The sequence below is a fragment of the Pseudoflavitalea sp. G-6-1-2 genome (assembly GCF_012927185.1).
GTDB lineage: Bacteria > Bacteroidota > Bacteroidia > Chitinophagales > Chitinophagaceae > Pseudobacter.
In genome coordinates, this window is record NZ_JABBGB010000001.1 from 173014 (window position 1) to 288356 (window position 115343).

The window sequence follows — 115343 nt, forward strand, 5'->3', positions numbered from 1 at the left end:
TTCAGCGAGGCATGGAAGCCATGGATGGCCCCATCAATTTCGGAGAGCGCGACCGCTGGTGGGGACTTGTAGTAAAAGGCTTCAACGAGCCGCTTTACTGCATGAACTACAATCAACCCTACTACCAGTCGCTGTTCGAGACTTACGGATTCAGGCCATTCTACAACCAGCTCTGCTTCGGCATGACCCTCCAGGGACCATTCCATAAAAAACTCTGGAACCGCCACGCCGCCATTGCCAACGACCCCAGTTACAAAATGCTCAACATCGACAAAGCGCAACTGGGAAAATACGCGGCAGACTTCTGCGAGGTGTACAACAAAGCATGGTCTGAACATGAAGGCATGAAGGAACTCAATCAGCAACAGGTGCTCCGCATGTTCGAGAAAATGAAACCGGTGATGGATGAAAAGATCGCATGGTTCGTGTACCACAACAACCAGCCGGTTTCTGTATTCATCAATCTCCCCGATCTCAATCAGTGGTTCAAATGTCTCGATGGCAAATTCAACTGGTGGAATAAACTCAAATTGTTCTGGCTGATGAAAAAGAGACCCACCCGTAAAATGGTAGGGTTGGTTTTCGGAGTAATTCCGGAATATCAGGGCAGAGGCCTCGATGCCTATATGATCATCGAAGCCAGTATTACGCTGAGACAATACGCCTACGATCAATACGAAATGCAGTGGATCGGCGACTTCAATCCCAAGATGATCAATGTTGCCAAACGCATGGGCGAAACATGGCCCAGCAGAACGCTTACCACTTATCGCTATAACTTCGACAGAACGAAGGAATTCAAGCCACATCCGGTTTTGCTGTAACAGACGGAGCTACTCATCTTTCTTCTTCCGTCTCTTCATCTTCCCATAAATCTTTTTGGCTTTGCTTACCATGGTAAGAAATTCCTCTTCGAAGTAATCTCCTTTGCGCAGCGATTCGTTGGCGAGGTCTATCACATCGCTCCATCCATACTGATTGGAAAATTTCGATTGCTTCAGCAGCGACGCAAACATCGATACACTTGTAGCAAAACGATAGCATTGCGGCAGTTCATCAAACCCGGTGAATACACTCTCCACCTGATACTCAGAAATACGCCGGACCGTTTCTGCCGGCTTGCGGAAATTGATGCTGATATTGGCCAGCGGTTCGTCGGTGGGATAAGAATCTGCTCCGCTGCCTCTGACAGGCGTCAGTTCAAAAAGCACCAGCAATGAATGTCCGGGCCCAACCTCTCCCCCTTCCACTTCGTTGAGGGAATCGGCCAGCGCCTTTGCTTTATTGTCGAATCCGATCAGCCTGTACTCGCGCACAAGCGACGAATTGAAACGAATATTCAGATACGCATCATCGGCAACCGTGTAAAGTGTTTGCGTGAGTTCTTTCACCAATACTTTTTCGGCCTCATGTTCATTATCGAGATACGCAAAATTGCCATTGCCTTTTTTAGCAAGCACTTCGAGTTTGGAGTCTTTGTAATTGCCCATGCCTACACCAAGGCAGGTAAGATAGATGCCGCTCTCCTGATGCATGGTGATCAGTTTCTCCAGCTCGGCCTCACTCGACTGCCCTACGTTGAAATCCCCGTCTGTAGCGAGTATCACGCGATTATTCCCTCCTTTGATGAACTGGCTCTTCGCCAGCCGGTACGCATTTCTGATACCCGATTCACCCGGCGTTGATCCTCCCGGATACATCTCTTCGATCGCCTTGCTGATCTTTGCCTTATCTCCGCCTGACGTGGGACCCAGCCAAACGCCCGTAGCACCGCCATACACTACAATGCTAACGGTGTCTATTGAACGAAGATTGTTCACCAGCAATTTGAAAGATGCCTTCAGCAGAGGCAACCGATTCGGCATATCCATCGACCCTGATACATCTACCAGAAAAACGAGATTGGATGGAGGGATGGCCGCACTGTCCATTTTCCTCGAACTCACATTGAGAAATAACAACTGATGCGCAGGCTCCCATGGACATTCAGAAATATAACTCCTGAATCCGAAGATGCTGTCCCTCGCCATTGGTGATGCTTCGAAGTTGAAATAGTTCAGCAGTTCCTCTGTACGCACGGCGTCCGGAGGAACGGTAGTATTCATGTTGAGGAAGCGGCGGATATTGCTGTAAGCTGCTTTATCGGTATGAATGGCGAAGCCTGTTTCAGGATATTTTCTCGCAGGCACAAATTCATTCTCCACCAGGGCGCTGTAGGTTTCGCCACTGAAGAGTTTGCGCCGTCTTTCTTCGGGATTGAGATCGCGCGTGATGCTCACCAGCCTGTTGCGTTGCAGATTGGCAGCGGAGTGCAGCATCTTCAAGGCAATGGTATGATAACGGCCGGCCTGCAGTTTAATAGCGAGATCCTGAAAGCCATCGAGAGAGATGAATATCGAATCGGTCTCCCTTGTGCTTACGATGCCAAAAGAGCCATTGATGCCGGAACTGTAAATGTAATTGGTGCTCTGCAATTTGAGTTTGGCATTGGACAATGCATTGCCCTTTTCGTCTCTGATCTCACCGCGGAGGTAATATTGAGCAGAAGTTTTGGCGCATAAAAAAGCAGTCAGCAGTATTGTAGCAGCAATTCTCAACCCTGAAATTTGGGACGAAAAGTACCATATACTTCGGTCACTTGCAAGTGCAGTTGCGGAGAATGCTATTCAGCCAGCTTGTAAATGGCTGGGATATTCCTCCCGAGTCCGTCATAATCAAGGCCGTAGCCCACTACAAACTCATTGGGAATGGCAAATCCGAGATAGTCGATGGGAATGGGAAAAACAGTGGCTTCGGGCTTGTGCAGCAGTGTAACTATCTTGAGGGAAGATGGCTGCTGGTGGTGCAGCTGCGGCAAAAATTCGCTGAGCGTTTTGCCCGTATCTACGATGTCTTCGATAACCACCACATCACGGCCAAAGATATCAGTATCGAGGCCGATGGCCGTAATCACCTGGCCCGTAGAACGGGTTCCCTTATACGAAGCCAGCTTTATGAAACATACTTCCACATCCACCGTCAGTTCTTTGAAGAGGTCTGCCGCAAAGATGAAACTGCCATTTAGTATGGCAATGAACACCGGCCTTTTGCCTGCATAGTCTTTATTGATATCCGCTGCTATTTCTTTGATGCGGGTTTTGATCATTTCAGCAGTGAGGTATGGCTGGAACGATTTATCGTGTACGTGGATGATGCTCATAAGTTGGTTATTGATAAATGACAAGCATTTGCCCGATCTTCAGATCGGCACTCTGCAGTTTGTTCCATTCCTGGATCTTCTCAACGGTTACATTGTATTTCTTAGCGATGCTGTAGAGTGTTTCTTTTGTTTGTACTGTATGCGCAATGGCATTGGCCATTGCCGGTCTGTTGTCTACCGTTGTTCTCACCACATCCGCTACTGCAGGCATATCCGCTGCCAGTCTGGGTTTGGAAGGAGATTTGGTATGAAGATACAATTGCTCGCCGGCAGCGGGTTCTTCCTCTTCGTTGAGATGATTGTATTTCAGCAGGCTTTCGAAGCGGATGGCTTCTGTCTGACAAATATCGTACAACGATTCGCCGGGCTTCACTATATGAAATTCATTGGCGCCTGTTTTGCGCTTGCGCTGAAGATAGAGCAGTTGATTTTCTGTGAGAATATCTTCTCTTCCGAGATCATTGAAATCGAGCAGGCGACGCAAAGAAATATCATAATTCTTTGCGATGGCCAGCAGTGATGTGCCACTCGTGGCAAAGATCACGCGGGTTTCGTTGATCCTGAACTCACCTTTTGGATAATCCGTTGCAACCGGCTCCATGTACACAGCGGGCACTGTTGCAGGGCCGGATGGTTGTGCTGCTGTCTGCACCACTTCCATGGCAATCGGGTCGCCGATCTCCAGTTTGGGAACTGCCGCGATGATCTCTTCGCGCGGCTTCGCTCTTCCGAGAGCAATGAGCGAATACTCCTGCAGGTTGTAATCTTCGATCAGCTTTATCAGCAGCTGCGAATATTTTATGTTGGTGGCATAGCCGGCTTTCTTCAGTCCGTATGCCCATCCTTTGTAATCGGTGGGATCGAGGCCGAAGAGGAAAGCGTAACGCTGACTGTTCTTCAGAAAGTTGGAATGATCTGTGTAAGATTCTTTGGGATCGGAGTAGCTGCGGAAGCATTCTCCGCGTGCATCATCGTCGTGATACACTTTATTGCCCGTCCAGGTATTCTTGCACTTGATGCCGAAGTGGTTATTCGATTTAAGTACGAGCGGGCTTCTTCCGGCCATCGTTTCATGAATGCCCTGTGCCAGTTTGATGGAAGCGGGAACACCTGTTCTCACCATTTCCTGAATGGCGAGTTCCTTGTAGGTGTTGATGTAGTTTAGAATGTCTTCGCTCTTCTGAGCTTTTGCACATAGTGTTGCCAGCAGCGGCAAAACAATCATTAAGCGTTTCAGCATTCCTTTTTATTTTTTACGGATCATGAGTAAGCCATCACGAATGGTGAGCAATACCTGCTCCACCCTGTTATCCTGCAGAACCATTTCATTGAAGGCCTGCATGGCTTTGCCATTTTTTGTTGTCACCGGCGTTTCCAGTACCTGTCCATGGAACAGCACATTATCAGCCAGTATCACACCACCGGGCCGCACAGCTGGCAAAACCAGGTTGAAATACTCCATATAGGAAACCTTGTCTGCATCGATAAACACCAGATCCCAGGTTTCCTGCAGGGTGGGTATTATCTGTAACGCATTGCCGACGTGCAAAATTATCTTATCACGATCAATTGACCTATCAAAATTTGCCTGAGATATAGCTCCATCGGCCTCTCTGAGCTCAATTGTATGCAATAAACCGTCTTTTAACAAGCCTTTTGCAAGGCAAAGGGCGCTGTATCCGGTAAATGTGCCTATCTCGAGGATACGGCGGGGCTGCATCATTTTGCTCAGCATTTGGAGCACGGCCCCCTGAACATGACCGCTCAGCATATGCGGTTGCGCATGCGAGGCATAGGTACGTTCATTGATCTCCTGCAGCAACTCATCTTCGGGAGAAGTGAATTTTGCAGCATACTCTTCTATGATTGCGGGGATCAGTTCCACAGTGGCGTTTCGCACAAAGATAATCTTTGTACTTTTACGCAAATCGCTTGCTTTGAATACCGGCCTTGAAAATCTTCGCGTACAACGGTGGGTTGTAACCGTTGCCATAATGCTGTTCCTCCTGAAAATTGTGGCGTATTTTCTTACCCACTCCGTAGCCATACTCACAGACGCGCTCGAAAGCACCGTGAATGTGATTGCGGGATTCATTGGACTGTACAGCCTCTACGTGGCTTCCAAACCCAGAGACGAAGATCATCCTTACGGACACGGCAAAGCAGAATTTCTCTCGGCAGCAGTTGAAGGCACATTGATTCTGATTGCCGGGCTCATCATCATCTTCGAATCTGTAAGCAATTTCATTCATCCCCGCTCTCTGCAAAAACTGGATTATGGTATCCTGCTCATTGCCGTTACTGCGCTCATCAATTTTGTTGTAGGAAGCATCAGTATCAAAAAGGGAACGAAGAATAATTCACTCGCATTGGTTGCAAGCGGCAAACACCTCCAATCGGATACATGGTCTACACTCGGCATCATTGCCGGATTGATTGCCATCAAATTTACCGGACTGCTCTGGCTCGATGGAGCCATCGCCATAGTGCTCGCATTGTACATCATGTATACCGGCTACGGCATTCTCCGCAAATCGCTGGCAGGAATTATGGACGAAGCAGATAAGGATCTGCTGCAAAGAATGGTTGTTCTGCTCGATGCCAACCGACGCACCAACTGGATGGATATTCACAATCTCCGCGTAATCAAATATGGCGGGCAATTGCATGTAGACTGCCACCTTACCGTTCCCTGGTATTTCAATGTAAATGAAGCACACGTTGAAGTGGATGAGCTCGCAAACCTTATCAGGCGTGAGTTTGGAGACAGCATCGAAATGGCGGTGCATACAGATGCCTGCATGGATTTCAGTTGTTTCATCTGCACCAAATCCGATTGCAACGTGCGTAAACATGAGTATGTACAACAGGTGAAGTGGGATATGAAACACCTGCAAAGCAACCGCAAACATTCGTTGCAGACAATCGAATAATCCTCCGCAATTTCCCCCGTAATCTCCGGGGTATATTTCCTATGTGGATAAACTGCGCATTGGCACGGTACATGCAATTATACCCTCACTAAAACCGTCCCCCTTATGAAAAAGACAATCTTAATCGGTCTGTTGATGACCCTCATCATGTGCCTGCTGATTTACATTTTTACCGACTTCTGATTCAGCGAACAGTACATGCAAATAAATTTCAATCGATAATTTATTGATCGAAGATATCAGGCCTGCGTTCTTTGGTACGCTGAATGGCCTGCTCATGGCGCCAGTCGGCTACCTTGATGGGATCGCCGCACATGAGAATTTCCGGTACTTTCCAGCCGCGGAAATCTGCGGGCCGGGTGTATACGGGAGGTGCAAGCAGATTGTCCTGAAAGCTGTCTGTAAGTGCAGATGTTTCATCGCCCAGTACACCGGGCAATAGTCTGCCTACTGCATCTACGATTATCGCTGCAGCGAGCTCCCCGCCACTCAGCACATAATCGCCGATAGAGATTTCCATGGTTACAAAATGTTCGCGGATGCGTTGATCGATGCCCTTGTAATGGCCGCAGATGATCAGCAGATTGCCTTTGAGTGAAAGTCTATTGGCGGTGGGTTGATCAAAGCGTGGACCATCGGGCGTTACGTAGATGATCTCGTCGTAGGTTCTGTCTTTCGACAGCGTTTCGATGGCATTGGCCAGCGGTTCCGGCATCATCACCATCCCTGCTCCTCCTCCGTACTGGTAATCGTCTATTTGTCCATATTCATTCACAGCCCACTGGCGCAGGTGATGCACATGCACTTCGAGCAAACCCTTGTCACGGGCTCTTTTCATGATGGAATGCGAAAGCGGACTTTCCAGTAATTCGGGTACAACAGAAATAATATCGATACGCATGGCGCAAAGATAAGGCAGTATCACAGGAACTTTCACTAAATTGTATCTCCATCCCCCTACTCTGGCCCGCAGGCCCCTTCCCCCTGATTATTCATTTATTATTAAAAGATTGAAGCATCATGATACTTCAAAAGAACACGCCTGCACCGGATTTTGAGCTGTACAATTCGCCCGATCACAAGCTGAAACTCAGCGATTTCAAAGGCAAGCGCCTGATACTCGCTTTCTATCCGGCCGACTGGAGCCCCGTGTGCAGCGATCAGATGAGCCTTTACAACGAAACACTCAGACTATTCCACAAACACAATGCAGAAGTGCTGGGCATTTCGGTAGACAGCAAGTGGTGCCATATGGCTTTCGAAGAAAACCGTAATCTGCACTTTCCATTACTGGCCGATTTTGAGCCCAAAGGAGCAGTGAGCAAAAAATACGGCGCCTACAACGAACAGGAAGGAGAAAGCCTGCGCGCGCTTTTCGTGATCGATGAAAAAGGCATCATTCAGTGGAGCCATTTATCTCCCGACAGCGTGAATCCCGGAGCCGACGGCATTCTCGACGCACTCGAAGCTATGGACAATCACAAAAAATAATTCCAATGTCTACACTCAGGGTTCCTGTAAGCGGCGAAGACCATACTACCGGTACTGCACAAGCTAAGTTTGTATTGGTGGAGTACGGCGATTATCAATGTCCGCACTGCGGACTCGCTTTTCCCTTCGTTAAGAAACTGCTGAAAAAACATACCACCGATCTGCAATTCGTGTTCAGGAATTTTCCTTTGCAGGAATCGCATCCGCTGGCCATGATGGCGGCTATGGCCGCAGAAGCCGCTGACCGGCAGGATAAATTCTGGGAAATGCACGATATGATTTTCAAGAATCAAAAACACCTTAGCCCCGATGCCATTCTCGGCTTTGCCAGCAAACTGAAACTGAATCAAAACCAGTTCGGAAAAGACCTCAGAGACCAGGCGCTGCTCAGTAAGGTGGAAGCCGATTTCGAAGGGGGATTGCGCAGCGGTGTAAACGGCACTCCCACTTTCTTCCTCAACGGAGAACAGGTAACCAGTTACAACGAAACTTACAAATCGCTCGAAGCTTTGCTGAAAGAAAAATAGCTCATCGGTTCTAACGATAATGAAACAATTGGTTATCCACGCAACCTCATGCTGGTACAATTTATGATGCCGTACCAGCATGAAACCTATCCACAAAAACATACTGATACCTGTATCGAGAGAGCTTGCTTTCGATCTCTTCATCAACCGGCTTACCAATTGGTGGCCAAAAGAATATACCTGGTCGCAGGACAAACTCGAAGAGATCTGCATCGAACCTGCTGTCGACGGACTCTGCACGGAGATCGGTCCGTTTGGTTTTCGTTGCGATTGGGGAAGAATTACCTCATTGAAGAAAAACGATACCATCGGCATCAAATGGCAGATCAGCCCGCAACGCGTGCCTGTGCCCGATCCTGATCAGGGCAGCGATATCACCATTCATTTTACCGATGCTGAAAATGCCACCAATGTAGATCTGGTGCATTCAAATTTTGAAGCGCATGGCGACGGATATGAAGCATACGCCGAAGCGATGGACAGCTACAAAGGCTGGAGTTATATTCTCGATTGTTTTAAGAAGTTCGCGGCTTTGCAACCGGTTTGATTTCGATCCAGGTGGGGGCATGGTCGCTGGTTTTCTCCCATCCGCGCACGTGGCTGTCAACACCGGCAGCAATGAGTTTTTTATCGAAATGACTGCTCAACAGCAGATGATCGATGCGAAGACCTGCATTGCGTGCATAGGCCTGACGGAAGTAATCCCAGAAAGTATAGATCTTTTCGTTGGGATGCATTTTGCGTAAAGCGTCTGTCCAGCCGAGTGCTACGAGCTTCGCATACGCTTCGCGTGTTTCGGGAAAGAACAATGCATCCTTCACCCAGCTCTCAGGTTTATACACATCCATTTCAGTGGGTATCGCATTGTAATCGCCGAGCAGTATCACCGGAATATCTTCTGCCAGCAGTTTCTTCGCATGCGCGTGCAGGCGTTTGAACCAGGCGAGTTTGTAATCGAATTTAGGCCCGGGTGCAGGGTTGCCATTGGGAAGATAGAGATTGCCGATCCGGATGCCGGCCACATCTGCCTCGATATAACGGCTATGCATATCCTCGGAGTCGCCGGGCAGCGCTCTTCTGATCTCTGCAGGCTTGCCAACTTTACTGAGGATCGCAACACCATTCCAGCTTTTCTGTCCGTGCCAGATGGCTTCATATCCGGCGTCATTGATGGCCTGGAGGGGGAATTTCTCTTCAGGAGCTTTGAGCTCCTGCAAACAGGCGATGTCTGGTGCAGATTCTTTCAGCCATTGCAGCAGTACGGGCAATCTTCCGTTTACGCCATTCACGTTGTAAGTAGCAATTTTCATATGCACCGTATTAAGTGAATCAGTTTCCATTGCGTTGCAAAATCAAAGCCAGTAAAGCCTTCCGGCCGATTGATCCGGAGAAATCATTCTGCGTCTTCTTCGTCTCCCATAAATCCTTCGAGATCCCGGCGCTGTTTTTTGGTAGGTCGGCCCACTTTGCTGAGGCGTTTGCCCGTGTGGAAGCTGCTTGCCTCGAACTTCATGCGTTCCAGTTCTTCAGGCGGCGTGAGGTCTTCGTAGTATTTGACAGCCTCTGTATGTGCAAGGCGGTTATGAAGTAGCCCGGTGACCTTCACAGTCCATCTCCGGGCTACTGTTTTAACTTCGTAGGTTTCTCCGATGTTCACAGATTTGGAAGGCTTCACATTCATGTCGTTGCACTTCACCTTTCCACTGTCGCAGGCTTCTGTTGCCAGCGATCTCGTCTTGAACAACCGGATTGACCATAAATATTTATCGATCCGTAATTTTTCTTTCTCTGCCATAAGGCAAATTTACGAAGGAATTACTCCGCAAAGAACTTATGGAAATAAGGGATGGTTTCGATGCCCTTGTAGAAATTAGCCAGATCGAACTTCTCATTGGGAGAGTGCAGGTTATCGCTGTCGAGACCAAAGCCCATGAATACGATCTTCACGCCCAGTTCTCTTTCGAGGATGGCGCAGATAGGAATGCTTCCGCCACCACGAACGGGTACGGGTTTCTTTCCGAAAGTAGATTCGTATGCTTTGCTTGCCGCCTGGAATCCTTTTGAGTTGATCGGCGTCATGTAAGGCTCGCCACCATGGTGGTTTTCAGCGTTCACAGTCACAGATGCGGGAGCGATCTTTCTGAAATAGTTCAGCAGAATTTCCGTGATCTTCTCTGAGCTCTGATTGGGAACCAAACGTGCAGAGATCTTCGCATATGCTTTTGAAGGCAATACGGTTTTGGCTCCTTCGCCGGTGTATCCACCCCAGATACCGTTCACTTCGAGTGTTGGACGGATACCGGTGCGCTCGTTGGTAGAGAATCCTTTCTCGCCCCAGAGTTCGGTGATGCCGAGGTCGGCTTTGTATTCCGCTTCGTTATAAGGAGCTTCTGCAAGCATCTTTCTTTCTTCGTCGGGCACGTTGAGTACATCATCATAAAAACCGGGGATGGTGATATGATTGTTCTCATCGTGACAGCTGGCGATCATCTTTGTGAGGATGGTGATGGGGTTGGCTACTGCTCCACCATACACACCACTGTGAAGGTCGCGGTTGGGGCCTGTAACTTCCACCTGAATGTAAGCGAGACCGCGCATGCCGATGTCCATAGATGGTGTATCCAGAGAGATCATGGCGCTGTCGCTGATCAGGATCACATCGCATTTCAGCAGGTCTTTATGATCTGCTACAAACTTGCCAAGATTGGGAGATCCCACTTCTTCTTCCCCTTCGATCAGGAATTTGATATTGGTGGTGAGTGTACCGGTCTGCACCATGGTTTCCAGTGCTTTCACGTGCATGTACACTTGTCCTTTATCATCAGCAGATCCGCGTGCGTAGAGTTTGCCTTCTTTTACAACCGGCTCGAAAGGCCCGCTGTGCCAGAGGTTCAGCGGATCGGGTGGCTGTACATCGTAGTGGCCATATACCAGAACGGTTGGTTTGGAAGGATCGATGAGCTTCTCACCGTACACCACCGGATGGCCGGCAGTTTCCATTACTTCCGCTTTGTCTGCACCCGCTTCGATGAGGCGTTGCTTTACCGCTTCTGCGCATTTGCGCATATCTTCTTTATTGGCGCTGTTGGCACTGATTGATGGTATGCGCAACAGTTCTGTCAGTTCACTGAGGAAACGATCTTTATTCTTTTCCTGATAATCTTTCCAAGCTTGCATAATGGCAATTTTTAAAGTTAAGTAGCAGCCAGATTGGGTGGCGAATGTAAGAACTTTTCAATTACAATCGGACCTCGATGCTGGTTGGCTTTCCGTCGAAAATGATGGTGGCCGCAGTGAACGGGCCATCGGCCAGCATTACCGGTTTAGCGGCAACAACCTTCACAGCAGTGCCATTCGCCTTCACCTCTTTCACCGAATTGCCGGGAATCAGCAGGGTGAACGTGCGCTGGTATTTGCGTTTGTAAGCCGCCACATTATTGGTTTTGATATCGATTACGATCATCGAGCCGCGCGTAGTTCCCGTGAAAGTTACCAGCTCGTAATTGGCACGTTCGAGTGCGCGGGGTTCGGCACCATCATCGTCGTACCAGGTGTAGGAAGATGGGTTGGCCGAAGGATAATACACCACACTGATATTCTTCGAATCGTATTGCCCGGTTGAGCGTATCACAGAATCAGTCTGCCAGAGCGGAACAAAACTGCCGGCTTTTGCATAGAGCGGCAGGTAGCTCAGGTCTGCAGGCTGATCGATCCACTGCTTTCCATCGAGCAGTTTATTGTCGGAGAAACGATACCATTGCCCTTCGGGAAGATATACTTTGCGGCTGGTGGCGGATTGCGTCATTACAGGAGCAACCAGCAGCTGATCGCCCCACATATACTGATCGGTGGCATTGAATGCTTCTGCATCATTAAATCCGTAGTAGTACAATGGCCGCATCAACGGTTTACCCATCACTGCCTGATCGAAACTGAGGCTATAATTGTAAGGCAACAGTTCATAACGGAGACGGATATACTTTTTTACGATCGATTGTGTTTTTTCATCCCAGAAAACTGGTTCCGAAGGAATGCTTTTCAGTGTTGGATCTGCTGCCTCCGGCGCTGTTCCGTGAGGACGGAAAACCGGTGTGAATGCTGCGAACTGCAGCCATCTGGTGTACAGTTCGAAGTCGGCTTCATCGGCAACGGCAAATCCGCCTGCATCGGAATGAATGTACGGCAATCCGCTCAGGCTCATGCCCATGAGAATGGGCCATTGTGCCTTCAGTCCGCTCCAGCTGCGGGCTACATCGCCTGTCCATGGGAACACGCTGTAACGCTGACTGCCTGCAAATCCTGCACGGTTGAGGTGGAAGAGTCGCTGATCGCTGTACTCATTGCTGTATTTTTCAGCCAGCATGGCACTCCATTGATGGCCGTAAATATTGTGCACTTCGTCTGCTTTTACCGGCCGTGCGATGCCCTGATCTTTCAGGTTGTGAATAATTTCGTTTGGATGTTTTTCGGGTTCGCCGAGATCGCTCCACCATCCACTAACGCCATTGGACACCTGCTTTTTGTAAAGCTTCCACATAAAGTCTTTGGCGGGCTTGCGGAAGATATCGATGAGTCCGCCTTCACCGAAAAAGAAATTATTGTATGTGTATGGTTGTCCGGTTGCATTGGTGGCGAGGAATGGAGCAGCTTCTGCATAATTGGTGGTACCCTTCAGAAAGAATGGCTCCGCAATCAGTATCGGTTTGATGTTCTGCTGACGGAACTGCGTGAGCATGAGCTTTGGATTGGGCCAGCTGGAACTGCTTACCCAGTCGAAGTTTCCCATGGTTCCTTTCACATGATCGCCGAACCAGAAGAGGTCGAAGATCAATCCGTCTACCGGATATTTCGCAGCCTGCATTTTGCTCACTACATCTTTCACCTGTGTTTCATTTCTGTATCCGAATCTCGATACAAAATTGCCCATGGCCCAACGTGGCGGAAGTGGTTGTCTTCCGGTGAGGGCAGAATAATTGAGCAGCATTTCGTCGAGGTTCTTTCCGAACACAACGTAGAAGTTCAGTTCGCCACTGCTGAAGCCCGCTTCCAGCGTGGATTTATCAGTAAGTCCAATATCAGCATATCCTTTGGATGGATTATCGAAAAAGAGTGCATAACCGTTTGATGAAAGCAGAACAGGAACAGAGAAGTTCAGGTTCTCTGCACCCAGTCCATATCCATACACGGGTGTATTGTAGAACAACAGGCGGTAGCCACGGCGATCCATCGGAATGGCACGCTCACCGCCTCCCATCCATTTCTCACCATCGGATAGCTGGAAACGGAATCCCCTGTTGTCGTTTTCCGAAAAGTACCGCACGGATTTTACTTTGATCTCCCTGCCTTGTTTGAAGTAGATATTCTCCCGCTGGATCACTATGCTCAGTCCGTTTTCAAAGTCGATGGCCTGTGACGGGCCGTTCGTGACCTTCGTCTGGGAAGGCTGCGGAGAGGTGATCACAGCGTTGGACATCAGTTCGTTCCGGTTGTAATCGGCCGGTTTGTACACAGCTCTGATCACCTGGTTTCCATAGGGATAGAAATTCCATTGACCTTCTTTCGCCTTGTACAGCACATCGGTTACCTTGCCATTGAACGGATCTTTTCCTACAGTATTCACCACTACCTGCTGTGCAGCGAGTGGAGAAAATACTACGGCCAATATGCCTGAAATCAGTATTTTACGAATGCGCATAAACGTTATAATTAAGCTTCCGGAATTTGGTAATGCAACTTACAGATTCGGGGGGAGATAATTAAATAATTGGCCCTTCAGGATTATAACAGTACTTATATTTTTAGCTATATTGCGTACATCATCAGACCATGAACAGCCATCAGATAAAAGCCCAGTTGGTGAATATTGCAGAAGAGAGGATCTATCCTGCTGAGATTCACATTGCAGGAGGAAAGATCATTGCGATTCAGGAACTGGCTCCCGGTTCCCTCACAGATGGCGCGCCATTCATACTTCCCGGCTTCATAGACAGTCATGTACATATTGAAAGTTCCATGCTTGTACCATCCGAGTTTGCAAGGCTGGCAGTTGTGCATGGTACAGTTTCTACTGTGAGCGATCCGCATGAGATTGCCAATGTCTGCGGCATGCAGGGAGTTGAATACATGATCAATAATGGCAATACGGTACCCTTCAAATTCAATTTCGGCGCTCCCAGCTGTGTGCCGGCCACCAGCTTCGAATCGGCAGGTGCTGTACTCGATGCCAAAGACGTTGAAGCACTGCTGAAACGCGACGATATAAAATATTTAAGTGAGATGATGAACTTTCCGGGTGTGCTGTTCAAAGACCCGGAAGTGATGGAGAAGATTGCAGCCGCACATCGGTTCGGCAAACCCGTGGATGGCCATGCACCTGGCCTCCGGGGAGCGGAAATCCGACAATACATCGATGCCGGCATCAGTACCGACCATGAATGTTTCACCCGCGAAGAAGCGGAAGAGAAACTGAAACTCGGCATGAAAGTGCTGATCAGAGAAGGAAGCGCTGCGCGAAACTTCGAAGCACTGATAGATCTTATGAACGATTATCCCGATCTGATGATGTTCTGCAGCGACGACAAACATCCGGATAGTCTCGTGGAAGGTCATATCGATCAGCTCTGCGCACGTGCCATCGCGAAAGGTATCGGCCTGTTCAAAGTGTTGAAAGCCGCCTGCGTAAATCCCGTGCAGCATTATAAGCTGGATGTGGGTTTGCTCCGCGAAGGCGATCCCGCAGATTTCATCCTCGCAGAGAATCTTATCAACTTCAAAGTGCTCAGCACTTACATCAATGGGCAGCTGGTAGCCGATAATGGGAAGTCGCTCATCGACAGAGTACCGGTAAAACCCATCAATCATTTCCACGCCGAACCCAAAAGGATCTCCTATTTTCAGAAACCATACAGGGGCGAAGCCACCATTCCCGTGATCGAAGCCCTCGATGGACAGCTGATCACCAACCGCCTCGATCTCGAACCGGCTGTGCGCGATGGTTTGCTGGTAGCCGACCAGGATCGCGACCTGCTGAAAATAGTAGTGGTGAACCGGTACGACCACGAAAAACCGGCAGCCATCGGATTTATCAGAAATTTCGGATTGAAGAACGGCGCTATCGGAAGCTCGGTGGCGCACGACAGTCATAATATAGTAGCAGTAGGAACAGACGACGAAGCCATCTGCACGGGGGTGAATGCTGTGATAGCCACCCAGGGCGGAATCAGCTGTGTAGTGCGTTTCAAAGACAGCAGCTTTCACCACAACACCCTTGAAACCCATCTCCTTCCGCTGGGAGTGGCCGGCCTCATGAGCGCCGACGACGGATACACTGTAGCCGTAAAATATACAGCGATGGACCATCTTGCCAAATCACTCGGCACCCAACTTTCCGCACCTTATATGACCCTCAGTTTTATGGCCCTGCTGGTAATCCCACATCTCAAACTAAGTGATCTGGGTATTTTTGATGGAGACCAGTTTCGGTTAATATGATAAAGGGAATCACTTATTTACACAAATAACTTTCATTATAAGTGATTCTTTTTGCTATCTTTAGATATTAGAAACCCATTCGGGTCTTCATTTGTTTCACTGTCCTCTGGAAGATTAGATAACTACCGTAATCCCTGATCAGGAACCTATGTTTTTGTGAACCCCCAACCTAAACATTTATAGATCGTAGTATGCCTTTACACAATCAGCCAGCAAGCGAACAGTGGATGTCGTCTCGTACAACCCTGCCAGAATCTCCCATTCTTACCGTTGCCAAAGTTTTTTCTCCAATCAGTACAGAAGCTCAGGCATATGTAAATCAGAAGAGTTTTTCTCACAGGATCCGCAAAAACGAAATGCTCACCTCTGCGGGAGAAGTCTGCACACACTTCTATCTCGTAAGAAAAGGCATTCTTCGTGGATACGTAAAGGATGGAATCAAAGACATCACTACCTGGATCACTGGAGAAGGTGAATTTGTTTCGGCCATTGCCAGCTTTCAGCTGCAGCAGGCATCTTCGGAGAATGTGCAGGCTATCGAAGACTGTGAGCTCACCGGCCTTCATTACAACGACCTGCAGTATCTCTACGAAAACTTTCCCGAAGCCAATGTTATCGGAAGAAAGATCCTCGAAAATTATTACCGCGATGCCGAAGAGCGCGCATTCATTGCCCGCCTCACAGAAGCAACTTCCAAATACAAACATTTTATTGCCACCAAGAGCCATTTGCTGAACCGCGTTCCGCTGAAATTCATCGCTTCGTACCTGGGCATGACCCTCGAAACGCTGAGCAGAATTCGCAGCAAGCTCTCACAGGCCAAAGCCTGAGCTTTTTCACCGAAGAATTACCGGGTTTTACCGGAACCTGCAATACAATAACAGCCTTGCTCTTGCCTGCAATTGCTTCCAATGCTAGATTTGTTGAAAATTAAAGCAAATGGACAGCTACCAGCAGGATGCGAACACCAGCAAGGGAAATAAACCCCGCAAAAGCCATACGAACAAGTGGGCGGGGTTTGCTCTGTTACTGGTAGGCGCAGTTCTTTTGACAAGGTCTTTCGGACTGGATCTTCCCGAATGGATCATCTCCTGGCCGATGGCCATCATTGCGGCGGGCATCATCGTAGGAGCCACTACCAAATTCAGAGACTACACCTGGCTGATGATGATCGGCGCAGGAGTATTCTTCCTCATCGTTCGTGAATTTCCAGAAATAAGAATCCAGCGGTACATTCTTCCCATCATATTCATTGGGGTTGGCATAATGATACTCTACGGTTCGAGAGAAAGCTGGTTCAGCCTCAGACGCGGCAACCGGGACGAAAACGGTACACCCGATGAAGGCGGACATACAGAAGACCAGTCCATAGACATGACCTCAGCCTTCGGCGGCATCAAAAAAGTTATCTACAACAAATCATTCAAAGGAGGAGAGATACTCACCATATTCGGCGGCGGTGAAGTGAATCTCCTTAACGCAGACTTCGAAGGCACCATCATTCTCGAAGTAACCGTAATGTTCGGCGGCATCAAACTGATTGTGCCCGCTCACTGGGAAGTAAGCACCACGGAGGCTGTAGCCATCTTCGGCGGCATCGACGACAAACGCTCTTACAACACCCCCACAGATCCCAATAAAAAGCTGATCGTTCGCGGCACCATCCTTTTCGGAGGACTGGATGTGAAAAACTATTAACCAAATTATTTCCCGTTCAAATTTTATCGTATGAACTGGTACCTGGCAAAAATCGTTTACAGAATTCATTGCGGCAACGACGGTGAAGCATGCTCGCAGTTCGATGAGCAACTCCGTTTGATCGCAGCAGAGAATGAAACCACCGCCTTCGAAAAAGCAGCAGCCATCGGAGAGCAGGAGCAGGAGATCTTTTTGAATAAAGATGAAAAGCTGGTGCAATGGGAGTTCATCAATGTGAGCGAACTGTATCAACTCAGTGCACTCATCGATGGAGCCGAGCTCTATTCACGCATTCAGGAATCGGACAATCCCGAACTGTTCACAGAACTGGTGCATCGCAAAGCTGCCCATATCAAAAACAATATCACCCATAAAATTCTGCAATTGTTCTAAACGCTTATGGCTGCATCACCACTAACGCCCAAAGAGAATAAACTCGTCTTCATAGGATTCTGGCTCCTGTGGAGCATTTTGCATATGTACATAATGCAGGGCTGGGGGTTCAGCTGGGGAATTTCCATCACAGATGCACTGATCACCAGCGTTAACATGGCGGCAGTATGCACATTGGTGAGCATCAATCTTCGTTGGTACCGGCCACGCAAAGGCATCATCCCCTATCTTTTTCTCATGTGCTGCGCACTGAGTGGACTGGCGATGGCGTCTGTTCATTACAGCCTGAAGAACATATTCAGCAGTAATGCAGATTACCTGAATTTTCTTGCAGCTTCAAAGGGTGTAAGATTCAGCGTAGGACTGTTGCTGATCGAATGCGCCGCTCTTGTGAGCGAGCTCTGGTACACCATGGAAGAACAGAAAGAACAGGAAAAAAGAAAAGCAGATGCAGAGAAGCTTGCCAGAGAAGCAGAATTGTATCAGCTGCGTCAGCAATTGCAGCCGCACTTTCTTTTCAATAGCCTCAACTCCATCAGTGCACTCGTGAGCATGCACCCAGCGGAGGCGAGAAAAATGATTCAGCAGCTTTCAGATTTCTTACGCGGTACACTCCGTAAAGACGAACAGCAATGGATCAGCCTCACAGATGAGCTGCAACACCTGCAACTCTATCTCGAAATCGAAAAAGTGCGGTTCGGTCATCGTTTGCAGGCACATATAGAACAGGAAGAAACAACAGCCAAAATGCAGATTCCGCATATGCTGCTTCAACCCATTGTGGAGAATGCCATCAAATTCGGACTGTACGATACCACCGAGCAGGTGGAGATACTTGTTAGCGTGAAGCTGGTGAACGGATTGCTGGAGATCACTGTTCAGAACCCTTACGACCCCGCCACTTCTTCGCCACAGGCAGGAACCGGTTTCGGATTGCACTCCGCCAAACGCAGGCTCTACCTGCTTTTCGGCCGTCAAGACCTGCTCATTACACATGCAGACAAAACCAACTTTACCACTACCATCAAAATACCACAGGTATGATCAAAGCGATATTGATAGACGACGAACCATTAGCAAGAATGATCATTAAAGAATACCTGCAGGCCTATCCTGCCATCACTATCGTGCAGGAATGCAATGATGGTTTTGAAGGAGTGAAAGCCATTCAGCAGCATCAGCCCGAACTGGTGTTTCTCGATGTGCAGATGCCCAAGATCAATGGTTTTGAAATGCTCGAACTGATAGACAATCCTCCTGCCATCATATTCACCACTGCATTCGACGAGTATGCGCTCAAAGCATTCGAGAATCATGCAGTGGATTACCTGCTGAAACCATTCAGTCAGGAAAGATTCGACAAAGCCCTGCGAAAATGGCTCGATCAGCAACAGGCATTACCCGTTCCGGCGGCTGAACAAACTCAATCTTTGTTGCAGTCAGTTTCTGCCAGCTCGCCGCAAAACCAGCGCATAGTGGTGAAAACCGGCAGCAAGATCCGCATCATTCCCATCCCTGAAGTACTCTATCTGGAGGCCGACGACGACTATGTGAAAGTGCATACGGCCGACGGTGTATTCCTCAAAAACAAAACCATGGCGCATTTCGAGCAGACGCTCGACAACCGCCAGTTTGTGAGAACCCATCGCTCATTCATTGTAAATGTGCAGATTATCACCCGCCTCGATGCCTACGAAAAGGAAAGCTACCTGGCAGTTCTCAATACCGGAGCGCCCCAACCGGTGAGTGTGCCGGTAAGTAAGACCGGCTATGCAAGGCTCAAAACTGTATTGGGAATCTGAGTATTATTTTTTTCACAGGTTGATACCATCTGTTTCAAAAACCAGATTTTTCGATTATTTTCATCAGATCATTTCTGAACATTAGTATTAGTTACGTAGACCCAACCATCCGGTTCCAGCCCAAAAAGGAAATCCAAGATCATTTGAAGATCCTGATTGTTCCAGACCATTACCTTATCCGGCATTGCATCGGCAAATGCATGCAATGTTCGCTCGCATCCTAACACTTCAACCATTTCGCATGAAATCGGATAAGGCATTTATTGCAGCACTGCACAAAAAGCAGCCGGAGGCGGTAAGAGAACTGTTCAATCAGTTGTACAGGCCTATGATCTATTTTGCTGATAAGCTGATCAACAATATGCATGAATCGGAAGATATTGTTGCCACAGCTTTCTTCAAACTCACTGGCCGCATAGAGCAGTTTCAATCGCTGCGCGATATCAAAGCATTCCTCTACATTACGGTTCGCAACGAATGCCTCGATCATCTGAGAAGACTTGCGCGTCACGAAAAAAGCCACGAACAATTACAGTACCTCATGGATTATACCGATGCACAGGCAGACGACGAAATGCTGCGTGCACGCATATTGCAGGAGGTATACAACGAAATAGAACAACTGCCCTCCCAATGCAAAAAGATCTTCAAACTGATCTTCTCCAAGGGAATGACCACCAGGCAGATCGCTGAAGAGCTGGAGCTTTCACCACAAACAGTACTCAATCAGAAAGCAAAAGCACTGAACCTGCTGCGTGGTGTACTGGCAAAGAAGAACCTCATGCCACTGGCCACCTTTTTTCAGCTGTTTTGTCTAATTTCGATGGAGTTTTTCTGCTGAAAACGCCTTCATTTCCACTTAGTAAATCCTTTATTCAACGCAGCCTGCAGGTATTAACGCAACTGTTGTTGCATGTTCGGACTCAATGTTGCCCGAACCATGTTTTCCAACGAATTGAAACCAATGACAAACGAACGCATAGAAGAACTCATTTCAAAATTCATGGCCGGAGATATTTCCGTCCGTGAAAAAACTGAACTGGAAGAATGGCTTTCTTCCGAAGAAAGGCCGCACCTGTTTCAGTTTGTGGAAAGAGAAGAATGGGTGCGTAAAGGAATTGCCGCGCTCGACAGAGTGGATGTGGACGCCGGCTACGAAAAATTCTTACATAAATATCATCAACCTGAAGAGGAAACAACCGAAGAAGCAGAACCCGAAACACCTGTACGCCGCATAGCCTGGACGAAAATAGCCGGTGCCGCAGCAGCCGTTCTGGTGCTGGCTTTGGGCAGTTGGTTTTTCTTCTTCAGATCCGCTCCCCCACAGGATGCAATTGTTGAAGACGATATACGCACACGTTATAAAAACGATGTATCACCAGGTGGCAATGTTGCTACACTCGAACTCGCCGACGGAAGCACCATTCAACTCGACAAGAGTGCACACGGATTACTCGCCGATGAAGGCGATGCCACTATCGAGAAAACTGCAGCCGACCGTCTCGAATACAACAGTTCCAAAACTGCGAAGAATGGAAAAGCAGGTTTCAATACCATCACTACACCCTCAGGTGGTCAGTACCATGTAGTATTGCCCGACGGATCGCGCGTATGGCTGAATGCGGCTTCATCACTTCGTTTTCCCCTGTCCTTCACCGGTAGTGAGCGCCGGGTAACGGTTACCGGCGAAGCATTTTTCGAGGTGGAGGAAATGAAAAAGCAGGGACAGAAAGTGCCGTTCATCGTCAGCATCAATAAACAATCGGGCCCTTCGGGCGAAGTGCAGGTACTTGGCACCCGTTTCAATATCAATGCCTACAATGATGAGCCCAGCATCCAAACCACACTGCTTCGCGGAAGCGTGCGTGTTGTGCCGGCCAACAGGCAGCAAATGGCCAAAGTGATCAAACCCGGTCAGCAAGCCGATTTCAAAGCAAACGGCCCAATGGCAGTCTCTGCAGTTGACAGTAATTCTGTCGTTGCCTGGAGAGATGGAAAATTCAGCTATAAAAAAGAATCCATCCACGTGATCATGCGGCAGCTTGCCCGCTGGTACAACGTGAAAGTTATATTCAAAGACGATCTGGATGCAGTATTTGCATCCAGCTTTCCACGCAGCACACCGATCTCGGAAATTCTGGAAAGTCTTGAGCAAACAGGTATCATTCGCTTTACCATTGAAGGTAAAACGGTAACAGTTATGCGCTGATAAACATCTTTACTTCCCTCTGAAATACCGGGGAGGAAATCCGAAATACTTTTTGAACACTACAGAGAAATTTGCCATGTTCTTGTATCCGGTGAGCCTTGCAATCTGTTCAACGGGAATATGGGTTTCGTGCAGCAATGCGCCTGCGCGTTCCATTCTTGCTTCGAGCAGATACTCGAAAATGCCGGCTCCATAGATCTTCAGAAACCCACGTTTGAGCTTGTGGGCAGTGAGTCCACGGCGTTTTGCCAGTTGCTCTACAGAATAAGAGCGATCGAGTTGTTTCAGCAAAAATGCTTTGAGGTCGTAAATGGTTTCCACTTCTGCTTCGCTGAGCTTAACGGCAGCAGGCGCTTTGTAATTGACGGTACGATGAAGCGCCATCAGCAGCAACTCATTCACCTTTGCATCGAGGTAAAGGTGACGGAGCGGACCTGTATACGTGTTGTTGAGAATGTCTTTGATGATCGCCATCATCGCGGGAGTAGCTACCAGCGGCGCAGAACCTGCGAGTGCGGCGCCATTGTTTCCTGCTCTGTCGAGCAGCGCTGCGGCCAACGGAAAATGGGCAGCCATGGGCGCCAGGAACTCCGGTTTGATGCAAAGCTCAAAACTGGAATACAGCCGGTCTTTGTCGAAACGCAGCTTTGTTTGTCCCTTGGGTGAATAATAAATGGCGAAGGAGCTTTCGTGCATCCACCAGTCGCCCAGGCCTTTTGCCTGATAATGGAAACTGTTGCGGATCATGAAAGGAATACGAATAACCGGAAGTTCGTCTGTAATGGTAATGGTATCCTTGTGCGCCAGCTGGAAAGTGTTGTACCAGATGGAGTATCCATTGCCGGCGATCTCCTGCAGAAGGCATTGCCCCTCAGGTCCGGAGGCCACCAAACATCTGGCATCTGGCAGTTTGTATTCCCAAAGCATTGTAGGCATGCACGATGACAAAGACACCGTACCGGTGATTTCGGATAGTAGGCTTAATGGCATGGTAAGGTTCTTAAAAGGTTTGAATCAGTGTAAAAACTGCTGTATCAAATTTCGAATAATGGTTTGGAAAACCGTTATTTTATCGGGAGTTTTTCCCAACGGTGTCCCGAAATCGTAAGGGTTTCTTTGTATTTTGATTTACATGCTTTGAATTATTTTATAATTTAAACTACCTTCAGATTAGATTCTTTACTCCCGATTTGTGAATTTTCAATACCCGTTGAACGTGGAAGAAGACGCTTTCAACGAGGATGGTCAACTCCCTCTGAAAATTATCGCACCGCTCTAATCCCGTAAAACGCTAGAATTTGGCTCAGGCTCTGGTTGAGCATACCTAAAAACCTATAGCAAATGTCAACCAGCTTAAATTTCCCGTTCGCCGCAATGGCTACAACAGGTTATTTCGAAGCGCATCCTATGAGTAAGAGTCCTTTAGAGATCGACAGGACTATGTTGTGCAAACCTGTTTCCTATGCAGCCGTTCAGCAGCACCCGGTGTGCAAAAGGTATTTTCAATCTAATCAGTTCACTGTAGCAGTGAGACTGTTATGTCTCGGAACTGATTTGCCGGTGATCTACAACTGGCTTCCCTGGCGGTTTACAAGGTTCATGAAAAAAGACGCCCATATCAGGCATCTAAATGAAACCTACACTTGCATCGCTGACTCCAGTTCCGTACAATCATTCTTTGTTCAGATCAATGAAGTGGCTACCGCACAGGTAGACATTCACCATGCCATGCAGGATGATGTGAGCTCCTATTACGAAGCAAAACCCGGAGACTACCGCATTCAGTTGCTGATCGATCCGGAGAAAGAGAGCAACCACGAATGGTCTTTGGGCATCCTTCAGACCTGTCAGGATTTCTTCTTCTCTTTTGCAGAAGTAGAAAGATTGGTAGTTGTGCTGGATGAAGAAAGCAACATTGGTTGTACACTGGAAAAAGCCGGATTTACCCTGGAATCACAGATTATTATGCCAGGCAAAAAGGCCAGAATGTTTCGTTGCGGCAGAAAGATTGTCGCCTGATTTTTTCCATTAATCTACACAATACCGGCAGTGATTATCGCAGTCGGTATTTTTTTTGATTAACTTCTTTTTTCGCTTGTTCTATGGCGTTAGTGAGTGATTCGCTTGCCCCTTCAACTGGAATTTCTTTCATCGTATCCAATACGTTGGAGTAGTATTGCTGCCATACTTCGAGAATATGATCTTCGGTTTCGATGATGCTTCCTTTTTTCAGATTGGCTTTTCCTATCAACACTTCATCGCTCAAACGCTTTACTGCACTGCGTTTCAGATCTTGCACCAACGCAACTGCCACATTATTGTCTGCTGAAGCGAGCAGCCAGGATATTACCAGTGCACTTACTCCCACATGCTTCATGGTGCTGCCACTCACCTTATCGAAACGATCTCCGTCTGTATGATAGAACTGATCCGTGAAATGCCACATGAGCAGTCCGGGTATCTTTGCATTGAGAAATGGCGTATGATCGCTTCCTCCCTCAAATGGATTTGTTTTCACCACCCAACCATTGTCTGCTGCTTCATTGAGGCAGCGCGTCAACAACAGATCGTTGAAGTAATGAGGCACGATGGATGATTCAGGCAATGGACTTCCTCCCCATTCCGAATGTTTGTCTTTACCGCGTGTCCATACTGCAGACGGATCGGGCATTTTTTCTATGAGGAAAGTACCTCCTGTTTTTTTAGTGTCTTCACCCACCATATCGAGGCTGCATCCCCATCGGATACCGAGGGCACGGATGCTGTCTTCCTGAATGTATCTGCGTGTTGAAACTATTTCATCTCCCCAAAGGAAAGTGATGCTGCGGCGGGGATTCAGTTTGCCTTCTTTGATCATAGCAGCAGTTACCCGCGCCATCTCTGCGAGTGTACCTACACCGGTTGCATTGTCGTTGGCGCCGGGCTCCTGTACGTGCGCACTGAATACAAAACGTTCAGCTGGTTTTTCCGATCCTTTTACATCTGCAACAACGGTCAGCTCTTCCGCATTGTACCGTTTTGTTTTAATCATCACCTTCAGTTTCACAGAACCCTTTGCCAGCGCGGTATTCAGCCTGCTCTTCGCAGCGTAGGAAAGGAAGATATGCCATTGAATATTTTCTCTTTTGCCCGGGATGCTCCCGAATTGAATGGAATGAATATTCTTTTCAGGTTGCGTATAAGCGGGCATGGTATATGACAGTGAGCCAATGGCTCCTTTTGAATTGGCTCTGTTGTATCCATTGCCGGCAGATGTAACATCGTATACGATCTTCCCTTTCAGATCCTGATTCCAGTCTTCTTCTTTGCTGATGCAAACCAGTTCTGCTGTAACGCCGCCTTCCGGAGTTGATTCGGAATTGATGGCGATCATATTGCGGTTGGTTTTGAAGCTCAGCAGCGGTGTAGATTCCCCTTCGATAAAAACGGATGCATCGATCGGCTCCCATGTGAGGCGATCCATCGGGCGATGTTCTATGCGATAGGTGAGTTTGGCGCCTGATGTGCCCGTACTATCTTTCACATAGCCCGCCTGCTGCAATTGCTTTTCAACCAAACGGATGCTTTCATTGAATCCGCTATTGCCTGCTAATCTCCATCTTGATTCCACAAAAGCCACTGTTTTCAAGGCATTGGCTGCCTGAAAGTTTTTTCTCGCTGCCGCGGAATATAGTTTTTCTGTGGGAGATGTTTGAGCTGATGCACTCAAAGACAATACCAGAAGGGGAAGGGCAAGAAGTCGCATATTCATTTGGTTGTACCGTAATAATACAAAATATCCGCATAGACTACTATGCGGATATTGTCAAAGGTTGTTACCAGTGATCGGTGCAAATGATTTATTTTAGTTCCAGGGTTGTCCCATCCAAACGGCACCGCCGATGCTGTCGCGCGTTGCGCCGGTAACGGTAGACATTACGTTCACTTCTTCGCGCCAGCGGAGAATGCCGATCAGTCCCATGATGAGTGCTTCCTTGAAATTCACCAGCACTTTATCCGGCACTACCACTTCTACACCGATCTCTGAAAGATGTGCACTCAGTCTTTCTATCACAAAAGAGTTATGCGCGCCACCACCGGTTACGAGTATGCGTTTTTTCACACTTTCATTTCCTTGCAAAAGCCCTTCCAGACTATTTTTCAGCTGAATGGCCATATGCTCCGCAAACGTGCAGAGACCATCTTCGATGGAGTAACCGGATTTTGCTACCAACGGATAGATCACATCGGTACCAAAATCATTCGCCAGCGATTTCGGATGCGGCAGTTTGTAATATTCAAGTGCATTGAGTTGTTTCAGCAGATCGGGGCGAAGGGTTCCTGAGCGTGCAAACTTTCCGTCGAAATCGTATTCACTGCCCAGCTTCTGAGCAAGCATATTCATTACGCGGTTGGCAGGGCAAACGTCGAATGCGATATAGTCGTTTGGCTTGTTGAAACTCACGTTCATGATGCCGCCGATATTGAGGAAGAGATCGTAATCGTTCAGCAGCAGCTTTTCGCCGATGGGAACAATAGGGGCGCCATGTCCTTTCAGGGCCATATCGATGGCACGAAGATCGCTCACTACATTGATGCCGGTAAGTGCCGCAATGGAAGCCCCATCACCCAACTGTCCGGTCATATGTTTGGAAGGAACATGGAAGGTGGTATGTCCGTGTGATCCGATCAGCTGCACTTTGAAATCGAGCTTATGCTGATCGATGAATTTATTCACTTCGCCGGCGATATAGTGGCCGTACTCTACATGCAGTAACTGGTAGTCGAGCGCTTTGAGCGAAACGGCATTCCTGAGTTTATCGATCCATTCCTGGCTGTACGGGTAAGTTTCACCGTGAAGGATCTCATACTCCCATTTTCCGCCATTCTCCTGAAACTCAACAAAAACAATGTCCAGCCCGTCCAACGCGCTGCCACTCATGAGGCCGAGTACTCTGTAAACCATATTTTTACTATTTTAGAAGATAATGAGTTGCTGTAATGGATTAGTTTTGCTCATCAAAAGTAACGCATGGTAATCAATCTAAGTGAACAGGATTCTTTGCTCAGTAACTGGGTGAGTGAATTAAGAGACGTGAATGTACAACAAGACAGAATGCGATTCCGCCGCAACCTCGAAAGGATCGGTGAAATTGCCGCTTACCGGATCAGTCAGCACCTGCCCTATGTGGAGCGGGAAATTCAGACTCCGATGGGGTTTGCGAGCTGCCGCGTACTCGAAGAACAACCTGTGATAGCTACTGTGCTGAGAGCGGGTCTGCCTCTGCATCAGGGTTTGCTCAATTATTTCGACAAAGCCGATAACGCATTTATCTCCGCATACCGCAAGCATAACCGGGACGGATCTTTCGAGATCAGCCTCGAATATGTTTCCTGTCCTGAACTCGAAGGAAGGGTGATCATCATCTCCGATGCCATGCTGGCCACCGGATCATCACTCGTAAAAACCATTCAGTACCTCCGCGATGAGGGCCATCCCCGTGAGATCCATATCGTTGCTGCCATCGCCTGCACTGTAGGGATCGAATATGTAAAACGAAGCGAACCGCATGTGAAGATCTGGTGTGGAGCCATCGACGAAGAGTTGACCGCCAAGGGCTACATCGTACCGGGACTGGGCGATGCCGGCGATCTCGCCTTCGGCACCAAAGTGCAGATGTAACATATGTCAAGAAGCGGCTGCTGCCGGTAAATTTAACCTCACCGTTCTCTGTTTTTTTCGTACATTAGGAATAGTCATTCCTAACAAAATGCGGATGAGGAAAATCTACACGGGTATGCTTGCATTGCTGTTGATGCACTCGGCATCAGCGCAGGATCCGAATTTTTCCCAGTTCTTCGTTTCTCCGCTCACACTGAACCCCGCACTCACAGGCAAGTTCAATGGAGATTTTCGCATTGCCGGAAACTATCGCGATCAATGGCCCGCTATCAGCCAGGCTTTTATCACCACTACCATTTCGTTCGATCTGCCCATTCTGCGCAGCAAATTGTCTGACCTCGATACCTGGGGTGTAGGGCTTGTAGCCATGACGGATAAAACGGCCAACGGCATTCTCAACACCAATATGATCTCGCTCTCCACAGCGTATCATAAAGGGCTTGATGTGGATGGATTGCATCAGATCGGTTTTGGATTTCAGGGTTCCTATTTCTCCAAAAGATTGGATGGCACCAAACTGAATTTCGAATCCGAACTCGATCCGCATGGTGGCTGGACACTCCCCAGCGGAGAAACCATGGATGGCCGTCAGTTCAACATCAGTTATTTCGATCTGTCCGCAGGTGTGCTCTACAATGGCTCTACCGACGGTTACAATAATTTTTATTTCGGCGTGTCTGGTTATCACCTCAATCAACCGAGGGAAACATTCGGAGAAGATAAAGTGGATTACACACTGAAAACCCGCGTTACTGCACATGCAGGCGGCAGCTTTCCGGTTGCAGGAAATCATAACCGGAATATTTATCTCAGCGCACTCTACACACGTCAGGAAAATGCAGTGAATGTTGTAGGTGGTGCAGTGATTGGTCTCACCGTTAACAATGATGAAGAGCGCCCCACCACTTTCTATGCAGGCCTGTTCAGCAGATTCAATAACCAGAATGATGCTGCCATTCCTTATCTGGGTATGGAGTTCGGGGGATTCAGGCTTGGAGCCACTTACGACGTGAATACATCAAAACTGAAAACAATCTCTCAGAGCAGAGGCGGGCTGGAGATCTCGCTAATTTTCACCAAAAGACCTCCGGGATACAAGGGCATTCCTTGTCCTACTTTCTGATAAAGTCATTAATAAAGCAATGGCCGGTTGACAATCAACCGGCCATTGCTTTATTTGAGATCTGATTATCTTCTTACAGTCATTTTGATGTATTTGAGTTTCCATTCCACTTTTTTCGTCTGCACATCCACCGTTGATTTCGTTTTGTTAGTGAGGGTGATATTGTCAGTAATTTTTGTGATATCCCCTTCCGCATTTACTTCATAAGAATACCTGTTTTCTGTTGTTGTTTCATTCCATGGATTCCATTCGCCTTCCATCTGTTCGCGCATCATCGTATACGAAGGGCATTTATCCGAACAAAGTTGCTGCAGAGTAAATTCGTTGCGCAAGTATCTGCTGAAACTGGAATTGGCATAACCGAAACTAGGGTAAAATATTTTTTCCAGCTCTTCGAAATTGAAAGGATTCCGGAAAGCAGTATAACGGTCTTCATACTCTCCTTTTCTTATAAATTTAGGCATACTGAAATCAGCATTCTGAAAAAAGATGTTTTCATTCTTTAGTATCCAGGATGGTTCAAATGGAGTGTAGAAAAAAGAAATATACCTGAGGGTTCCTTTATCCGAAAGAGAAAACTCGACAGTATCCCGCTCAAATTCTCCAGATGGGTAGAATTCCATTCTGTCGATTTTCGCAATTTGATTTTGTGCATTAAGCATGAAAATCGCGCTGTCGGTTTTGTGTTTTTTTCCGTCTCTTATGCTGTATCCTACACTCCGGATAATGTTGCTTCCGGGATAGCTCAGTTCTCTGTAAATCAGATCAGGGCTGCCCCCTGGGGCAGTTGCCGGTTCAGACTTTTCAACACGAACAGGCATCCCTTTTTCATTATACAGGAACGAATAAGTTGCTTGCTCACTTTCACAGGAAGAGAGCAGCGTTACTTCAACATCTTTACCGGAGGAATTGTTTTTTGTGCAGGAATTCAATACCAGCAAAGCCACCAACGGCAGCAGAAGAAATTTCATGGTTGCATTTTGTAATAATCAATCAGGGGCTGGTTCATGCAATTGAAATCAAGATACGATTTATCTGATCTTCCCGCTCACATATTTGTTCCCCTTCACGTAAAACCGGTATAACCATGCCGCATGATCGCCGGCATAATCCACACCGATCCTCGGCGAAACACCTATTGCCTCATCTTCATATTTCATTCCATCATCGGCGATGTACAATTCTTTACTGTGCAGGCTCGTACCCGTATGCGAAGTATGAAGTCCCAGCGCACGCCCCACATTTCCCGGTCCTTTGGTGAGAAAATATTTATCTGCCCGCTGACCTTCGGATACGCCAAAACGTTGAAACATGATCTCCTTTCCTTCTACCGGTTCCAATGCACGAACCAGTATGGCATGCGGCACATCTTTGCGATTGGTAACCACATTGAACATCTGATGAATGCCGTAACATAGATAAACATAGGCTGTTCCCGGTTTTCCATACATCACTTCGGTTCTGTTTGTTCTCCTGCCATTCCACGCATGTGAGGCCCGGTCTGTTTCTCCGGCATATGCTTCTGTTTCAACAATGCGGCCTGCCGTTGTCTGCCCATCAAAAGAAGTAACGAGTATTTTGCCCAGCAATTCCTTTGCGATCTGCACCACATCTGGCCGGTCGTAGAAATGCTCATTCAATTTTTTCATTGCTGCAGGCATTTATTCTTTCATTTATTTAGTAGGTTTGGAGGATTAACCCAAAACCAGCGAATCAAAAATAACCAACTTGCTCAAAGAAATCGTCATTGCGATACAGTCCTACATCAGGGCACATAAGTTCATCAGCCATCACAGGCTGTGGAAGTGGATCCTGATTCCGGGTATTCTCTATGCCATCCTGTTTTGTGTGGGCATCTATTTTTTCTGGATTTCTTCTGACAATGCAGTTTCCTGGTTAAGTCATCGCATTGGTATCGATCGCTGGCTTCATCGTCAGAGCAGCGGCATTCTCAGCTTCTTCTTTTTGATGGGTGAGATAATGATACGATTGCTGCTTTTATCTTTCTACTTCTCATTATTCAAATACCTGTTTCTCATTATCGGTTCGCCACTCTTTGCTTATCTCAGCGAAAAAACTGATGCCATCCTCAACGGAAAAGATTATCCTTTCAGCTGGCCACAGGTTTTGAAAGATATGGCACGCGGCATCAAACTCGCGCTGCGCAACGCTTTCTGGCAAACGGTGTACATGATCACTCTGCTGATACTGAGTTTCATCCCCATCGTTGGATGGATGGTTCCGCTCTTCGCACTCTTTGTAGAATGCTACTATTACGGATTCTCCATGCTCGATTACAGCTGTGAGCGCAATAAACTTTCGCCGGCAGCAAGCATTGAATTCATCGGTAAGCACAAGGGGCTGGCCATCGGAAACGGAATGGTGTTCTACCTCATGCACTGGATTCCCTTCCTCGGATGGGTGCTGGCGCCTGCCTATGCTGTAGTGGCTGCTACCATCAGTCTCTATCATCAGGAAAAGGAACCCGCACTCTGAGGCGAACATTTTCGCTAACTTGCCGCCATGACTTCGAGCAAGATCTACCTGATTCCATCTTTTCTGCATGAATCAGCTACACAGACCATCCCGGCCTATGTAACTGAAGCAGTACGCGACTGCCAATGTTTTTTTGTGGAGAACGAAAGAAGCGCCCGCCGCTTTCTGAAACAACTCTGGAAAGAAATGGTGATCGATGATTACCAGTGGTTCACTATCCACAAAGCAGAGGAGGCAGTGCAGCAGGAGTTCAGGCAATGTCTGAAACAGAATAAAAATATCGGTATCATCAGCGAAGCCGGATGCCCCGGCATTGCCGATCCCGGACAATTGCTGATCGGTGTGGCCCAGAACGCAGGCGCCACGGTAGTTCCGATGGTTGGCCCCAGCTCGATACTGCTAGCCTTGATGGCCAGTGGCATGAACGGCCAGCAGTTCCGTTTCTCCGGTTATCTTCCCATCGATACGGCCAGTCGCATCAAAGCGTTGAAGGAGCTGGAAGCTGAATCGGGTAAAAAGAATTGCACCGAAGTATTTATCGAAACACCCTATCGCAATAATCAGCTGGTGGAAGTGATGCTGAAAACACTTCATCCCAATACACGCATCTGCATTGCAGCCGACATCACGGCATCCACCGAATTCATCCGTACAAAAACGGTATCCGAATGGAAGAAACAGGTACCGGAGCTGCACAAGCGACCGACCATCTTCTGTGTTATGGGATAATTAATTTTCCTACTGCGGGCTGATCACATTTTCCAGATTGGTGGGGTTACGCACTTCGTACACGCTGTCTACGATCTGCTTCTGCCATCCGCGCCAGGGCAACGCTCCGAGATAGGTTTTGTAATGAACCTGAACGTTCATGCCCGAATTCTCCAGCAGCACTTTGGCCACAGATTCGCTCACTACGCTGAACTCGAATTCGTTACTCTGAACATTTGCTCTGAAACCGCTCTGGATAAGCTTTCCCTCATAGGTTTTCCAAACATAGCCCTTCTTCTGAAAAGTGTTCAGAAGGCCACCCTTGGTGCCTTCGGCAAAAACCCAGAAATAGCGGACATACACAAAGATTATCAGTCCGATCAGGAGTACCCAAAAGATAATTGTCTTGACTTTAAACCTTCCGGCCATAAGTGCTGTTATTTCCCTAAAGTTAAACAATTCCTTTACCTTCACACATATACATATACCCATCAACTAATAGGTAATTATGCGCATTGGAATAGTATGTTATCCAACATTCGGCGGAAGCGGAGTGCTGGCCACTGAATTGGGCAAAGCCCTGGCCGATAAGGGTCATCAGGTTCACTTCATCACCTATCAGCAACCAGTAAGATTAAGCGAGTTCAACGCCAATATATTTTATCACGAAGTTCGGGTACCTACTTACCCCCTGTTCGATTATCCTCCTTACGAAACTGCATTGAGCAGCACCATGGTCGATGTGATCGTAAACAACAATATCGATCTACTGCACGTACATTACGCTATCCCTCACGCATCGGCTGCATATATGGCCAAGATGATACTGGAGAAGCAAGGTAAACGCATTCCGGTGATCACTACGCTGCACGGTACCGATATCACACTCGTGGGCCGCGATAAAACCTTCGAGCCCGTGGTAACTTTCTCCATCAACGAGAGCGATGCCATCACAGCCGTGTCGAATAACCTGCGCGATGAGACCTACAAACATTTCAAGATCGGCAAGAACATAGAAGTGATCCAGAACTTTGTGGATGTAAAAAGATTCAACAAAAAACCCATCGATGCATTCAGAAAAGTGATTGCACCGAACGGAGAAAAGATATTGCTGCATGCTTCCAACTTCCGTAAACTGAAACGGGTAGAAGATGTAGTGAAGATTTTTGCACAGGTACTGCCGAAAGTGCCGTCCAAACTGCTTTTCGTGGGAGACGGACCGGAAAGGCCAATCGCCGAAGCGCTTTGCCGCGAGCTCGGCATCTGCGACGACACTCGTTTTGTAGGCAGACAGGAGCAGATCGAAGAGATACTCGCAGTGTCTGATCTCTTCTTACTCACATCAGATTATGAAAGCTTTGGTCTGGCTGCCCTCGAAGCAATGGCTGCAGGCGTTCCGGTTATTTCCACCAATGCAGGCGGTTTGCCTGAGATCAACGTAGATGGTAAAACAGGCTACCTCAGTAACGTAGGTGATGTAGACAATATGGCCCGTCAGGCAGCGGAGCTGCTTTCAAATCCTGAGCAGCTGAAACAGTTCAAATCTAACGCTTTCGCACATGCGCAACACTTCGATATCGACAGAGTAGTGCCCATGTACGAAGAACTGTACAATCGTTTTCTCAACTAAGTTTTACAGTTATTGACATATGCTGAGCAGTTGATCTGATCGGCACCTGAAACGAAAAGAGGCAGCCTCATGGAGACTGCCTCTTTTTATTTGTTACGTTTGAACGATTATTTTCTTCTGATCCAGCTTTCGGGATTCTGGTTGGTGTTTTCGAGTGTGATGATGAACTCTACTTCTCCATTGCCATCATCATTGGTGGATGCTTTTCCAAGAGCCTGACCAGTGCTCACTTTCTGCCCTTTACTTACAGAAGTGGAAGCCAGGTTGCTGTATACGGAGAAATATTTACCGTGTTTAATGATCACTGCCCAGTTACCTTCAATATCGAATACAGAGGTTACTTCGCCTTCGAATACAGACTTCACAGTAGCGCCAACAGTGGTTTCGATGGTGATGCCTGGATTATTGCCCACTACTCCCGGACCTGATCCGAGCCCTTCAATTCTGTATGGACCAAAGTGCAGTTTCACTTCCCCTCTCTCAACAGGCCATGGCAATTTTCCTTTGGCATTGGCAAAGTTTCCTGAAATGGCCAGTCCTTCCGGTGTAGCTTCAAGCACACTCTTAGTAGGTTCCGGCTGTTTTTTAGGAGGCGGTGGAGCAGCTGTGTGGGTCTCTTTTGCAGGAGGAGGAGTTGTAACCGGCTGATTATTGGCGGCTTTTTCGGCTGCCACTCTTTTAGCTTCTGCGAGCCTTGCTTCTTCTTTCTTTCTTTCGCGCTCACGCTCTTCGGCAGCGGCTTTGGCTCTTGCACGTTCTTCGGCCAGCGCTTTCTCGCGGGCTGCTTTCAGTTCTTTTTCGATTGCAGCACGGATGGCGGCTTTCAGCTTGATATCTGCACGGGCTTTCAACTCCAGTTCTTTGGAGATTTCGCGTTCACGCTCTTTTATCTTTCCGAGGAATTCGTCTTTTTCTTTGCGTTCATCTGCCAGCACTGTTTTTTCCTTCTCTGCAGATTTCAGCACTTCGTCTTTCTGCTTGCGGGAAACTTTCAGTCCTTCGTTCTTTTCGTTCAGCAGCGTCTGGGTGTTCTTGATAGTAGCAGCCTGCTGCTCGCGGTACTGGCGATAAGACTTGAGGTATTCGATTCGTTTCAATGCTTCGTTGAAACTGGGAGCCGAGAAGATGAAATTGAGGAACTCGTAGTTGCTGCGGTTCTTGTAAGCGTATACGATGCTCTTCTTGTATTGTTCTTTCAGGGTATCGAGCTCTTTGTTCAGGCGGGCGATCTCATTGTAGTTCTGAGAAATATTGCTCTGGATCTGATTGATCTGTGCATTGATATTGCCGATGGCCTGCTCACGAAGCGCCAGCTTCTTTTTGATCATTGCAAGTTGTCCCAGACTCGCCTTCTTATTTTTCTTGGTATCGTTGAGTGACTTTCGCAGGTCTTCAATTTCATGCTGAATTTCAGCCTGTTTCTTTTTCAGATCATCACTGCCCTGCTGCGCGTTTGCTCCGGCGGCACACAGGAATACCAATAAAAAGGCAACCAGGATTCTTTGCATATCGATCGGATTTAATTAATGTGGTAACGAATTATTGACGCTTATAATTACGTGGAATATTAAAAGGAAAGGTTAAATCTACATTAAAGTCCACCTGTTTGAATTGCATGTTGATGTCAACCTTGGTTTTCTCGGATATGGCAATGCCTCTCACAGTAGGGAAAAGGATCGCATTTTTGTTCTCATATCCACCGTAGGTGATATTGCAGGTACGGGCGCGCAGCACATCGGCATCATCGAGTTTGCTGTGCAGCAACCGGTAATCGTCGGTTGAAACAGTGAGCAGGTGTTTAAAGATATCTGATGCACTGAGCAGTGAAATGCTTTTCTCGTCTTTTCTGTAAGATACAATATTGCTGTCGAGAAATACGGGATTGCCGATCAGCAATGCCTGCAATTCTTTGAACGTGAAGGGAACTTTGGCTAATTCTTTCAGGTAATTCACAGAGCGGAGCTGTACTACCTTATCGAGTTTATTCAGCACTTTCACACTGTCGGGCGTTACGAGAATGCGGAAAGCTTCGATTCCGAGAAGGGCTGTGATGCTCACCCAGATGGCAGAATCCTTTTTCATGCGGATGGCTGCGGTGAAGTCTCTTTTCTTTCCGTCTTCAGGGGAGAAGTCCACTTTTATTTTGGCAGAAAGCGTATTGAAATCGATACGGTTTCTTTCGATGGCCTGATATACTTCGTGAATAAAGTGGATGGTGTCTGATTTTCCATCAGCCACGGGCACTTTCACTACCTGAGCCGTATCCTTTTTAGTGATAGCGTTGGAGATGCTCTTGGTAGATCTGCAACTGCCAAGTGATGCTGCGAGCACTACAGGAACCAATAACCAGCAAAAATATTTCATCAGAGGGCTGTGTTAATTATGATTTGCCGGTGTGGCCGAAACCTCCGTCCTGGCGTTGGGTGGAAGAAATAGTTACTGCTGATTCCCATTGCACTTTCTGAACCGGCGATACTATCATCTGAGCAATGCGGTCTGCATGCTGAATGGTCTGCGGCTCCTGGCTCAGGTTGATCAGGATCACTTTGATCTCTCCTCTGTAATCGGCATCGATGGTACCAGGCGTATTGAGGCAGGTGATGCCTTGCTTGATGGCGAGGCCGCTTCTCGGGCGAACCTGCGCTTCGTATCCATCGGGCAGTTCGATGAACAAACCAGTTGGTATCAGCGTGCGTTCCATTGGTTGCAATACAACCGGTGATTCGAGATTGGCTCGGAGGTCCATTCCTGCTGCACCCGGAGTTCCGTATTCGGGGAGGGGATTGGATGATTGATTAATGATCTTTACGTTGATAGATGACATGCGCAAATATACTATGGTTTCATCAATAGCACATTCGCATATGCCACCAATCCTTCTTCTCTTCCTACAAATCCCATGGTTTCGGTGGTAGTGGCTTTAACAGACACATCATCGGTGGTAAGTTGCAGTATGCCTGCAATCACTTCGCGCATCTGCGGACTGTATGGTTTTATCTTCGGTGCTTCGAGACAAATGGATGCGTCTACATTCACCACTTTGTAACCTTTCTCACTGATCAGCTCAAAACAACGGGCCAGCAATATTTTGCTGTCGATATTCTTGTATGCAGCATCATTGTTGGGGAAATGCATCCCGATATCGCCCAGCGCCAGCGCGCCCAGCAAGGCATCACAGATAGCATGCAGTAAAACATCGGCATCGCTATGCCCCAATGCTCCTTTGTGATGGGGAATTTTCACCCCGCCGATCCACAGATCTCTTCCTTCTACCATCTGATGAAAATCAATTCCGAATCCAATCCTGAACATGCTGTAACATTTATGAATAAAAAAAGCGCTCCGGCAATCCGGAACGCTTCAAATATATTTTATTTTTCTTGCTTACTCTTTATCGATATCGAACACCAGTCCGAATCGCAGGGTATTGCTCAGTGGGTTTCTGTTTACACCGCTTCCCGAAGGAACGAGGTAAGCGAAGTTCAGTCCGAATACATTGTATTTGAGACCGAGACCCATGGTGAAATATTTACGGTTGCCTTTGTCTTTGTTCTCATAGAAATAACCTGCGCGAACAAAGAACTGATCGTTGTAGCTGTACTCAGCTCCAAGAGAGAACTGGAATTCTTTCAGTTCTTCGCTGAATCCGCCGGGTGCATCTCCGAAAGAACTGAACCAGCTGCCTACAACGCTCTTGTCGCGATACTTGGCAACTGCAGCTGAATCTTCGCTGAGTCTCAAATCATCATTGGGATTTTTTGATGGCTCCGGAGGAGTAGGCACCAGCAGTTTATGGATATCCAGACCTACCATGATCTTGTTGTTCTCATCGAACACATTGGTAAAAGTTGTACCAAAGCTGAGGTTGGCAGGGATATAATCTTTTTGTTTGGCGTCGTTGGTGTAACCGATCTTGGTACCGAGGTTGGTTAATGCTGCACCGAAGTTCCAGCCCTGACCTACATCGTTAGTACCGGTGTAGAAGAAGCTCAGATCACCAGCAACTGCACGGCCGGTTTTATAAGTGGTTCCGTCAACTTCCTGGCCTGCTGCGAGGTTGGAGTTGATATATCGAAGGGCGATACCGAGACCCATTTTATCGCTCAGTTTGCGGCTGTAACCAACGTCGATTCCGTATTCGCGCGGACGTCCTTCGCCGAGTTCAGTACCACTGAAGTTGGTGTACTGAATATTACCTAAGCTGAAGTAACGAACCGATCCTGACAGTGCCTGGTTTTCGTCCAGCTTAATGAAGCCGGAAGCAGCCAGCAGGTATACATCGTTCAATCCAAGATCTTTCAACCATGGAGTGTAGGTGATACCAACACCGTAATCATGTTTTGAAAATGGAGTTTTTGCGAGGTTCCAGAATGCTGAGTTTGCATCTGGTGTAGTGGCCATTCCCAACTCTCCCATCGCTCCTGCTCTCGCGTCTGGAGAGATACGCAGAAATGGAACAGAGGTTGTTACCGGGTTAGGCCTTTTATACTGGTCGTCCTGCGCATGCGCAGCAAGAGAACCGAAGCCTGCAGTAATAGATAGTAAAGCAGCCAGTTTGAAAGTCTGTCGTTTCATAACGTAATAATCTGTTTTAAAGGTCTTTTGTTAATACTGCCTTCAACAATGCTGTTTTGCAGTTGATACTTTTCAGGAATCGGGATCTTCTATAGCTTTGGTTAGAAGCTATTGCTGATGCAGTAAATTAAAACGGTTGTCGGAGTAGATGTTTTCTCAAATAAGGTATGCTTTAATATCAAGGAAAGACGGGGCGAAAATACACGATTTTCAGGAAAGTAAAAATCAATACATTTTACAATATATACAATTTTTCTAACTTGTAAGCTGATTTCCCGTCAGGTGTTTTAACCCTGAGACTGTAAATGTACACTCCCCTGCCTATCTTACTTCCGTACTCATCGCGCCCGTCCCAATTCACTTCACTCGAACGGTTTCCGGTTGAAAATATTGTACGTTTTAGTGTTTTTACCAGCTTGCCCGATACGGTATATACCTGAACAGTAACCGATAATTCTTCACCCGGATGGTTATGGCTGAACCAGAACTGCGTATTCGTAGTGAACGGATTCGGGTAATTGAGCACATGCTCCAGCACCAGATCTGCATCGTTCACCACCCGAAACTCAAGCCTGGCCTCATTTGAGTTATTCACTGCGTCCCATGCCCTGAGCGTTAGCGTATGAGATCCCGGCTCCATCGGCGGTAGCTGGAATTTTACGATACCCCGTTTGTAATTGTCCGATTCCGCCTCATAAAACTGATTGAGTACGAAAGTCTGTTTTTGATCATTGTCAATAATGGCTACCAGATCGTGTCCGATGCCCGTGCCCATGATATTGATGCCCGAAGAATCGGCCAGTTTTGCCAGCAATACCGGTTTTGCATTGCTGATTCCTCCGCTCACAAACTTTTCGTCGTTGAGCCATGCTCTGATGGATGGGCCATCCTTATCGCCACTGCCCGTTCCCGATCCTCCAACAATGAAGTCCCTGAATGCACCGCCGGCATCTGTTATGCCGTTCTCTGCGTAGTAACTCATCTTGCCATTTCCATACTGGTAATTGATATCGCGGGGTACCACAAATTTGAAACTGAACAGGCCATTGGTTACCTGCGCTTTGCCTTTGAACAGCATGTTCTGCTGATTGGAGAAGCTGGTAACCGGACTACCGGGATCATTGCCTTTTGTCTGCTGTGTTTGGGGTTTGTCGAATATTATCGGATATACGGTTCCGTTATAATCGCTCAGCAGATTGCCGGCTTTGTCGGTAACCTGTCCGCTCACCGTGTATTCGTTGAGCGCTTTGAGTGTATCCGGAACGGTTGCTATTGCTTTGCCATTGATCTGGGTAGTGATGATATTGAATGCCGGGAAAGCGAGCCGCATGGCGGGATCGCCCAACAGCGTGAACTTCCGGTTATTGATCACATCACTGCTCGATGTGTACACCTGATTCTTTGCAATTTTAACTGCCTCGCCTAACCGGAGATAGTTGCCATCCGGCTGTTTCCGCAGGGCTGTACTCAGGTAGTTTTCATTCATGATGCGATTGCTGAAACTCTGCACCAGTCTGGTGGTGGTCATCAATGCAATGGCGCCTGTTTTGGAGCGAAGCAACAGGTTCTCACCGAGTGAGCTCACCAGCGGATTATCGAATGGACCGAAATCGCAGGTACCAGTGATGAAAAGCGGAAGCTTATCGGGATTGTTGAAACTGTTCACGATATCCTGATCGAGCACTACTTCATCTGCCAGCCGCCGGTAACTGCCATGCCCCGTGTAATTCCAGATGAGGTTACCACTGAGCATTCTGCTGCTGATGGCCTGATTAACGGCGGGATAGCGCGCACCGGAGGCGCTGCTCTCCTGCGGATAGGCATCGAGATAGATCTTGCCGATGTTGAAAAGCGGGGAGGCGGTGGCGGCAGTTTGAGTGATCGATTCTGCATCCTGCAGGTGCAGGTTGCCATCTTCATCATCTGCTACAAAACTGAGTTCATTGCGCCAGGGGCCGAACGATTTTGGAGAGGCATATGCGAATATTTTGTCTACGATCTGCATAGCTTCCTGTTCATTGGAAGCGGGAATGCGGCCGATGCCGATATCGAGCAGATGAGTTCCGGGCGAAGCGATATCATCTCCATCATCCAGAAATCCAAAGAAATCATCGGAGGTGTAAGTGGCCAGCGGCTCCAGTGAAATCTTGCTCTCCCATGCCGGTACCAGGTTGGTGTTATTGCTGATGCGGTTTTTGTAATCGAAACTGGCAGCGCCCATCAAAAGCAGGTACTGCGGGCGTTTCAGGGCATCGCCGGAAGATTTGTCGTAATACATTTTTACCATGTCGCGCAGCGCAACGGGGTCGGGAATACCGGAAGAGAATTCGTTGTAGAGCTGATCGGTTGTAATGATGCGGCTGCTGATGCCATCTTTTTGCTGATGCCAGTCGGCCAGCCTTTTTGCCTGCGCCTGCAACGTCGGAGCAGTAACGATGAGCATGTTCACAGGGTCGCCCGCGTGCAGATCCTGATTGGCCACTCTTCCTGCAGCAATGGGAGCCATCGCGCGCGTAGGAACGAATGCCACATATTCTTTCAGCTGCTGAGATCCGTTGGTGAACCGGCAGACCTCTCCACTAACGCTGGTGATCATGCGCAATGGTTGTGCGGCATTGGTTACATCCCATACGTTTGTTGAAGCATCTGCCTGATCGATGAGGAATTCGCCGGTATTGCCCGGACCAACGGAACTCCAGTCGCGAAAAAGCAGTTGATTTCTCCCCTGCATTTTCAGAGCGGCCGTTCCGTGGAATTCGAACCAGTCGAGCCATCCCTGTGCATTGGCGCTTCCGGGAGTGTAATCGATGCTGAGACTGAAGTTTTCCTGAGCCGGACTGAAACTGCCTTCTCCCCCAACGCTCTGGGCAAAGAGATCGTAAGTACCGGTAGGCACGGCAGGCATGTTAATCGAAAAAACGGCATTGCCGTTAACAGTGAAGCCAAAACGGCTGACATTGCCGAAAGATCTTGAAATGCATCTGGCCCTGAGCGTGGCCGGAGCGGCCGTGATGCCGGGGAGCTGGAAGGAGAAGTTCCGCTTCAGCGACTTGCCGCCCACGTCTGCAAAATCGATTCCATACCAGTCTTTACCACTGCTGAGCACATTAACGGAATCGAGCTCGTACCTATATCGTTCATTGAAAAAGCGGATACTTGTATTTGGAGCCGGAGATGCAGGCTGCGACTGAATTCTGAGGCCTGTTCCTCCTACCGTAATATAATAGAATGCCTGATCGCTGTACAGATTCTTTACCTGTGAGAAGGTTCGGGAGGAGGCATCGGCAGTCCAGTGATGAGGCCCTTCGGACCAGAAAAGCAGGTAATCGTTGCCATTGAGCTGTCCGTCGCCACCATCCTCGGCCCAGACGGCCACTTCGGCAAGATCATCTGTTCGGGGAGATGCCGGGTTTTCGGAGAGCATTCCGCCTCCGTTTCCATAGATGCGGAAAGAAGAAACCGGCAGGCCGTTTACATTCAGGCCCAGTGTTTGCAGAAAGGGGATATCCAGCTTGTAAACGCCTGGGGCATTTACAGCAATTTTGAACCAATTGCCCGAAGCCAGCACCGAATGGGGTGCATAGGTACGCTGACCATGGAGAGCACTCCATTGGAGCAGCAACACTAATACGCTCAGGGAAAAGGTAATACGCCGGCACATCTGATCAAAAATAATTGGAAAGTGCCTATATTCGCAATAATAAAATTTCAATATTTTATCCGGAAACCGTACAATTTTTGGGCTTCCGCAGCGTTTAACTTAATTGAACCAAAAGGCATAAAGCTATCTAAAATGAACTTGAAAAACCTATTCATCCTGGCATCCTGCGCAGCTGCTCTTACTGCTTGTAAGAACGATGCAAAGAAATCGGGAAAATCCGATGTAACCGGCTGGAACTACAACGACAAGAACATGGGCGGTTATCAGGTATCCCGCGAGAAAGAGCAACGCACCGGTCCTGGTCTCGTGTTTGTTCAGGGTGGTACCTTCATGATGGGAGCTACCGAGGAAGATGTAATGAGCGACTGGAACAACGTGCCTGCACGTAAAACCGTTAACTCATTCTATATCGACCGTACAGAGGTGGCCAATATCCACTACCGCGAGTACCTCTACTGGCTCAATAATACGTTTGATGCAGATGAGTACCTGGCTGTTCGTCAGGGTGCCCTTCCCGATACACTGGTATGGCGCAGTGAGCTGGCTTATAATGAACCAATGGTTGAATATTATTTCCGTCACCCTGCATACAACTACTATCCTGTAGTAGGTGTAACCTGGAGACAAGCACATGACTTCTGTCTCTGGCGCTCAGACCGTGTGAATGAGCTGGCGCTGGTAGCCAAAGGCTTCATCAATAAAACATCTCTTAAAAATATTCAGGGACAAGGCAGTGAAAGCTTCAACACCAAATCTTACCTGGTGGGCCTCACTACACCAACTCCCGGAAACAGTGTTCGTTCTAAAAAGAACCCACTGAAAAATCCAAACGGCACACCAAGAACTACCGTAACATTTGAAGATGGTATTCTGCTTCCGAACTACCGCCTCCCAACAGAAGCTGAATGGGAATATGCCGCCCTCGGCCTCGTGGGTCAGAACCCAAGCCCCAGCCGCAAAGAAGGAAAACGCGGTGAGGAGCTCATCACCAACAAACAGGTTTATTCCTGGAGCCAGAACGTGAATGGTCTTCGCGACACACGCCGCGGCGCATGGCAGGGAACTTTCCTCGCCAACTTCAAAAGAGGAAATGGTGATAACATGGGTGTTGCAGGTGGTCTTAACGACCGTGCTGTGTACACTGCACCGGTAACTTCTTTCTATCCCAACTCTTTCGGTCTGTATAATATGTCTGGTAACGTTAACGAATGGGTAGGTGATGTGTATCGCCCAATGAACGGTACCGATGTGGACGATGTAGCTCCATTCCGTGGTAACTACTTCCAGAACGATTTCAAGAATAAAGACGGTGAATACGAGAAAGACAGTCTGGGCCGCGTAAAACGCGTGTATGCTACAGACGACGAAAGCAAAAGCCGCCGCAATTACCAGAAAGCAAACGTGATCAACTACCTCGATGGCGACTCACTGCTGCTCGGTGTTAAATACGGTTACGGTGTAACTACTCTCGTGTCCGACAGCTCACGCGTAATCAAAGGTGGAAGCTGGAACGACCGCGCTTACTGGCTCTCTCCCGGCAGCCGCCGTTTCATGGAAGAGAATCAGGCAAGCAGCACAGTTGGTTTCCGTTGCGCTATGGACCGCGTAGGCAGCCCTGAAGGTAACGGCCGCAAAACCGGTATCGATTACCCAAGCCGCAGACAGAACACCAGAAAAAGATAAGTTCATTTAAGATAATAAAAGAGCCGTCTGAATAAGACGGCTTTTTTATTTCCATACATTTGCCCTCATCATTGCAGACTATGACAAGCATCCCTCAATTATATTCCATCTATCAGCAATACCCTTCGGTACAAACAGATACCCGTGCGCTCAAAGCCGGCGATCTCTACTTCGCACTGAAAGGGCCCAACTTCAACGGCAATACTTTTGCTCAGGCGGCGCTCGATGCAGGAGCCGCTTATTCGATTGTTGATGAAGCGCCGGCTGTTCCCAATGAGCGGATTCTTGTAGTGGACAATGTGTTGCATACCCTGCAGCAACTGGCCAAACACCATCGTCAGCAATTCAACATACCATTTATTGCTATTACCGGCAGCAACGGAAAAACCACTACCAAGGAACTGGTAAGCACCGTGCTCGCCGCGAAATACAAAACATATACAACCCAGGGCAACCTGAACAATCATATCGGCATTCCGCTTACCATTCTTCGCGTAAAGCCCGATGCAGAAATGGCCGTAATCGAAATGGGCGCAAATCACCAGCTTGAGATCGCCGATTACTGCACCTACACCCTGCCCACCCACGGCATCATCACCAATGCAGGAAAAGCGCACCTCGAAGGCTTCGGTGGCATTGAAGGTGTTCGCAAAGGAAAAGGCGAACTCTATGATTATCTCCGCGCCACCAATGGCACTGCCTTCGTAATGTGGGATTACGATTACCTGCAGCAAATGAGCAAGGGCATTAGCAACATGATCACTTACGGAACAAGTGACGCAACTGTAACCGGACAGGTAGCTCAAAGCGAACCCTTCCTCTCTGTAAACATCAGCAGTGGCAAGCCTTTCAGCATACATTCGAAACTGGTAGGCGCTTACAATCTTCCCAATATTCTGGTAGCAGTTACTGTTGGCCAGCATTTCGGTGTAACCAATGAAGCCATTCAATCGGCCATCGAAAATTACACACCCTCCAACAGCCGCTCTCAGCTGATCACGGCAGGTAGCAATCAGATCATTCTGGATGCCTACAATGCCAATCCAAGCAGCATGCGCGCAGCGATCGAAAACTTTGCATCGCTGAGTGGCAAAGACAAAGTACTGATGTTGGGAGGAATGATGGAACTCGGTCCGGAATCATTGCAGGAGCATCAGCAGATCGTTGACCTCATTAGTCAGTATCCATGGAAAGCTGTGGTGCTGGTAGGCGAAGATTTCAGAAAACTGCAGCATCCGTTCGTGGATCTCGAAAATGCAGCCGCAGCTAAGGAATGGCTCACTGCACAACAATTTGAACACACCCATATTCTGGTGAAAGGATCGCGCAGCATGAAGATGGAGCAGGTGCTTTGATGCCAATCAGTTGGTTTGCTTTAAATATCGCTGAAGCGTTTTCACCTGCGTCATTGCTTTAAGTTGCAACTGGTCTTTTTCTTCTGTCCAGTGTTGTTGAAGCTGCTTCAATTGCAACTGTTCCTCATCCGGCATATGTTGTATGCTGTCTTCATCGAAGTAGGAAAGCGCAATGTATTTGTCGTTGAGATCGCCGAGTAAGGTAGTCAGATCAAGTAATTTTTGATCGCTTTTCCATTCATTGAAAGGATAATTGATTGGCAGCTCCTCTTTCAGTATCTTTTTTACATAGATCAGATCTTTCAGGGCTTTGCGGATACCATGCAGTTCTTCTTCATGCTCCAATGCCAGCAGCAATATTTTGATGGAGGCGATCTTCTGCTGCACAAACTGTCGCACAGTATCTTCATCAATTTTCGACGGCAATTTTTCTCTCAGCTCTTTGATGGAGCTGCTTACGGAAACATCTTCAATATTCAGCACCAGCAACTCTTTGGCAAGAAATAAATCATGGTGCAGACTTTTGATGAACTTCGGAAAGGAATCTTCCTGCGGCTCCAGTTTTTCGAGCACGAGTTGCAGATCGCGAACAGTGCCGCAGCTGCGGTAGATGAGCTTGAGATCGTCGGGCAGTTGCAATTTGCGGTCCGCTACCTGCAATAACCGGATGAATGCCCTGAGCTTCTTGTACGCAACACGAAGGTCGTGAATCATATCAGCCTTGAACTCACCGGGTATCTCCCGGCAAAGGTGCTGAATGGTGCGACCGTAGTTGTTCACCACTTTTGCGAGCTGCTTTTTCATGGTGTGATTTTTTCGCGTTGCCGTTTTTGGCAGTACCGGAAGTTAAGCAAAAAAAGCGACCAGATGATTCCCATCCGGTCGCTTCATTCAAATTGTATATTTCTTTCCGCAGTTGGGCTGCGGTCGGTAACATCTAGTTCTCCAGTGCCTGCAAAATATCAGCGAGAATATCTTCCGCCTTCTCCAGTCCTACAGAAATTCGGATAAGCCCCGGCGTTATATTCACTGCTGCACGTTCTTCTTCCGTGAGCTTTGCATGCGTAGTGCTTGCAGGATGCGAAGCAATGCTTCTGCTATCTCCCAGATTTGCGGTGAGCGACAGCATCTGCAATTTGTCGAGGAAGCTACGGCCCGCTTCCAGTCCACCTTTCAGCTCAAAACAAACAATTCCTCCGCCATTGGTCATCTGCTTTTTGGCGATAGCATGTTGCGGATGGCTGGGCAGCCAGGGATATTTCAGCGAAGCAATGGCAGGATGTTTTTCCAGCTGCTCCGCCAGGAACAACGCATTCTTTCCATGACGCTCCATGCGAACATCCAGTGTTTCGAGACTCTTGCTGAGCACCCATGCATTGAATGGAGACAATGACGGTCCGGTACTGCGGCAGAAAAGATAGATGTCTTTGATCAGCTCTTTCTTTCCTACGATCACGCCACCCAGTACGCGGCCCTGTCCATCCATCCACTTCGTGGCTGAATGCACTACCAGATCGGCACCGAATTCAATCGGACGCTGACCGATAGGCGTAGCAAAACAGTTGTCTACATTGAATATAAGGTTGTGTTTCTTCGCGAGTGCAGAAGCTGCTTCCATATCCACCAGATCGAGACCGGGATTGGTAGGTGTTTCCACAAAGATCATCTTTGTATTCGGACGAACCAGCGCTTCCCATGTTTCCGGTTTGTCTGCTTCGAAGTACGTATACTCGATGCCAAACTTCGGCAGGAATTTAGTGATCACCGTATGCGTGCTTCCGAAGATCGCGTTGCAAACCAGCAGGTGATCGCCCTGCTTCATCAATGCCATGAAAGAAGCGAAGATGGCGCTCATGCCCGATGCCGTTGCATAACCTGCTTCGGCTCCTTCGAGTGCACAAACTTTATCTACAAATTCTTTTACGTTGGGATTGCTGAAACGGCTGTAGATATTGAAATCGGTTTCATCAGCAAAGGTGGCGCGCATTTCTTCCGCATCGTCGAAACAAAAACTGCTGGTGAGGAACATCGGCGTGCTATGTTCCATTTCGTTGGTACGTTCTGTCTGGATACGGATGGCCTTAGTTATGGGATGTTGCTGCATAATAATGTTAGATATTTTGATCGTTCACGCGCACCGTCCAGCTAAGTGAACCGCCTGCACGGCGCAGTGTTTCTGCAACAGAACAATATTTGTCAATGGATAGTTCGGCCGCTCTGTACGCTTTCTGCGGGTCGATCTCTCCTTTCAGTTCAAAAACAATTGTCACATTCTTCCAGAGGGAAGGCTCTTTACCGGGCTCGCGCTCGCCTTCGATCTTCATGGAAAATCCTTCGATATTCTGGCGCTGTTTCTTGAGAATGGATACGATATCGATGGCGCTGCATCCTCCTAACCCCATGAGCAGCAATTGCATGGGCCTTGCTCCAAAATCCGATCCGCCGCCCTCCGTGCTGTTATCTATCTGAACGGTATGGCCGTATGCGTCTTTTGCTTCAAAGCCGTAATCGCCTTTTACCCGTTCCAATTCAATTTTTATCATGGTAAAGATTTTTGCAAATGTAATTCATGCAGGCATTTACTTTGCACCCTGAATCAGTATTGACCGAATGCAGACTTTTCACATCAAACAGCCGTTTCAGCTCGAATCCGGAGAAATATTACCGGAAATCACTATTGCATACCATACTTATGGAACCCTCAAACCCAACAGCAAAGTGGTTTGGGTATGCCATGCCCTTACTGCCAATTCCGATGCAGCCGACTGGTGGAAGGGCGTAATCGGCGAAGGTGATGTGATCAATCCGCAGGAATACTTTATCATTTGTGCTAATATTCTGGGCAGCTGTTACGGCAGCACAGGCCCGCTGAGTACCGATCCCCACACGGGACAGCCATACTATCACAACTTTCCGCTGATCACTATCCGCGATATGGTGCAGGCGCATATCCTGCTCCGCAAACATCTCGGTATAGATCAGATCTGGCTGCTCATGGGCGGCAGCATGGGCGGATACCAGTGTCTGGAATGGAGCGTGATGGAACCTTCTGTGATCCATCAGCTTTTTCTACTGGCCACCTCTCCTACCGAAAGTGCCTGGGGAATCGCCGTTCACACTACGCAACGCCTCGCCATCGAAACCGATGCCACCTGGAAAGAACAACGCCCCGATGCCGGTGCAGCCGGACTCAAAGCCGCGCGTGCCGTGGGCATGCTCACCTACCGCAACTACGGCATTATGGTGAAACATCAGACCGACCCCGATCACTCCAAACTCGACAACTACCGCGCTTCTTCATACATCCATTACCAGGGCGAAAAACTGGTAAAAAGATTCAATGCCTTCACTTACTGGACGCTCACCAAAAGCATGGACAGCCATCATCTCGGCCGCGGCCGCAATGGCGATGTAGAAGCTGTACTGCAAAACATTCAGCAACGCACCCTCATCGTAGGCATCAGCAGCGATATCCTCTGCCCGGTGGAAGAACAGCGCTTCATACAAAGACAACTGCCCAACGCTTCCCTGATTGAAATCGATTCCGCTTACGGCCATGATGGTTTCATGGTGGAAGGAAAAATGATTTCGGAAGAATTGGGCAGATGGCTAAAAAAATAAGCTACTTCTTTCTCAGATCCAGATTGTGGAAATAGAACACCCTGGCTACATGCAGGGTGCGATATTTGTTTCCGGCAGGCAGCTGCTGAAACTGGTTCATGTAACCCACCTGCAATTGATCGTGCTTGTTCACATGATAAGAGAATCCTGCAAAGAAGCGGTTCTGATCAAAGTAATTGTACACGATCTCTTTTCCAAAGTTGATATGCACTTCATCGTTCAGGATCCACGAAAAAGTTCCTGGTTCGAATGGCTTTGATCCGATAGGACCCTGTAACAGAAAATTGTATCGCGCCCTGAAGTTGAAGGCATAGCCATCGGCCAGCTCATCATCGTTCAGGATCTTGCGGCGATAACGTTCTTCCAATCTTACCCACTGCATCGATCTCAGTTTTCCATATTTCGTATGCCACTGAAACTGTTGCCAGGGGCGGTGTTCAGGCTGCGAAACATTTTTGTGATTGTCTGCAGGGAAATGATTCACATAGGCATATCCAACAGTAAGCTTCGCATTATCGTTCAGATAATACGTGAGGCCAACGCGCCCGAGCCCTGTGGAGAAATTGGAAAAGAAATTCTCTTTCGTTCTGATCTGGGCTTCGGCCCAGAATCCCCATTTATCCGAAAGGCGGGTCTGGTTGAAATAGCCCAACCAGACCTGCTCTTCAGAAGTTGTTTGCTTGCTCTGCGAGAATGCCGGGGATATCAGGCAGTTCGTCAGCAGTGCCACAGTAAAAAATTTTCGCATACGACTTGGTTTGTATTAGGATTGCGAAAATAATTTACTTCAGCAATCCGTCAACAGTAATCGCCACATAGTAGATGGCTCCGATTGTTGGTCCGGCTGCATATTGAATGTATCGGTGATTCAGCAGATTTGCGCCACCGCCTTTGATGGTTGTATTCAGCTTTGGAAGTTTTACACTAACCTGTGCATCGATGGTGCTGTATGCAGCCACTTTACCGTTTGCAAGCGGGCTCTCCCAGAGGAAATCATCCTGCCATTTCCACACGATGTTGAAGCCAAGGTTCTTCACTACTTCCCTGTTGCCGAACGATACATTGGTGATCCATTTCGGAGTATTGAAACCAGTGATGAACACATCGCTCGATTTGTTAGACACGATATCGTTGAAGTTCACATTGCCGCCAACCGTGAATTTCTTGTAGAAGATCCAGGTAGCGCCGAGGGATGATCCATAGTTTCGATACTTGTTCTTCGCATTGGTGTACACACGGTAGCGGGTTTGCTTCGATCTGTTATCTGCCACCATATCGATCACAGCCTGATCGGAACCTACTTTGCCGCTGTTGGGCACTGCCACTTCCACCTGTCCTAAAAATCCGTCGTACTCGTTCAGATAGGCATCGATATCCAGAATCAGTTTATTGCCGAACAGTACACTTTTGTAACCAGCTTCAAATGAATTGATGCGTTCAGGTCTGGTGGGCGAAAGCGCAGTTACATCGAGTAACGCACGGTTCTTCAGCGCAGCAGCATTGTCAACTGTTTTGGGAGGAAGAGCAGGATCGCGGTCTTTGTTGTATGCCGCGTTGAATGCATTTACAGAAGCGAGTGTGTAGGAGTTTTCGAGATAACCCAGTCCTTCATTGATATAGCTGAGTCCACCAACACGGCGCACGTTCCCGTTGTTCACGAAGCTCAGGGCCTCGAACAAAGCAGGGTAACGGAATCCGTTCTGGAAGCTCACACGAAAATTATGTTTCTCCGCCAGCGTGTACAGCAAAGCTATGCGGGGATTGAATTTGGGATCGAACTCAGGATTGTGATCGAAACGAAGTGAAGCAAATACTTTCAGTTTTTCATTGAAGAAAGTTTTGGTCACCTGTGCAAAAGCTCCGAATTTTTTATAGTAAACGTTCTTGCCGAAATCATCAGATCCTGGTTTCAAAGGCTGGTTGCGTTCTGCCAACGGACGGGAGAAATCAACGAAGTTGTTACCATCTGGAATCACTTCATAGATCCTTGCATCACCACCAACCAGCAGGTTGAAGATCTTAATCTTGTTGCTGAGATCCCACTGTGCATCCGCATGATACACTCGGCTCTGCTGTTTCAGCCATGCTCCGCCTGTAGCTGGTGCACCTGCTACGCCGCCATTCACGTGATCCCAGTTATTGATACTGATGATTGTTTTCTTCAGATCATCAAAAGCTTTTGTACCGGGCTCTGCTCTTCCGGCATCGGCAGCTACTCTGGCTATGCGCATTGCTGTTGGCAGATCGTTGGTGGCAAGTGCATTCTGCAAAGCAGTTTTGAAATTGTTGCCCCAAACGGTATTGGACGATTGTGTCAGTTGAAGGTTATCTGCCAAGGGTTTCAGGTTGTAGGAATCGCCGGTATTTTCCAGAGAGACATATGTTCTTACGAAGTAGTTATGTCCTTTCAGTTCGAGTTTGTGGTTTTGTACAATCACATTGTCGAGCTGAATTTTGTTTCCGCGCTGGAACACGCCATCCATCTTACCAAACCGGTAACTGTAGCTCAGTTCAGCGTTTTCGCTGAGGCGGTAATGCAGTGCTGCATCGAACTTGAGGTTATCTACTGTCGGCTTCACGAGATCTTTTTCCCAGTAACCTGTTCTGCGGAGAATGAAAGTGCGGTTTGCTCCATTGTAGTTCACACCCTGAATAGTTACGGCGTTGTTGTTCTCATCGCCATATCTGTTCCATGCATCGTAAGCAGGATTGTTGTTAGCACCATTCAGTTCTTTGAAATTCGGATTGGCGGTATTCAGATTGTTGGGGTTCTGATCAGTGGCAGTACTGCTCACCCAATCGGTTCCCCGCAGGTAGCTCGCATTGATCTTGAATGCCCATTTGTTGTGGAAGGCATGTGCGTAGCGGATGGCAGATTCGGTCAACAGACTAACATCTCTGTCTTTTCCATCTACGTGGTTCACTCCTGTTTTATGATAAACGCTCAGGCCCTGATAGGTAAACGGACTCTTCGTAATTAGGTTGGCCATACCATTGATGGCGTTCATGCCATACAGCGCAGAAGCCGCACCCGGCGTGATTTCCACACTGGCGATATCGAGCTCGGTTGGACCGATGGCATTACCGAGCGGCACACCGAGCGTGGCAGCCTGCATATCCACACCATCTACCAGTTGCATGAAACGGAAGTTGTTGGGGATATTGAATCCACGCGTATTGGGTACTTTGAAAGTGAGGCTGGATGTCGTCATCTGAACTCCTTTCACGTTCTCCAACGCATCATAAAAACTTGGGGCAGGTGTTTCGCGGATAGCGCGGATATCGAGCTTCTCGATCGCAACCGGAGACTTGAGGATATTCTCCGCTACGCGGGAAGCTGTTACCACCACTTCGTTACCCAGCACTGTTTGAGTAACCAGCGCTATCTGCAATTTGCTGGCGAGGCTGGTCACCTGCAGCTCCTGTGGTTGAAAACCAACAGAAGTGATCACGAGCGTGAAAGGAAGCTTCTGTTTGGTACGAAGCACAAAAGCACCTGTGCTGTTGGTGATGGTACCTGTTACCGATCCTTTTATCTGAATGCTCACATCGGAAATCGGTTCTTTCTTTTCCTGATCGATTACCAGTCCGGAAATCTCTATCAGGGTTGCTTCCTGAGCCGTTGACGTATCAGGAATAAAATGGCTGAAACTGAGCACCAGCAAAGCATACAGCCACCATCGGCTATAGCGTCCGTTTGCCGCTCGCTTGTTTTGGTGTGATAAGATCCAGTACTGTTGAGGTACAATTTCCTTTCTCATAAAAGTTGGCATTTGATTGTGGGTTGTTTTAATCTGGTTTATGATTTTAGTCTACTGTTTTAGTAGACTATTTGTGTCTAAAAAATTCTCTGCCTTTACACAGAGAATAATATGTGTATCGGACTGGTGTTCTGCTACAGAATCTTCCACAGAATTCTAATGCTCCACAAAATCACCAGACATCCAAGCAGGATGAAGGATGTTTTTCGAGGCAGCTTGCCCGTTAGTTTAGCAGCTAACGGAGCAGCGATCAATCCCCCCACCACCAGCGCCAGAATGGTTTGCCAGTGGCTCACTCCCAGCAAGGTGAAGAAAGTGAAGGCGCTGGCCAGCGTTACAAAGAATTCTGCCAGACTCACCGATCCTATCACATAACGCGGACTGCGTCCCTTGGTGATCAGCGTAGTGGTTACAATTGGTCCCCAGCCACCGCCACCAAACGAATCGAGGAAGCCACCGGCACCTGCCAGCACACCGTATCGCTTGAATTTCTTCTGAGCTTTTTGTTTGCGGAATGCATTCACCAGAATTCGTATTCCGAGAAACAAAGTATAGGCAGCCATAATCGGACGAATGTAATCCACATGCGATTCTCCGAGTTGCGTCAACAGCACAGCACCGAGGATAGCGCCGATCACTCCGGGAATCAGCAATGCCTTGAACAGTTTCTTGTTCACGTTGCCGAACTTATAATGGCTGTATCCCGATGCTCCACTCGCAAACATCTCCGCCGTGTGAATGCTTCCGCTGATTGCAGCAGGGTTCACCCCCGCAGACAACAGAATAGTTGCGCTGGTTACGCCGTAACCCATGCCCAGTGCGCCATCCACCATTTGTGCCAGGAAACCCGCGAGCAGCATGATGGGAAAATTAGGTTCCAGCGATTTTGCCAGATCCACAGCACCTGAACCAATATCCTGCCAGGGCACGTAACTGAAAATAAAATGCCCGATCAGCATCAGCGCAAATACCTGCACCGATCTCGTGGCTATTTTTCTCCATTTACGATCTTTCTCACTTCCTTCTTCTACCAGCACTCTGGTGAGTTCATTGAGTCTTTTTACCTTCTCCGCAAAATTGCCGTTGAGGCGATTGCGCACTGTATGCAGATTGTTCAATACATCGTTCAGTTCAGCAGGCATAGCATGATTCAGTACTTCCTTGATCCGCTTTGCTGCAGTGGGTGATTTTCCGTTTGTTGAAATTGCGATTTTCAATTGTCCTTTCTGCACAATGGAACTGAGATAGAAGTCGCACAGATCGGGCGTATCGGCTACATTGATCAGTACATTCCGGTCACGGCTTACTGTGTAGATCCTTCTGCCTACTTCTTTATTATTGATGGCAACAATTACCAGGTCTTTGTTATCGAGATCAGCTTCTTCAAAATTTCTTTCATGCAGTGCAATACGCGGAAACTTTTCAGCGAGGTTGCGAACAGATTCTCCGATGCTCGGAGCTACCACCGTGATGTTTGCATCGGGTGCATTGTCGAGCATGGCGGATAATTTCTCCAGTCCAACATTGCCGGCCCCTATCAGCAGAACGCGGAGCCCACTCAGTTTCAGGAACACAGGAAAGAGATGATTGCTGTCTGCAATTTCTTCTGTTTTCTGCAATGGATCTTGTATTGAAGTTGCTTCACTCATGATGCTGATTTAGGGTTGGTTTGTACCCAATTATTCCGGATTGTAAAATCACCGAATGTCTCACCTGTATTGCGTTCCCTGCTGTATGTTCCGAGGAGTGTATCAAGCTCCGCGAGTATGGCAGGTTCATCGAGGTTCTCTTTATATTTTGTATTGAGACGATAACCGTATCTGTCGCCGCCGATATGCAGGTTGTATTGTCCATATGCAGTTCCGATCAATCCGATCTCTGCTGCATAGGGTCTTCCGCATCCGTTGGGGCAACCGGTCATGCGAATGGAAATATCATCATCACTCAATCCATGTTTTGCCAGTATCGGTTCAAGTCTGGTGATCAGTGTGGGCAGGTAGCGTTGCGCCTCCGCCAGCGCCAGTGAACAGGTGTTGAAGGCCACACAGGCAATAGCGCTCTTGCGCATGGCGCCTGCATTCTCTGTATGTTCGATGATGCCGAACTGATGCAGCAGCGATTCGATGGCTGGTTTATCAGCTGGTGCAATGTCGCTAAGTATGAGATTCTGATTGCAGGTGAAACGGAAGTTGGCCGCTCCTGTTTTGGCTATTTCCAGCATAGCTGTTTTGAGCGCCACTTTGTCGTCGTCGAGCACGCGGCCGCTTTCCGTAAATACCGTGTAATACCAGTTGCCTTCGTGGTTCTGGAACCACCCATAATCATCGCGACGTTGGGTGAATTCAAATGGTTTTGCCGGTTCGAGTGCAAATCCACATCGGGCTTCCACTTCGGCTTTGAATGCTTCCACACCCATTTTGTCGATGGTGTATTTGAGCCTCGACAACTTACGGTCGCTGCGATTGCCATTATCTCTCTGTACTGTAATTATTTCGTATACCGCTTTGAGTGTTTTCTCTCCCGGCTCAACAAAACCCAGTATGGTGCCCAGTCTCGGATAAGTATTGGCATTGCCGTGTGTAGCTCCGAGGCCGCCACCTGCAGCGATGTTGAAACCGATGAGTTTATTGTTTTCTACGATGGCGATCAATCCGAGATCATTGGCAAACACATCCACATCGTTGTATGGTGGGATGGCAATAGCCACTTTGAATTTTCTGGGGAGGTAGCGATCCTGATAAAGCGGATCTGCTTCTTCTTCCTTGTTGAGCAGTGGTTGCTCATCGAGCCACACTTCGTAATAGGCGCGGGTTTTAGGCAATGCCATCTCACTGATCTTAGCGGCGTAGCTGAAAATTTCTGCATGCAGTTCTGACTGATGCGGATGCGCATTGCAGACAACATTTCTGTTCACATCTCCGCAAGCCGCGATGCTGTCGAGCTGCAGTGTATTGAATGCTTTGATGGTTGGTTTCACATGCGACTTGAGAATGCCGTGCAATTGTATGGTTTGTCTGGTAGTGATCTTGATAGTGCCGGTAGAATGTTCGCCGGCAATATGATGCAGTCCCACCCACTGTTGCGGCGTAAGCAGTCCACCAGGCAGACGGAGACGGATCATATAGGAATACAGCCATTCGAGTTTCTTGGCGGAACGCTCTTCGCGGCGATCACGATCATCCTGCTGATACATTCCGTGGAATTTCACTACGCTCTGATCGTCTTCGCGCAGCGCGCCTGTGGCGCTATCCTGAAGGCTTTGCTTGAGTGTGCCGCGCAGGGCGTCACTCTTTGTTTTGATCCTTTCTACCGGTGAGAGATTATTTTGGTTAGTGCTCATAATGATTTTAATAAACGTCTTTCAAAAATCTGCCTGCGGCTTTTAAGTCTTCCAGGTAATTGATGGCATCTCTGCTGCCCTTTCCTCCAAATCTTTCGATCACCTGCAACACGGCGTATTCAACGTCGGTGCTCATGGGGTCTCTTGTTCCGCAGAGATAGATGTAAGCGCCGTTTTCGAGCCACTTCCACAATTCCCTTCCCTCTTCGAGAATACGGTGTTGCACATAAATTTTGTATTGCTGATCTCTTGAAAAAGCAAGACTTAATTTATGGAGCGTACCGGTCTGAAGCCAGTTCTGAATTTCAGTCTGATAGAGGAAATCAGATACAAAATGCTGCTCTCCGAAGAAGAGCCAATTGCGGCCTGAAGCGCCCGCTGCATCCCGCTCCCAGAGGAATGACCGGAATGGCGCGATGCCTGTACCGGGGCCAATCATGATCAGATCGGCATCAGGCTCCGGCAGGCGGAACTGATTATTGCGATGCACATAAAAATCCAGTTCTGCATTCTCATCGTGCTGCGAAAGAAAATCGGAGCAGAGTCCGCGCTTGCATTCGCCATTCACGAAGAAGGTATCACGTGCAACAGTGAGGTGGATCTCTCTGTCGTGCGCAGATGGTGAAGATGAGATGGAATACAATCTTGGCGTGATTGGTTCCAGCAATGCGATCACTTCTTCAAATTGCGCAGCATCTTTTACCGGATAGATCTTCAGCAGATCGAGCAGTCCGATGCGGGTTGCGGGGATATCCTGCTGCACCAGCTTCGCATACTGCTTTACCACACGCTCTGGCAGGTAAACAATATTAAGACGATTACGGAGCAACTGTTCTGCAGGCAGTGCCTCATTTCTGTGATTGATGATCACGGAAGGATTGATGCCCGTGAGTGACAGAATCGCGTTCACTGTCGACTGTGGATTATGTGGCACGATGCCAATGCTGTCGCCAGGCAAATAATCCACATCTTCTTCCACTCCTATTTCGATATGATAGGTTTCTTTCGATGATCCACGATCATTCAGATTTATATTGCCGAGTATAGAACCCGTATATGTTTTTTTACTGTGCAGTTTTTTCGCAGGCGCAGCAACAGCCGCCTGTGGCGCGGGTTGCGCGGCTCCGCTCAGCAATTGCAATACAGAACTGAACCAAGTGGCCGCATCGGCTTCGTAGTCGGTGTCGCACTTTTGAAGCGGCACCACTCTTTGTCCACCGAGTTTGGATAATTGCTCATCCACATCTTCCCCTGCCTTGCAGTAAAGCGGATAAGAAGTATCACCAAGGGCGAGCACGCTGAATTTCAATTGCGGCAGTTTTGCTCCGTTCTGATGAATATGATCGTAGAATTTCTTTGCGGTGGCAGGAGGTTCACCATCTCCCTGCGTACTGATGATGGCAAAGAAATATTCTTCTTTGCTGAGATCGTTCAGGCGATACTGATCGAGGCCTACGAGCTTTGCATTTACGCCGGCCTTTTTGGCCTTCGCAGCAAAATCGGTGGCGAGTTTTTTTGAATTGCCGGTTTCGGTTCCGTAAGCAAGTGTAATTTTCTGCACGGCAGGCTTCGAAGGTGCAGGTTGCTGCAGAATGTTGGCTACTTCCTGAATGGCGGCAGCAGTGGATTCTGCCGGGCGTTCCAGCAATCCGGCCAGGTATCCGTTCATCCATACCAGCTCTTCGCGTGTGGATGTGCGCACCAGCTCCAGCAGTGTCTTCAGTTTAGGCTCTACTAGCATTTTGATTGGCTTTTTCTGTAGCAACTGTCGATGCAGTGAACAATTTGGCTACCGGTTTGAAATATGTTTCGCGTGTAGGGCTATTGGCAATCCAGGCGAATTGCTGGTGCAATGCCACCACTTTTCCGATGATCACCAGTGCAGGACTGAGAAAGGTTTTCCCTTTCCAGTTTTCCGCATAGCTGTAGAGGTTGGTTACATCTACCTGCTGTTGCGGAGTTGTTGCCTGTTCTACCACGGCCAGCAGTTTCTCATCACTGATACCGTGTTTCAGCAGATTGGCCACAACGCCATCCAATGTTTCGGACGACATATAGAACACCAGCGTATCATCGGTAGCGGCGAGATCTTTCCAGTACTGGTCGTTGATCACTTCATTGCGATAGAAAGTGAGAAACCGAACGGCAGTGCTGTACTGTCTTGCAGTGAGCGGAATGCCTGCGTAAGCGGCAGCGCCCAATGCGGCAGTAACGCCGGGGATGATCTCATACGCAATGTCCGCGTCTTTCAGCGCCTGCAATTCGTCGAGCACATTGGAGAAGATACTTACATCGCCTCCTTTCAATCGCACAACCAGTTTGCCTTTCAGCGCGTATTCCACCATCAGTTCGTTGATGGTTTCCTGCGGCGTGCTGGCTCCGCGGCGACACTGTTTTCCTACTGCAATGATCTCTGCTTCTGATTTTACATACTGCGATAACACCTGCTCGCTGACCAGTCTGTCTGCCAGCACCACGTCTGCCTGTTGCAGGTAACGCAGCGCTTTCAGTGTGAGCAATTCGGGATCACCCGGACCGGCCCCAGCGATGATCACTTTTCCTGTTGTTGGGTAGTTTGGCATAATTGTCTACTTTTTTAGTAGATTATTGGGGCACAAAAAAAAGCAGTGCCCTGTTTTGTTGTTCTTTATGCGGAAGCGATATCGCGCTTCCCTAAAATGCCATTGACGGCATCGGTAAAAGAAAAATCTTTCTTAGCAACTACTTCGCTCTTGTGATACACCAGTGATCCCGCAGGTACGGGATAGGTGATCCACACATTCCCACCGATTGTGCTGTTCTTTCCGATCACTGTTTCGCCGCCCAGAATAGTGGCGCCCGAATAAATGATCACATTGTCTTCAATGCTCGGATGTCTTTTGCCACTGCTCTTTTCTCTTCCTCCGCTTAAAGCGCCGAGGGTTACTCCCTGATAGATGCGCACATTGCTGCCGATCTCGGTGGTTTCTCCAATCACAATGCCAGTGCCGTGATCGATGAAGAAAGATTCGCCGATGGTTGCACCGGGATGAATATCGATACCCGTTTTGCTGTGCGCATACTCGGTGAATAATCTTGGCAGGATCTTTACCTGCTGCTTCCAGAGCTGATGCGCAAAGCGATATACAGCAATAGCGAAGAAACCGGGATAGGCGATGATCACTTCTTCGAGACTCTCAGCTGCCGGATCCCATGCGGAGATGGCTGCCGCATCTTTCAGCAGCAATGCATGTACTGCAGGAAGCTCTTCAAAAAATTTGTCTGTGATCGCCTGCGTTTGATCACCATTATGCACTACATCGTACACGAGTGTAGACAAATGACTTTTTAGTGATTCGTACTCATTCTCAAATTCGGTAAAGCCCAGTTGCCTTCCGGCACGCGGTACAAACAGCAACGCAAACAGCTGATCGATGAACTGCTCTGTGGTAGCCTTGTCAGGGAACTGCTGTGTATTCTTCAGCTTCAGCTGATACAAATGTTTTACAAATTCTGCGCTCATGTTGGTAGTTTTAGATTGATCACTGAATCATGCAGGCACCAACTGTAACATGACTTGTCTCATCGATGAGGATGGCTCCGCCATTCACACGCAGCTCACTGTATGCATCGAAAGCTACCGGCGATGCCGTTTTGATCGTAGCCCTGATCACATCGTTCAGTACAGCCTGCTGTGGATTGGCTTCCTGCAGAAGGGTATTCACATCCAGCTTGTATGAGATTTCACGAACAGCCGCACGTACCTGCCTGCTGTTGATCTGTAATAAATATTTGTTTCCGGGAACTAGTGGTTTGTTGTCCATCCAGCAGAGCAATACTTCCAACTCCTGTTCTGTTTTAGGCACATCGTTGGAAAGGGCGATCACATCTCCCCTGCTCACATCCACATTATCTGCGAGATGCAGCACAACGCTTTGCGGCGCAAATGCTTCCTCCACCTCTTTTCCTCCCAACTCAATGGCTTTGATAGTGCTGCTTACACCCGATGGGAATACGGTTACCTGATCACCTTTTTTGTACACACCGCTGATGATCTTGCCGGCATAGCCGCGATAATCGTGCAGGTCTTCTGTCTGAGGGCGGATCACATACTGCACAGGGAAACGCGCATGCTTCAGGTCTACATCATCTTCCAGGCGCACTTCTTCGAGGAATTGCAGCAGCGACGGTCCTTCGTACCAGAGGGTCTTGTCGGTTTTCTCAACAATATTGTCTCCATTCAGTGCGCTGATAGGAATATAGGTTACATTCTTCAGGCCGAGGCTTTGCGCTACATGCGCATAGTCGATGAGAATATTGTTGTATACATCCTGTGAGTAATCTACCATATCCATTTTGTTCACGGCAACCACAATGTGCGGAATGCCTAAGAGTGAAGCAATGATGGAATGCCTTCTCGTTTGCTCTACCACGCCGTTTCTTGCGTCGATGAGAATAATGGCGAGGTCTGCATTGGATGCTCCGGTAACCATATTCCTTGTGTATTGAATATGGCCCGGCGCATCTGCTATGATGAATTTCCTGTTGGGTGTAGAGAAATATTTGTACGCAACGTCAATGGTGATGCCCTGCTCGCGCTCGGCACGGAGTCCGTCTGTAAGCAGCGCCAGGTCTATCTCTCCCTCTTCTTTATTCTTGCTCTGCTTTTCGATGGCTTCGAGCTGATCGATCATGATGCTCTTGCTGTCGTAGAGCAATCTGCCGATAAGCGTACTCTTTCCGTCGTCTACGCTGCCTGCTGTTATAAATCGCAAAAGGTCCATTGATATAATTATTCGGTTATTGTTAATTGTTAGTTAGAAGTATCCATTCTTTTTACGGTCTTCCATGGCTGCTTCCGATACTTTGTCGTCGATGCGGGTTTCGCCGCGTTCGCTGGTTTTGGTGGCAGTGATCTCGCGGATGATATCATCGAGCGAATCGGCCGACGATTCTACTGCCGCAGTACAGGTCATGTCTCCCACGGTACGGTAGCGCACCTGTTTGGTATGCACTACATCTTTGTCTTCGAGCTGAATGAAATCGGATACTGCTACCAGCTGTCCTTCGTGTTCAATCACTTTGCGATCGTGTGCAAAGTAGATGGATGGAAGTGCGATCTTTTCGCGGCGGATATAGTTCCAGATATCGAGCTCCGTCCAGTTGCTGATGGGGAACACGCGCACATTCTCACCTTTGTGGATCCTGCCGTTGAAGATATTCCAGAGCTCAGGACGTTGCCGCTTGGGGTCCCACTGACCGAACTCGTCACGAACGGAGAATATGCGTTCTTTGGCTCTTGCTTTTTCTTCGTCACGTCTTGCACCGCCGATGCAGGCATCGAATTTGAATTCCTCGATGGTATCGAGCAGGGTGTAGGTCTGCAGGGCATTACGGCTGGCGAACTTTCCTTTTGGCTCGGTAAGATTCCGGGCTTTGATGGTATCTTCCACATTACGAACAATGAGCTTCTCTCCGATTTCGGCTGCAAGCGCATCGCGGAACTGTAAGGCTTCTGGGAAATTGTGTCCTGTATCGATATGTACCAGCGGGAAAGGAAATTTCCCCGGGCGGAATGCTTTCAATGCCAGATGTACGAGTGTAATGGAATCTTTTCCTCCTGAGAACAATAGAGCTGGCCGCTCAAATTGTCCTGCCACTTCGCGGAAGATATGTATGGCTTCCGACTCCAACTGGTCTAAATAATCTAATCTGGGCATACTCACAATTGTTGTTATATAAATTCACCGGATGTAACCGGAATGGGTTCGATCGCATGATCATTATCAGTTCGCTGTTCTAGTTGCTTACGTGAAGGCCGCATTCTTTTTTGCTGGCATCTTCCCACCACCATCTTCCTGCACGGAAATCTTCACCGGGGCGGATGGCTCTTGTACAGGGTTGACAGCCGATGCTTACGAAGCCTTTATCGTGCAACACATTGTAAGGCACATTGTGTTTACTGATGTATTGCTGCACTTCGGCTGAAGTCCAGTTCAGGAGCGGGTTGTACTTCACAATATTATTTGCGGCATCCCACTCGATGAGACTGTGCCCGGTACGTTCGGGAGAGTGCTCTGCACGGAGGCCGGTGATCCAGATGGCATGTCCTTGCAGTGCGCGTTTGAGTGGTTCCACTTTTCTGATATGGCAACACAGCTTTCTGTTTTCCACCGATTCATAAAAGGCATTGGGCCCTTTTGTGGTGATGAACTTTTCGAGGTTGCGGTAATCAGGAAAATATGCTTTGATCTGCGTATGATAACGATCGTTTGTGCTGCTCCAGGTTGAATAGGTTTCGGCAAATAATCTTCCCGTATCGAGTGTGAACAGTTCTATGGGCAACTGATTGCTGAGTATCTCGTGTGTGATCACCTGATCTTCTGCACCGAAGCTGGTAGAGAATGTTATCTGACCGGGAAACTTCTGAATCAGCAGGCGCAGGAACTCCTGCATACTTAATCTACCTGAGTAGTAGACTAATTCCTGAAGATAATCTGGTATTGTTACGTTCATAATTTATTTGCATCAAGTTCTGGTGAAACCTATTGGGAGACAATTGTACAGAGGGAGGGACGAGCGTGCGTATCAACAGCTGTAACAGGCGTTACAACAACAACAGCTATTATGTTTAATTATATGAGGCATCGATAGCATAGTGATACTGCTTGTAAAACAAAGATAATGGGAATGGTTCAACCACAAAAAATTATTTCCACTATTTTGGTAGACTATTCGAAAAATAGTCGCTAACAGCTGTTTGCCTATTGATAAATATCCATATGTATCCTGCTGGTTATGCTGCTCCCAAACTGAAACTGCGCGTTTTTCATCCGGTCCTCTCCGCTTAGGCTTTAACAGGAAATTGACTATCTTAACAGCTGTTAGCAGACCAATATCCCTAAATGTCCCATAATGAAGCATTTCTACTTTTTACTGGCCGCATTGGCGTTCTTTCAGTTGCCTGTATCCGCGCAGGAAAAAAAGCTTCCGCCCCAGCTGAAAACGGCCACCATTACGGATAAGATGAATATTCAGTCTGTGAAACTAACAGATGACGTTCGTCAGCGCATGCAGTACAGGAGAAAGAATTATGTGATGCTTCGCTTCGACCGGCTGCCGGGCGCCTCACAAAAAAATGAACTTTCCAGCCAGGGCATTCAGCTCTTCGATTATATTCCGGGTAATGCATACTTCGCAGAACTGCCGGCAGATATGCCACTCGCCAATTTGAAAAAATATGCTGTGAATGCAGTGTATTTTCCGGATGCCTCGCTGAAAATAGCTGCGTCTTTGCAGAACAGGCAGCCAGGTGCAGATGAAACGGTGGCTGTGCATTTTGCAGGCAATCTTACTCATGCAGATGTGTTGCAGCAATTGCAGCTGACAGGAGCACAGCTCAGAGAGAATCCGATACAACCAGAAAACACCCTGTTTGTGCAGGCAGACTCAGCTGCTGTAAGAAAAATAGCTGCGCTTCCTTTTGTTACTTACGTGCATGTACAAGCGCTGAAAGATGTTCCGCTCAACAACAAAAGCCGTGCAGCCATCGGCATCAGTTCGCTGGCAGATGCCACAGGCAGAAACTTACAGGGAAAGCAGGTAACCATTGGAGTGGGTGATGCAGGAGATCCTACCCATCTCGATTTTACCGGCAGACTGATCAACCGCAACCCTGCCCCTGCAGCTTCGCATGGCGTTCATACTACAGGAACCGCTGCAGGAGCGGGCTTGCTGAATCCCCGATATATGGGCATGGCCCCCAAAGCCACCATCGTATCGGATTATTTCAGCGGCATTCTGGTGAATACACCACTGTACATGAGCAAGTACGCCATGGTGCTCACCAACAACTCTTACGAATCGAGTACGCCGGGATGTGCAGGCACAGGCGAGTATGATGCCCTCTCCAATTACACAGACGCTCAGCTCTTCAACAATCCTACCCTGCTTCACGTATTTGCAGTGGGTAATGATGGAGGCAAAACATGCGCTCCGTTCGCTCCGGGATTCGCCACAGTAAGATCCGGCTATCAGAGCAGCAAGAACGCACTCGTAGTGGGTGCTTATAATACCAACGATGATCTCATAGCTGGTGGCTCCAGCCGTGGCCCCGCAAAAGACGGACGCATCAAGCCGGAAGTAATGGCCGGAGGGATTTCCGTTTTTTCTTCTACCATCAACAATGGCTATGGCGCCATCAGTGGCACCAGCATGGCATCACCGGCGGTTACCGGATCCCTGGCGCTGCTGTACGAAAGATACCGTCAACTGCATGGAGGTACCGACCCAAATGCAGGCCTGATAAAAGCGCTGGCCTGCAACGGAGCAGAAGATATGGGCGAACCCGGACCCGATTACACATGGGGCTTCGGTAAACTCAATGCACGGACAGCTGTTGAAATGCTCGAACAGAATCAGTACTTCGCTGCATCGGTCACCAACGGAAACAACAACACACATACGATCAACATCCCTGCCGGACTTGCCCAGCTGAAAGTTTTGCTCTACTGGGTAGACCCGCCCGCAACCCCACTCGCATCCACTGCACTTGTGAACAATCTCGACCTCACAGTAACAGGTACAGATGCCATGCAGCACCATCCGCTGATCCTGAATCCCCTGCCGGCAAAAGCCGACAGCACGGCCAAAGAAGGGGTCGACAATCTCAACAATATCGAACAGGTGGTGATCAGCAACCCACCTGCCGGGTCGGTGAACATACTTGTAAACGGAACCAATATTCCATCCGGACCACAACAATACTTTGTAGTATACCAGCTCATAGAGCCCTCCATTACAGTAACCTATCCAACAGCAGGAGAAACGTTTGTGCCCGGCGAAATTGAAAAGATACGGTGGAGCGCTTACGACAACAGCACCGATCCATTCACAGTTGAATATTCCGGGGACAATGGCAGCAACTGGACGGTGCTCAGCAATTCAGTGCCGTCAGATGCACGCTTCTATGATTTTACAGTACCCTCTGTTTCAGCAAAGCAAGCGCTGATAAGGGTTTCAAGAAATTCCACCACCGATGTAAGCGACAAACCATTCACCATACTTGGTCAGCCGCTGATTACGCTGGCCAATACCTGCCCTGGTTACGTGAATATCAGCTGGCCCGCCATCACCGATGCCGACAATTATGAAATAATGATGCTCAGCGGAGACAGTATGACTGTTGTTGCCAGCACTAACGCAACAGCTTATACGCTGAATTCACTTCGCATTGATACTACCTGCTGGATCGCTGTAAGAGCACTCATCAATGGAGTACCCGGAAGAAGATCAGTGGCCGCATCCATCATCCCCTCCGGAGGAACCTGTACCGGAACTGAATTCAACAATGATCTTACAGCGTTCCTGCTGATCAACCCCAAAAACGGAAGGCAGTTCACACCTTCTCAACCAGGCACTGTTCCTGTAAGAATCCGCTTACGCAATCTGGGAGGCATTCCTACCAGTGGCCCTTATCAGCTGTCTTATCAAATAAATAATGGTGCAGTGATAACCGAAAGCAGCAACGTTGTAATCGCGGCAGGTGCTTCCAGGGATTATGCATTTGCAACAGCTGAAAATTTCGGTACGCCCGGCATCTATAAGATAAAGGCATGGGTGCGATATGCAGCTGATGCAGTATTGAAAAACGATACCGTTGTTACAACTGTTAAACATCTTCCCAATCCTGCAATTACGCTCAACCCATCCTTTACCGAAAGTTTTGAGTCGGCGGACGAAAGAACTTATTCAGTATCTACTTTCGGGCTGGAAGGTCTTGACCGGGCAGACTTCAACACCGGTTTTGTAAATAGCAGAGGAAGAACAGGTGAACCCGGTTTTGCAAAAACCGGTATCCGTTCTATGCTGCTCGATCAGAAAAGGTATGCCAGCCCGGCTACTCCAGACAGCGCAACACTCACTTTCAATCTCTCTTCATACAACTCAACCGACCAGATCTGGCTCGATTTCTTTTACAAAAATCAGGGCATTGATTTTTCACTGCCGGGAAATCGTGTTTGGATAAGAGGCGCGGAGGGCAATGCATGGCTACCTGTATTTACGCTTCCTGCAACTGTAGATGAAGTAGGCATTTACAAAGCAGCCCCAAGCATCAACATTACTGAAACCCTTGCTGCTGCTTCACCAGCGCAGACAATAGGCGCCGGTTTTCAGGTGAGGCTTGGCCAGCAGGGATTCACATCCGCCAATACTCCCACCTCCGACAACCTGATGGAAGACGGCATTACTTACGACGATATTAAACTCACCCGCACTTCGGGTGATGTAGGAGTTGTATCATTGGTGAATCCGTCTTATCCCGGCATCTGTGCATTAACCAATGCCGAGCCGATCAAAGTTCAGATAAAGAACTACAGCAACGGCGCCATCAGCAATGTGCAGGTTGCTTATGAGTTGAATGGAACGGTTGTGTCTGAAACAGTTTCATTGAATGCAGGCGAAAGCAAAACATATCAGTTTGCATCAACCGCAAATCTTTCAGCATTTCAGCAGTATGCCATCCGCGCATGGGTGCATGCAACGGGCGACAGTTATGTGAACAACGATACGCTCGCGATGATCCGCTTCACTACAGCACCCGTGATCAACAGTTTCCCTTATCTCGAAACATTTGAATCCAACAACGGTTACTGGTATCCCGGCGGATACAACAGCAGCTGGGAATGGGGCAAGCCGCAAAAGACCGTCATCAATAAAGCGGCCAACGGCATCAACGCATGGGTTACCTCACTCAATGGCAATTACAACAATGCAGAATTGTCTTACCTGTATTCTCCCTGTTTCAATCTTACCGGCATGACAAAACCAGTGCTTTCATTCAGTCATATTTCTCTGATGGAAGATGCATGTCTCTGCGACAACCATTGGATGGAATACAGCACCAATGATGTTACCTGGACCAAGCTCGGCACCTACGGAGTAGGCAGCAACTGGTACAATCATCCGGGCCACATCATCTGGTATTTTTCTATGCCAGCATGGAGAGAATCTTCCATTGCACTTCCCGTAACCAGCGGCCGCATTCGTTTCCGTATGGTAATCAGAAGCGATCCCGGATTCAACACAGAAGGCGTGGCAATCGATGATGTACATATCTTCGACAAAGCCCGTGTATATGCGGGACCAGATATCCCTGCGGGTATCACGCAGGTGGTGAACGGCAATAACTGGATTGAATTTAAATCGGGCAATGATATCATTGCAGCGATCAATCCACAGGGACAGAACCTTGGTTCCACCACAGTAAAAGTTTTCCGCAATACCGGTGCCGTCCGCAGCAACAGCGATCAGTATTATCTCGATAGAAATATTGTGATCAAACCGGCAACAGCGCCATCTTCACCTGTGCTTGTACGATACTATTTCCTTGAATCAGAATCACAGGCATTGATCAATGCCAGCGGATGCGCTACCTGCTCCAAGCCATCAGACCCTTACCAGCTGGGCATTACACAATACAGTGGTGCAACCGCCGAAGAAAACGGAAGTCTCAGCGACAACCATACCGGCACGTATCAATTCATTCCGCCAACACAGGTGAACATCATACCTTACGACAGTGGTTACTATGCAGAATATGCAGTGAGCCATTTCTCAGAATTCTGGCTCAATGGTGGCGGCCCAGGACAAAACAAACCGCTTCCGGTTACGCTCACTTCATTCACGGCCACGCGTAAGAATAATGCAGCCCTGCTTCAGTGGGAAACTTCGCAGGAGATCAATACAAAATCTTTCACCATCGAAAAGAGCACAAACGGTGTTCACTATATTCCGGTTGGCACAGTAGCAGCGGCTGGCAACAGCGAAAGCGCCATCCGCTATCAGTTTACGGACCCGATGTTATCCAATGGAACAAACTATTATCGATTACTCATCACCGATATAGACGGCAGAACAAGTTACTCGCCGATCAGAACCATTCAGGTATCGGACGTAGCAGAAAGTCTGCAGGTGTATCCCAATCCCGTTGTACGCGGTATGCTGTATATCAGAAGCAGCAGAGAGATCAGCAACATTGAACTTACAGACGTAACAGGAAGGATACTGCTTCGGAAAACAATCGCCGGAACCCAGTACCAGCTTCCGATGCAGGGATTTGCCAAAGGAGTATATCTCCTCAATATTTATACGCAGAGCGGCAAAAAAACACAACGGATTGTGAACGGAGAATAATTACCTAATTTTGCTGCTCAAATTCCATTATGTCTGCCAGTGAACTTACACTCAGAACGGTAAAGGTGATACGATACGTAACACCGCTGCGCGAAGGCGGCTCACTGCCGGCTATCGCCGAAGCGGATGATGGCTTTCTCTATGTACTCAAATTCCGCGGAGCGGGTCAGGGCATCAAAGCGCTGGTAGCCGAACTCATCGGAGGAGAGATCGCCCGAACGCTCGGCCTCAGAATTCCTGAACTGGTATTTGCAACGCTCGATCCGGCATTTGGAAGAACAGAGCCAGACGAAGAAATTCAAGATCTGCTGAAAGCCAGTGTAGGACTGAATCTTGGCCTTCATTATCTGCAAAGCGCCATCACTTTCGACCCTGTTGTGAACGATGTAGATCCGCTGCTGGCATCGAAAATCGTATGGATGGATTGCCTGCTCACCAACGTAGACAGAACAGCGCGCAACACCAATATGCTTTACTGGAATAAAGAACTCTGGCTGATCGATCACGGAGCAGCTTTGTATTTCCACCATTCGTGGCAGCAATGGGAAGCACAGTCCATCAAACCATTCACCATGGTGAAAGATCATGTACTGCTGCCATTCGCTTCCAGACTAGAAGAGGTGAATGAACAGTTCCGTCAACTGCTGACTCCCGAAAAGATCAGACAGATAGTAAACACCATTCCTACAGACTGGCTGCAAACATGGGCAACCGAAGAAACGCCGGAACATATCCGCGACATCTATTACGGATTCCTCACAAAAAGACTCGAAGCCTCAGAAATATTTGTAAAAGAAGCCCAGCATGCAAGAAGCGTACTTATTTGAATATGCAGTGATCCGCATTGTACCACGGGTAGAACGCGAAGAGTTCCTCAATGCGGGAGTGATTCTGTATTGCAGGGACAAACGCTTTTTGCAAACCATCTACACCGTCGATAGCCATCGCCTGCTGGCACTTTGCCCCAAATTGGATATCCCTGAAATTCAGGCACATCTTCAGGCATTTGAACAGATTGCGCTGGGCAATTCCAGTGCCAGTCCAATCGCTAAACTCGATATTGCCAGCCGCTTCCGCTGGCTCACTGCTACACGAAGCACAGTACTTCAGTCGTCTAAAGTGCATCCCGGGCTATGCGTTGATCCGCTGGCCACACTGCAAAAACTGCATGCACAGCTGGTGCTCTGATGCGATTTCCTTTTATCAGGAACATTTGTAACTTTATAGTACACCCTCACTTATCAGGCAATCCTGTCCCTTTCTTCATCACCTAAACCTACTAACGATGAAAAAGATTTGCCTTATCCTGCTGGCTCTGACCGGCGCAAACCTGCTATCAGCACAGATTTCAGCAGTTACACACGAACTGGTTTCTCCATCCTCGCTTACCTGGCTTACCGATAGCCTGAAACAGGTTTACCGGCTCAGCTACCCCGTAAGCTCCGTGCATCATTACACAGATCAGTCCGGCAATTACTACTGCGTGTTCACTGAAAGTCTCGATTCGGTTGGTCAGAAAAGCGACAGCTTCCATTACCGGATCAGAGCCGTGAATCTGAAACTGGCGGAAAACGGACAATACAGCAAAGTATGGGACATGAATGATTACGTGTTGCAACGCGACCAATCGGAAAACACCATCTGGTTCTGGAAAAGCTACATTGCATTTGAAGATATAGACAAAGATGGACTGGCTGATCCACTGATCGTTTATGGCACCACTACCAACAACGGATTAAAAAACGGAAGAGTAAAATGCATGATCTTCTACAAAGGAGAAAAGATCGGAGTACGCCACCAGAACGGCCTCCAGACTGCCGAGCGGAACACTACCATCGATAAATCGTTTTACGCCATGCCCGCCCCTGTTCAACTGGCAGTGAGTCAGCGCATGGAATTATGGGTGAAAAATCAGGAAGCGATCTTCTCCACCGGATGGCAGAAATCGATGAAGAGCAAGCGTACTTATTTCGACGAAAAGAATCAGTGACACAAAAGATGCCTGAAGCATCACAGACATAGCCGCAATAAAAAGGCGCTCCGGTAGAAACCGAAGCGCCTGAACGCTGATTGCATTATAGATCATGGGATCATTTGTACAATCAGTTTCCTGCTGCATGCTAAAATTTATAGATCACTGCTGCTGCCACATTCGCCGGATCGATCTGATCGATATAGCTGGTGCGGTAGGCGTCGAAGCCAACAGCATTGAAGATATTATTTCCAAATACGCGTACACCCCAGTTCTTGTTGATCTCATAACCAACCTGTGCATTCACAATGGTGTAAGCTTTATTCTTCCATGGTTTTGTGTTGGGTTGAATACCGTGGAAGTTAGTGTTGGCCTGCGTCCAGTCGTTATACGGACGATCACCGAGATAATACACACCAGCGCTCAGGTTCAGGTTACGCAGCGCACCTTCTCTGATTGTGTAGCTGGCCCATGCATTGAATGTATGTGTAGGTGTATTGTTGGGAGCAGAACCCGGAACAAAAGTGGTGTGCTCTTTATATTGTGCATCGATGTAAGCGTAACCTGCAATCAGCTCGAGATTTTCGAGAACACGGCCAGTGATCTCCACTTCAACACCTTTGCGTTCGTCGTTACCACCTTTGAAGTAGTAGTTCTTCAGCTCAATTACACCAGTTGAAGGATTGAGTACCGCCGCCTGAATATTCTGGTTCCTGTTGTTGATCTGGAATACGGTAAGATTGAAACGAAGGCGATCGTTCAGCCACTGAGATTTGAAGCCAGCTTCGATCTGATCGATCCTTTCGTTGCCCAGCTCATTGCCGTTGATATCTACGTACTGTGCTGTACGCGGATTGGTACTGTTGGTGTAAGATGCAAAGAGGTTGATATTCTTGTTAACGGTGAACATCACTCCTGCCAATGGATTCCAGTAGCTTTCACGAATAGCGTTTGCATTCAGCTCTGTTCTGCTTTCGGTAGTTGTGAAGCGAACTGAACCGAAGAGACGCAGCCATTTGTTCACCTGAATTACATCCTGTACTGTAACACCCGTGCTTCTGTCGGTAGTATTGGTTTCACCGGAAGGAGTGAAATTGTAGGTTTTGTTCAGCTTGTTGTTGATTGGCTTGAACACATCGATGGTATCCACCACAAATGAATTGTAGTTCTTCATATTCACTTTGGAAGTACGATAATCAACACCCACCATGAAAGTGTGTTTGATTTTTCCGGTGTACACATTTTGTCCAACCAGATCGAACTGCACTACGCTGTTCTTATCGTTACGATAGCCATCATGGCCGAGTGAACGGCGTTGCAGATTGAGCTGCGATACGTTGATATTATTGGGTGTATCAGATTTGAGAGCCGAAAGCGAAGCACGGATGCCTTCGTTGGTAAACGCTGAATAATAGTAAGAACCTCTGAGATAAAGTTTTTCGTTCAGCTCTCTTCTGAAACGGACAGCGTAGTTGCTGTTGATGGTATTCGCTCTGTCGGAAGAGAAACCGAGGAAACGGCCTTTCGGTAATTTGTAAATATCGTTGTATTTATTGCCTGGCGCGAGATTCACGGTTCCTACATCTTTTGTACGACTGTCGTCGAGATAATCCATTTCAACAGTGATGGCTGTTTTCTCATCGGGTCTCCATTCCAATGATGGGTTGATGAAGAATTTCTCTACACCAACATTCTTTACATCATGATAATCACCTGATCTTTCATAGCCGCCATTGATGCGGAAGGCGATGGTATTTCTATTATCGAGCACACCCTGCACATCAAAAACAGGACGTACCTGATTGAAAGTGTTTGCACGCAGGCTCACCATACCGCTGTTAACGAACTTAGGCGTTTTGGTAACAACATTGATGATACCGCCAGGGCCGCCCAGATCGGTTGCAGCGCCCATGGTTACTGCACTTGACCCTTTCAGCACCTGAATATTTTCTACAGACTGCAGATCGGTAATGAAACCGAATCCACGAAAATCGGTATGCATGCGTACACCATTCTTCAGAATCGGAATGCCTCTGAAGCCACGTGAAGAGATGCTCTCAGAAGCGCCGCCATAACGCGCGTATGTGTATACCCCCGGTACATTACGTGTTGCTTCGATCACCGTAAGATTACCCTGCTGTGAGATGAGTTTATCGGAGATAACAGAAATACTCTGGATCTGATCGCCCGGCTTCAATGGCAGTCTGGTAAGGGCATCCAGCTTCTGCGGCTGTTTGTTGCGCTGACCAAACACTTCTACTGCTTCCATTTCGTTGGAGCTTTCAGTGAGCGTTATATCGAGTACAATGGTGCTGTCTTCACCAATGCTGAGCTGCTTTTCCTGCGAGCTGAAACCTATAGCGGATATCCTTAACTGATATGTACCGGGAGCCAGTGCAGTGATCAGGTATGCGCCTTCCTGATTGGCTTTTGAACCTTTATGCATTCCTTCAACAATAATCGAAGCGCCTGAAACCGGCTTCCCCTGTGCATTCTGCACCTTTCCTTTGATAGTTGCTCCCTGCTGTGCCCATAACTGCTGCAACATTAACAAAGAGACGAACAGCATCTTAATTTTCTTTCCCATAAGTATCACCTGTTTTTTTCGGCTGCAAAATTACCGTGTGCAACCGGAGGTGCTGTGACGCATAAAGGAGTATTAATGACGCAGGAGGGATTAATACAGCATTAATTGAAATTGATTCAATCCAATTTTTCCCGATTCCATAAATGATTCACCTCATAACTGGATATTTTTACCGCGCGTATGTTGATCAGAGCAGAATGTATTGATCCCGACCAATTTTTATTGGAAACTGATTTCCCACCCTTCTTCCAGGAACCCGGAAAAGCGATTACAGAAATCAGACGCACCGCCAATGGACCAAACTGCAGTGGCAGTTTTCTCGACCTTTTCTTTGAAGGTGTGCTGGTATGGCATGGCCATATGCAATCGGGTAAAGATCTGCTGGTAAATTATGAAGTAGATTTTCCGGTGGTTCAGGTGTTGTTTTCCCTGACCTCCAATACGCTGTACTGTTCAGACAGTATGGACGTACCTTTTTCTCTCAACACTAATCAGTTCAATATTTGCTATATGCCCTGGTACAATGGCACTATTGAATGGAAGGCTTCAGAAAAAATGGAATCGGTAGAATTTTATATCCTGCCGGAATACTTCGATCGCTTTCTGCCAGAAGAAAAATTGTTTCAGCAATTCAGAACAGATATTCAGCAACAGCGATTCAGCAGACTAAGCAATCACAATCTGCCGATCACTGCCCCCATGCAGGTTTTGCTGCGCGACATCGTTCATTCAAAAAGAAAAAATCATTACAGACGATTGGAAGTGGAAGCCAAACTCACGGAACTGTTGCTGTTGCAGTTTGAACAATTCCGGCAGTTCAATGAGAATCCCGTATGTGCCACACTCAAGCAATCCGAGATCGAGAAAATGTATTTCGCGCGGGAAATAATTCTCAGCAATTACGATAAACCCTGCTCACTCATCGATCTTGCACATGAGGTAGGCACCAATGAATATAAACTGAAGAAACATTTCAAAGCAGTTTTCGGCAATACAGTATTCGGCTATCTCAACAATTCAAAAATGGCACACGCAAAAGATCTGCTGCAAAGCGGGGCCATGAATGTAACTGAAGTGGCAGATCTCGTAGGCTACAAGAACACCACTCACTTTACGGCTGCATTCAAAAAACATTTCGGCATTCTGCCCAGTGATCTGAAATTGTAGTGTAATTATAAAACAGGCTGCGCCTTTTTCTCATATCTCTGCAACCCTCCGAGTAACACCAAACCCAGTACAGCAAAGGCTCCCAGCAATACAAGCGGGCCAGAACCATCACTACCGTTACTGTTCAGCAGAAAAGAAAGCAGCGGCAATCCGATACCACCTCCAATGAAATAGGCAGTAGAAGTAAGGCTTGCACCAACACCGAGATGCTCTTCGGGAACTTTCTCCATGGCAATTACGGAGTAACCGGTAAAGCAAAGGATCATTCCGATACCGGCGATGCAGGCTCCGCCCGCGAGCAGCAATGCCAGCTGATGCGTCTGCAATGCGAGTATGATGCAGGTAGCACCCAGCAACATAGAGCAGGTGCCGACGATAGCAATGATCTTATCATTCATAACACGGAGCATGCGCGGCAAAACAAATTTCCCGAAGATGGCCGAAGCGAAGCTGAAGGGCATGAGCATTAACCCTGCTTCAAATGCGGCATAATGGAACTTCTGCTGCATAATGTAACTGATGAGAAAAAGATAGCCGGTGAAGATGGCGCCCAGCAGAATAAAAAGCGTATTGCCGGTTCTGAGAGACCGGATGCTGAGTAGTTTCAGATCGATCAACGGTTCACGGGCACGCTTCAATCTCCGGTAAAGCAGCCCACCGAACAATATCGTAGAACCCAGCAGCAGAGAGAACTTCAGCGGATCAGCTCCGATATGTGGGAGCATCTCTGTAGTCCAGGTTAGAAAGAACATCGCAACAATCAACACCAATGCAGAAATAATATCAGGCTTGCTTTTATGCCCAGGACGATCGTTTTCCAGATAGAAGAATGCCACTGCAATAATGAACAGCAGCACCGGTACATTGATCAGAAAAACCCAACTCCAGCCCCAGTAGTTTGCAATGATGCCGCCAACAGATAATCCACTTCCCGAACCTACTGCTGCAAACGAACTGAATATTCCAATGGCTTTGCTTCTTTCTCCCGGTTCAGAAAAATAGTAATTGATGATAGCAAACGCAGATGGCATCAGCAATGCAGCACCCAGCCCCTGCACTGCCCTGAATATTACCAGCGATGTAAAGGAAGTAGATAAACCGGCACCGAGTGAAGTAACCAGAAAGATAAAAGATCCGGCAAGGAAGATATTCTTTCTTCCGAAGTAATCGGTGAGTTTGCCGCCCAGCAACAGGAAGCATCCGTAAACCAGCACGTAAGCACTCTGTAATTTGTAACTTGATTCGCTGGTAAGTCCCAGACTTTTTTCTATCAGTGGCAGCGCAAGGTTAACAATTGCAATGTCCAGCGCTTCCACAAATACACCCATCGAAGCAATGATGAGTATGAGTTTCCTGTTCTTCATATAATCTCTCTGTTGCAGGCCAAAATTAAACTAGTCAGTCCATTTGCGCTTCAAATAGCGCTATTTCAGAACAATTGCTCATATTTTTGCATTAATTCATGTCAATTGAACTTTAAACTCAATCATATCATATGCCGGCAGCACAAATGAACTCCGCAAACTACACACCCGATGAAAAAGACTACCAGATACTGAAAGTGCTGGAAGAGAATGGCAGGTTATCTGTCCGTGAAGTGGCAGCCAAAGTACACCTGAGCGCAACACCTACACTGGAGCGCATCCGAAGGCTTGAGCAAAACGGCGTGATAATGCAATACGGCGCATTGCTCAATCACAAAAAGATCAACAAGGGCATAATTGTAATTTGCCAGGTGAGTATCAGAGAGCATAACCGGAAAGCAGCGAAACAGTTTCTCGATAAGATCCATTCATTTAAGGAAGTGCTGGAGTGTTACAATATTGCAGGAGATTTTGATTTTATGCTGAAGATTGTTTCGGAGTCGATGGAAACCTATCACGATTTTTTTGTGAACAAGCTGAGTGAGGTACCGCATATCGGGCATTCCAAAAGCATATTTGTGATGAACGTGATGAAACAAACACATCAGATGCTGTAATCAGAAAAATGCAGGCCAACTCCGGAATATCCAACCTGAAGCGTAATTTTAAATGTTACAGCGCAGTTCAACCATGCCAGCATGAGCCAGAAACTTAGACAGCATTTAGAAACGATCATCGATCTCACGGACGAGGAATTCGACTATATCCTCTCCCATTTCACCTATCGTAAATTTCTAAAGAACCAGTATGTTATTCAGGAAGGTGATTATGTGAAGTACGATTATTTTGTATTGAGTGGTCTATTGAAATCCTGGCAAATCGACGATAAAGGCAGTATCCATATTGTTCTGTTTGCAACAGAAAACTGGTGGATCTCCGATCCGGAAGCCTTCCACTATCAAACCAAAGCAACACTGAACATCGATTGTTTCGAAGACAGTGAAACACTTTTTATTTCTCAAGAAAACAGAGAAAAGCTTTGCGCAGAGATGCAAAAGATGCAATACTTTTTTCGAAAGAAAACCACGGCAGGATATGTGGCATCGCAAAAAAGAATTCTGTCGCTGATAAGTTTCAATGCCAAACAACGATATGAATATTTCACACAACAATATCCCGATCTTTTACAGCGGGTACCTAAAACCCTCATCGCATCTTACTTAGGAATCACCAGAGAAACTTTAAGCAGGCTTATTTCTTTGCAGCCGTGATATTTGTCACGCTTGTTTTGTGATATTCTTCCTTTAACAGCCATGCTGCGTTACTGAATTTTGTACCTAAAATTCAGATTCATGACAGAACAACCAGCTTCCAACAGAATACCTCCGGCTATCTGGGCTTTAACTTTTTGCGTTTTCGGTTTTGGTACAGCAGAATTTGTGTCCGTAGGTTTGCTGCCTACCATTGCGGCAGATTTATCAGTCCCTGTAAGTTACACGGGTCTACTGGTTACGATGTATGCATTAGGTATTGCCGTGGGAGGGCCACTGCTCACAGCAATTACAGGAAGTATCGAGCGAAAGAAACTATTGATAACAGCGCTGCTGTTATTTGTTTTCGGCAATCTCATTGCCTATTTTTCTTCCAACATTTATACGCTGCTGATCAGCAGGGCTATCACCGGTGCAACCAATGGTTTGTTTCTTGCACACGCCGTAGTGATGGCCAGCAATATGGTTGAAGGGAACAAAAAAGCCACTGCTATCTCATTGGTTTTTTCCGGACTTATGATTGCCACAGTGGTGGGCGCTCCTGCCGGTACTTATTTGGGTACGCATTTCGGCTGGCATGCAACATTTCTAGCTATCATCATCTGGACCCTCGCAGGATTGATTGGGCTGATTTTCGTATTGCCTACTCAACCCAAACCAGTAGCTGCATTAAGATTAGGGGATATACCCGTAGTGTTCAAAAACACTTCTGTACTCATCATATTGCTCGCTAATATTTTTGCGTATACCGGAACATTCGTGTTGTTTACTTACATCTCTCCCGTGTTAAAAAACATTACAGGGTTTTCCGAGAACCTGATAAATCTTGTGTTGCTGATATTTGGAGTGGGCGTGGCTTTAGGTAATTTTGCAGGAGGAAGATTATCCGACCGTAAGCCATCAAAAACATTGGTGTATCTCTTCTTATTTCACGCCATTGTTTTATTCATACTCTCATTTGTTTTGGGAAGTAAGCCATTGGTTTTTGCACTTGTGCTGATACTGGGATTTCTTGCATACGGGAATGTTCCGGCATTGCAATTACTCGCTGTGCAGTTATCGGAAAAGCACAAACCGGGCAGTGGTGGCATTGCATCTGCCGTAAATGTATCAGCATTTAATGTCGGAGTGATTTTAGGCTCGTTGATTGGAGGCGCTATCATAAATAGTTATTCATTGAATACAACGCCCTGGGTAGGGGGTGTTTTTGTGCTGATAGCGTTGTTACTGGGGATACTGAATTACCGCAGAAACAAAACTTCGGAGCAATAGCAGGATGTAGTCCTGCATAAAAGTATAGTGATCAGGAATGTTTAGAGTTGTCTAAACTCCTTATCAAATATTTTAGAAAAATTTCAGGTTATCTCACTTGCTTTTTATCTAATACATCCTCTTGATCAGAATGCCTAACGAAGTAGATAATATGCATTCTATGAATATCTTTTCCCTTAGGCGAAGGGATATTCGTAGATTAGTTACTATAATGGGGGAGTTTATGGCTAACAAACCCGGCTAATCTAATGCCATCAATCTTTACAAATTTCAGGGTCGAAACATTAATTAAACAAAGGTTACTATTGGAGGTAATCTATTCTTTTTAAATCTTGAATATCAGAGAATGTTTATGGCCATGAATTTAACTACTTTGAGGCCTAGAAACTGAATCCTCAAAGCAAAATTCGACCTGTCCAAAAATACAGTTTCGAATAGAGGCAGTCGCCCCTAGTTTTTCTGAGCTAGCCATAATACGACCTTAGTCGTCATTATTTATTGATAATCCATTTTTAGACCTAGCAAGCCTAGAAGATAAATTTGAAACAAATCATCTTGTATATTCTCCTCTTTAGAAATTAATGAATCAAAAGTTTCATGTCCAAAATTTAGGAAATATTGGCTTCCATTATTAACAGATGGCTTGGTTGTCTTATTGAATTTACCAACTTCTATAGATATTCCTAAACGACTTTCAATCAATGATATATGTCGTCGTAACTGATCTGGGAATTGGTTTTTATCCATTTTCATATCATCTATCAGATATCCGTTCACTTCTGAAATCTCTGTCAATACCATCCCATGTTCTGAACACAACAGCTGAAGAACACTAGACAAACTAACTGGCTGCGAACCATCCCAGAATTGAACATTTATGGTGTTATTTTCTATAACCAAATTTCCCATATCTTCTAAATATTGAGAAACGATTAATTCATATTCACTGCTGACAAATTTGGAGTTGATATAAACGTTTGTAATATTAAGTTTCTTAATTTCTTGAATAACCCTTAGAAAGCTAACAGGCATCCCGTGATATTTTACTAAAGTATATTCACTGCAAAGAGAAAGCAACTCTTTTTTTGAATAAAAATCAGAATATGACTGCTCAACCTGAACATAATTAGTATCATAATACTGCAAATAATAATGCAGATAGTTCATTACAGCTCTCTTAATTTCTATTGCGTCACTTTCTAGAACTAGTCTGAATAATTTTCTTAATGCAATTGATATCTCTTTACGAAATGCTTCTGACTTGGGAGAGGCTATAACATTACTTCTTGAAACATCAAAATCAATGGCCTTAGGCTTAAAATTGACTTCCCCACAAATGATTTGGGGAAACCTAAATGGTAATATGGTGTGAGATAGATGCGAGATTAAGAAACCACTGTTTGAAGCAATGATTGTTCTTGCATTACCGCTAATTCCTAATCTGAGTTCATATTTATCATTAACATCTGAATACTCAAAAACACATCCATCTGTATTCCAGCTCTCATTACTTTGAAACCGTGCCCCATTTATATAAATTTCGAGATTACTAATATGTCTACAATAACTTTGCGCATGTTGAAACGCCATTTGAACAGTAAACTCCCTCTTTAAATAGACACGAATTGTTGTTCCAGAAATATTTTTCTTATTACTTTCACTTGGTGTTATATAATTAAACCCTTTGAACACATCTTGAATCTCGAATATAACTTGGTCATCTTCGTCACTTTTGGTTGAAACAATTACTTTCTCTGCTGCAATAAAGGTGCTTATGAAACCAATTCCAAACCTTGAAATCAAATTAAAGTTTCCAGTACTATCATTAAATTCTTGACTAATACTTTTTCCAATAACAGAAAAATGATTTTTTATAATTTCCTTACTCATTCCATCGCCTTCGTCTTCTACCTCAAAATAGTTCTCCGTCATATTTAGGCGAATTATTATTTTAGGATTACTGTGGGTTTGTTTTACTCTAACCCTGTTGCAAGCATCCACAGAATTTTGGATTAGTTCCCGTACAAACACATATGGATTAGGATAAATTGACTTTCCTATTAATAAACTAACTATTCGATGCACATCTGCAGTATAGCTATTAGGTAAAGATTTATCTTCGTTGTTTGAAACTTCAGCAAGCTTGTAGTACTCAATTTTATTAGGCAACTTCCCATCATACTTCCCATCAGGCAAAGAATCGGTATCCTTATCAAAGCGAAAACCACTATTCTTAATAAATTTTCTTGCATGTATGCTAAATAACTTCTCTTGGACATTTAGATCAAGAATACAATATCCTGGCTGGAAAAGGCTTGACGTTTCATTAGCTTGACTAAATGCAGATCGGCCGTTTAATGCGAGGTACCCTCCACTTGCTGACCAAATACTATCTGCATGATATCGATGGCTGTGGCCAAAAAACGCTACGTCAAAGTTTTGGGATTTTAAGATATTTTCGACTTCTTCACGTTCGGCAGGATTTATTGCATCAAGAGGATGATGAAATACAGCTATATTCATGTCCGTTTGATTGCTATTAAAATAGCGCTTTGCATTAAACAATTGATTGCTTCCAATGAAATGTTCCTCTTGCTTCAATTCTGAAGAGCACCTCCATGAATCATTAATTAAAGCAATGCCAAATTTTAAATTTCCGACACGTACAATTGTAACTGACTCATTATTCGAAAACTTATAATTTGTATTTTTTTCATGAAACTCCTTTTCGAATTCTTTAAACTGCCTTATCCGAGAATTTGTATTTGTAAACTCCTCTCTCATTCCAATTAATTCTTCATTCGCAGATTCTCTAGTTAGGTTTTTAGCTAAGTAAAATTCAATTCGCTTATCAATTTGTTGACGATTTACGTCATGGTTACCTGCCAGAAAAAGGATATGATCATGCGAAATGTTAAGCGCACTAGTAATTGGCGCAATAATTTCATTATTAAAAACAGTATAAGGATTATCTCCTAAAGAAGCACCTCCTTTGTCTAGTAAATCTCCTGAAAAAATGATAATATCAATGGGGCTTTTTTCATGAAATTTTTTTAGATCATCAACTAAACTCTCAATGTAAAAGCTACGGAGGTCAACTAGATTTTCTTTAGAGAGGTGTATATCGGAGAGTTGGACGATTCTCATTTGAATAATAAAGATGAAAAATTAATAAAGACATTGAGAAGGTAGTAAACTATCTTTCACCTTCAAAATTCGAATCTATAAAAAAAAGGCTCACAATCATGTGAGCCTTTTTTGCGGAGGAGAAGGGATTCGAACCCTTGATAGGATTTCTCCTATACACACTTTCCAGGCGTGCCAGTTCAACCACTCCTGCACTCCTCCGGAAGGGGTGCAAAAATACAGGTTCCCTACTTAGCTTCCGAATATTTTTTCAGCATTTTTAGAAGTAATTTCTGCAATTGCCTCACGGCTAACGCCTTTTACTTCGGCCAGCTTGTCTGCGATATAGGTCAGGTAGCTGCTTTCGTTCCTTTTGCCCCTGAATGGTACGGGGGTGAGATAGGGCGCATCTGTTTCCAGCACCATATGCTCCAGCGAGATATTGGCGAGCGCTTCGGCTACGCCCGATTTCTTATAGGTGAGCACTCCGCCGATGCCCAGATAAAACCCTGCATCTACGATCTGCTGTGCCTGTTCAGCATTTCCGTTGAAGCAGTGGAAAATGCCACGAAGCTTCCCGAACTGGTGTTCACGTACGATCTGAATGCAATCGTCCATGGCCTGCCGGCTATGGATCACTATCGGCAGATCGTACTGCAATGCCCATTCTATCTGACGGTGAAAAGCAATGGTTTGCTGCTCTACATGCGTGGTATCCCAGTAGTAATCGAGGCCGATCTCGCCCACTGCTGCGAACCTGCGTTTCTGCAGCCAGTCCTCCACCAATTTGAGCTCATCCAGGTAATTCTCTTTCACGTAACAGGGATGCAATCCCATCATGGCGAAACATTTTCCGGGATAATCTGCCTCCGTTTTCAACATCGAATCGATGGTTGTGCTGTCAATTCCGGGAAGATAAAATTTTGTAACACCTTCTGCGGCTGCCCGCTCCATCACCTGCGGAAGATCCGCATCGAACTCCGTTGAATTTAAATGAGTATGAGTATCAGTAATTTGTATTGACGACATTTTTCAAAATTCTATAAAATTTCTCATCGGGTAAAATAACTACGGCGCTCAGGCGCACATATAAGGATAAAACCCGAAATAATAAAACTTCATATAAAAAAATAAATCATGGCTTTCGTCAAAAATTTTGACATCCGACAATGTGTCCGAATAAGGCCATAGTTCCAAATTGCGACCCCACTGAAATTACTTTGGATTAATCAAAAAAGTTTATACCTTTAATTCAGTTTTCATAGGGTACGGATTAAAAACGGGCCAGGGTTTCTACCCCGGCCCAACTTTTTTAAAACCACTCTGCATCAAGCTCTTCGCCACTCTTTCCGACAAATTTTCAGTCGGATTAAAAACAAATTAAACTTTCTTTTCTCCTATTTTTCGTCGGTGATTTTATCGGTTTCTGCCGGTATTGCTTCGAATCTGAATCCCTTTTCAGTGAAATATTGCAGCACTTTGGGTAATGCTTCCCGCATTCTGGGCAATGCTTTCGCACTATCATGAAAAACAACAATCGATCCGGAATCTGCCTTCGCCGTTACATTGAATGCACAACGTTCCGCAGTCAGTTTCTGATCGAAATCGCCACTCAGTACATCCCACATTATTACTCTGAATTTGCGCGCCGCATCTTTATAGGTAGCAGCTCCTGTAAGCACTTTACTCTGGAACTGTGTGATTCTTCCGTAAGGTGGACGAAAAAGATCAGCATCCACATACTTCGTTGTTTTCAGTATGTCTTCAATGTATTTGGCATCGGGGGTTTTCCATCCATTGAGATGCTGCCAGGTATGATTGCCTGTACGATGCCCCTCATCGAGTATCCTTCTGTACAGATCTGGATGCTCCACCACATTCTTTCCGATACAGAAAAATGTAGCGTTTGCATTCCACTGCTTCAGTGTATCGAGCACGTAGGGAGTTGCCTCTGCATGCGGACCATCATCAAAGGTGAGGTACAGAATTTTCTCCTGCTTTTTCACAGGTATTTTCCATGTACATAATGGATAGAGTTTCCTCAGCCACCACGGTGTTTTAACAAGGTAGAACATAGCGGAATTGTCTGCTGTAAAGTTATCCTATTTTGGTGGGATATACCTGTAGGTTATTCTCCAAAACCGGTGATATGTATCACCTTTCCTTCGTGTTTGTAGATCTTTCCGTTTTTCTTCAGGTGTTCTTTCTGCTTTTCTTCATCGGTGAGTATCGGCGCCAGCCATTCGATAATCTTAGACTGGATAACTACCGGCGACTGTCCATGCAGCAGCGCTTCTTCGATGTAACCGTAGAGCAATGGTTCGAAGGAGGCATCGAATAATCCTTTTGCTGCATACACGTCGCAGCCGATCACTTTATCGCCACTGATGCAGATAAACCCAACGAGATTGGTGTCTACCCTTGTGAATTTATCGGAGAAGAACTTGAAGTAATCGTTCTGATGGTGCACCATCCGCTTATCGTGCCGCTGTGCCAGATAGGCCAGCGAAGTTGAGTGAAAGCCGTTGGCGCCGAGCTGCCGGTCAATCTCTTTCCACACCAGCACCTGGTTGTTGGTTTGTCCCAATACCTTTCGCAGCTTGGCATTCGCATAATTGTTGTATACGAATTTCTTTTGTTTGTCGCTCCATCTTCCCTCTTCCACACACATCACAGGTACGTACTGATCTTTTTCTGATGGAAAGAGTACCGTATCGCGCGTTACCATTCTGTCCTGCCTTCCTCCCATGATCACTTCTCCCGAACCGATGTACACGGGTTGTCCGGAATTATTGTTGATCCGCAGCCAGTGCACATTCTCTGTTGCCGCGGTTCCTCTCTCGGTAACTACTACGGTTCCCAAAGCAAGGCCTTTACTGAGACTGAGCATGGCTTCTCTTCCGCCACCGCTACCTCCGGTTTTCTGACGAACCGGAATGATCTGAAGATTTTTATAGGTATGGGCGCTGTCGTAGTCCACTACCAGGGTCTGATAGGTCAGCTGGGCCTGCAATGCAGCCCCGCAGCAGAGCAAAACCAGTATGATCAGCCCTTTTGACATCTTTCTAATAACGAGCATTCTGCTAAAATAGTACCCGGAACCTTATCTTTGTCGCCTATGAATAAGAATGTTCGTGTAAGGTTTGCGCCAAGCCCCACCGGTGGTCTTCACCTGGGCGGCGTTCGTACTGTGCTGTACAATTATCTTTTTGCCCGGCATAATGCAGGCGAATTTGTACTGCGTATTGAAGATACCGATCAAACCCGTTTCGTTCCCGGCGCTGAAGATTACATCGTTCAATGTCTGCAATGGTGTGGCATGATACCTGATGAAGGACCTGTAACCGGCGGCCCATACGCGCCTTATCGCCAGAGCGAAAGAAAATCACTTTACCGCCAATATGCCGAACAACTGGTAAAAAGCGGTCATGCTTACTATGCATTCGACAGACCCGAAGAACTGGAAAGCATGCGCGAGCGATTCAAAACGGCAACCAATCCTGCACCTCAATACGATCACAATGTGCGGCTCGAAATGCGCAACTCCTGTTCGCTTACACTCGAAGAAACTGAAACGTTGCTGGAAGATGGCGTGCCTCACGTGATCCGCATCCGCATGCCGGAAAACGAAACCGTTACTTTCAACGATATGATCCGTGGCGAAGTAAGCTTCAATACCGGACTCGTAGACGACAAGGTTTTGCTGAAGGCCGATGGCATGCCTACCTATCACCTCGCCGTTGTAGTGGATGATTATCTGATGAAGATCACTCACGCATTCCGTGGAGAAGAATGGCTGCCCAGCTCTCCGGTTCACGTACTGCTCTGGAAATATCTGGGATGGGAAGATGCCATGCCTCAGTGGGCGCATCTGCCGCTGATTCTGAAACCCGATGGAAACGGCAAGCTCAGCAAACGCGACGGCGATCGCTTAGGCTTCCCCGTTTTCGCTATGAACTGGACCGATCCAAAAACCACAGAACTCACCAAAGGCTTCAGGGAACTGGGTTTCATGCCCGAAGCATTCATCAATATGCTGGCCATGCTCGGCTGGAACGATGGAACAGATCAGGAGATCTTCACCATCGAAGAACTGATCAGCAAGTTCTCCATCGACCGCGTGCACAAAGGTGGAGCGAAATTCGATTTCGAGAAAGCCAAATGGTTCAACCACGAATGGATCAAACGTTCTGATGCCGCACGCCTTCTCCCCGACGTGAAGCGTGTACTCGCAGACAACGGACTGAACATTGCAGATGATGCACTGCTCTCCTCCGTGATCACGCTCGTGAAAGACCGTTGTACCTTGCTCACAGATTTCTACGATCAATCGAAGTTCTTCTTCGAAACGCCGCAGCAACTCGATCTCGATGCTGTTCGCCCGAAGTGGAATGCAGAGAAGAAAACATTCTTCGAAGCCGCGATTGCCCAGATAGAAGCTGCACCTGCATTCCAGGCCACAGAGCAGGAAGCCGCCTTCAAAGAGCTCGCTGCAAAACACAATATCAAACCCGGCGAACTGATGATGCCATTGCGCATTATGCTGGTTGGCGGAAAGTTCGGTCCTGGTGTATTTGATATTGCCGCCATCATCGGAAAGAACGAAACGATTCACCGCATCCAGCAGGCACTGAAGCAGCTGGATCTTGCTTAATATGAAAAATCAAATTGTATGTCTCGCCCCATCAGAGTGTTAGTTGCCAAAGTGGGCCTCGATGGCCATGACCGCGGAGCCAAAGTGATTGCCACCGCTCTCCGCGATGCCGGTATGGAAGTGATCTACACCGGTCTGCGTCAAACGCCTGAAATGGTTGTCAGCGCTGCATTGCAGGAAGACGTCGATGCCATCGGCATCAGTATTCTCTCTGGTGCGCACATGACCGTATTTCCGAAAGTAATTCAGCTCATGAAAGACAAGGGTATGGATGATGTACTGCTCACAGGCGGCGGCATCATTCCCGAAGACGATATGCAGCAGCTCAATGCCCTGGGCGTTGGCAAATTGTTTGCGCCCGGAACTTCCACAGCAGACATCTCCAGTTACATCACTGACTGGGTAAAAGAGCATCGCAGTTTCTGATCAACTTTTAAATCAATTGCATCATGTCATATCAAACCTTACTTACCAGCCTTGAAGATGGCATTTTCACCATCACCATCAATCGCCCTGATAAGCTGAACGCCATCAACAAAACGGTGATGGAGGAGCTGGGACTGGCTGTGGCAGAGATTTACAACAATCCTGCGATCCGCTCGGCCATCATTACCGGCGCTGGTCCCAAAGCATTTGTTGCAGGTGCCGACATCACCGAATTCATGGGATTGAGCAAAGAAGAAGGAATGGCTATCGCAAAGAAAGGCCATGATATTTTTTTCAGTATCGAACGTTCACCAAAGCCCATCGTTGCAGCCATCAACGGATTTGCATTGGGTGGAGGATGTGAGCTTGCACTCAGCTGTCACTTCATGATCGCCGCAGAGAACGCTAAATTCGGACAACCCGAAGTGAACCTCGGACTGATCCCCGGATACGGCGGAACACAGCGTCTGGTGCAGCTTGTAGGCAAAAACAGAGCCATGGAATTACTGATGAGTGGCCGCACCGTAAACGCACAGGAAGCCCTCACCATGGGTATCGTTAATGAAGTAGTGCCGCAGGAAAATCTGCTTGCACGCGTGAAAGAAATTCTTACGCTGATCAATTCCAAAGCGCCCATCGCACTTACCAAAGTAATCGACTGCGTAAACAATTTCGATCACAGCAAACGCGGCTATGATTATGAAGTGGCACAGTTCGGAGAATGCTTCGCAACTGAAGACATGAAAGAAGGCGTAAATGCATTTCTCGAAAAAAGAAAGGCAGATTTCAAAGGAAAATAATTCTTCGGAATCGTGTAACGCAAAAGATAAGTTATGATCGGAACCCGAAAGAGTTCCGATCTGTTTTTTTAAGATCAGATCAAAGCTGATGTAAAAATTTACCTGCTGACAAAAGCAGTAGCTGTAAATTGAAAGTTCATATCTAATGCTCATTTACCCATGTACGAAGAAATTCTGGAGATAACGAAACCGATCAGGCATACTGGCGATGAAAACGCACTTACACAGTTTCCGCCATCCTATCAACAATTCGCCAAAGAGCTCGGTTATGGCTTACTCTGTGGGCTGTTCATCGTCTACATTCCTTTCCCGGCTCCTCACGACAAACATCCCGACTCCTTCCCCGTTGCGCGTAAAAGACTCAGGTCTTTTTTGGATGCATACTTCGACATAGATCTTGAAATACTGAAAGACGAAAAAACATATGCTCTGCTTCAGCGTGCAGAACCCTTTGCCAAAAGTGAAAACGGAGAGTTTCTTTTTTGGGATAAGGATCATCCCAATGCAGATGGAGAGTGGCCGATCTATCTGGCAAATTTTCCGGTAAGCATTACCCATGTTGCGAATAGCCTCCCTGAACTAATCAGCAAGCTTACAAATGCAGCAACAATACAAAGTGTAATGCAATTTACCAGATCACCACTGCAGGCGACTTTTTCGCCTTATGATGCAATCCGGTACTAAGAACATTACTGATAATCCGGACAATCGAATAACTGAATCTCGCCCAGAATAGGGCTTGCTTTCGCTTTCGTGATCGACACCCTCACTTTCTGTGTCAGTTGCCGGGGGAATTGAAGAATTCGCTTATACCCCACCGTTGTTCCCTGCGTTACAGGCACCCACGTACTATCATTCAACGCTTCTACTGTAAATGCTTCGATGCGCTGTCCGGCTTCGATGTATTCCTGCAACATGATTGTATTGAACTGTTTCGGTGTTTCCAGCTCCAGTTCGATGGAGCAGGTCAGGGAATCTTTGAGTGGTGCCCAGTGAGAGAATCTGAATCCGTCTACCAGCAATGAGGGCAGGTAACCCGCACGCGAGCTGGACACCGTTACTCTGGAACGCTGTGCCAGATTGGTTTTGAAGCATGCTTCGCGCAAATCTTTGAAGGCCATCAGCGATGCAGAATCAGGTGCAGCGATCAAACCACGACGATCAGGTGGCACATTCAGCAGCAGCGCAGCGCCACGCCCTACGGATGTCATGTAGATCTTCATCAGTTCTTTGCCGGATTTCACCAGCGAGTCTTCATTGGCGTGCCAGAACCAACCCGGACGAATGGATACATCGCATTCAGCAGGTATCCAGTTCTTGCCGTTTATGTTGCCCATGTTCAGCGTATCGTTGGGAGGGGCGCCGATTCCGCGGGAGAATCCGGTAGTATCGAGCAAACTCCAGTTGGTAGTGCCTGCAATGCCTTTTTCGTTTCCTACCCATCGTATATCCGGACCAATATCGCTGAAGATCACAGCTTGCGGAGCAAGCATGCGAGCTGTTCTTTCGAATCGCGGAAAATCGTATTGCTGTTTTTTGCCATTGGGACCTTCGCCATTGGCGCCATCCCACCAGAGCTCGAAAATCTCATCGTAGTTGTGCAGCAGCTGCGTCATGCTGCGCACATAAATATTATTGTAGTCGTCGGTTCCGTAATCAGGATGATTGCGATCCCATGGAGAGATATACACGCCGAATTTAATGCCGTAGCTGGAACATGCATCTGACAATTCTTTCAGCACATCACCACGTCCATTTTTCCAGGGGCTTTCAGAAACAGTATAGTTGCTGTACTGGTTAGGCCAGAGACAGAATCCATCGTGATGTTTGGCGGTGATGATGATGCCCTTGGCGCCTGCATCGCGTGCAATGCGTGCCCACTGTCTGCAATCGAGCGCAGTTGGATTGAAGATGCCGGCAGCTTCCTTTCCCGTTCCCCATTCGAGGTCACTGAAAGTATTGGGCCCGAAATGCATGAAGAAGTAGTATTCCATCTCCTGCCATTTCATTTGCTTGGTGGATGGAACAGGGCCAACCTGCTCAACAAGTTGTGCCTCACCACTCATACAGGTGAGTACAATCAGAAGCGTAGTGATGGTGGTTCGCAGCATATGTTTTATTCAAATCCGTTGACGATTCGGATAGTTTGTCCCTTTTTCATGGGAATTACAAAGATGTTATCTTTCAAAAGAACATTTTTGTGGGCTATGCCTTCTACGATCCAGGTGTGAAAGTGGCGGGGCTTTTTGATACGCGCTACTCCATTTCGGGTAGCCGCGATAGTTAGATCGTATTCTACGCCGTTCTCTTTTCGGGCGCTGACGAGAAAACCGCCTTCGGTACGGAGCTTGCTGAAAGATACGTTGTTCCAGCTGGAAGGCAATGCAGGAAATATTTCGATATACCCGCGATGGCTTTGCAGCAGCATTTCATGGATGCCTTGCGCAAAAGCAAAGTTTCCTTCGAGCGTAAAAGGCCTGTAGGTGTAATGAGAATATTGCCCTCCTTTCTGATCACCATTCAAATGGAAGCTGTTGGACGAAACAAAATTCGATGCGAAGATCTGCAACTGACGAAGGGCACTGTCGCCCTGTAATGTACGCGCATAGAGGTTTCCCATCCATGCAAAAGAATAGCCAACCCATTCGCCTGTACCAAGACTGCGGAGATGATTAAATGACTTTTCGATGGTGATGCTGTCCAATGCATTTTCTGTTTTTACCAACCCCAAAGGATGAATACCCATATACGCGCTCATGTGCCGGTGCGAATGTTTCATATTCGTTCCGGGTGCGATGGTGAGGCCCGTTTCATTGATCGAAAGGGCAGGTAATCCGGCAAGCAATTTCGACCATCTCACAGCATCGGTTTTGGCACCGGCTTTCAGCGCCATTTCACGTGCGTTGCCCGCGAGAGATTTCGCAAGTGCGAGATCATAATTGGTCCATACTTTAAACCAGGCTGTGATATCATTATCGTTGTATTCAGGGCTGGAGCTCAATGGCAGCATCCTTGGGCCCTTCTGCACTTTGGTGATCTGTTCGAGATAGATCGCAGCTTCTTTGATGTAAGGATAAGCACGTGTCAGCAGAAACTGATCATCACCGCTGTACTTCCATTGCTGATAGAAATGCTGTGCAACCCAGCAAACTGTGGTCGGCGACATGGAGTATTGAATCCATCCTCCCATTGGTTTGCCGCTGATAGTGGTTACACCGGGAACGTTCAATCCGTCGGTTCCGAAATATTGTTTTGTCCAGCGTTTGTTCTCTTCCCTGATCTTCCAGAGCCAGTTGGTGAAACCTGCAGTGAGGTCGGTGTGGTTGGATGCATAACCGGGCCAGTAACTCAGTTCGGTATTGAGATCGTGGTGATAATCTCCTTTCCATGGCGGCAGTTTTCCATTGTCTGCAGTCCAGATGGCTTGCAGAGAAATGGGCGGCGTATTGTTGCGCGCAACGCAGGCAAACTTGTACATATCGAGATAGTACTGTTTCTCCAGTAATGTATCGGGAATAGAGATGGAAGAGCGGCTCCAGAAATCATCCCACCACTTGCTGTGCTCCTTCCAGATGTCTGCACCCAGAACACCATCGATTTTTGAGAGTGAAGCAGGTTTATCGATACTGATAGTCCAGGCTCCAACAAGCGCCCCTCTTATTTCCTGCCAGTTGACCAACAGCTCGTAATAATGTCCATTGTAAGTGGGCTGATGGTATCGGTAGCCATGGGCAGTTTTTGTAATAGTTCCTTTCGGATAACCAAGCCTGCTGAGGCTTTGACCGTTGTGACTGTTACCTGATATTTGTTCCCCCTGATAAGTCGGTGGTATTACAGAAGGAAGCAATGACGTAAACTCTGATTCCGGTACACCTACCCATCCGAAATATCCTTCCTGCTTTGTTGCCTGAACATAGCTGCGAAATTTTCTTCCTCCGGAAAAATAAATGGTGCTCAATCCATTTTGGATGTCGAGTTCGGCACTATCTGTTTTACTGTTTGCAGGAAAAGAAAATTCAATGGCTCCAGCAGGAATCTTACAGGGCGCAGCATTTACATCGTAAGGCTGATCACCGAGTTTCTGAACAGTATCGTACTCGCCTTTCAACACCTGCTGATGCACCCAGTTATATTTGAGCCGGTCGATCTGTGGCATGGGTCTGTCATCCCACAGATCGATCCGGTCTAATGAAAGTCTGATCTTATCACCGTGTTGCCAGATCAATGCGCCGAGCCAGCCATTGCCGATGGGCATTGCCTCATCCCATTGTTTGGGCATCTGCTTCATGCGTAGAAAATGCGATTCATTCACCTGCGCAGCCGCAGCGTTTCCCAACAGGAGGAGCATCCACAACACAGATCTCATAAAGAAGGATTATGTAACGAAGTTAAGTGTTTGACACACTAGTTTTCACGATATAACACAACATCCGGAATCCGCATTTTCGGAATGCCGGGTCCTTTCCAATGTACTTCGAGATTGTCCCCGCCTCCACTCTGAAAATATTGCACTTTGATGGAATGGAACCCTTTGCCGAGTGGGATATCATTTCCTTTTTCTATTTCACCGTGCAGGCCATTGTTGTCTACGAGTGGTTTGCCATCGATGAACATGCGGCTTCCATCGTCGGAGGTAAGATAGAAAGTATAGATGCCATCAACCGGAATTCTGATGTATCCGTCAAAAACAAATCCGTAGTCGTTCTTTCCGCGCTTCATGCTGATATCGAAATTGGCGAGTGTGCCCATAGCAGCAGGCGACAGTTTTGCAAATTCTGGAATGGAATCCCATCGGCCTTCGTAGGATGCAAATTGCAATCCTCCATTGGTAAGATTCAGGTCCATGGCTGCAACGGGACTAACTTTATCAAAATTCGCAGTGGCAATTTCGGAGATCCTTTTGCCATTGAGGAATACAGCTGCTTTCACTACAGAAGATTTTCTGAGTATCACACTGCGTCCCTGTTGTGATGTGCTTACCGGATCTTTTCCGTTGGTAGTGAAGTACACAACAGATCCTGGTACTTTGCTTCCGAACTGAACAAGCAACTGATCGGTGAATATGCTGGCATTGGCATCGATGGTGGGTTCTGCATAAACGATGGGCTTGCCTTTGATCTCTACCGCAATCACCGTGGCAAAAGGTTGTTTGGTCACTTCTGCCAGGCTGATGAGATTACCGAATGATTGTTTGGTGTATTTCAATGATTTATTATCAGCCAGTGCATACACTTTTGAAATATTGTTTCCGAAGGAAGGAAGCTGCAGGTTGCCATCTTCCGGCCATTTGGTAACGTGGAAGAACAAACGCGTTCCGCTGGGAATGGCTTGTTGCGTGCAATAGCCGTTCCTGAAATTCTTAAACGGACTTGCCTGTGTATTGTAGATGGAGGCACTGTTTACGCTCATCCATTTGCCTATATCGCGCAGCCGTTCGATGCTTGCCTGCGGAAAAACTCCTTCTGCAGTGGGGCCAACATTCAGCAAATAGTTGCCGCCTTTGGAAGATGTTTCGATGAGTTTGTGAACGAGATCCTCAGCGGATTTCCAGTTATTGTCGTGGCTGTTGTATCCCCAGTTCTGATTCATGGTCATGCAGCTCTCCCAATCAACGCCGGGAAATCCGGTAGCGGGGATCTCCTGTTCGGGCGTTCCGTAGTCGCCGACAAAATCGCCGGCTTTGGTGAGGCCCGCCATGCCCGATCTTCCTTTATCGATGCGGTTGTTGATGATGATGTCTGGTTGAAATCCTTTGATGTATTGATAAAGATCTTTTGCCTGTTCGTGGGTCCAGGTATCTTCCCATTCTCCATCGAACCAGAGCACACCGATCTTTCCGTAATTGGTGAGCAGTTCTTTGAGTTGCGCTTTCATGTAACTCACGTAGCGGCTGAAGTCTGCACCTTCGGTAGAACGGTCCGATTCCCAGTCGCGGCGCGGCAGGTAATCCGGATGATGCCAGTCCATGATCGAATAATAAAAGCAAAGCTGAACGCCGTGTTTGGCGCAGGCATCAGCCAGTTCTTTGAGCACATCTTTTTTGAATGGCGTGTTCATCGGATTGAAATCAGATGTGGCAGTGGGCCAGTTGGCATAACCATCGTGATGTTTGGTAGTGATCACGAGATACTTCATGCCGGCATCCTTTGCCATGCTCACCCACTCATCGGCATTGAATTTTGTGGGATTGAACTGTTGGAGAAATTTGTCGTAAGTGGTTAATGGGATCTGTGCATTGTTGCGGATCCATTCGCCATAGTCGGTTCGGCCATTCCATTCGCCTGCGGGCACTGCATAGAGGCCCCAGTGGATAAACATTCCGAATCGCGCATCGCGCCACCATTGCATTTGCTGGGAACTCGTTTTGGTTTTGGTTACCTGGGCCAGAGGGCGCATGAATAAACTGCCTGTTGCAAGCATAGCTGTAGTGAACAGCCACTTCATCATGCCTGGAGTGTGTTGCATAGTTGGTTGGTTAAATACTCTGTTAATAAAAACTAGAGCAAGCAGATCAATTGATGGTAACTAATATCGTAAAATTATCCAGATTTTCAGAGACATTTTTTGATCATCATCTGCTGCTTGGCTATTTTATCTACCTTGCAGCAATCACAACTGCTGCATATGGAAAAGAAAATGCCCACGATCAAAGAGATCGCCAAACGCCTGAACATTTCCATCTCCACTGTTTCGCGCGCGCTGCACGATCATCACAGCATTGGACTTCGTACCAAAACTGCGGTGAAAAAGCTGGCTGCCGAGCTCAACTATGAGCCTAATCAGACTGCCATCTTCTTCAAGCAGCGCAAGACTTTCACGCTGGGTGTGATATTGCCCAATCTTCGTGAAGAGTTCTTCTCCGCCGCCATCAACGCCATCGACAATGTAGCATTGAACAATAATTACATTGTATTGACCGGTCAGAGTCACGATGATCTCAACCGCGAAAAATCGCTGGTAGAATCGATGAAGAAACATCGCGTAGATGGCATCCTGGCTTCCATTTCAAAGAATACCACCAGCTTCGACCATTTCGAGCAGCTGAAAAATTTTGACATTCCTGTAGTGTTCTTCGACCGTGTGCCCGATATGCCCGATGTTCACTCGGTGAGCTGCAACCTGTATCACAGCTCGGTGGAAGCGGTGGATTTTCTGGTGAAGCAGGGCCATAAGCGCATCGGCTATATTCAGGGACCGCCCACCCTCAGCATCCGCAACGAAAGGCTCAATGGTTATCACGACGCACTGGCCAAACACAATATAAAACCAGACAATGCCCTCATCGTAAGCACCGATCTTTCCACCGAAGGCAATACCAATGCGCTCGACAAACTGCTGGCGTTGAAGAAGCGCCCTACGGCGGTGCTGCTCTTTAACGATTATGTGGCGCTGGATGTGATCCATCATGCCCGTCAGCGCAAACTCACCGTAAACAAAGACATCTGCTTTGTGAGTTATGCCAATATTCCCTTTATGCACTACCTCGATTTTCCACCGATCGCTTCTGTGGAACAATTTCCCATGGAGCAGGCAGCAAGGGCGGCGGAGTTACTGTTCAAGCTGCTCGATCCCGGCGCACGGGAGGCCCTTCCCCCCTACGAGAATATCGTGCTGAAAAGTGAGCTGATCATCCACTAATTCCATGGTTCAGACCGGTATTTCCCTAACTTTGCGCAAAATTTTGCATATGGAATACCGGATCGAAAAAGATACCATGGGAGAAGTGAAGGTGCCAGTTGATGCGTACTACGGCGCCCAGACCCAACGCAGCATAGATAATTTCAAAATTGCGCAGGACATCAACCGAATGCCGAAAGAGATCATCCGGGCTTTTGCGTACCTGAAGAAAGCAGCAGCACTCACCAATATGGATGCAGGTGTTCTGCCAAAAGAAAAAGCAGAACTGATTGGTCAGGTTTGCGATGAGATCCTCGCAGGCAAACTCGATGATTACTTCCCTCTCGTTGTATGGCAAACCGGCTCCGGTACCCAGTCTAACATGAACGTGAATGAAGTGATCGCTTACAGAGGTCATGTGATCAAAGGCGGCAAACTCACCGACAAAGAAAAATTCCTCGCACCGAACGATGATGTGAACAAATCACAATCATCCAACGATACATTCCCCACTGCGATGCACATCGCTGCTTACAAAATGCTGCTGGAAGTAACTATCCCCGGTATCGAGAAGCTGCGCAATACACTCGCAGAGAAGAGTAAGAAATACATGAATGTGGTGAAGATCGGCCGCACTCACTTCATGGATGCCACACCACTTACGGTAGGACAAGAGTTCGGTGGCTACGTAGCCCAGCTCGATCACGGTATCCGCGCTATCAAAAACACACTGGCACATCTCAGCGAGCTGGCACTCGGCGGAACCGCTGTAGGAACCGGCATCAACACGCCTCCTCACTATTCTGAGAATGTTGCAAAACATATTGCACAGCTCACTGGTCTTCCTTTCATCACTGCTGCCAACAAATTCGAAGCACTTGCTGCTCACGACGCTATCGTTGAATCACATGGCGCACTGAAAACAGTTGCGGTAAGCCTGATGAAAATCGCGAATGATATTCGTATGCTGTCTTCTGGTCCACGCGCAGGTATCGGAGAGCTGTTCATTCCAGACAATGAGCCCGGTTCTTCCATCATGCCGGGAAAAGTAAACCCAACGCAGTGTGAAGCGCTCACCATGATCGCTGCACAGGTACTGGGTAACGATGTAACCATCAATATCGGTGGCGCTACAGGTCATTTTGAACTGAACGTGTTCAAACCTGTAATGATCTTCAACTTCCTGCACAGCGCCCGTCTGATCGGCGAAGGTTGTGTAAGCTTCAACGATAAATGTGCAGTGGGCATCGAACCAATCGAAGCCAATATCAAAAAGCATGTAGACAATTCACTGATGCTGGTAACTGCGCTGAACACTAAGATCGGCTACTACAAAGCAGCTGAGATTGCACAGACCGCACATAAGAACGGAACCACTTTGAAAGAAGAAGCTGTTCGCCTGGGTTACGTAACTCCAGAGCAGTTCGATGAGTGGGTGATCCCAGAGCAAATGGTTGGCAAAATCGGATAATTTTGCTGCGATATATTTCTGATGGCCGTGCATTGATTTGCACGGCCATTTTTTGTTACTGAAGAATGATCTTTTCGCGGCGAAGCTCCGTTCCGTTTGCATCGATCAGACTGAGCACGTACATCCCGCGCGGGAGTGGCGTTACAGCGATCGTGTTTCGATCTTTGGAAGTGGAACCGCTCAGCACCATTCTCCCTGCGAGATCATGCAACTGATATTGTATGGGAAGATGCTTCACCTTCGACATCGCAATGCTGAGTTGTGACGATGCAGGATTGGGATAGATACTGATACTGAATTTTTGTTCAGGTCTGTTGGGCGTTTCAGGCTCCGGAAGTCCCAATGAAGACCCCGTGTATTTGTACACGAGAATGGCTCCCCGATGATCCAGTGTGGATGGGTTATGACTGCTCGGCCCGGATGTAGATCCAATGCTGTCGGTGATCAGAAATATTTTTCCATCTGGGCTCAAGGCGATATCGCGATAGCGGTCGTAAGATTTGAAATAAGGAATGGAATCGCTGATGATGGTAGTACCCGTGGGATCTAGTTTGTAACGATAAACAGTTCCTTTCTTCAGCGTTGTAACCAGCAGCGATGGATACCATCCGGGAATGGCAGCGCCCATATTCAACTCATAAAACTCGATGGACGATGGTGCGATAGTGGGGAATTTCAGGTAACCATTGGCCACCTCGCATTGCTGAACCGGGTTGGAACCGCATCCCGTATACACTGCACGTATAGGCTTACGGAAGTTATTTTTTACACTGGCAGGAGCATTCTTTTCGAGTGTGACAGACGCACCATTGGGAACATAAGCCGAATTCTCCACGTAACCGATAGAGCCGCAGTTATTTGCTTCGAACCAGCGGACATATTGATAGTTGATATTATCCGTATCGCCTGCGATATAGGGCCATCCATAGTTTTTGCCACCTTCGATTATATTTATCTCATCATCTGTATTGGGACCATGTTCGGAACTGTACAACCTGCCATCGGATTTCAGCGTAGGAAAAGGACCGCTGCTGCCCGCTTCTTTCTGCCACACCAGTCCCTGCGGATTGCGATGCCCGATGGTGAAAACATGACTGCGTATACCTCCCCATACAGGATTATCTGCAGGGATGGAACCATCCATTGCAATGCGAAGGATCTTACCAGCATAATTCCGATAGTCTCCATTCTGCATCTGTGTTGAAGTAGGAATATCCTGCGACAATATCTGTTTGCATTTATTGCCGAACTGATTGCTGCCCTGATCTCCACAGGAATAATAAATGCAGTCGTCGCCGCCGATGATCAGTCTGCCGGAACTGTGATCTACATTGGCCGGGATGCCCTGCAGCAAAACAGTTTCATTGCCGCAGGTTTGCGTAGCAGCATTGTAATGAAAACGCGATATGCGGAGGCTGGTACTGCTGTAACTATAGGCAACATAGATGGAATCTTTTCCAGGCACTCGGCTGAAACCCGGATGCAGCGCCATTCCCAGCATGCCATTCTGTTTTACATCGGTAGCGCCTCCGCCTCCATTTCGGCTGATATTGAGGTATACTTCATCCTGAATATCGAGAATTATCTTTCGGATGCCGGTTCCTGTATCCACCCGCGAAATTCTTCCGGGCTTCTCGGTGATGTACAGAAAATTATCAGCGCCATACACTATATCGAAAGGATGCATCAGTTTATAACGATTGGCAGGAATGGCGGGCGCCTGATTGAGCACCCTGAGCGAAAAGGGTTCGTCCTGTGCGGCACTCATAACGGGAATGAGTAATGTGAGCAGACAACCAGCCAGTAATGGGGTTTTCATAGGTAGGGTTTGATAAATGCTAAACCAAAATACAAATCCTTCAGAACTGATCAATAGCTAAACTCACATGATATCTAGTAAATATACGATTGATCAAGATCATCTTTTTGTATATGTTTACAGGCAACTCAGATCCAAACCGATGAAAAAATATCTACTCCGTATACCCCTTCTAATCTTCGGCTATTGCCTTTTCGGCATATCTAACGCCGACGCACAGACGGTTGTTAAATTCGGCAACAGTTATGTGAATCTTACGAAAAAAACTACGGGAGGTACCGTTGAACCAGGTGATACACTGGAGATAAGAACCAACTATTTTTTTCCCGGAGGTTTCAACAGCGGAAATATTTACTACGTGCGTTACGTGGATAATATTCCAACTGGAACTACTTTTCTTCCTTCGGAAGGCATCAGGCTGATCACCAATGAAGGGTTGATCGTAAACAATTATACAGCTGCTTCCGGCGATGATCCTGCTGCCTATAAAGCCGCTCCAGGTGCCTCTGAGTTCAACATCCGCATCAATATCGGAATCAATACATCGAACGTAGGTACACTTTCTACAGACCAGGCAACCGGTGGCGGTAATGTTAAACCCGGCACACATAAGCCTCTTGTAGCAGGCGGAACGCTTATCACCACTGCATTTCGCGTAAAAGTAACGGGCGCCATCGGAGATATTATCACACTTGGTGCCGGAAAGCTGAAATACAAAACCATCAACTCTTCCAGTTCAGGGACCGATCAAATTGTAAATGCAATCCGATACAAGATCGTTATCTCACAGAACACACCGATCTGCGAAAATGCAGTGGGTAAAAACTTTGCAGCTGAGTTTGGTGGAACATTTGGTAGCGGAAATTCACAGAACCGCGATGTACTTCCTACCGACCTTCCTGTTCCGGGATACACCAGACGCACACTTACACCGAGCAGTGAAATCAACGACGGATACTACACCATCGTAAACAATCTCTCTCCGAGAGCAAGTACATACAGAAACGCATTAAAGAAACCTAACTGTGGGAGCACCACACCTCCCAATGTGCTGGCATGTGGCAACCGGATGTTCGGTGGCCACTGGGATATCATCGGAGATCATACAGGCAGTACCACACCTGCAGGCAACGATCCCACCGCACCCAATGCAACAGGAGGATACATGCTGGTAGTGAATTCCGATTATGCAACAGGTGAAGCGTACCGACAAAATATAACCGGTCTTTGTCCTAATACTTCCTACGAGTTTTCGCTTTGGGTAAGAAATGTCTGTACCAATTGTGGTATCGATCAGAATGGTACGCAAACAATGAAACCGGGTGTTATGCCCAATCTTACATTTGCGATCGACGATATCGATCGTTATTCATCGGGCATGGTTGATACTGTGGGCTGGATAAAAAAAGGCTTCATGTTCAAAACCGGTCCTACACAGCAAAACATTGTGATCTCCATCCGCAACAACGCCTCCGGCGGCGGCGGTAACGACTGGGCCATCGATGATATCGCACTCGTAACCTGCAATCCCAATCTCACCATGCTGCCTTCTGCAACCACACAAGTCTGCAGAGGCAATAATGTAGACATCTCCTGTCTGGTACGTTCGTTCTTCGACAACTACACAGAGTGGACCTGGGAGCGAAGCACTGATGGCGGACTCTCCTGGCAGAACACCGGCGTAACAGGTAGCAGCACTGCCACACCCGATGGCAATGGGCAGTACGAATACAGGGCAGTATATCCAAGATTCGTTGCCAGTCAGTCTGACAACGGAACAAAGTATCGGTTCCGCGTAGCGAGTACTGTAGCCAATCTTGGAGAACAGGATTGTTCATTCCTCAACGTAACTACCATTCAGATAAAAGTAGATGAGTGTACCATCCTTCCTACCAAACTGCTCGGCTTTACCGGACAGCTGGTGAACGGAGCCGCCAATCTGAAATGGAAAACAGAGAATGAAACGGAGCATACTGTTTATGAAGTGGAACGCAGTACAGACGGACGGGATTTCGTAAAGATCGCTACAGTGAATGGCGTCGCACCAAACGCAGGCTCCAGCTACACTTACACGGATACCAAAGCATCGGCAGGCAGCAATTATTACCGGCTCAGAATTGTGGAAGCAGAAGCAAAAAGCTACAGCAAGATCATTCTGCTGAGTACAAAGCCTGAGTTTGCTTTGCGCAATCTGATCAATCCATTCAGCAGTCAGATCAATTTCGATATCATCACTCCAGAGAAAGGTAAAGCAGATATTCGTTTGATCGATCTCTACGGAAGAACGGTGAAACAGCTTTCAGTGAATCTGGCTCAGGGACAAAACGATATATTCCTTCGCAATCTCGGCCAGCTCAGCAGCGGTGTGTATGTACTTCGCATACAGGTGGGAGAAAAAGTAATCAATAAGCAGGTGCTCAAAACCAACAGCACCCACTGATTGTCTCATTAGTTTAGTTTTACAAATACAAAGAAAAAGGGTAACCAGCACGAGCGAGTTACCCTTTGTTATGTAGATCAGATCTGGTTAAGAGATCTGAACGGTATCGTTTGGATTCAGCTGATCGGTAGCCTGTTGTTGCTGTTGTTCTGTTTCAGGATGCTTTTTGAAGAACCTGCGCTGGAACAGCAGAATCACAATTACACCAACAGAGATGGAGGCATCAGCGATATTGAAAATGGGAGAAAAGAAAGTGAATGTTTCTCCGCCCCAGATAGGGATCCAGCTGGGCATGGTTTTGTTTTCGATGATGGGCACATACAGCATGTCTACCACTTTGCCATGCAGAAAACTTGCGTATCCGCCTCCGGGAGGGAACAGCACTGCATTTGGCAATCCTTCGCTGCTGCCAGAAAAGATCAGGCCGTAGAACATGGAATCGATGAGGTTACCCAATGCGCCTGCGAAGATCATGGCCACACAGATGATAAACCCGCGATGGTATTTTTTACGAACAATATTTCTGATGTAGAATACACCGAAGATCACAGCCACCAGTCTGAAAAGGGTGAGGGCAATCTTTCCGAATTCGCCACCGAATTTCCATCCCCAGGCCATTCCTTCATTTTCGATGAAGAAGAGACGGAACCAATTGCCAAATAAATGAATCTGACCATTCCAGCCATAGGTCATACTTGTTTTGACCCAAATCTTTAAAGCCTGATCTATAAAGATGATCGCCAGGATTGTTAATGCTACTGTTCTGATCTTCACTGCACTTAGTATTTTAGGAAATCAAAGATAATAGTTATCGACCGGAGTTCCCAGTGCAAAAGCAGGCTCGAAGTGTCGAATTACGGATAAAAAGTTTTGTTAAAGGGCAGTTTTGCCGGTCTGTTTAATCCTGGAAGTAGAGTCTCTTCACGCGTTGCGAAACAGAAGTGAGCATCTGATACGGTATAGTCTGCGCCCAGTGGGCAACCTGCTCTACCGGCAGCTGTTTTCCGAAGAGCACCACCTCGTCCCCTACGGCCACTTGAGGAATATCTGTAATGTCGATCATGGTCATATCCATACATACAACACCCATTACAGGTGCAAGATGACCGTTTACCCAAACCTTTCCCACGCCATTGCTGAGGCTGCGGGGATAACCATCGGCATACCCGATCCGCACTGTTGCGATCGTGGTTTTGCGGGTTACCACACCTTTGCGGCCGTAGCTTACCGTTTCACCTTCATTCAGGTGTTTGATCTGAGCGATGGTACTTTTGAGTGTGCTTACTTCCTGCAAAGAAAGTTGATTGCTGGCGCCGCTGTCCACCCCGTATAACCCGATGCCTAACCGAACCATATCGAGTTGCAGATCGGGATGGCGACTGATGCCCGCTGTATTGGAAATATGACGAATGAATGAATAGGGAAGAATTTGCTGCAACTGGCTCACCATGCGCATAAAGCGTTCGCCCTGCCATTTCGTATAGGCATCCTGTTGAGCATCTTCACTAGCTGCAAGATGGCTGAACACACTCTGCACTTTGAACTGCCCGCCACGCAACGATTCCAGCAGTACCGGCAATTGCGATTCTGAAAAGCCGAGACGGTTCATGCCTGTTTCCAATTCTATGTGAACCGGAAATTGCTGAATGCCTTCGCGTTTCAGATAAGCTTCGAATGCGTGCAGCAGTTCGGGCGCATAAATATCGGGCTCCAGATTGTATTGCACCAGCACATCGAATGTGGAAGGGTCTACATTCATCACCATCACCGGCAGATTGATACCGCCTTTGCGCAACTCCACTCCTTCATCTGCGTAGGCAACTGCGAGGTAATCGATCTTATGGTATTGCAGCACATTGGCTACTTCGAAACTGCCGCTGCCATAGGAAAATGCTTTCACCATGGCCATCAGTTTTGTTTCGGGACGAAGCAATTGCTGGTATTGTTTGAGGTTCCAGGTAACTGCATTCAGATCTATTTCCAGTACGGTCTGATGCACTTTCTGCTCCAGCAGGCGATCGATCTCTTCGAGCTCAAACACGCGGGCGCCTTTCAGCAATATCGTTTCGTCTCTGAACTGAATATGACTAAAATCTTTTCTGAATGCATCTACTGTGGGGAAGAAGATCATTTCTTCGATGCCCGCTGCTTCGAATATAACGCGATGATGGCGGATCAGTTCGCCAATGCCAATGAGACGATTCACTTTCCGTTGCTGCATGGCTGCGGCAACTTCGGTGTAAAGCTCCTGTTCCTGCTTTCCGCTCTCCGGTATGTCGGTGAGAATTACGGTGCGTTTTGCATGTTGCGCCTGTTGCGACATAAAGTCCAACGCAATGGTAAATGAGCTGAGATCCGCGCTGTAGCTGTCGTTGATGATGGTGCAGTTGTTGATGCCTGTTTTCATTTCGAGGCGCATGGCTACGCGCGTGAGTAGCAGCAATTGCTGTTGCATCTGCTGCATATCCTGCTCAAGCAGCAATGCAGTGCACCAGCAATGCATGGCATTTTCGATACTGGCATTATCCGTGAACGGAATAGATACAGTTTGCGTGTTGCCTTTGTACTGAATAGTGAGGATGGTATTGTGTGCAGATCTTTCAATGCCGTTGATATGAACCTGCCCGTCTTTTCTTCCTCCCCATCCAAACAATTGTACACCCGATTGCTGCTGCAATTGCTGAACGGCATCATGCACCAGATCCTGATCATTGCGATAAATGAGGGTCTTTGCATTTTTGAAGAGCTGCAATTTCTCGCGCAGCTTTTCTTCCGAAGAAGCAAATCCTTCGCTATGTGCTTCACCGATATTGGTGAGTATGCCGATGGAAGGATGAATGATGGATTCCAGTTTTTCCATCTCCCCGCGTCCTGAGATCCCAGCCTCGAAGATGGCCAGCTCATGCGACTCGTTCATCGGCCAAACGCTGAGCGGAACACCGATCTGCGAGTTGTAACTCTTGGGACTGCGGATAATGGTGTAGCGTGTTTCGAGCAACTGATTCAGCCATTCTTTCACAATGGTTTTTCCATTGCTGCCCGTGATGCCGATAACCGGAATGGTAAAGCGGCTGCGATGAAATGCAGACAGCAGCTGCAATGCATGCAGTGCATCGTAAACGAGAATGAAATTGGCATCGGGATAAGCAGACAGTTCAACCTGTTTGCTCACCACAAAATTGCGAACGCCTTTGTGATAGAGGTAGTCGATATAAGTATGCCCGTCGCGGCGCGGGCCTTTGAGCGCAAAGAATAATGATGTCTTTGGGAAGATCAGCCTGCGGCTGTCTGTCAATAGCTGATCGATCCGGTCGTTTCTGCGTTCCTGCAAGATGGTTCCGCGTACAACCGAAGCGATATTTTCAATAAAGTATTGCATTAATGAAGGTCCTTATCGGGTGAATGTTCCTCAATAGTCTCTTCAGCAGTTTCTTTTCTGGCCACTGAGATAGAATAAACGATACTGAGCGTAACGCTCATCACTATCACCAGCAGTGAAATAAGGATTGGTACATGAATATCAAAGAAGGTCACCAGCATTTTAGCGCCGATGAAGATCAATACGAATGCGATGCCCTGTTGCAGGTGGCCGAATTTGTTGATGGCCCCTTTCAGCAGGAAGAACAGCGATCTGAGACCCAGCACCGCAAAGATGTTGGAGGTATAGATCACCAGATGGTTCTGTGAAATGGCGAATACAGCGGGGATGGAATCCACCGCGAAAATGATATCGGTAGTGGCGAGCATTATCACCACAACAAAAAGACTGGTGTAATATTTTTTTCCGTCGATGCGCATGGTCCATTTGCCATCGCCATCCTGCGGAGTGAGGGGCAGAAATTTCTTCAGCATCTTGTACACGCGGTTCTCCTGCAGGTTCACTTCATCATCGTGTTTTGCCGTGAACATCTTGAAACCTGTGTATACGAGTATGCCTCCGAACACATATAGCAACCAGCTGAATCTTTCCACCAGTTCAATGCCAATGGTGATGAAGATAACGCGGAACACAATGGCCATCAGAATACCGATGAGCAGTACGCGCGCATAGAACCTGTCTTTAACGCCAAAGAAATTGAAGATGAGAATGAACACGAATATATTATCGATGCTGAGGCTCCACTCCATCAGATACGCACTCAGGTATTCCAACGCAACTGTGCGGCCTTCTTCCACCCACATGAATCCGAAGAAACCAAGTGCGAGTGTTACCCAGAAAATAGTTTGAAGAAGGGCTTTACGGAGCGTGATATGTGTATTTTTCTTACTGAGCAATCCGAGGTCGAATGCCAGGGCAAGAACAATAACGATACCGAATACGAGATAAGTGAGCTGATCCGAAGTCATGTAATATATTAATGGTTGCAAAGATAAGTAGTTGACCGAAACCCCGCGTGGTTACCGGTACTTCCGTCTGCGCAATGCCTGCCAGATGGCTCCGAATACCAGAATGAGACCGATCGGCACACCAATATTGATAAGTTGCCAGAGCGTTTTGTTCTCTTCAACAGCTGCGGGGTCGAGTACTCTGAGCGTAAAACTCTTGGAACGGGTATCCAGAATGCCGGTAGGATTCACCAGGTATTCGATGCTGTTCAGCAGAAAATCTTTATTGGCATACTGGTAATTGGTGAACTGGTTATAGCCCATAGGCAGTGGGCCTTCTTTCTGTGTTACTACATTGGCAACGATATCGCCGTCAGACGCCACAATCATTTTACTTTCTTCTGCAGTGGCAGCGCGGAAAGGTTGTTTGTAGATGCCCGCGAGTGTATCCATGCTTCCCTGCGAAAGCCGGTTGGTGTAGAGTGAAGTGAATCTTCCTTCGAGCAACACTGCGATGGGCAGGTGCTTGAGGTTGAAAGTCTTCAGATCATCTTCTGTTTTTACGCTGTTGAGCGAAACGATGGCCGGTGTGCTGAGGCTCCGTGCATTGGCAGAACTGGCCAGCAGCACGGTTTTGCGGATGCCCGGCGCTTTTACGGTGTCTATTGAATTGGGGAATATGGTCAGCACCCTGTCCATATTCCCTGAGATAGGATTGTTGTTGCTGGCAGTCACCAGCGGAAAATATTGCCAGGGCTGAAGATCCATCTGCGGCTTATCTCCATAGTTGCCTACAACCATCGGAAGCTGATCGCACTGAAGATCCTGAACGAGATCTCCATTGATGCGAACACCGTATTTGAAGAGCAGATCATCGATATTGAGGCCGCGGTCGAAGGCCACGAAATCACTCTGTTTGCGCATCAGGCTGTCCATTTCTGCATAGAGCCTGTCTACCAGCCAGAATATCTTTCCTCCCTGCATCACATACTGATCGAGTTTCAGTTTCTGTGCATCGGTGAATGGCTGAGTAGGTTTTACGATCATCAATGCATTGAAGTCATGCGGAATTACGGGCACACTGTCGATGGGAACAAAACCAAATCCGTAATTGGGTTTCAGTGTGCGTTCGATAAGATCGTATACGTTGTAGCTAAGTGGTTCTCCGTTTCCTACGAGGTACCCGATTACAGGCACCTGCCCGGCTGTGATCTTTTGAATGGCATGTGCGAATTTGTATTCGAGCAGTGCTTCTGCATTGTTGAGCGATTGAATGCCGCCGGTCATATCCTGCCCCTGCAGCAGATCAACGGTCTCCACTCTGTTGCCGTAAGTGATCATTGCTCCGGGGAAAAGATAGCGCTGCTCTTCCGACTCACCTGCTTTGGCGCGTACACGCACGTTGGTTGGTTTCAGTCCCAGTTTCAGCAGCGAATCGGCAGTGATGCCTCCAGAACCCGCTTCAGCGGCAGGTTTGGTGAAACCGAACTGAACATTGGATGCATTCAGTTCTTTGAATTCTTTCAGCATTTCGCGGGTGCTGTTGGAAAGCTTTTTGAAACCGGCCTGCATTTCTCCATCGAGAAAAACGGTAATGGTTACCCGATCGCCCAGCGATCGGATGAGTTTCTTAGTGGCGGGAGAAAGCGTATATCTTTTTTCCTGCGTGAGATCGAACCTGAGCGGAACGAATGATGCCAGCCAGTTAATGGCTACCAGCAATATAATGCAGGCCAGCCACCAGTATTTCGATTGAAGTAGTTTTTTCATAATCATTGTTCGGGGGTCTGCTTATCTCTTCACCAGGTTTCTTGTGGTACATACCAGCAGCAGTGCAATGGCACTCAGAAAATAAATAATATCGCGGCTGTCGATCACACCACGGCTGATGCTGCGGTAATGAAAGTCGATGCCCAGCATTTCAACATAGTAGTCGGCGCCTGATTCCAGTGCAGGAATTCTGCTGATGGCATTGAATCCGCTATATAACAGGAAACAGAAAAATGCACCGCTGATGAATGCGACTACCGCATTGGAAGTGAAACTCGAACAGCAGATACCGATGGCAACAAATACCGCAGCGAGAAAAATCAGTCCGATATAAGCGCCGATTGTACCGCCACTGTCGAGCCCTCCTTCGGAGGAAAGCTGTTGCACACTCACTACATATATAATGGTAGGCACCAGCGCAATGAGTACAACGCCGAGTGAACCGAGATATTTTCCAAGCACCAGTTTACCACGGCTAAGCGGTCTGGTCTGGAGAATTTCATATGTACCTGTTTTGAACTCTTCCGAAAAGCTGCGCATGGTAATGGCAGGGATCAGCAGGAGGAGGATCCAGGGAGCTAATTCGAAAAATTTATCAAGTGTAGCAAACCCAAAATCAAGGATATTAGAGTCAGGGAACACAAAGAGAAACAATCCGTTGAGTAAGAGAAATACCACTATTGCGATATATCCGGTAAGGCTGCTGAAGTACTGCCGGAACTCTTTTTTGCATACGGGCCACATATTACGAAAATAAGGGATTATCAGTATAAATTAAGAAAAGATGAAATTGTTTGCGCATCGAATGATCTAATTCTTTATATTCGTTACCCCACTCCAATAACGCAAAAAGTTGTTGGAAAAGATATTGAATCAAGAGTTTATTTTCAACTGTATAACCAAAACCTGCTGCAAGCGAAAACCCTCCCCACGGAGGGTTTTTATTTTACGGCAATTGAATGCCGGCTGAAACCCTTTCTCTACGCGCCTTTCAGCGTTTCAATCACAAAATTTATTTCTTCGCTGGTAGTGAATTTTCCGAGACTGAAGCGGATGGATCCGTATGCAAGCTCATCCGATACACCCATTGCCTTGAGTACATAGCTGGGCTCCATCAGTGCCGATGTGCAGGCAGATCCGGATGAAACTGCAAGGTCTTTGCTGAAACTGCGCATCAGCACACCGCTGTTTGTATCGGGAAAAGAGCAATTGGTGATATGCGGAAGCCGATGAATGCACGATCCGTTGACAGCGACCTTATTGTTTTGGACAAGCGCAAACTCAAGCCTGTTGCGGAGTTCAGCGAGTCGCTCGCCATCTGCCATCATCTCTGCTGCTGCAATGGATGCAGCTTTGCCGAGGCCAACGATGCCGGGCACATTGAGCGTTCCGCTTCTCACTCCTTTTTCGTGACCTCCCCCATCGAGTTGCGGCGTGAGTTTTACTCGCGGGTTCTTTCTTCTTACATAGATCGCTCCGGCGCCTTTCGGTCCGTAGAATTTATGCGCGGATAGCGTGAGCAGATCGATCTCATCTTTCACTACATCTACAGGTATTTTGCCCACAGCCTGTGTGGCATCTGAAAAGAAAATCACGTTGTGCTTTTTTGCGATCTGCCCTATTTCACGAATGGGTTGAATTACTCCCGTCTCATTGTTGGCATACATGATGGCTATGAGAATGGTATCATGACGAATAGCAGACTCCAGTTCTTTCAGATCGATCAATCCTTCGGCATTCACACCCAGGTAAGTGATGTGCGCGCCGTTCTTTTCGAGGTGTTTGCAGGTATCGAGCACAGCCTTGTGTTCTGTAACGGCCGTGATGATATGATTGCCCTTGCCTGCATACATCGAATACACTCCTTTCAGCGCAAGATTATCGCCTTCGGTAGCTCCCGATGTGAAAATGATTTCACCGGGCTCAGCATTGATCAGAGCGGCTACCTGCTCGCGTGCGAGCTGTACTGCTTCTGCTGCCTGCCATCCGAACGAATGCGTGGCGCTGGCTGCATTGCCGAACCTGGTGGTGAACCAGGGCAGCATGGCTTCCACCACGCGCGGATCGCAGGGCGTGGTAGCATTGTAATCGAGATATACCGGCAGTTGAAGCATCATGAAAATTCAGTTGAACAATGATGGTCAAAATTAGTTCAAATGCAGCTATTTTTAGGCCCGCAACAATGCACCTGCATTGCCTCATCAAAAACAAAAGCCATGTTGAAAGTAGAACATATCGGTATTGCCGTAAAAGACCTGCAGAACTCCATTCCTCTTTTTGAAAAATTGCTGAATACAAGTTGCTACAAAACTGAAGAAGTGAGCAGTGAGAAAGTGAATACGGCATTCTTTCAGAAAGGAGAAACGAAGATCGAGCTGCTCGAAAGCACTTCACCCGAAGGTGTGATTGCGAAGTATGTGGAGAAGAAAGGAGAAGGCATTCATCATATTGCCTTTGAAGTGGCGGATATCGAAGCGGAGATGAAAAGACTGGTGGCGGAAGGATTTGTGCTGCTCAACGAAAAACCGAAAGAAGGCGCTGATAACAAGCTGGTTTGCTTTCTTCATCCCAAACATACCAACGGGGTGTTGATAGAATTGTGCATGGAAAAATAAAAAATGATTGTACCTTATGCTTCGCGTCAAAACTAACTGCCTGCTTATCTCACATTGAAACTGCGTAATCGGTCAACATTAAAACGATTGTTCATGCGACCACCCAACAGACTAAAGACCTGGATCTGGCTAATGCTGGCGTTTGTGTTTGTATGTTTGAGGGGATAACCGAAAAGAGTCAGCTGATTATTCTTCGTCGTGCTCCGTTTTGTTCAGTCCGAGTTTGTCGATAGCAATGGCTGCGGCAATCTGGCTGGCATCTTTTTTATTGTATGCCTTTCCTTCTGCGAGCAGTTCTCCATCTACAACAGCTCCGATGGTGAAGAGTCTGCGTCCGCCTTCAATTCTTTCATCAAGCGTTTCGAACTCCAGGTTCTTGCCGTTCTTATTGGCCCATCCATAGAGTTTGTTCTTGTGATTGATCTCCAGGTTTTCGAGATCTTCCATGTAAAGGTGAGGGATGATGATGCATTCGAGTACCCACTTCTTGGTTTTTTCGAATCCTTTATCGAGGTAAATGGCTCCTACCACGGCTTCGAGCGTATTGCCGAAGATCTGGCTCATCTTGAGTGAGTTGTCGAACTTGTTGTAGAAGGTGATTTTTTTGAGGCCCATTTTGATGGCGATCTCGTTCAGTTTGTTCCTGTTCACCATTTTGCTGCGCATTTCGGTGAGGAACCCTTCTTCGCGGTAGGGATATTTTTTGAAAAGATAGTCTGCTACGATGCCGCTGAGAATGGCATCGCCGAGATATTCCAATCGTTCGTTGTTCTCGTCGGCGCTATCCCTTACAGATCTGTGTGTAAGGGCGGCCTGATACAAAGGAAGCTTTCCCGGAACGAATCCCAGTACATTACGAAGGTTCTTTTTGAAAGAAAGATCGTGCTCTTTGCCAAAAAATCGGTCCAGGAGTCCCACAATTATTAAGCTACAATTTTTTCATTAAGCCAAAAAATCATTCATGGGTACGGGTCAAAATGGTATCACTGGAACAGCAAGCAGATGGTCGGGTACACTGTTGGTTAGGCAGGGTACTTTTTCACGATAACACAGGCATTATGCCCGCCAAACCCGAAGGTATTGGAGAGGGCAGCACGCACTTCACGTTGCTGGGCTTTTCCAAAAGTGAAATTGAGGCGTTGATCCAGTTCGGGATCATCAGTAAAGTGGTTGATGGTTGGCGGCACAATATTGTTCACCACGCTTTGGATACAGGCGATGGCCTCTATCACACCTGCGGCACCGAGACAGTGACCTGTCATGGATTTGGTGGAACTGATATTCATGTTGTATGCATGTTCGCCAAACACGTCCACGATAGCTTTTACTTCGGCTATATCTCCCAGTGGAGTAGATGTTCCGTGGGTGTTGATGTAATCGATGTCTGATGGTTTCATTCCGGCATCGTCCAATGCAGAGAGCATCACATTCTTGGCGCCGAGCCCTTCGGGGTGCGGAGCGGTAATGTGGTGTGCATCGGCAGTTGCGCCGGCTCCTGCGATTTCGCAGTAGATCTTGGCTCCGCGCGCCAATGCATGATCGAGGTCTTCGAGAACAATCAGACCTGCGCCTTCACCCATTACAAAACCATCGCGGTCTTTGTCGTAAGGGCGGCTGGCGGTTTTGGGATCATCATTGCGTTCGCTGAGTGCTTTCATGGCATTGAAGCCACCCACACCTGCTTCTCTGATAACGCTTTCGGAACCACCTGTGAGGATCACATCGGCTTTGCCGAGGCGGATCAGGTTGAATGCTTCCATGATAGCGTTGGTAGAAGATGCACAGGCGCTCACTACAGCGAAGTTAGGGCCACGGAAACCGTGACGCATAGAGATATGTCCGGCAGCAATATCCAAAATCATCTTTGGGATGAAGAATGGATTGAAACGAGGTGTACCATCACCCTGGGCAAAAGTGGTTACTTCTTCCTGGAAAGTGATGAGGCCACCGATACCGCTTGCGAAAACCACTCCCACGCGATCTGCATTGATGCCTTCGGATTTCAGGCCTGCATCTTCTACAGCCTGATCACTTACAACGAGTGCAGTTTGCGTAAAACGGTCCAGCTTACGCGCTTCTTTTTTATCAAGAAATTGCAACGGATCAAAGTTCTTTAATTCACAGGCGAACTTAGTCTTGAATTTCGACGCATCAAATAAAGTAATGAGATCAGCACCTGAAACGCCGTTGATGAGACCATTCCAGTATTCCTGTAAATTATTTCCAATGGGTGTTAATGCACCAATACCCGTTACAACAACTCGTTTTAATTGCATAGGACTATTTCCTCGGAGGAGTTAAATTAAGTAACAAATCCGCTCCTGCAGCCTTCTTGCCAGCTATTGAAGAGCGGATTTAATTTATTGCACCTGAAACTGTTTTCAGTTTACTTAGCATGTTCTTCTAAGTAAGCAATAGCCTGACCAACAGTTGTGATGGTTTCAGCTTGCTCATCAGGAATTGAAATGTTGAATTCTTTTTCAAATTCCATGATCAGTTCTACGGTGTCCAGAGAATCGGCACCTAAATCATTGGTGAAAGAAGCCTCATTGGTAACTTCTGCCTCTTCTACACCTAACTTATCAACAATAATCTTTTTTACTCTTGTTGCAATGTCTGACATTTTTGTAAAGTTTAGTTACGGCTGCAAAAATATAGATTTTGGGATTACTACAACAATTCGCTGGTTTTTAATTAATGCTGTGAATATTTTGTTCTTTCGCGGTTTTGTAGTACTATCCGGCGTCCCATCCTCAAACCCTTGCTGAAAGCCGGCGCCGAAGATAATCCACTGTATTCAAACCAACTAATATTGCAGAATTTTATATACTTCAATTTCTGCACTTTTAGGGGTAAATCCTTAAATTGCAGACACCTGTAACATCACCCAATTCCCAGGTATGGCCCTCAAAATAATAGATCACGGCTCTTCAGAATACCAGCAGATGGTTAACCTGCGCAACGAAATACTGCGCAAACCCCTCGGTTTGTCCTTTACCCCCGAAGAACTCGAATCCGAAAAAGAAGAAATTCTCATCGCTGCTTTTGAAGAAGAAAAGATGCTCGGATGCTGTATGCTCATCCATGCAGACACGCATACCCTCCGTCTCCGCCAGATGGCCGTACTCAATAATCTCCAGGGAAAAGGCATCGGCAGGGCCCTCATGACCTTTGCGGAAAATATTGCCCGCGACCGGGGCTACCGCAAGCTCACCATGCACGCCCGCGTTTCAGCCACAGGCTTTTATGAAAAACTGGGCTACTCCGTAAAGGGCGATCAGTTCGATGAAGTTACCATCCCCCATTTCATTATGGAAAAAGACCTGTTCTGATCTATCCGATCAGTCGCATATTGATCGGATAGCGGTAGAGTTTGCCTTCCGAAGCGCGTATCGTGGCCACAATCACCAATACCAGGTTCACAATTCCGATCACCCACAGCAACAACAGCCCGATCAGCAAAATCACCAGAATGGCCGATATGATGTAGGCAATGATCACTGTTATCTGAAAGTTCAGCGACTCTTTTGCGTGGATAGCCACAAAATCAGACTCATTCTTTTTTACCAGCCAGATCACCAGCGGGGCAATGAAACCAACGCCGGGAACAATGGCCAGAATATGCGACAGCAATGCCATCGTTTTTTCTTCACTGGTGGGAGCAGAGAGCGGAGTTTCCGCATCTCCCAATATGGAATTTGTATCTTGCGTGCTCATGGTTAAAGGTATTTAGTACAATTTAATACTTTATTTGTCGGCCTTTTGCCAGATTAATTACAGCATATGACAACCCCTCTTCGAATCATTTTCATCGCCATACTACTGAGTTTCAGCTCAATTACTTTTGCCTGTATCAATCCTTATGCGTCCACGATCGATCTACCCAGAGAAGGAGATTCGCTGAAGCTCTCTTTTTTTCTGAACCCTCCGGCTAAAGACAAACTCCCATACTGGCATCATGGTTTTTCTGACGATCTGAATCTGTTCATTGAGTTCGAGCGGGTTAACGGAAAAGACATTAGCAAATTTAGCTATCGCGAAAAATCTGACTACGCAATCATGCAGCTCAAACTTGGCGATAAACAGGAGGGGTTACAGATTTTGGAAGAGCTCTATAAACAACATCCCAATGAATACAATATAGTTGCCAATCTCGGTACCGCATACGAACTCAATGGCAACAATGCCAAAGCACTTGAATTCCTGAAGAAGGCACTGGCACTGAATCCTGGATCACACTATCATTCAGAATGGATTCATGTAAATATTCTGGAGCAAGAACTTTCTGACAGCCCCGACTATACCAAAATCATCAACCTCGGTATCAAGGATTTTCAGGGATGGCTGATCGATAAGACTTACAAATTTCCACAGGAAGCAGATTCGCTGAAAGTGCAACTCGCGTATCAGTTGCACGAAAGGATCTCATTCATAGACAAGCCCAATAAGGTAATCGGTCAACTGGTACTCGACTTTGCAGACATCATCGCCAAAACCGGCAATAAAAATGATGCATACCAGTTCTACAACTTTGCACTGAGTTATGATTCTTCTCTGAAAAAAACAATTGAAACAAGAGTTGGAGGAGTGAAGTCAGAACAGAAAGTAGTGAAGGAAAAATTCCAGTGGGCAAGCATCATCTGGGCTATTCCCCTTGCTGCGCTAGGATTGGTTTTTCTGGCATGGCTCAAAGCCATGAAACAGAAAAAGCAGGCGAAATAAGTTTCACTATTATTTTACTGAGGAAGTTTCTGCAGTTACAAACTCCTGCATTCGCTGAAGGAAAGCTACCAGTTTTCCCATGTTCTTAATGTCTGTTACAATCAACAGGAACGAACGATCCGTTTGTTTCAGTCTCGCATTGTTCACCTGTGTTTGTACGAAATTCAAGATCTGCTGGAACACCGGCGATTCAAAGTAAGGTGAATCCGGTTTGTTTACGAAGTAGCAACGCAGGGTTTCATCTTTGAGCGTCATCTTCTCGAAACCCAGCTCCACAGCCAGTCTCCGCGCACGTACTGTATCGAACAGATCTTCCACCTGTGGTGGGATAGGTCCGAAACGATCATGCAGCTCCTGATTGAATTCGAGGAGTGCCGCTTCATCTTCACAGTTATCCAGTCGGGTGTAGAGTGTGAGACGTTCGGTGATGCTCTCTACGTATGTATCGGGAATGAGAATTTCAAGGTCGGTATCGATGGTGCAATCCTGCACATAATCTTCCTGTTTGGAAATTTCTTCTTTGAAGAGATTGCGGAACTCGGTTCGCTTGAGTTCCTTGATGGCTTCGTCGAGGATCTTCTGATACATTTCAAATCCGATCTCAGCCATAAATCCGCTCTGCTCTCCGCCGAGCATGTTTCCGGCTCCGCGGATATCGAGATCGCGCATGGCAATCTGGAAGCCGCTTCCCAGCTCGCTGTGCTGCTCCAGTGTTTGCAGTCGCTTGCGACTGTCGGGCGGCAGCGTACTCATCGGCGGAGCCAGCAGGTAACAGAAGGCTTTGCGGTTGCTTCTTCCTACACGGCCACGCAACTGGTGCAGATCGCTGAGCCCGAAATGATGTGCGTTATTGATGATGATGGTATTCACGTTCGGAATATCCACGCCGCTCTCCACGATATTGGTACAGATGAGCACATCATATTTCTTGTTGATGAAGTCGAGGATCTTTTCTTCGAGTTCATGCCCTTCCAACTGGCCGTGGGCGAAGCCGATGCTTAAATCAGGACAAAGCGCCTGCAGTTTGGCTTTCATCTCCGCCAACCCCTGAATGCGGTTGTGAATGAAGAATACCTGTCCGCCACGCTCGGTTTCAAAGTAAATGGCATCGCGGATCATATCATCATTGAACACGGCCACTTCCGTCTGAATAGGCTGACGGTTAGGCGGAGGTGTATTGATGATGCTCAGATCGCGGGCTCCCATCAATGAGAACTGCAATGTTCTTGGGATAGGCGTTGCCGTTAGCGTGAGGCAATCCACATTCGTGCGAAGTGTTTTGATCTTCTCCTTATGTGCTACGCCGAATTTCTGTTCTTCATCGATCACCAGCAGCCCCAGGTCTTTGAACTTCACTTCTTTTCCGAGTATCGCGTGGGTGCCGATGATGATATCTATCTTACCTTCTTCGAGTCGCTTGTAGGTTTCCTTTTTCTCTTTGGCCGATTTGAAACGATTCACAAAATCGATCGTTACAGGGAAATCTTTAAGGCGCTCGCTGAATGTTTTGTAGTGCTGATAAGCAAGGATGGTGGTAGGCACCAGAACGGCGGCCTGCTTTCCATCCACACAGGTTTTGAATGCTGCACGGATAGCGATCTCAGTTTTACCGAAACCTACGTCCCCGCAAACAAGACGGTCCATCGGAGACGGCTGTTCCATATCCTTCTTCACATCGGCAGTAGCCTTGCTCTGATCGGGCGTGTCTTCGTAAATGAAACTGGCTTCCAGTTCGGTCTGCATGTAATTATCAGGCAGGTGCTGAAACCCTTGCTGCGCCTTTCTTTGCGCGTATAGCTTGATGAGGTCGAAGGCAATTTCCTTAACCTTGGTTTTTGTTTTCTCTTTCAGGCGGTTCCATGCATCACTGCCCAGTTTATTCACTTTGGGTACCGATCCTTCCTTGCCTGTGTATTTGGAGATCTTGTGCAGCGAGTTGATGTTCACATACAGAATATCGCTGTCTTTGTAAATGATACGTACAGCCTCCTGCAATCTTCCGTTCGCTTCTATTTTCTGGAGGCCGCTGTATACACCAACGCCGTGATCGATATGCGTTACATAATCGCCGGGCTGCAACTCGCGCAGCGTGCGGAGTGTAAGCGCTTTATTTTTATTGTATGCCTGCTTAACCTTGTATTTGTGGTAACGCTGAAAGATCTGGTGATCTGTATAACACACCAGTTTCAGGTCTTCATCGATAAATCCTTCGTGGATGGAAGTAGGTACCGGAATAAAAGGTATCTCGGCATTGAGGTCTTCAAAAATACTGTTCAGCCTTTCGAGCTGACGCGGGTTCTCTGCAAAGAGATAAAGTCCGAACCCCTTGGTGGCCCAGGATTTCAGGTCGCGGATCAGCAGATCGAACTGACGGTTGAAAGCGGGTTGCGCT

95 protein-coding genes and 1 tRNA gene (2 of these 96 only partly in view) are annotated in these 115343 nt (G+C 47.3%); 40 read left to right on the plus strand and 56 right to left on the minus strand.

What is annotated here, in order from left to right; all coding sequences use genetic code 11:
- Positions 1 to 824, plus strand: partial view of a hypothetical protein gene (locus HHL16_RS00625; protein WP_169423211.1) — the 3' portion only. It extends 340 nt beyond the left edge of the window; only the last 824 of its 1164 coding nucleotides appear in the window; the start codon falls outside the window, past its left edge; the stop codon is at positions 822 to 824.
- 9 nt (positions 825 to 833) lie between these two features.
- On the opposite strand, the gene HHL16_RS00630 is transcribed toward HHL16_RS00625, so the two are convergent.
- The 4 genes from HHL16_RS00630 to HHL16_RS00645 form a co-directional block, all read right to left on the minus strand.
- Positions 834 to 2597 carry a VWA domain-containing protein gene (locus HHL16_RS00630; RefSeq protein ID WP_169423212.1) on the minus strand — a complete coding sequence of 588 codons (1764 nt, stop codon included), beginning with the start codon at positions 2595 to 2597 and terminating at the stop codon, positions 834 to 836.
- A 65-nt stretch (positions 2598 to 2662) separates the two neighbouring features.
- Positions 2663 to 3199, minus strand: a complete 537-nt coding sequence (gene hpt, locus HHL16_RS00635) for a hypoxanthine phosphoribosyltransferase (protein WP_206022199.1) — start codon at positions 3197 to 3199, stop codon at positions 2663 to 2665.
- A gap of 7 nt (positions 3200 to 3206) precedes the next feature.
- The gene (locus HHL16_RS00640; protein ID WP_169423213.1) at positions 3207 to 4439 is read right to left on the minus strand and encodes a glucosaminidase domain-containing protein; all 1233 of its coding nucleotides are present in this window, start codon (positions 4437 to 4439) and stop codon (positions 3207 to 3209) included.
- A gap of 6 nt (positions 4440 to 4445) precedes the next feature.
- Positions 4446 to 5099, minus strand: coding sequence for an O-methyltransferase (locus HHL16_RS00645; protein WP_346766819.1), 654 nt, complete (start codon positions 5097 to 5099; stop codon positions 4446 to 4448).
- Between the two features lie 37 nt (positions 5100 to 5136).
- Here HHL16_RS00645 and HHL16_RS00650 point away from each other — a divergent pair, with 37 nt between their 5' ends.
- A complete protein-coding gene (locus tag HHL16_RS00650; RefSeq protein ID WP_206022203.1) occupies positions 5137 to 6132 on the plus strand; it encodes a cation diffusion facilitator family transporter in 996 nt (331 codons plus the stop codon).
- Positions 6133 to 6355: 223 nt separating this feature from the next.
- Here the strand turns inward: HHL16_RS00650 and trmD are convergent, their stop codons facing one another.
- Positions 6356 to 7033 (minus strand): tRNA (guanosine(37)-N1)-methyltransferase TrmD, encoded by a 678-nt coding sequence (gene trmD / locus HHL16_RS00655; RefSeq protein WP_169423215.1) that lies wholly within the window; start codon positions 7031 to 7033, stop codon positions 6356 to 6358.
- A 119-nt stretch (positions 7034 to 7152) separates the two neighbouring features.
- Between trmD and HHL16_RS00660 the strand changes: the two genes are divergently transcribed.
- From HHL16_RS00660 to HHL16_RS00670, 3 genes are all read left to right on the plus strand, one after another.
- Positions 7153 to 7623, plus strand: a complete 471-nt coding sequence (locus HHL16_RS00660) for a redoxin domain-containing protein (RefSeq protein ID WP_206022204.1) — start codon at positions 7153 to 7155, stop codon at positions 7621 to 7623.
- 5 nt (positions 7624 to 7628) lie between these two features.
- Positions 7629 to 8150 (plus strand): DsbA family protein, encoded by a 522-nt coding sequence (locus HHL16_RS00665; RefSeq protein ID WP_169423216.1) that lies wholly within the window; start codon positions 7629 to 7631, stop codon positions 8148 to 8150.
- A 79-nt stretch (positions 8151 to 8229) separates the two neighbouring features.
- A complete protein-coding gene (locus HHL16_RS00670; RefSeq protein ID WP_169423217.1) occupies positions 8230 to 8697 on the plus strand; it encodes an SRPBCC family protein in 468 nt (155 codons plus the stop codon).
- Here the strand turns inward: HHL16_RS00670 and xth are convergent.
- From xth to HHL16_RS00690, 4 genes are all read right to left on the minus strand, one after another.
- Positions 8666 to 9460, minus strand: a complete 795-nt coding sequence (xth, locus tag HHL16_RS00675) for an exodeoxyribonuclease III (RefSeq protein WP_169423218.1) — start codon at positions 9458 to 9460, stop codon at positions 8666 to 8668. The genes HHL16_RS00670 and xth overlap by 32 nt on opposite strands.
- A gap of 83 nt (positions 9461 to 9543) precedes the next feature.
- On the minus strand, positions 9544 to 9945 hold the full coding sequence (locus HHL16_RS00680) for an RNA-binding S4 domain-containing protein (RefSeq protein WP_169423219.1): 402 nt from the start codon (positions 9943 to 9945) through the stop codon (positions 9544 to 9546).
- Positions 9946 to 9965: 20 nt separating this feature from the next.
- The gene (locus tag HHL16_RS00685; protein ID WP_169423220.1) at positions 9966 to 11327 is read right to left on the minus strand and encodes a dipeptidase; all 1362 of its coding nucleotides are present in this window, start codon (positions 11325 to 11327) and stop codon (positions 9966 to 9968) included.
- Positions 11328 to 11388: 61 nt separating this feature from the next.
- Positions 11389 to 13845 carry a TIM-barrel domain-containing protein gene (locus tag HHL16_RS00690; protein WP_169423221.1) on the minus strand — a complete coding sequence of 819 codons (2457 nt, stop codon included), beginning with the start codon at positions 13843 to 13845 and terminating at the stop codon, positions 11389 to 11391.
- 131 nt (positions 13846 to 13976) lie between these two features.
- Here HHL16_RS00690 and ade point away from each other — a divergent pair, with 131 nt between their 5' ends.
- The 8 genes from ade to HHL16_RS00730 all read left to right on the plus strand — a co-directional run bounded on the left by ade (position 13977) and on the right by HHL16_RS00730 (position 21743).
- Positions 13977 to 15641: an adenine deaminase gene (gene ade / locus HHL16_RS00695; protein WP_169423222.1), complete on the plus strand. Its 1665-nt coding sequence runs from the start codon at positions 13977 to 13979 to the stop codon at positions 15639 to 15641.
- A 191-nt stretch (positions 15642 to 15832) separates the two neighbouring features.
- Positions 15833 to 16471 carry a Crp/Fnr family transcriptional regulator gene (locus HHL16_RS00700; RefSeq protein ID WP_169423223.1) on the plus strand — a complete coding sequence of 213 codons (639 nt, stop codon included), beginning with the start codon at positions 15833 to 15835 and terminating at the stop codon, positions 16469 to 16471.
- Positions 16472 to 16580: 109 nt separating this feature from the next.
- Positions 16581 to 17339 carry a hypothetical protein gene (locus HHL16_RS00705; RefSeq protein ID WP_169423224.1) on the plus strand — a complete coding sequence of 253 codons (759 nt, stop codon included), beginning with the start codon at positions 16581 to 16583 and terminating at the stop codon, positions 17337 to 17339.
- 30 nt (positions 17340 to 17369) lie between these two features.
- The gene (locus tag HHL16_RS00710; protein ID WP_169423225.1) at positions 17370 to 17732 is read left to right on the plus strand and encodes a DUF4288 domain-containing protein; all 363 of its coding nucleotides are present in this window, start codon (positions 17370 to 17372) and stop codon (positions 17730 to 17732) included.
- 6 nt (positions 17733 to 17738) lie between these two features.
- Positions 17739 to 18776, plus strand: a complete 1038-nt coding sequence (locus tag HHL16_RS00715) for a histidine kinase (protein WP_169423226.1) — start codon at positions 17739 to 17741, stop codon at positions 18774 to 18776.
- Positions 18773 to 19534 (plus strand): response regulator, encoded by a 762-nt coding sequence (locus tag HHL16_RS00720; RefSeq protein WP_169423227.1) that lies wholly within the window; start codon positions 18773 to 18775, stop codon positions 19532 to 19534. Before HHL16_RS00715 ends, HHL16_RS00720 begins: the two co-directional genes overlap by 4 nt.
- Positions 19535 to 19775: 241 nt before the next feature.
- Entirely contained in the window at positions 19776 to 20375 is a 600-nt protein-coding gene (locus HHL16_RS00725) for a sigma-70 family RNA polymerase sigma factor (protein ID WP_169423228.1), read from the plus strand.
- Positions 20376 to 20447: 72 nt separating this feature from the next.
- Positions 20448 to 21743 (plus strand): FecR family protein, encoded by a 1296-nt coding sequence (locus tag HHL16_RS00730; RefSeq protein WP_169423229.1) that lies wholly within the window; start codon positions 20448 to 20450, stop codon positions 21741 to 21743.
- Between the two features lie 9 nt (positions 21744 to 21752).
- Here HHL16_RS00730 and HHL16_RS00735 read toward each other — a convergent pair whose 3' ends face one another.
- Complete coding sequence (locus HHL16_RS00735; protein ID WP_169423230.1) at positions 21753 to 22679, minus strand: AraC family transcriptional regulator; 927 nt, start codon at positions 22677 to 22679, stop codon at positions 21753 to 21755.
- A 405-nt stretch (positions 22680 to 23084) separates the two neighbouring features.
- Here HHL16_RS00735 and HHL16_RS00740 point away from each other — a divergent pair, with 405 nt between their 5' ends.
- Positions 23085 to 23762, plus strand: coding sequence for a GNAT family N-acetyltransferase (locus HHL16_RS00740; RefSeq protein ID WP_169423231.1), 678 nt, complete (start codon positions 23085 to 23087; stop codon positions 23760 to 23762).
- Positions 23763 to 23796: 34 nt separating this feature from the next.
- Here HHL16_RS00740 and HHL16_RS00745 read toward each other — a convergent pair whose 3' ends face one another.
- Both HHL16_RS00745 and HHL16_RS00750 read right to left on the minus strand, forming a co-directional pair.
- On the minus strand, positions 23797 to 25488 hold the full coding sequence (locus tag HHL16_RS00745) for a M28 family peptidase (RefSeq protein WP_206022205.1): 1692 nt from the start codon (positions 25486 to 25488) through the stop codon (positions 23797 to 23799).
- Positions 25489 to 25587: 99 nt separating this feature from the next.
- Positions 25588 to 26688: an anhydro-N-acetylmuramic acid kinase gene (locus HHL16_RS00750; protein WP_169423233.1), complete on the minus strand. Its 1101-nt coding sequence runs from the start codon at positions 26686 to 26688 to the stop codon at positions 25588 to 25590.
- A gap of 66 nt (positions 26689 to 26754) precedes the next feature.
- On the opposite strand from HHL16_RS00750, the gene upp reads away from it, so the two are divergent.
- Positions 26755 to 27405 carry a uracil phosphoribosyltransferase gene (gene upp / locus HHL16_RS00755; protein WP_169423234.1) on the plus strand — a complete coding sequence of 217 codons (651 nt, stop codon included), beginning with the start codon at positions 26755 to 26757 and terminating at the stop codon, positions 27403 to 27405.
- A gap of 94 nt (positions 27406 to 27499) precedes the next feature.
- Entirely contained in the window at positions 27500 to 28528 is a 1029-nt protein-coding gene (locus tag HHL16_RS00760) for a PorP/SprF family type IX secretion system membrane protein (protein ID WP_240965702.1), read from the plus strand.
- 65 nt (positions 28529 to 28593) lie between these two features.
- Here the strand turns inward: HHL16_RS00760 and HHL16_RS00765 are convergent, their stop codons facing one another.
- Together HHL16_RS00765 and HHL16_RS00770 are read right to left on the minus strand one after the other, a co-directional pair.
- Positions 28594 to 29499, minus strand: a complete 906-nt coding sequence (locus HHL16_RS00765; protein ID WP_169423236.1) for a hypothetical protein — start codon at positions 29497 to 29499, stop codon at positions 28594 to 28596.
- A 60-nt stretch (positions 29500 to 29559) separates the two neighbouring features.
- The gene (locus HHL16_RS00770) at positions 29560 to 30177 is read right to left on the minus strand and encodes a DNA-3-methyladenine glycosylase (protein ID WP_169423237.1); all 618 of its coding nucleotides are present in this window, start codon (positions 30175 to 30177) and stop codon (positions 29560 to 29562) included.
- A 79-nt stretch (positions 30178 to 30256) separates the two neighbouring features.
- On the opposite strand from HHL16_RS00770, the gene HHL16_RS00775 reads away from it, so the two are divergent.
- The gene (locus tag HHL16_RS00775) at positions 30257 to 31024 is read left to right on the plus strand and encodes an EI24 domain-containing protein (RefSeq protein WP_169423238.1); all 768 of its coding nucleotides are present in this window, start codon (positions 30257 to 30259) and stop codon (positions 31022 to 31024) included.
- Positions 31025 to 31051: 27 nt separating this feature from the next.
- On the plus strand, positions 31052 to 31753 hold the full coding sequence (locus tag HHL16_RS00780; RefSeq protein ID WP_169423239.1) for an SAM-dependent methyltransferase: 702 nt from the start codon (positions 31052 to 31054) through the stop codon (positions 31751 to 31753).
- Between the two features lie 9 nt (positions 31754 to 31762).
- On the opposite strand, the gene HHL16_RS00785 is transcribed toward HHL16_RS00780, so the two are convergent.
- Positions 31763 to 32161, minus strand: a complete 399-nt coding sequence (locus HHL16_RS00785) for a hypothetical protein (protein ID WP_169423240.1) — start codon at positions 32159 to 32161, stop codon at positions 31763 to 31765.
- Between the two features lie 79 nt (positions 32162 to 32240).
- Here HHL16_RS00785 and bshA point away from each other — a divergent pair, with 79 nt between their 5' ends.
- Positions 32241 to 33362: an N-acetyl-alpha-D-glucosaminyl L-malate synthase BshA gene (gene bshA / locus HHL16_RS00790; RefSeq protein WP_169423241.1), complete on the plus strand. Its 1122-nt coding sequence runs from the start codon at positions 32241 to 32243 to the stop codon at positions 33360 to 33362.
- A 107-nt stretch (positions 33363 to 33469) separates the two neighbouring features.
- Here bshA and HHL16_RS00795 read toward each other — a convergent pair whose 3' ends face one another.
- From HHL16_RS00795 to porU, 6 genes are all read right to left on the minus strand, one after another.
- Positions 33470 to 34870: a peptidoglycan DD-metalloendopeptidase family protein gene (locus tag HHL16_RS00795; protein WP_169423242.1), complete on the minus strand. Its 1401-nt coding sequence runs from the start codon at positions 34868 to 34870 to the stop codon at positions 33470 to 33472.
- Between the two features lie 31 nt (positions 34871 to 34901).
- Positions 34902 to 35726, minus strand: coding sequence for a DUF4292 domain-containing protein (locus HHL16_RS00800; RefSeq protein WP_169423243.1), 825 nt, complete (start codon positions 35724 to 35726; stop codon positions 34902 to 34904).
- 16 nt (positions 35727 to 35742) lie between these two features.
- A complete protein-coding gene (dut, locus tag HHL16_RS00805) occupies positions 35743 to 36186 on the minus strand; it encodes a dUTP diphosphatase (protein ID WP_206022206.1) in 444 nt (147 codons plus the stop codon).
- Between the two features lie 11 nt (positions 36187 to 36197).
- A complete protein-coding gene (ispF, locus tag HHL16_RS00810; protein ID WP_169423244.1) occupies positions 36198 to 36674 on the minus strand; it encodes a 2-C-methyl-D-erythritol 2,4-cyclodiphosphate synthase in 477 nt (158 codons plus the stop codon).
- 72 nt (positions 36675 to 36746) lie between these two features.
- Positions 36747 to 37937, minus strand: coding sequence for a type IX secretion system outer membrane channel protein PorV (porV, locus tag HHL16_RS00815; RefSeq protein ID WP_169423245.1), 1191 nt, complete (start codon positions 37935 to 37937; stop codon positions 36747 to 36749).
- A 235-nt stretch (positions 37938 to 38172) separates the two neighbouring features.
- Entirely contained in the window at positions 38173 to 41598 is a 3426-nt protein-coding gene (gene porU / locus HHL16_RS00820; RefSeq protein WP_169423246.1) for a type IX secretion system sortase PorU, read from the minus strand.
- A gap of 132 nt (positions 41599 to 41730) precedes the next feature.
- On the opposite strand from porU, the gene HHL16_RS00825 reads away from it, so the two are divergent.
- Positions 41731 to 43281 (plus strand): SUMF1/EgtB/PvdO family nonheme iron enzyme, encoded by a 1551-nt coding sequence (locus tag HHL16_RS00825; protein WP_169423247.1) that lies wholly within the window; start codon positions 41731 to 41733, stop codon positions 43279 to 43281.
- Positions 43282 to 43361: 80 nt separating this feature from the next.
- On the plus strand, positions 43362 to 44636 hold the full coding sequence (gene murF / locus HHL16_RS00830; protein WP_169423248.1) for a UDP-N-acetylmuramoyl-tripeptide--D-alanyl-D-alanine ligase: 1275 nt from the start codon (positions 43362 to 43364) through the stop codon (positions 44634 to 44636).
- 6 nt (positions 44637 to 44642) lie between these two features.
- Here murF and HHL16_RS00835 read toward each other — a convergent pair whose 3' ends face one another.
- The 3 genes from HHL16_RS00835 to HHL16_RS00845 all read right to left on the minus strand — a co-directional run bounded on the left by HHL16_RS00835 (position 44643) and on the right by HHL16_RS00845 (position 47179).
- Positions 44643 to 45440 (minus strand): CHAD domain-containing protein, encoded by a 798-nt coding sequence (locus tag HHL16_RS00835; RefSeq protein ID WP_169423249.1) that lies wholly within the window; start codon positions 45438 to 45440, stop codon positions 44643 to 44645.
- A 133-nt stretch (positions 45441 to 45573) separates the two neighbouring features.
- Positions 45574 to 46740 (minus strand): aminotransferase class I/II-fold pyridoxal phosphate-dependent enzyme, encoded by a 1167-nt coding sequence (locus tag HHL16_RS00840; RefSeq protein ID WP_169423250.1) that lies wholly within the window; start codon positions 46738 to 46740, stop codon positions 45574 to 45576.
- Positions 46741 to 46747: 7 nt separating this feature from the next.
- The gene (locus tag HHL16_RS00845; protein ID WP_169423251.1) at positions 46748 to 47179 is read right to left on the minus strand and encodes an OsmC family protein; all 432 of its coding nucleotides are present in this window, start codon (positions 47177 to 47179) and stop codon (positions 46748 to 46750) included.
- Positions 47180 to 47246: 67 nt separating this feature from the next.
- On the opposite strand from HHL16_RS00845, the gene metX reads away from it, so the two are divergent.
- Positions 47247 to 48257, plus strand: coding sequence for a homoserine O-acetyltransferase (metX, locus tag HHL16_RS00850; protein ID WP_169423252.1), 1011 nt, complete (start codon positions 47247 to 47249; stop codon positions 48255 to 48257).
- A gap of 1 nt (position 48258) precedes the next feature.
- Here the strand turns inward: metX and HHL16_RS00855 are convergent, their stop codons facing one another.
- The 10 genes from HHL16_RS00855 to HHL16_RS00900 form a co-directional block, all read right to left on the minus strand.
- The gene (locus HHL16_RS00855; RefSeq protein ID WP_169423253.1) at positions 48259 to 49005 is read right to left on the minus strand and encodes a DUF2490 domain-containing protein; all 747 of its coding nucleotides are present in this window, start codon (positions 49003 to 49005) and stop codon (positions 48259 to 48261) included.
- A gap of 34 nt (positions 49006 to 49039) precedes the next feature.
- A complete protein-coding gene (locus HHL16_RS00860; RefSeq protein ID WP_169423254.1) occupies positions 49040 to 52018 on the minus strand; it encodes a TonB-dependent receptor in 2979 nt (992 codons plus the stop codon).
- A gap of 134 nt (positions 52019 to 52152) precedes the next feature.
- Positions 52153 to 53667, minus strand: coding sequence for a TSUP family transporter (locus HHL16_RS00865; protein ID WP_169423255.1), 1515 nt, complete (start codon positions 53665 to 53667; stop codon positions 52153 to 52155).
- Positions 53664 to 55358, minus strand: coding sequence for an assimilatory sulfite reductase (NADPH) hemoprotein subunit (cysI, locus tag HHL16_RS00870; RefSeq protein WP_169423256.1), 1695 nt, complete (start codon positions 55356 to 55358; stop codon positions 53664 to 53666). The genes HHL16_RS00865 and cysI overlap by 4 nt, the downstream gene beginning before the upstream one ends.
- Before the next feature lie 7 nt (positions 55359 to 55365).
- On the minus strand, positions 55366 to 57099 hold the full coding sequence (locus HHL16_RS00875) for a flavodoxin domain-containing protein (protein ID WP_169423257.1): 1734 nt from the start codon (positions 57097 to 57099) through the stop codon (positions 55366 to 55368).
- Positions 57083 to 57940 (minus strand): uroporphyrinogen-III C-methyltransferase, encoded by an 858-nt coding sequence (gene cobA / locus HHL16_RS00880; RefSeq protein WP_169423258.1) that lies wholly within the window; start codon positions 57938 to 57940, stop codon positions 57083 to 57085. Before cobA ends, HHL16_RS00875 begins: the two co-directional genes overlap by 17 nt.
- A 65-nt stretch (positions 57941 to 58005) precedes the next feature.
- Positions 58006 to 58860 (minus strand): serine O-acetyltransferase EpsC, encoded by an 855-nt coding sequence (gene epsC, locus HHL16_RS00885; RefSeq protein ID WP_169423259.1) that lies wholly within the window; start codon positions 58858 to 58860, stop codon positions 58006 to 58008.
- 19 nt (positions 58861 to 58879) lie between these two features.
- Complete coding sequence (locus HHL16_RS00890) at positions 58880 to 60121, minus strand: GTP-binding protein (protein ID WP_169423260.1); 1242 nt, start codon at positions 60119 to 60121, stop codon at positions 58880 to 58882.
- A 33-nt stretch (positions 60122 to 60154) separates the two neighbouring features.
- Positions 60155 to 61057: a sulfate adenylyltransferase subunit CysD gene (gene cysD / locus HHL16_RS00895; RefSeq protein ID WP_169423261.1), complete on the minus strand. Its 903-nt coding sequence runs from the start codon at positions 61055 to 61057 to the stop codon at positions 60155 to 60157.
- Between the two features lie 79 nt (positions 61058 to 61136).
- Positions 61137 to 61853 carry a phosphoadenylyl-sulfate reductase gene (locus HHL16_RS00900; RefSeq protein ID WP_169423262.1) on the minus strand — a complete coding sequence of 239 codons (717 nt, stop codon included), beginning with the start codon at positions 61851 to 61853 and terminating at the stop codon, positions 61137 to 61139.
- Positions 61854 to 62252: 399 nt separating this feature from the next.
- Between HHL16_RS00900 and HHL16_RS00905 the strand changes: the two genes are divergently transcribed.
- The 4 genes from HHL16_RS00905 (at position 62253) to HHL16_RS00920 (ending at position 69522) form a co-directional block, all read left to right on the plus strand.
- Positions 62253 to 67532 (plus strand): S8 family serine peptidase, encoded by a 5280-nt coding sequence (locus HHL16_RS00905; protein ID WP_169423263.1) that lies wholly within the window; start codon positions 62253 to 62255, stop codon positions 67530 to 67532.
- Positions 67533 to 67561: 29 nt separating this feature from the next.
- Positions 67562 to 68359, plus strand: a complete 798-nt coding sequence (locus HHL16_RS00910) for a HipA family kinase (RefSeq protein WP_169423264.1) — start codon at positions 67562 to 67564, stop codon at positions 68357 to 68359.
- Positions 68337 to 68720, plus strand: a complete 384-nt coding sequence (locus HHL16_RS00915) for a DUF3037 domain-containing protein (RefSeq protein WP_169423265.1) — start codon at positions 68337 to 68339, stop codon at positions 68718 to 68720. Before HHL16_RS00910 ends, HHL16_RS00915 begins: the two co-directional genes overlap by 23 nt.
- 97 nt (positions 68721 to 68817) lie before the next feature.
- The gene (locus HHL16_RS00920; protein WP_169423266.1) at positions 68818 to 69522 is read left to right on the plus strand and encodes a hypothetical protein; all 705 of its coding nucleotides are present in this window, start codon (positions 68818 to 68820) and stop codon (positions 69520 to 69522) included.
- A 130-nt stretch (positions 69523 to 69652) separates the two neighbouring features.
- On the opposite strand, the gene HHL16_RS00925 is transcribed toward HHL16_RS00920, so the two are convergent.
- Entirely contained in the window at positions 69653 to 72091 is a 2439-nt protein-coding gene (locus HHL16_RS00925; protein WP_169423267.1) for a TonB-dependent receptor, read from the minus strand.
- A gap of 222 nt (positions 72092 to 72313) precedes the next feature.
- Here HHL16_RS00925 and HHL16_RS00930 point away from each other — a divergent pair, with 222 nt between their 5' ends.
- A complete protein-coding gene (locus HHL16_RS00930) occupies positions 72314 to 73258 on the plus strand; it encodes an AraC family transcriptional regulator (protein WP_169423268.1) in 945 nt (314 codons plus the stop codon).
- A gap of 5 nt (positions 73259 to 73263) precedes the next feature.
- Here the strand turns inward: HHL16_RS00930 and HHL16_RS00935 are convergent, their stop codons facing one another.
- Positions 73264 to 74622 carry an MFS transporter gene (locus HHL16_RS00935; protein WP_169423269.1) on the minus strand — a complete coding sequence of 453 codons (1359 nt, stop codon included), beginning with the start codon at positions 74620 to 74622 and terminating at the stop codon, positions 73264 to 73266.
- A 131-nt stretch (positions 74623 to 74753) separates the two neighbouring features.
- Between HHL16_RS00935 and HHL16_RS00940 the strand changes: the two genes are divergently transcribed.
- From HHL16_RS00940 to HHL16_RS00950, 3 genes are all read left to right on the plus strand, one after another.
- Positions 74754 to 75239, plus strand: a complete 486-nt coding sequence (locus HHL16_RS00940) for an Lrp/AsnC family transcriptional regulator (protein ID WP_206022207.1) — start codon at positions 74754 to 74756, stop codon at positions 75237 to 75239.
- Positions 75240 to 75320: 81 nt separating this feature from the next.
- On the plus strand, positions 75321 to 75893 hold the full coding sequence (locus HHL16_RS00945) for a Crp/Fnr family transcriptional regulator (protein WP_169423270.1): 573 nt from the start codon (positions 75321 to 75323) through the stop codon (positions 75891 to 75893).
- Positions 75894 to 75974: 81 nt separating this feature from the next.
- Positions 75975 to 77165: an MFS transporter gene (locus HHL16_RS00950; RefSeq protein WP_169423271.1), complete on the plus strand. Its 1191-nt coding sequence runs from the start codon at positions 75975 to 75977 to the stop codon at positions 77163 to 77165.
- Positions 77166 to 77660: 495 nt separating this feature from the next.
- Here HHL16_RS00950 and HHL16_RS00955 read toward each other — a convergent pair whose 3' ends face one another.
- From HHL16_RS00955 to HHL16_RS00975, 5 genes are all read right to left on the minus strand, one after another.
- Positions 77661 to 80312: a metallophosphoesterase gene (locus HHL16_RS00955; RefSeq protein WP_169423272.1), complete on the minus strand. Its 2652-nt coding sequence runs from the start codon at positions 80310 to 80312 to the stop codon at positions 77661 to 77663.
- Between the two features lie 114 nt (positions 80313 to 80426).
- Positions 80427 to 80513 (minus strand) — tRNA-Ser (locus HHL16_RS00960).
- 30 nt (positions 80514 to 80543) lie between these two features.
- Complete coding sequence (locus HHL16_RS00965) at positions 80544 to 81320, minus strand: TatD family hydrolase (RefSeq protein WP_169423273.1); 777 nt, start codon at positions 81318 to 81320, stop codon at positions 80544 to 80546.
- 368 nt (positions 81321 to 81688) lie between these two features.
- Positions 81689 to 82366: a polysaccharide deacetylase family protein gene (locus tag HHL16_RS00970; RefSeq protein ID WP_169423274.1), complete on the minus strand. Its 678-nt coding sequence runs from the start codon at positions 82364 to 82366 to the stop codon at positions 81689 to 81691.
- A 53-nt stretch (positions 82367 to 82419) separates the two neighbouring features.
- Positions 82420 to 83352 carry a DUF6569 family protein gene (locus HHL16_RS00975; protein WP_169423275.1) on the minus strand — a complete coding sequence of 311 codons (933 nt, stop codon included), beginning with the start codon at positions 83350 to 83352 and terminating at the stop codon, positions 82420 to 82422.
- A gap of 57 nt (positions 83353 to 83409) precedes the next feature.
- Between HHL16_RS00975 and gltX the strand changes: the two genes are divergently transcribed.
- The 4 genes from gltX to HHL16_RS00995 all read left to right on the plus strand — a co-directional run bounded on the left by gltX (position 83410) and on the right by HHL16_RS00995 (position 86855).
- Positions 83410 to 84945, plus strand: coding sequence for a glutamate--tRNA ligase (gene gltX / locus HHL16_RS00980; protein WP_169423276.1), 1536 nt, complete (start codon positions 83410 to 83412; stop codon positions 84943 to 84945).
- A gap of 18 nt (positions 84946 to 84963) precedes the next feature.
- On the plus strand, positions 84964 to 85371 hold the full coding sequence (locus HHL16_RS00985) for a cobalamin B12-binding domain-containing protein (RefSeq protein WP_169423277.1): 408 nt from the start codon (positions 84964 to 84966) through the stop codon (positions 85369 to 85371).
- 23 nt (positions 85372 to 85394) lie between these two features.
- Positions 85395 to 86171, plus strand: a complete 777-nt coding sequence (locus HHL16_RS00990) for an enoyl-CoA hydratase-related protein (RefSeq protein ID WP_169423278.1) — start codon at positions 85395 to 85397, stop codon at positions 86169 to 86171.
- A gap of 159 nt (positions 86172 to 86330) precedes the next feature.
- Complete coding sequence (locus HHL16_RS00995; RefSeq protein WP_169423279.1) at positions 86331 to 86855, plus strand: SMI1/KNR4 family protein; 525 nt, start codon at positions 86331 to 86333, stop codon at positions 86853 to 86855.
- 5 nt (positions 86856 to 86860) lie between these two features.
- On the opposite strand, the gene HHL16_RS01000 is transcribed toward HHL16_RS00995, so the two are convergent.
- From HHL16_RS01000 to HHL16_RS01010, 3 genes are read right to left on the minus strand one after another with little or no spacing between them, the layout of a single operon-like run.
- Complete coding sequence (locus HHL16_RS01000) at positions 86861 to 88282, minus strand: alpha-L-fucosidase (protein ID WP_169423280.1); 1422 nt, start codon at positions 88280 to 88282, stop codon at positions 86861 to 86863.
- A gap of 5 nt (positions 88283 to 88287) precedes the next feature.
- On the minus strand, positions 88288 to 90537 hold the full coding sequence (locus HHL16_RS01005) for a glycoside hydrolase family 95-like protein (RefSeq protein WP_169423281.1): 2250 nt from the start codon (positions 90535 to 90537) through the stop codon (positions 88288 to 88290).
- A gap of 38 nt (positions 90538 to 90575) precedes the next feature.
- The gene (locus HHL16_RS01010; RefSeq protein WP_169423282.1) at positions 90576 to 92636 is read right to left on the minus strand and encodes an alpha-L-fucosidase; all 2061 of its coding nucleotides are present in this window, start codon (positions 92634 to 92636) and stop codon (positions 90576 to 90578) included.
- A 159-nt stretch (positions 92637 to 92795) separates the two neighbouring features.
- Here HHL16_RS01010 and HHL16_RS01015 point away from each other — a divergent pair, with 159 nt between their 5' ends.
- Both HHL16_RS01015 and fumC read left to right on the plus strand, forming a co-directional pair.
- A complete protein-coding gene (locus tag HHL16_RS01015; protein ID WP_169423283.1) occupies positions 92796 to 93809 on the plus strand; it encodes a LacI family DNA-binding transcriptional regulator in 1014 nt (337 codons plus the stop codon).
- Between the two features lie 49 nt (positions 93810 to 93858).
- A complete protein-coding gene (gene fumC / locus HHL16_RS01020) occupies positions 93859 to 95259 on the plus strand; it encodes a class II fumarate hydratase (RefSeq protein ID WP_169423284.1) in 1401 nt (466 codons plus the stop codon).
- 55 nt (positions 95260 to 95314) lie between these two features.
- Here the strand turns inward: fumC and HHL16_RS01025 are convergent, their stop codons facing one another.
- A complete protein-coding gene (locus HHL16_RS01025; RefSeq protein ID WP_169423285.1) occupies positions 95315 to 97078 on the minus strand; it encodes a PQQ-dependent sugar dehydrogenase in 1764 nt (587 codons plus the stop codon).
- Between the two features lie 142 nt (positions 97079 to 97220).
- Here HHL16_RS01025 and HHL16_RS01030 point away from each other — a divergent pair, with 142 nt between their 5' ends.
- Positions 97221 to 99518 (plus strand): T9SS type A sorting domain-containing protein, encoded by a 2298-nt coding sequence (locus HHL16_RS01030; protein WP_169423286.1) that lies wholly within the window; start codon positions 97221 to 97223, stop codon positions 99516 to 99518.
- An 87-nt stretch (positions 99519 to 99605) separates the two neighbouring features.
- On the opposite strand, the gene HHL16_RS01035 is transcribed toward HHL16_RS01030, so the two are convergent.
- The 6 genes from HHL16_RS01035 to HHL16_RS01060 form a co-directional block, all read right to left on the minus strand.
- A complete protein-coding gene (locus HHL16_RS01035) occupies positions 99606 to 100292 on the minus strand; it encodes a lipoprotein signal peptidase (protein WP_169423287.1) in 687 nt (228 codons plus the stop codon).
- Between the two features lie 124 nt (positions 100293 to 100416).
- Positions 100417 to 102897 (minus strand): bifunctional UDP-N-acetylmuramoyl-tripeptide:D-alanyl-D-alanine ligase/alanine racemase, encoded by a 2481-nt coding sequence (locus HHL16_RS01040; protein ID WP_169423288.1) that lies wholly within the window; start codon positions 102895 to 102897, stop codon positions 100417 to 100419.
- The gene (locus HHL16_RS01045) at positions 102897 to 103886 is read right to left on the minus strand and encodes a TerC/Alx family metal homeostasis membrane protein (protein ID WP_240965705.1); all 990 of its coding nucleotides are present in this window, start codon (positions 103884 to 103886) and stop codon (positions 102897 to 102899) included. The genes HHL16_RS01040 and HHL16_RS01045 overlap by 1 nt, the downstream gene beginning before the upstream one ends.
- Before the next feature lie 30 nt (positions 103887 to 103916).
- A complete protein-coding gene (gene gldG, locus HHL16_RS01050) occupies positions 103917 to 105614 on the minus strand; it encodes a gliding motility-associated ABC transporter substrate-binding protein GldG (RefSeq protein ID WP_169423289.1) in 1698 nt (565 codons plus the stop codon).
- A 21-nt stretch (positions 105615 to 105635) separates the two neighbouring features.
- The gene (gene gldF, locus HHL16_RS01055; RefSeq protein ID WP_169423290.1) at positions 105636 to 106358 is read right to left on the minus strand and encodes a gliding motility-associated ABC transporter permease subunit GldF; all 723 of its coding nucleotides are present in this window, start codon (positions 106356 to 106358) and stop codon (positions 105636 to 105638) included.
- Between the two features lie 236 nt (positions 106359 to 106594).
- Positions 106595 to 107731, minus strand: a complete 1137-nt coding sequence (locus HHL16_RS01060) for an IscS subfamily cysteine desulfurase (RefSeq protein ID WP_240965707.1) — start codon at positions 107729 to 107731, stop codon at positions 106595 to 106597.
- 99 nt (positions 107732 to 107830) lie between these two features.
- Between HHL16_RS01060 and mce the strand changes: the two genes are divergently transcribed.
- On the plus strand, positions 107831 to 108229 hold the full coding sequence (gene mce, locus HHL16_RS01065) for a methylmalonyl-CoA epimerase (protein ID WP_169423291.1): 399 nt from the start codon (positions 107831 to 107833) through the stop codon (positions 108227 to 108229).
- 186 nt (positions 108230 to 108415) lie between these two features.
- Here the strand turns inward: mce and rnc are convergent, their stop codons facing one another.
- The 3 genes from rnc to HHL16_RS01080 form a co-directional block, all read right to left on the minus strand.
- Positions 108416 to 109147: a ribonuclease III gene (rnc, locus tag HHL16_RS01070; RefSeq protein ID WP_169423292.1), complete on the minus strand. Its 732-nt coding sequence runs from the start codon at positions 109145 to 109147 to the stop codon at positions 108416 to 108418.
- A 104-nt stretch (positions 109148 to 109251) separates the two neighbouring features.
- Positions 109252 to 110505, minus strand: coding sequence for a beta-ketoacyl-ACP synthase II (gene fabF, locus HHL16_RS01075; protein WP_169423293.1), 1254 nt, complete (start codon positions 110503 to 110505; stop codon positions 109252 to 109254).
- Positions 110506 to 110615: 110 nt separating this feature from the next.
- Positions 110616 to 110852: an acyl carrier protein gene (locus HHL16_RS01080; protein ID WP_038103191.1), complete on the minus strand. Its 237-nt coding sequence runs from the start codon at positions 110850 to 110852 to the stop codon at positions 110616 to 110618.
- Positions 110853 to 111129: 277 nt separating this feature from the next.
- Here HHL16_RS01080 and HHL16_RS01085 point away from each other — a divergent pair, with 277 nt between their 5' ends.
- Positions 111130 to 111561 (plus strand): GNAT family N-acetyltransferase, encoded by a 432-nt coding sequence (locus HHL16_RS01085; RefSeq protein ID WP_169423294.1) that lies wholly within the window; start codon positions 111130 to 111132, stop codon positions 111559 to 111561.
- A gap of 1 nt (position 111562) precedes the next feature.
- Here HHL16_RS01085 and HHL16_RS01090 read toward each other — a convergent pair whose 3' ends face one another.
- Positions 111563 to 111946, minus strand: coding sequence for a DUF4870 domain-containing protein (locus HHL16_RS01090; protein ID WP_169423295.1), 384 nt, complete (start codon positions 111944 to 111946; stop codon positions 111563 to 111565).
- Between the two features lie 66 nt (positions 111947 to 112012).
- On the opposite strand from HHL16_RS01090, the gene HHL16_RS01095 reads away from it, so the two are divergent.
- Entirely contained in the window at positions 112013 to 112951 is a 939-nt protein-coding gene (locus HHL16_RS01095) for a tetratricopeptide repeat protein (RefSeq protein ID WP_169423296.1), read from the plus strand.
- A 9-nt stretch (positions 112952 to 112960) separates the two neighbouring features.
- Here the strand turns inward: HHL16_RS01095 and mfd are convergent, their stop codons facing one another.
- Positions 112961 to 115343, minus strand: the 3' portion of a protein-coding gene (gene mfd / locus HHL16_RS01100) for a transcription-repair coupling factor (RefSeq protein ID WP_240965708.1). 1007 nt of this gene lie beyond the right edge of the window; the window shows 2383 of its 3390 coding nt (coding positions 1008-3390); the start codon falls outside the window, past its right edge; the stop codon is at positions 112961 to 112963.

What these genes read in the sequence shown, in the direction of transcription:
- HHL16_RS00725 (WP_169423228.1), top strand. Translation starts at nt 19,776, where the DNA reads ATGAAATCGGATAAGGCATTTATTGCAGCACTGCACAAAAAGCAGCCG.
- HHL16_RS00800 (WP_169423243.1), bottom strand. Translation starts at nt 35,726, where the DNA reads ATGAAATATTTTTGCTGGTTATTGGTTCCTGTAGTGCTCGCAGCATCA.
- HHL16_RS01030 (WP_169423286.1), top strand. Translation starts at nt 97,221, where the DNA reads ATGAAAAAATATCTACTCCGTATACCCCTTCTAATCTTCGGCTATTGC.
- HHL16_RS00825 (WP_169423247.1), top strand. Translation starts at nt 41,731, where the DNA reads ATGAACTTGAAAAACCTATTCATCCTGGCATCCTGCGCAGCTGCTCTT.
- HHL16_RS00995 (WP_169423279.1), top strand. Translation starts at nt 86,331, where the DNA reads ATGTACGAAGAAATTCTGGAGATAACGAAACCGATCAGGCATACTGGC.
- HHL16_RS00690 (WP_169423221.1), bottom strand. Translation starts at nt 13,845, where the DNA reads ATGCGCATTCGTAAAATACTGATTTCAGGCATATTGGCCGTAGTATTT.
- HHL16_RS00840 (WP_169423250.1), bottom strand. Translation starts at nt 46,740, where the DNA reads ATGCAGCAACATCCCATAACTAAGGCCATCCGTATCCAGACAGAACGT.
- HHL16_RS01090 (WP_169423295.1), bottom strand. Translation starts at nt 111,946, where the DNA reads ATGAGCACGCAAGATACAAATTCCATATTGGGAGATGCGGAAACTCCG.
- HHL16_RS00780 (WP_169423239.1), top strand. Translation starts at nt 31,052, where the DNA reads ATGACTTCGAGCAAGATCTACCTGATTCCATCTTTTCTGCATGAATCA.
- HHL16_RS01015 (WP_169423283.1), top strand. Translation starts at nt 92,796, where the DNA reads ATGGAAAAGAAAATGCCCACGATCAAAGAGATCGCCAAACGCCTGAAC.
- HHL16_RS00735 (WP_169423230.1), bottom strand. Translation starts at nt 22,679, where the DNA reads ATGCCTACAATGCTTTGGGAATACAAACTGCCAGATGCCAGATGTTTG.
- HHL16_RS00985 (WP_169423277.1), top strand. Translation starts at nt 84,964, where the DNA reads ATGTCTCGCCCCATCAGAGTGTTAGTTGCCAAAGTGGGCCTCGATGGC.
- HHL16_RS00975 (WP_169423275.1), bottom strand. Translation starts at nt 83,352, where the DNA reads ATGTCAAAAGGGCTGATCATACTGGTTTTGCTCTGCTGCGGGGCTGCA.
- HHL16_RS00770 (WP_169423237.1), bottom strand. Translation starts at nt 30,177, where the DNA reads ATGAAAAAATTGAATGAGCATTTCTACGACCGGCCAGATGTGGTGCAG.
- HHL16_RS01040 (WP_169423288.1), bottom strand. Translation starts at nt 102,897, where the DNA reads ATGCAATACTTTATTGAAAATATCGCTTCGGTTGTACGCGGAACCATC.
- HHL16_RS00860 (WP_169423254.1), bottom strand. Translation starts at nt 52,018, where the DNA reads ATGAGAAAGGAAATTGTACCTCAACAGTACTGGATCTTATCACACCAA.
- bshA (WP_169423241.1), top strand. Translation starts at nt 32,241, where the DNA reads ATGCGCATTGGAATAGTATGTTATCCAACATTCGGCGGAAGCGGAGTG.
- HHL16_RS00955 (WP_169423272.1), bottom strand. Translation starts at nt 80,312, where the DNA reads ATGAGAATCGTCCAACTCTCCGATATACACCTCTCTAAAGAAAATCTA.
- fabF (WP_169423293.1), bottom strand. Translation starts at nt 110,505, where the DNA reads ATGCAATTAAAACGAGTTGTTGTAACGGGTATTGGTGCATTAACACCC.
- HHL16_RS01080 (WP_038103191.1), bottom strand. Translation starts at nt 110,852, where the DNA reads ATGTCAGACATTGCAACAAGAGTAAAAAAGATTATTGTTGATAAGTTA.
- HHL16_RS00900 (WP_169423262.1), bottom strand. Translation starts at nt 61,853, where the DNA reads ATGAACGTAACAATACCAGATTATCTTCAGGAATTAGTCTACTACTCA.
- HHL16_RS00760 (WP_240965702.1), top strand. Translation starts at nt 27,500, where the DNA reads ATGAGGAAAATCTACACGGGTATGCTTGCATTGCTGTTGATGCACTCG.
- HHL16_RS00680 (WP_169423219.1), bottom strand. Translation starts at nt 9,945, where the DNA reads ATGGCAGAGAAAGAAAAATTACGGATCGATAAATATTTATGGTCAATC.
- HHL16_RS00745 (WP_206022205.1), bottom strand. Translation starts at nt 25,488, where the DNA reads ATGCGACTTCTTGCCCTTCCCCTTCTGGTATTGTCTTTGAGTGCATCA.
- HHL16_RS01025 (WP_169423285.1), bottom strand. Translation starts at nt 97,078, where the DNA reads ATGAAAACCCCATTACTGGCTGGTTGTCTGCTCACATTACTCATTCCC.
- HHL16_RS00890 (WP_169423260.1), bottom strand. Translation starts at nt 60,121, where the DNA reads ATGGACCTTTTGCGATTTATAACAGCAGGCAGCGTAGACGACGGAAAG.
- hpt (WP_206022199.1), bottom strand. Translation starts at nt 3,199, where the DNA reads ATGAGCATCATCCACGTACACGATAAATCGTTCCAGCCATACCTCACT.
- HHL16_RS00990 (WP_169423278.1), top strand. Translation starts at nt 85,395, where the DNA reads ATGTCATATCAAACCTTACTTACCAGCCTTGAAGATGGCATTTTCACC.
- HHL16_RS01085 (WP_169423294.1), top strand. Translation starts at nt 111,130, where the DNA reads ATGGCCCTCAAAATAATAGATCACGGCTCTTCAGAATACCAGCAGATG.
- HHL16_RS00905 (WP_169423263.1), top strand. Translation starts at nt 62,253, where the DNA reads ATGAAGCATTTCTACTTTTTACTGGCCGCATTGGCGTTCTTTCAGTTG.
- HHL16_RS00965 (WP_169423273.1), bottom strand. Translation starts at nt 81,320, where the DNA reads ATGTCGTCAATACAAATTACTGATACTCATACTCATTTAAATTCAACG.
- HHL16_RS00945 (WP_169423270.1), top strand. Translation starts at nt 75,321, where the DNA reads ATGAGCCAGAAACTTAGACAGCATTTAGAAACGATCATCGATCTCACG.
- HHL16_RS00705 (WP_169423224.1), top strand. Translation starts at nt 16,581, where the DNA reads ATGGACAGCTACCAGCAGGATGCGAACACCAGCAAGGGAAATAAACCC.
- HHL16_RS00940 (WP_206022207.1), top strand. Translation starts at nt 74,754, where the DNA reads ATGCCGGCAGCACAAATGAACTCCGCAAACTACACACCCGATGAAAAA.
- HHL16_RS00935 (WP_169423269.1), bottom strand. Translation starts at nt 74,622, where the DNA reads ATGAAGAACAGGAAACTCATACTCATCATTGCTTCGATGGGTGTATTT.
- HHL16_RS00710 (WP_169423225.1), top strand. Translation starts at nt 17,370, where the DNA reads ATGAACTGGTACCTGGCAAAAATCGTTTACAGAATTCATTGCGGCAAC.
- gldF (WP_169423290.1), bottom strand. Translation starts at nt 106,358, where the DNA reads ATGTGGCCCGTATGCAAAAAAGAGTTCCGGCAGTACTTCAGCAGCCTT.
- trmD (WP_169423215.1), bottom strand. Translation starts at nt 7,033, where the DNA reads ATGCGTATCGATATTATTTCTGTTGTACCCGAATTACTGGAAAGTCCG.
- HHL16_RS00730 (WP_169423229.1), top strand. Translation starts at nt 20,448, where the DNA reads ATGTTCGGACTCAATGTTGCCCGAACCATGTTTTCCAACGAATTGAAA.
- HHL16_RS00950 (WP_169423271.1), top strand. Translation starts at nt 75,975, where the DNA reads ATGACAGAACAACCAGCTTCCAACAGAATACCTCCGGCTATCTGGGCT.
- HHL16_RS00970 (WP_169423274.1), bottom strand. Translation starts at nt 82,366, where the DNA reads ATGTTCTACCTTGTTAAAACACCGTGGTGGCTGAGGAAACTCTATCCA.
- porU (WP_169423246.1), bottom strand. Translation starts at nt 41,598, where the DNA reads ATGTGCCGGCGTATTACCTTTTCCCTGAGCGTATTAGTGTTGCTGCTC.
- HHL16_RS00720 (WP_169423227.1), top strand. Translation starts at nt 18,773, where the DNA reads ATGATCAAAGCGATATTGATAGACGACGAACCATTAGCAAGAATGATC.
- epsC (WP_169423259.1), bottom strand. Translation starts at nt 58,860, where the DNA reads ATGAGCGCAGAATTTGTAAAACATTTGTATCAGCTGAAGCTGAAGAAT.
- ispF (WP_169423244.1), bottom strand. Translation starts at nt 36,674, where the DNA reads ATGTTCAGGATTGGATTCGGAATTGATTTTCATCAGATGGTAGAAGGA.
- porV (WP_169423245.1), bottom strand. Translation starts at nt 37,937, where the DNA reads ATGAAACGACAGACTTTCAAACTGGCTGCTTTACTATCTATTACTGCA.
- HHL16_RS00740 (WP_169423231.1), top strand. Translation starts at nt 23,085, where the DNA reads ATGTCAACCAGCTTAAATTTCCCGTTCGCCGCAATGGCTACAACAGGT.
- HHL16_RS00670 (WP_169423217.1), top strand. Translation starts at nt 8,230, where the DNA reads ATGAAACCTATCCACAAAAACATACTGATACCTGTATCGAGAGAGCTT.
- HHL16_RS01060 (WP_240965707.1), bottom strand. Translation starts at nt 107,731, where the DNA reads ATGATGCTTCAACTGCCGGTATATCTCGATTACAATGCTACCACGCCC.
- HHL16_RS00855 (WP_169423253.1), bottom strand. Translation starts at nt 49,005, where the DNA reads ATGCGAAAATTTTTTACTGTGGCACTGCTGACGAACTGCCTGATATCC.
- cobA (WP_169423258.1), bottom strand. Translation starts at nt 57,940, where the DNA reads ATGCCAAACTACCCAACAACAGGAAAAGTGATCATCGCTGGGGCCGGT.
- cysD (WP_169423261.1), bottom strand. Translation starts at nt 61,057, where the DNA reads ATGCCCAGATTAGATTATTTAGACCAGTTGGAGTCGGAAGCCATACAT.
- xth (WP_169423218.1), bottom strand. Translation starts at nt 9,460, where the DNA reads ATGAAAATTGCTACTTACAACGTGAATGGCGTAAACGGAAGATTGCCC.
- HHL16_RS00835 (WP_169423249.1), bottom strand. Translation starts at nt 45,440, where the DNA reads ATGAAAAAGCAGCTCGCAAAAGTGGTGAACAACTACGGTCGCACCATT.
- HHL16_RS00665 (WP_169423216.1), top strand. Translation starts at nt 7,629, where the DNA reads ATGTCTACACTCAGGGTTCCTGTAAGCGGCGAAGACCATACTACCGGT.
- upp (WP_169423234.1), top strand. Translation starts at nt 26,755, where the DNA reads ATGGTAATCAATCTAAGTGAACAGGATTCTTTGCTCAGTAACTGGGTG.
- HHL16_RS00865 (WP_169423255.1), bottom strand. Translation starts at nt 53,667, where the DNA reads ATGAGTGAAGCAACTTCAATACAAGATCCATTGCAGAAAACAGAAGAA.
- gldG (WP_169423289.1), bottom strand. Translation starts at nt 105,614, where the DNA reads ATGAAAAAACTACTTCAATCGAAATACTGGTGGCTGGCCTGCATTATA.
- metX (WP_169423252.1), top strand. Translation starts at nt 47,247, where the DNA reads ATGCAGACTTTTCACATCAAACAGCCGTTTCAGCTCGAATCCGGAGAA.
- HHL16_RS00915 (WP_169423265.1), top strand. Translation starts at nt 68,337, where the DNA reads ATGCAAGAAGCGTACTTATTTGAATATGCAGTGATCCGCATTGTACCA.
- HHL16_RS00875 (WP_169423257.1), bottom strand. Translation starts at nt 57,099, where the DNA reads ATGCTAGTAGAGCCTAAACTGAAGACACTGCTGGAGCTGGTGCGCACA.
- dut (WP_206022206.1), bottom strand. Translation starts at nt 36,186, where the DNA reads ATGTCATCTATCAACGTAAAGATCATTAATCAATCATCCAATCCCCTC.
- HHL16_RS01000 (WP_169423280.1), bottom strand. Translation starts at nt 88,282, where the DNA reads ATGCTGCGAACCACCATCACTACGCTTCTGATTGTACTCACCTGTATG.
- cysI (WP_169423256.1), bottom strand. Translation starts at nt 55,358, where the DNA reads ATGAGCACTAACCAAAATAATCTCTCACCGGTAGAAAGGATCAAAACA.
- murF (WP_169423248.1), top strand. Translation starts at nt 43,362, where the DNA reads ATGACAAGCATCCCTCAATTATATTCCATCTATCAGCAATACCCTTCG.
- HHL16_RS00715 (WP_169423226.1), top strand. Translation starts at nt 17,739, where the DNA reads ATGGCTGCATCACCACTAACGCCCAAAGAGAATAAACTCGTCTTCATA.
- HHL16_RS00795 (WP_169423242.1), bottom strand. Translation starts at nt 34,870, where the DNA reads ATGCAAAGAATCCTGGTTGCCTTTTTATTGGTATTCCTGTGTGCCGCC.
- HHL16_RS00920 (WP_169423266.1), top strand. Translation starts at nt 68,818, where the DNA reads ATGAAAAAGATTTGCCTTATCCTGCTGGCTCTGACCGGCGCAAACCTG.
- HHL16_RS00685 (WP_169423220.1), bottom strand. Translation starts at nt 11,327, where the DNA reads ATGCAAGCTTGGAAAGATTATCAGGAAAAGAATAAAGATCGTTTCCTC.
- mce (WP_169423291.1), top strand. Translation starts at nt 107,831, where the DNA reads ATGTTGAAAGTAGAACATATCGGTATTGCCGTAAAAGACCTGCAGAAC.
- HHL16_RS00845 (WP_169423251.1), bottom strand. Translation starts at nt 47,179, where the DNA reads ATGATAAAAATTGAATTGGAACGGGTAAAAGGCGATTACGGCTTTGAA.
- fumC (WP_169423284.1), top strand. Translation starts at nt 93,859, where the DNA reads ATGGAATACCGGATCGAAAAAGATACCATGGGAGAAGTGAAGGTGCCA.
- HHL16_RS00910 (WP_169423264.1), top strand. Translation starts at nt 67,562, where the DNA reads ATGTCTGCCAGTGAACTTACACTCAGAACGGTAAAGGTGATACGATAC.
- HHL16_RS00750 (WP_169423233.1), bottom strand. Translation starts at nt 26,688, where the DNA reads ATGGTTTACAGAGTACTCGGCCTCATGAGTGGCAGCGCGTTGGACGGG.
- HHL16_RS00765 (WP_169423236.1), bottom strand. Translation starts at nt 29,499, where the DNA reads ATGAAATTTCTTCTGCTGCCGTTGGTGGCTTTGCTGGTATTGAATTCC.
- HHL16_RS00660 (WP_206022204.1), top strand. Translation starts at nt 7,153, where the DNA reads ATGATACTTCAAAAGAACACGCCTGCACCGGATTTTGAGCTGTACAAT.
- HHL16_RS00700 (WP_169423223.1), top strand. Translation starts at nt 15,833, where the DNA reads ATGCCTTTACACAATCAGCCAGCAAGCGAACAGTGGATGTCGTCTCGT.
- HHL16_RS01005 (WP_169423281.1), bottom strand. Translation starts at nt 90,537, where the DNA reads ATGAGATCTGTGTTGTGGATGCTCCTCCTGTTGGGAAACGCTGCGGCT.
- gltX (WP_169423276.1), top strand. Translation starts at nt 83,410, where the DNA reads ATGAATAAGAATGTTCGTGTAAGGTTTGCGCCAAGCCCCACCGGTGGT.
- HHL16_RS00785 (WP_169423240.1), bottom strand. Translation starts at nt 32,161, where the DNA reads ATGGCCGGAAGGTTTAAAGTCAAGACAATTATCTTTTGGGTACTCCTG.
- HHL16_RS01010 (WP_169423282.1), bottom strand. Translation starts at nt 92,636, where the DNA reads ATGCAACACACTCCAGGCATGATGAAGTGGCTGTTCACTACAGCTATG.
- HHL16_RS00640 (WP_169423213.1), bottom strand. Translation starts at nt 4,439, where the DNA reads ATGCTGAAACGCTTAATGATTGTTTTGCCGCTGCTGGCAACACTATGT.
- HHL16_RS01095 (WP_169423296.1), top strand. Translation starts at nt 112,013, where the DNA reads ATGACAACCCCTCTTCGAATCATTTTCATCGCCATACTACTGAGTTTC.
- HHL16_RS00925 (WP_169423267.1), bottom strand. Translation starts at nt 72,091, where the DNA reads ATGGGAAAGAAAATTAAGATGCTGTTCGTCTCTTTGTTAATGTTGCAG.
- ade (WP_169423222.1), top strand. Translation starts at nt 13,977, where the DNA reads ATGAACAGCCATCAGATAAAAGCCCAGTTGGTGAATATTGCAGAAGAG.